At 69.4% G+C, this 115,343-nt stretch carries 97 protein-coding genes (1 of these 97 cut by a window edge); 35 read left to right on the top strand and 62 right to left on the bottom strand.

Translation table 11 applies throughout. From position 1 onward, the window contains the following. Together Pth03_RS08350 and Pth03_RS08345 are read right to left on the bottom strand one after the other, a co-directional pair. Positions 1-996 carry the 5' portion of a phosphomannomutase/phosphoglucomutase gene (locus Pth03_RS08350; RefSeq protein WP_203943547.1) on the bottom strand. The gene continues 360 nt to the left of window position 1, outside the view, so 996 of the gene's 1,356 nt are visible here — the first part of the coding sequence; it begins with the start codon at positions 994-996; its stop codon lies off the left edge, out of view. A gap of 103 nt (positions 997-1,099) precedes the next feature. After that, the gene (locus Pth03_RS08345) at positions 1,100-1,465 is read right to left on the bottom strand and encodes a DUF3499 domain-containing protein (RefSeq protein WP_203943546.1); all 366 of its coding nucleotides are present in this window, start codon (positions 1,463-1,465) and stop codon (positions 1,100-1,102) included. 155 nt (positions 1,466-1,620) lie between these two features. Here Pth03_RS08345 and Pth03_RS08340 point away from each other — a divergent pair, with 155 nt between their 5' ends. After that, entirely contained in the window at positions 1,621-2,064 is a 444-nt protein-coding gene (locus tag Pth03_RS08340) for a metallopeptidase family protein (RefSeq protein ID WP_203943663.1), read from the top strand. A 19-nt stretch (positions 2,065-2,083) separates the two neighbouring features. On the opposite strand, the gene Pth03_RS08335 is transcribed toward Pth03_RS08340, so the two are convergent. The 4 genes from Pth03_RS08335 to Pth03_RS08320 form a co-directional block, all read right to left on the bottom strand. Further along, on the bottom strand, positions 2,084-3,598 hold the full coding sequence (locus tag Pth03_RS08335) for a DUF5719 family protein (RefSeq protein ID WP_203943545.1): 1,515 nt from the start codon (positions 3,596-3,598) through the stop codon (positions 2,084-2,086). Then, positions 3,595-6,456 carry a glycosyltransferase family 2 protein gene (locus Pth03_RS08330; protein ID WP_203943544.1) on the bottom strand — a complete coding sequence of 954 codons (2,862 nt, stop codon included), beginning with the start codon at positions 6,454-6,456 and terminating at the stop codon, positions 3,595-3,597. Before Pth03_RS08330 ends, Pth03_RS08335 begins: the two co-directional genes overlap by 4 nt. A 226-nt stretch (positions 6,457-6,682) precedes the next feature. After that, complete coding sequence (locus Pth03_RS08325; RefSeq protein WP_203943543.1) at positions 6,683-6,940, bottom strand: WhiB family transcriptional regulator; 258 nt, start codon at positions 6,938-6,940, stop codon at positions 6,683-6,685. A gap of 191 nt (positions 6,941-7,131) precedes the next feature. Beyond that, positions 7,132-8,958 carry a hypothetical protein gene (locus Pth03_RS08320; protein WP_203943542.1) on the bottom strand — a complete coding sequence of 609 codons (1,827 nt, stop codon included), beginning with the start codon at positions 8,956-8,958 and terminating at the stop codon, positions 7,132-7,134. A gap of 146 nt (positions 8,959-9,104) precedes the next feature. On the opposite strand from Pth03_RS08320, the gene cofD reads away from it, so the two are divergent. Then, complete coding sequence (cofD, locus tag Pth03_RS08315; RefSeq protein ID WP_203943541.1) at positions 9,105-10,049, top strand: 2-phospho-L-lactate transferase; 945 nt, start codon at positions 9,105-9,107, stop codon at positions 10,047-10,049. Positions 10,050-10,189: 140 nt separating this feature from the next. Continuing rightward, positions 10,190-11,470, top strand: a complete 1,281-nt coding sequence (locus Pth03_RS08310; protein WP_203943540.1) for a coenzyme F420-0:L-glutamate ligase — start codon at positions 10,190-10,192, stop codon at positions 11,468-11,470. Here Pth03_RS08310 and Pth03_RS08305 read toward each other — a convergent pair. Further along, the gene (locus Pth03_RS08305) at positions 11,454-12,080 is read right to left on the bottom strand and encodes a DedA family protein (RefSeq protein ID WP_203943539.1); all 627 of its coding nucleotides are present in this window, start codon (positions 12,078-12,080) and stop codon (positions 11,454-11,456) included. The genes Pth03_RS08310 and Pth03_RS08305 overlap by 17 nt on opposite strands. Next, the gene (locus Pth03_RS08300) at positions 12,073-12,711 is read right to left on the bottom strand and encodes a class I SAM-dependent methyltransferase (protein ID WP_239118852.1); all 639 of its coding nucleotides are present in this window, start codon (positions 12,709-12,711) and stop codon (positions 12,073-12,075) included. The genes Pth03_RS08305 and Pth03_RS08300 overlap by 8 nt, the downstream gene beginning before the upstream one ends. 134 nt (positions 12,712-12,845) lie before the next feature. On the opposite strand from Pth03_RS08300, the gene Pth03_RS08295 reads away from it, so the two are divergent. Both Pth03_RS08295 and Pth03_RS08290 read left to right on the top strand, forming a co-directional pair. After that, on the top strand, positions 12,846-14,114 hold the full coding sequence (locus tag Pth03_RS08295) for a sensor histidine kinase (protein WP_203943538.1): 1,269 nt from the start codon (positions 12,846-12,848) through the stop codon (positions 14,112-14,114). Further along, positions 14,093-14,752: a response regulator gene (locus tag Pth03_RS08290; RefSeq protein ID WP_239118851.1), complete on the top strand. Its 660-nt coding sequence runs from the start codon at positions 14,093-14,095 to the stop codon at positions 14,750-14,752. The genes Pth03_RS08295 and Pth03_RS08290 overlap by 22 nt, the downstream gene beginning before the upstream one ends. Before the next feature lie 374 nt (positions 14,753-15,126). Here the strand turns inward: Pth03_RS08290 and Pth03_RS08285 are convergent, their stop codons facing one another. From Pth03_RS08285 to Pth03_RS08240, 10 genes are all read right to left on the bottom strand, one after another. Further along, positions 15,127-17,730 carry a bifunctional FO biosynthesis protein CofGH gene (locus tag Pth03_RS08285; protein ID WP_203943537.1) on the bottom strand — a complete coding sequence of 868 codons (2,604 nt, stop codon included), beginning with the start codon at positions 17,728-17,730 and terminating at the stop codon, positions 15,127-15,129. A 112-nt stretch (positions 17,731-17,842) separates the two neighbouring features. After that, the gene (locus Pth03_RS08280; RefSeq protein WP_203943536.1) at positions 17,843-18,790 is read right to left on the bottom strand and encodes a DNA-3-methyladenine glycosylase family protein; all 948 of its coding nucleotides are present in this window, start codon (positions 18,788-18,790) and stop codon (positions 17,843-17,845) included. A 10-nt stretch (positions 18,791-18,800) separates the two neighbouring features. Then, positions 18,801-19,898: a mannose-1-phosphate guanylyltransferase gene (gene manB, locus Pth03_RS08275; protein ID WP_239118850.1), complete on the bottom strand. Its 1,098-nt coding sequence runs from the start codon at positions 19,896-19,898 to the stop codon at positions 18,801-18,803. 150 nt (positions 19,899-20,048) lie between these two features. Next, positions 20,049-20,978 carry a lysylphosphatidylglycerol synthase transmembrane domain-containing protein gene (locus tag Pth03_RS08270; protein WP_203943535.1) on the bottom strand — a complete coding sequence of 310 codons (930 nt, stop codon included), beginning with the start codon at positions 20,976-20,978 and terminating at the stop codon, positions 20,049-20,051. Between the two features lie 13 nt (positions 20,979-20,991). Next, positions 20,992-21,843 (bottom strand): class I SAM-dependent methyltransferase, encoded by an 852-nt coding sequence (locus Pth03_RS08265; RefSeq protein ID WP_203943534.1) that lies wholly within the window; start codon positions 21,841-21,843, stop codon positions 20,992-20,994. Positions 21,844-22,082: 239 nt separating this feature from the next. Beyond that, positions 22,083-23,156 carry a glycosyltransferase family 4 protein gene (locus Pth03_RS08260; RefSeq protein ID WP_203943533.1) on the bottom strand — a complete coding sequence of 358 codons (1,074 nt, stop codon included), beginning with the start codon at positions 23,154-23,156 and terminating at the stop codon, positions 22,083-22,085. A 9-nt stretch (positions 23,157-23,165) separates the two neighbouring features. Then, a complete protein-coding gene (locus tag Pth03_RS08255) occupies positions 23,166-24,095 on the bottom strand; it encodes a glycosyltransferase family 2 protein (RefSeq protein ID WP_203943532.1) in 930 nt (309 codons plus the stop codon). Positions 24,096-24,211: 116 nt separating this feature from the next. After that, positions 24,212-24,592, bottom strand: a complete 381-nt coding sequence (locus Pth03_RS08250; RefSeq protein WP_203943531.1) for a hypothetical protein — start codon at positions 24,590-24,592, stop codon at positions 24,212-24,214. A gap of 118 nt (positions 24,593-24,710) precedes the next feature. Further along, positions 24,711-25,763, bottom strand: a complete 1,053-nt coding sequence (locus Pth03_RS08245) for an AlbA family DNA-binding domain-containing protein (RefSeq protein WP_203943530.1) — start codon at positions 25,761-25,763, stop codon at positions 24,711-24,713. 64 nt (positions 25,764-25,827) lie between these two features. Next, positions 25,828-27,975: a hypothetical protein gene (locus Pth03_RS08240; protein WP_203943529.1), complete on the bottom strand. Its 2,148-nt coding sequence runs from the start codon at positions 27,973-27,975 to the stop codon at positions 25,828-25,830. A 179-nt stretch (positions 27,976-28,154) separates the two neighbouring features. Here Pth03_RS08240 and Pth03_RS08235 point away from each other — a divergent pair, with 179 nt between their 5' ends. The 5 genes from Pth03_RS08235 (at position 28,155) to Pth03_RS08215 (ending at position 35,982) form a co-directional block, all read left to right on the top strand. Beyond that, positions 28,155-29,663 (top strand): phospholipid carrier-dependent glycosyltransferase, encoded by a 1,509-nt coding sequence (locus tag Pth03_RS08235; protein WP_239118849.1) that lies wholly within the window; start codon positions 28,155-28,157, stop codon positions 29,661-29,663. 264 nt (positions 29,664-29,927) lie between these two features. Continuing rightward, positions 29,928-31,757, top strand: a complete 1,830-nt coding sequence (locus Pth03_RS08230) for an LCP family protein (protein WP_203943527.1) — start codon at positions 29,928-29,930, stop codon at positions 31,755-31,757. A gap of 280 nt (positions 31,758-32,037) precedes the next feature. Beyond that, positions 32,038-33,777, top strand: coding sequence for an acyltransferase family protein (locus tag Pth03_RS08225; RefSeq protein WP_203943526.1), 1,740 nt, complete (start codon positions 32,038-32,040; stop codon positions 33,775-33,777). A gap of 142 nt (positions 33,778-33,919) precedes the next feature. Next, positions 33,920-35,056 carry a glycosyltransferase gene (locus Pth03_RS08220; RefSeq protein WP_203943525.1) on the top strand — a complete coding sequence of 379 codons (1,137 nt, stop codon included), beginning with the start codon at positions 33,920-33,922 and terminating at the stop codon, positions 35,054-35,056. Between the two features lie 83 nt (positions 35,057-35,139). After that, a complete protein-coding gene (locus Pth03_RS08215; RefSeq protein ID WP_203943524.1) occupies positions 35,140-35,982 on the top strand; it encodes an acetoacetate decarboxylase family protein in 843 nt (280 codons plus the stop codon). Between the two features lie 23 nt (positions 35,983-36,005). Here Pth03_RS08215 and Pth03_RS08210 read toward each other — a convergent pair whose 3' ends face one another. The 6 genes from Pth03_RS08210 to Pth03_RS41995 form a co-directional block, all read right to left on the bottom strand. Further along, positions 36,006-36,923, bottom strand: coding sequence for a glycosyltransferase family 2 protein (locus Pth03_RS08210; RefSeq protein ID WP_203943523.1), 918 nt, complete (start codon positions 36,921-36,923; stop codon positions 36,006-36,008). Positions 36,924-37,078: 155 nt separating this feature from the next. Then, positions 37,079-37,837: a CDP-alcohol phosphatidyltransferase family protein gene (locus Pth03_RS08205; protein ID WP_203943522.1), complete on the bottom strand. Its 759-nt coding sequence runs from the start codon at positions 37,835-37,837 to the stop codon at positions 37,079-37,081. After that, positions 37,815-38,855 carry an iron-containing alcohol dehydrogenase family protein gene (locus Pth03_RS08200; RefSeq protein ID WP_203943659.1) on the bottom strand — a complete coding sequence of 347 codons (1,041 nt, stop codon included), beginning with the start codon at positions 38,853-38,855 and terminating at the stop codon, positions 37,815-37,817. The genes Pth03_RS08205 and Pth03_RS08200 overlap by 23 nt, the downstream gene beginning before the upstream one ends. Before the next feature lie 104 nt (positions 38,856-38,959). Beyond that, complete coding sequence (locus tag Pth03_RS08195) at positions 38,960-39,691, bottom strand: phosphocholine cytidylyltransferase family protein (RefSeq protein ID WP_203943521.1); 732 nt, start codon at positions 39,689-39,691, stop codon at positions 38,960-38,962. 194 nt (positions 39,692-39,885) lie between these two features. Beyond that, positions 39,886-40,497, bottom strand: coding sequence for a DUF5941 domain-containing protein (locus tag Pth03_RS42000; protein WP_203943520.1), 612 nt, complete (start codon positions 40,495-40,497; stop codon positions 39,886-39,888). Positions 40,498-40,510: 13 nt separating this feature from the next. Further along, positions 40,511-42,088: a CDP-alcohol phosphatidyltransferase family protein gene (locus tag Pth03_RS41995; protein ID WP_203943519.1), complete on the bottom strand. Its 1,578-nt coding sequence runs from the start codon at positions 42,086-42,088 to the stop codon at positions 40,511-40,513. A 134-nt stretch (positions 42,089-42,222) separates the two neighbouring features. On the opposite strand from Pth03_RS41995, the gene Pth03_RS08180 reads away from it, so the two are divergent. Further along, positions 42,223-43,548: a bifunctional cytidylyltransferase/SDR family oxidoreductase gene (locus Pth03_RS08180; protein ID WP_203943518.1), complete on the top strand. Its 1,326-nt coding sequence runs from the start codon at positions 42,223-42,225 to the stop codon at positions 43,546-43,548. Positions 43,549-43,597: 49 nt separating this feature from the next. Here the strand turns inward: Pth03_RS08180 and Pth03_RS08175 are convergent, their stop codons facing one another. Then, a complete protein-coding gene (locus tag Pth03_RS08175) occupies positions 43,598-44,656 on the bottom strand; it encodes a glycosyltransferase family 2 protein (RefSeq protein ID WP_373318510.1) in 1,059 nt (352 codons plus the stop codon). Positions 44,657-44,714: 58 nt separating this feature from the next. Between Pth03_RS08175 and Pth03_RS08170 the strand changes: the two genes are divergently transcribed. Further along, complete coding sequence (locus tag Pth03_RS08170; protein WP_203943516.1) at positions 44,715-46,223, top strand: LCP family protein; 1,509 nt, start codon at positions 44,715-44,717, stop codon at positions 46,221-46,223. A gap of 21 nt (positions 46,224-46,244) precedes the next feature. Here the strand turns inward: Pth03_RS08170 and Pth03_RS08165 are convergent, their stop codons facing one another. Together Pth03_RS08165 and Pth03_RS08160 are read right to left on the bottom strand one after the other, a co-directional pair. Next, positions 46,245-46,721: a hypothetical protein gene (locus Pth03_RS08165; RefSeq protein WP_239118848.1), complete on the bottom strand. Its 477-nt coding sequence runs from the start codon at positions 46,719-46,721 to the stop codon at positions 46,245-46,247. Between the two features lie 95 nt (positions 46,722-46,816). Continuing rightward, positions 46,817-47,755 (bottom strand): alpha/beta hydrolase, encoded by a 939-nt coding sequence (locus Pth03_RS08160; protein ID WP_203943515.1) that lies wholly within the window; start codon positions 47,753-47,755, stop codon positions 46,817-46,819. A gap of 162 nt (positions 47,756-47,917) precedes the next feature. Between Pth03_RS08160 and Pth03_RS08155 the strand changes: the two genes are divergently transcribed. From Pth03_RS08155 to Pth03_RS08140, 4 genes are all read left to right on the top strand, one after another. After that, the gene (locus Pth03_RS08155) at positions 47,918-48,805 is read left to right on the top strand and encodes a helix-turn-helix domain-containing protein (RefSeq protein ID WP_203943514.1); all 888 of its coding nucleotides are present in this window, start codon (positions 47,918-47,920) and stop codon (positions 48,803-48,805) included. Between the two features lie 139 nt (positions 48,806-48,944). Continuing rightward, positions 48,945-50,153: a serpin family protein gene (locus Pth03_RS08150; protein ID WP_203943513.1), complete on the top strand. Its 1,209-nt coding sequence runs from the start codon at positions 48,945-48,947 to the stop codon at positions 50,151-50,153. After that, positions 50,150-50,980, top strand: a complete 831-nt coding sequence (locus tag Pth03_RS08145; RefSeq protein ID WP_203943512.1) for a phosphotransferase enzyme family protein — start codon at positions 50,150-50,152, stop codon at positions 50,978-50,980. The genes Pth03_RS08150 and Pth03_RS08145 overlap by 4 nt, the downstream gene beginning before the upstream one ends. Positions 50,981-51,594: 614 nt before the next feature. Beyond that, positions 51,595-54,336: a M36 family metallopeptidase gene (locus Pth03_RS08140; protein WP_239118847.1), complete on the top strand. Its 2,742-nt coding sequence runs from the start codon at positions 51,595-51,597 to the stop codon at positions 54,334-54,336. A 67-nt stretch (positions 54,337-54,403) separates the two neighbouring features. On the opposite strand, the gene Pth03_RS08135 is transcribed toward Pth03_RS08140, so the two are convergent. From Pth03_RS08135 to Pth03_RS08120, 4 genes are all read right to left on the bottom strand, one after another. After that, the gene (locus tag Pth03_RS08135) at positions 54,404-55,420 is read right to left on the bottom strand and encodes a sensor histidine kinase (protein WP_203943511.1); all 1,017 of its coding nucleotides are present in this window, start codon (positions 55,418-55,420) and stop codon (positions 54,404-54,406) included. Between the two features lie 41 nt (positions 55,421-55,461). Further along, the gene (locus Pth03_RS08130) at positions 55,462-55,707 is read right to left on the bottom strand and encodes a helix-turn-helix domain-containing protein (RefSeq protein ID WP_203943510.1); all 246 of its coding nucleotides are present in this window, start codon (positions 55,705-55,707) and stop codon (positions 55,462-55,464) included. Between the two features lie 160 nt (positions 55,708-55,867). Further along, positions 55,868-57,748: an NAD(P)-binding protein gene (locus Pth03_RS08125; protein WP_203943509.1), complete on the bottom strand. Its 1,881-nt coding sequence runs from the start codon at positions 57,746-57,748 to the stop codon at positions 55,868-55,870. A gap of 237 nt (positions 57,749-57,985) precedes the next feature. After that, on the bottom strand, positions 57,986-58,651 hold the full coding sequence (locus tag Pth03_RS08120) for a TetR/AcrR family transcriptional regulator (protein ID WP_203943508.1): 666 nt from the start codon (positions 58,649-58,651) through the stop codon (positions 57,986-57,988). 190 nt (positions 58,652-58,841) lie between these two features. Here Pth03_RS08120 and ggt point away from each other — a divergent pair, with 190 nt between their 5' ends. Then, entirely contained in the window at positions 58,842-60,683 is a 1,842-nt protein-coding gene (ggt, locus tag Pth03_RS08115; RefSeq protein ID WP_203943507.1) for a gamma-glutamyltransferase, read from the top strand. A 206-nt stretch (positions 60,684-60,889) separates the two neighbouring features. Here the strand turns inward: ggt and Pth03_RS08110 are convergent, their stop codons facing one another. Then, positions 60,890-62,092, bottom strand: a complete 1,203-nt coding sequence (locus Pth03_RS08110; protein WP_203943506.1) for an erythromycin esterase family protein — start codon at positions 62,090-62,092, stop codon at positions 60,890-60,892. Between the two features lie 58 nt (positions 62,093-62,150). Between Pth03_RS08110 and Pth03_RS08105 the strand changes: the two genes are divergently transcribed. From Pth03_RS08105 to Pth03_RS08090, 4 genes are all read left to right on the top strand, one after another. Then, entirely contained in the window at positions 62,151-62,918 is a 768-nt protein-coding gene (locus Pth03_RS08105) for a TioE family transcriptional regulator (RefSeq protein ID WP_203943505.1), read from the top strand. A 220-nt stretch (positions 62,919-63,138) separates the two neighbouring features. Continuing rightward, positions 63,139-64,596, top strand: coding sequence for an FAD-binding protein (locus Pth03_RS08100; RefSeq protein ID WP_308442341.1), 1,458 nt, complete (start codon positions 63,139-63,141; stop codon positions 64,594-64,596). A 227-nt stretch (positions 64,597-64,823) separates the two neighbouring features. Continuing rightward, a complete protein-coding gene (locus Pth03_RS08095; protein WP_203943503.1) occupies positions 64,824-65,378 on the top strand; it encodes a TetR/AcrR family transcriptional regulator in 555 nt (184 codons plus the stop codon). A gap of 78 nt (positions 65,379-65,456) precedes the next feature. Beyond that, entirely contained in the window at positions 65,457-66,317 is an 861-nt protein-coding gene (locus Pth03_RS08090; protein WP_203943502.1) for an aminoglycoside phosphotransferase family protein, read from the top strand. A 4-nt stretch (positions 66,318-66,321) separates the two neighbouring features. On the opposite strand, the gene sigJ is transcribed toward Pth03_RS08090, so the two are convergent. Beyond that, entirely contained in the window at positions 66,322-67,203 is an 882-nt protein-coding gene (gene sigJ, locus Pth03_RS08085; protein WP_239118846.1) for an RNA polymerase sigma factor SigJ, read from the bottom strand. Positions 67,204-67,393: 190 nt separating this feature from the next. On the opposite strand from sigJ, the gene wrbA reads away from it, so the two are divergent. From wrbA to Pth03_RS08065, 4 genes are all read left to right on the top strand, one after another. After that, complete coding sequence (gene wrbA, locus Pth03_RS08080) at positions 67,394-68,002, top strand: NAD(P)H:quinone oxidoreductase (RefSeq protein WP_203943500.1); 609 nt, start codon at positions 67,394-67,396, stop codon at positions 68,000-68,002. A gap of 204 nt (positions 68,003-68,206) precedes the next feature. Next, positions 68,207-68,635, top strand: coding sequence for a YybH family protein (locus Pth03_RS08075; RefSeq protein ID WP_203943499.1), 429 nt, complete (start codon positions 68,207-68,209; stop codon positions 68,633-68,635). 347 nt (positions 68,636-68,982) lie between these two features. Beyond that, positions 68,983-69,948, top strand: coding sequence for a DUF4232 domain-containing protein (locus Pth03_RS08070; RefSeq protein WP_203943498.1), 966 nt, complete (start codon positions 68,983-68,985; stop codon positions 69,946-69,948). Positions 69,949-70,286: 338 nt separating this feature from the next. Next, on the top strand, positions 70,287-70,442 hold the full coding sequence (locus Pth03_RS08065) for a DUF6131 family protein (RefSeq protein WP_203943497.1): 156 nt from the start codon (positions 70,287-70,289) through the stop codon (positions 70,440-70,442). Positions 70,443-70,632: 190 nt separating this feature from the next. Here the strand turns inward: Pth03_RS08065 and Pth03_RS08060 are convergent, their stop codons facing one another. Next, positions 70,633-71,796, bottom strand: coding sequence for an acyl-CoA dehydrogenase family protein (locus Pth03_RS08060; protein WP_203943496.1), 1,164 nt, complete (start codon positions 71,794-71,796; stop codon positions 70,633-70,635). A 221-nt stretch (positions 71,797-72,017) separates the two neighbouring features. Between Pth03_RS08060 and Pth03_RS08055 the strand changes: the two genes are divergently transcribed. After that, positions 72,018-73,331, top strand: a complete 1,314-nt coding sequence (locus Pth03_RS08055) for a UDP-glucose dehydrogenase family protein (protein WP_203943495.1) — start codon at positions 72,018-72,020, stop codon at positions 73,329-73,331. 124 nt (positions 73,332-73,455) lie between these two features. Here the strand turns inward: Pth03_RS08055 and purE are convergent, their stop codons facing one another. Genes purE through Pth03_RS08040 form a run of 3 tightly spaced genes read right to left on the bottom strand, consistent with a single transcriptional unit; the run spans position 73,456 to position 76,149 of the window. Next, positions 73,456-73,974: a 5-(carboxyamino)imidazole ribonucleotide mutase gene (purE, locus tag Pth03_RS08050; protein WP_203943494.1), complete on the bottom strand. Its 519-nt coding sequence runs from the start codon at positions 73,972-73,974 to the stop codon at positions 73,456-73,458. Further along, positions 73,967-75,181, bottom strand: a complete 1,215-nt coding sequence (locus Pth03_RS08045; protein WP_275413055.1) for a 5-(carboxyamino)imidazole ribonucleotide synthase — start codon at positions 75,179-75,181, stop codon at positions 73,967-73,969. Before Pth03_RS08045 ends, purE begins: the two co-directional genes overlap by 8 nt. 11 nt (positions 75,182-75,192) lie before the next feature. Beyond that, entirely contained in the window at positions 75,193-76,149 is a 957-nt protein-coding gene (locus Pth03_RS08040; protein WP_203943493.1) for a DUF8094 domain-containing protein, read from the bottom strand. A 239-nt stretch (positions 76,150-76,388) separates the two neighbouring features. On the opposite strand from Pth03_RS08040, the gene Pth03_RS08035 reads away from it, so the two are divergent. Next, positions 76,389-76,886, top strand: coding sequence for a GtrA family protein (locus tag Pth03_RS08035; protein ID WP_203943492.1), 498 nt, complete (start codon positions 76,389-76,391; stop codon positions 76,884-76,886). Here Pth03_RS08035 and Pth03_RS08030 read toward each other — a convergent pair. From Pth03_RS08030 to Pth03_RS07995, 8 genes are all read right to left on the bottom strand, one after another. Then, entirely contained in the window at positions 76,859-78,127 is a 1,269-nt protein-coding gene (locus tag Pth03_RS08030; protein ID WP_203943491.1) for an ATP-binding protein, read from the bottom strand. The two genes, Pth03_RS08035 and Pth03_RS08030, sit on opposite strands and share 28 nt — an antisense overlap. A 36-nt stretch (positions 78,128-78,163) precedes the next feature. Next, complete coding sequence (locus Pth03_RS08025; RefSeq protein WP_030451323.1) at positions 78,164-78,832, bottom strand: response regulator transcription factor; 669 nt, start codon at positions 78,830-78,832, stop codon at positions 78,164-78,166. 292 nt (positions 78,833-79,124) lie between these two features. Continuing rightward, a complete protein-coding gene (gene bfr / locus Pth03_RS08020; protein ID WP_203943490.1) occupies positions 79,125-79,607 on the bottom strand; it encodes a bacterioferritin in 483 nt (160 codons plus the stop codon). A 14-nt stretch (positions 79,608-79,621) separates the two neighbouring features. After that, positions 79,622-79,801, bottom strand: coding sequence for a (2Fe-2S)-binding protein (locus Pth03_RS08015; protein WP_275413054.1), 180 nt, complete (start codon positions 79,799-79,801; stop codon positions 79,622-79,624). Positions 79,802-79,993: 192 nt separating this feature from the next. After that, positions 79,994-81,088 carry an S-(hydroxymethyl)mycothiol dehydrogenase gene (locus Pth03_RS08010; RefSeq protein ID WP_203943488.1) on the bottom strand — a complete coding sequence of 365 codons (1,095 nt, stop codon included), beginning with the start codon at positions 81,086-81,088 and terminating at the stop codon, positions 79,994-79,996. A 51-nt stretch (positions 81,089-81,139) separates the two neighbouring features. Further along, a complete protein-coding gene (locus Pth03_RS08005; RefSeq protein ID WP_239118845.1) occupies positions 81,140-82,129 on the bottom strand; it encodes an adenylate/guanylate cyclase domain-containing protein in 990 nt (329 codons plus the stop codon). Positions 82,130-82,209: 80 nt separating this feature from the next. Beyond that, a complete protein-coding gene (locus Pth03_RS08000) occupies positions 82,210-82,722 on the bottom strand; it encodes a PH domain-containing protein (RefSeq protein WP_203943487.1) in 513 nt (170 codons plus the stop codon). Between the two features lie 57 nt (positions 82,723-82,779). Beyond that, entirely contained in the window at positions 82,780-83,607 is an 828-nt protein-coding gene (locus Pth03_RS07995; protein WP_203943486.1) for a biotin--[acetyl-CoA-carboxylase] ligase, read from the bottom strand. 291 nt (positions 83,608-83,898) lie between these two features. Between Pth03_RS07995 and fdhD the strand changes: the two genes are divergently transcribed. Then, entirely contained in the window at positions 83,899-84,759 is an 861-nt protein-coding gene (fdhD, locus tag Pth03_RS07990) for a formate dehydrogenase accessory sulfurtransferase FdhD (RefSeq protein ID WP_203943654.1), read from the top strand. A 234-nt stretch (positions 84,760-84,993) separates the two neighbouring features. Here the strand turns inward: fdhD and Pth03_RS07985 are convergent, their stop codons facing one another. The 3 genes from Pth03_RS07985 to Pth03_RS07975 all read right to left on the bottom strand — a co-directional run bounded on the left by Pth03_RS07985 (position 84,994) and on the right by Pth03_RS07975 (position 90,095). Further along, positions 84,994-87,630 carry a phosphoenolpyruvate carboxylase gene (locus Pth03_RS07985; RefSeq protein WP_203943485.1) on the bottom strand — a complete coding sequence of 879 codons (2,637 nt, stop codon included), beginning with the start codon at positions 87,628-87,630 and terminating at the stop codon, positions 84,994-84,996. A 75-nt stretch (positions 87,631-87,705) separates the two neighbouring features. Then, the gene (locus tag Pth03_RS07980) at positions 87,706-89,355 is read right to left on the bottom strand and encodes a hypothetical protein (RefSeq protein WP_239118844.1); all 1,650 of its coding nucleotides are present in this window, start codon (positions 89,353-89,355) and stop codon (positions 87,706-87,708) included. After that, the gene (locus Pth03_RS07975; RefSeq protein WP_203943484.1) at positions 89,331-90,095 is read right to left on the bottom strand and encodes an ABC transporter ATP-binding protein; all 765 of its coding nucleotides are present in this window, start codon (positions 90,093-90,095) and stop codon (positions 89,331-89,333) included. The genes Pth03_RS07980 and Pth03_RS07975 overlap by 25 nt, the downstream gene beginning before the upstream one ends. A 406-nt stretch (positions 90,096-90,501) precedes the next feature. Here Pth03_RS07975 and Pth03_RS07970 point away from each other — a divergent pair, with 406 nt between their 5' ends. The 3 genes from Pth03_RS07970 (at position 90,502) to Pth03_RS07960 (ending at position 93,354) form a co-directional block, all read left to right on the top strand. Then, positions 90,502-92,091 (top strand): acyl-CoA carboxylase subunit beta, encoded by a 1,590-nt coding sequence (locus Pth03_RS07970; RefSeq protein ID WP_203943483.1) that lies wholly within the window; start codon positions 90,502-90,504, stop codon positions 92,089-92,091. Beyond that, entirely contained in the window at positions 92,088-92,303 is a 216-nt protein-coding gene (locus Pth03_RS07965) for an acyl-CoA carboxylase subunit epsilon (protein WP_203943482.1), read from the top strand. The genes Pth03_RS07970 and Pth03_RS07965 overlap by 4 nt, the downstream gene beginning before the upstream one ends. A 145-nt stretch (positions 92,304-92,448) precedes the next feature. Continuing rightward, complete coding sequence (locus Pth03_RS07960) at positions 92,449-93,354, top strand: NYN domain-containing protein (RefSeq protein WP_239118843.1); 906 nt, start codon at positions 92,449-92,451, stop codon at positions 93,352-93,354. A 233-nt stretch (positions 93,355-93,587) separates the two neighbouring features. On the opposite strand, the gene Pth03_RS07955 is transcribed toward Pth03_RS07960, so the two are convergent. Then, a complete protein-coding gene (locus Pth03_RS07955) occupies positions 93,588-93,743 on the bottom strand; it encodes a hypothetical protein (protein ID WP_203943480.1) in 156 nt (51 codons plus the stop codon). A gap of 108 nt (positions 93,744-93,851) precedes the next feature. Between Pth03_RS07955 and Pth03_RS07950 the strand changes: the two genes are divergently transcribed. Then, the gene (locus Pth03_RS07950; RefSeq protein ID WP_203943479.1) at positions 93,852-95,303 is read left to right on the top strand and encodes a DNA-3-methyladenine glycosylase 2 family protein; all 1,452 of its coding nucleotides are present in this window, start codon (positions 93,852-93,854) and stop codon (positions 95,301-95,303) included. Positions 95,304-95,314: 11 nt separating this feature from the next. Then, positions 95,315-95,812: a methylated-DNA--[protein]-cysteine S-methyltransferase gene (locus tag Pth03_RS07945; RefSeq protein WP_203943478.1), complete on the top strand. Its 498-nt coding sequence runs from the start codon at positions 95,315-95,317 to the stop codon at positions 95,810-95,812. A 4-nt stretch (positions 95,813-95,816) separates the two neighbouring features. Here the strand turns inward: Pth03_RS07945 and Pth03_RS07940 are convergent, their stop codons facing one another. From Pth03_RS07940 to Pth03_RS07885, 12 genes are all read right to left on the bottom strand, one after another. Further along, positions 95,817-96,761, bottom strand: a complete 945-nt coding sequence (locus tag Pth03_RS07940; protein ID WP_203943477.1) for a hypothetical protein — start codon at positions 96,759-96,761, stop codon at positions 95,817-95,819. After that, complete coding sequence (locus Pth03_RS07935; protein WP_203943476.1) at positions 96,758-97,402, bottom strand: hypothetical protein; 645 nt, start codon at positions 97,400-97,402, stop codon at positions 96,758-96,760. Before Pth03_RS07935 ends, Pth03_RS07940 begins: the two co-directional genes overlap by 4 nt. Positions 97,403-97,529: 127 nt before the next feature. Further along, on the bottom strand, positions 97,530-100,583 hold the full coding sequence (locus Pth03_RS07930; protein WP_239118842.1) for a BTAD domain-containing putative transcriptional regulator: 3,054 nt from the start codon (positions 100,581-100,583) through the stop codon (positions 97,530-97,532). Positions 100,584-100,615: 32 nt separating this feature from the next. Next, positions 100,616-101,011: a pilus assembly protein TadG-related protein gene (locus Pth03_RS07925; protein WP_203943475.1), complete on the bottom strand. Its 396-nt coding sequence runs from the start codon at positions 101,009-101,011 to the stop codon at positions 100,616-100,618. Between the two features lie 170 nt (positions 101,012-101,181). After that, the gene (locus Pth03_RS07920) at positions 101,182-101,616 is read right to left on the bottom strand and encodes a TadE/TadG family type IV pilus assembly protein (protein ID WP_203943474.1); all 435 of its coding nucleotides are present in this window, start codon (positions 101,614-101,616) and stop codon (positions 101,182-101,184) included. Then, positions 101,607-101,993 carry a TadE family protein gene (locus tag Pth03_RS07915; protein WP_239118841.1) on the bottom strand — a complete coding sequence of 129 codons (387 nt, stop codon included), beginning with the start codon at positions 101,991-101,993 and terminating at the stop codon, positions 101,607-101,609. Before Pth03_RS07915 ends, Pth03_RS07920 begins: the two co-directional genes overlap by 10 nt. Positions 101,994-102,226: 233 nt before the next feature. Beyond that, positions 102,227-102,421 carry a hypothetical protein gene (locus tag Pth03_RS07910; RefSeq protein ID WP_203943473.1) on the bottom strand — a complete coding sequence of 65 codons (195 nt, stop codon included), beginning with the start codon at positions 102,419-102,421 and terminating at the stop codon, positions 102,227-102,229. After that, entirely contained in the window at positions 102,422-103,363 is a 942-nt protein-coding gene (locus tag Pth03_RS07905) for a type II secretion system F family protein (RefSeq protein ID WP_203943472.1), read from the bottom strand. It abuts the gene before it with no gap. Between the two features lie 145 nt (positions 103,364-103,508). Further along, positions 103,509-104,411, bottom strand: a complete 903-nt coding sequence (locus Pth03_RS07900; protein WP_203943471.1) for a type II secretion system F family protein — start codon at positions 104,409-104,411, stop codon at positions 103,509-103,511. Next, on the bottom strand, positions 104,408-105,715 hold the full coding sequence (locus Pth03_RS07895; protein ID WP_203943470.1) for a TadA family conjugal transfer-associated ATPase: 1,308 nt from the start codon (positions 105,713-105,715) through the stop codon (positions 104,408-104,410). The genes Pth03_RS07900 and Pth03_RS07895 overlap by 4 nt, the downstream gene beginning before the upstream one ends. Then, the gene (locus Pth03_RS07890) at positions 105,712-106,521 is read right to left on the bottom strand and encodes a MinD/ParA family ATP-binding protein (RefSeq protein ID WP_203943469.1); all 810 of its coding nucleotides are present in this window, start codon (positions 106,519-106,521) and stop codon (positions 105,712-105,714) included. Before Pth03_RS07890 ends, Pth03_RS07895 begins: the two co-directional genes overlap by 4 nt. 1 nt (position 106,522) lies before the next feature. Further along, the gene (locus Pth03_RS07885) at positions 106,523-107,227 is read right to left on the bottom strand and encodes a hypothetical protein (RefSeq protein ID WP_203943468.1); all 705 of its coding nucleotides are present in this window, start codon (positions 107,225-107,227) and stop codon (positions 106,523-106,525) included. An 810-nt stretch (positions 107,228-108,037) separates the two neighbouring features. On the opposite strand from Pth03_RS07885, the gene Pth03_RS07880 reads away from it, so the two are divergent. Next, on the top strand, positions 108,038-112,828 hold the full coding sequence (locus Pth03_RS07880; protein ID WP_203943467.1) for a type VII secretion EssC family protein: 4,791 nt from the start codon (positions 108,038-108,040) through the stop codon (positions 112,826-112,828). A 4-nt stretch (positions 112,829-112,832) separates the two neighbouring features. On the opposite strand, the gene Pth03_RS07875 is transcribed toward Pth03_RS07880, so the two are convergent. Then, positions 112,833-113,105, bottom strand: a complete 273-nt coding sequence (locus tag Pth03_RS07875) for a WXG100 family type VII secretion target (RefSeq protein ID WP_203943466.1) — start codon at positions 113,103-113,105, stop codon at positions 112,833-112,835. 332 nt (positions 113,106-113,437) lie between these two features. Here Pth03_RS07875 and Pth03_RS07870 point away from each other — a divergent pair, with 332 nt between their 5' ends. Further along, positions 113,438-115,186 (top strand): acetyl/propionyl/methylcrotonyl-CoA carboxylase subunit alpha, encoded by a 1,749-nt coding sequence (locus tag Pth03_RS07870; protein WP_203943465.1) that lies wholly within the window; start codon positions 113,438-113,440, stop codon positions 115,184-115,186. Positions 115,187-115,343 lie beyond the last annotated feature (157 nt).

Raw genomic sequence — 115,343 nt, 5'->3', positions numbered from 1 at the left:
GCGGAAGTAGTAGTGAGCCGAATGCTCACCGCCGAAGACGGCACCGGTGCGGGCCATCTCCGCCTTGATGAACGAATGCCCCACCCGCGTGCGCACCGGGACGCCGCCGTGCTCGGCGATGATCTCCGGCACCCCGTGGGAGGTGATCAGGTTGTGGATGACCGTGGACCCCGGATGCTTGGCCAGCTCCCTGACCGCGACCAGCGAGGTGATCGTGGACGGGGAGACCGACTCGCCCGTCTCGTCGATGACCCAGCATCGGTCGGCGTCGCCGTCGAAGGCGAGCCCGATGTCCGCGCCCTGATCGACGACCGCCTTCTGCAGATCGCGCAGGTTCTCCGGCTCGAGCGGGTTGGCCTCGTGGTTGGGGAAGGTGCCGTCCAGCTCGAAGTAGAACTCGGTCAGCTCGATCGGCAGTCCCCGGAAGACCTCGGGCACGGTGTGACCGGCCATGCCGTTGCCGGCGTCGACGACGACCTTGAGCGGCCGGATGCCGGACAGGTCGACCAGGGTGCGAAGGTGCTCGGCGTACGGCCGGAGCAGGTCGCGGGAGGTCACCGTGCCTTTGCCGGGAACCCCTCCGACGCCGGCGGCGAGCAGCTCGGCGGCGCGGTCGCGTACCTCGATCAGACCGGTCTGGGAGCTCACGGGCACCGCGCCCGCGTGGCACATCTTCATCCCGTTGTACTGGGCGGGGTTGTGGCTGGCCGTGAACATCACGCCTGGCAGCCCGAGGATGCCGCTGGCGTAGTAGAGGAGGTCCGTCGAGCCGAGCCCCGCGTTCACGACGTCGGCGCCCCGCGAGGTCACCCCGCGCGCGAAGGCCGCGGCCAGCGGCTGCGAGGAGGGGCGCATGTCATGCGCGATCACGACCGCCTCAGCGCTGGTCACCTCGGCGAACGCGGCCCCGGCGGCCTCGGCGATGTTTTCGTCAAACTCGTCGGGCACGACGCCACGCACGTCGTACGCCTTGAAAATCTTGGTGAGGTCGGCCACGGCGGTCCCTGGGATCCTTCCGTCTTCGGGCACGGTCTGCCCGCATGAGCCTACAGCTCCTGATCGCCGCCGACGGGAACAGGACGCGACCTCACGGGTGATGTCACCGATCGCGGTTCGGCTGGGCCGATTTCAGCACCCGCAGATGGCCGCGGCGCCCCACCTCGACCGCTTGGCCGATGGGCTCTCCTGTGGCGGGGGCGGGCCTGGCCGCCTCGCGGACCGCGTTGGCGAGGGCTTCGAGATCGTCTCCGCTGGGGGAACCGGCCTCGGAGGGGAGACGCACGACCTCCCACCCCCGGGGGGCGGTGAGCCGTTCCGCGTGTTCCGCGCACAGGTCATAACAATGCGGCTCGACGTACGTCGCCAGGGGGCCGAGGACGGCGGTCGAGTCGGCGTAGACATACGTGAGTGTGAAGACGGCAGGCTGCCTGCAGGCGGTACGGGAACAGCTGCGGACGGGGCTCACGGAGGGACCGTATCCGGTCCGCGTTCCGATTGCCACCACCCCGGAGCTCTTATCGATCGTGTCGCCACAATTCGGACAGCGGTGGTACGGCTCGGCGGTGACCTCCGGCGGCGCTTTAAGCTGACTCCGTGACACAGCCGAGCGAACGCGGCGACATGCCGGACCGGAATCGACGCGTCCGCCGACGTGATCGGCACGGCCGCGGGATGCGCGGGCCGCTCGCCCCATCACATGTCCCGATCGCCAAGTCGCGGGGGGAACGGTTCGACGACCTGGTGATCGAGGCGGTGGACCGGCTCAAGCCCAGGTGGGGCGCACAGCTCGCCTCAGTGGAGTTCGCCGTCGAGGAGGTCCCGCCCCCGAGCGAGCTGGTCGACGGCCCCTCCCGCCTGTCGTCCGACCCCATCCCCTTCGGCCGGGCGGAGCCGGCGAGCGGCGGCCATGCCGCGGTCGTCGTCTACCGCCGCCCGCTGGAAGCGCGGGCGCGTGACCGCGACACGCTCGGCACGCTGGTCTTCGACGTGGTCGTGGAGCAGGTCGCCAACCTTCTCGGCCTCACCCCCGAGACGATCGATCCCGGGTACGACGACCGCCACTAGAGCCGCCGCCAGACCGGCCTCAGGGCAGCACCACGCTCGGGGAGTCGGCGGTGGGCGGCACAAGCGCCCAGATGGTGGCGGGCGCGAAGGGCTGCGTCGTGATCATCTGCCCGCTCCGCAGGTCCTCCACGATGGCCCGGCCTCCGTAGACGGGCCCCGACCCCGGCTCCGGCTGCACGAAGACGGCGAAGCGGCCGTCTCCTCCGGGCGGGGCCTTGAGGTTGATCTCCTTCGTCCTGGCCGCCGGCACCTTGACCTCGACCGGATCAGGCGGCGTGCCCTGCTTGGGCAGCAACTGGACCTTCACCGTGGCCCCGGAGAACGGCGCGGACAACACCAGGCGGGAGCTCACCCCTCGCTCGACCCGGTTGTCGGCCACGACGGTGCCGAGGTCGATGGACGGCGCCCCCGCGGTGAAGGCGACGTCCTGGCTCATCCCGGTGCCGGTGATCTTCAGACCGGCCACGATGGGGATGTCCGAGGTCAGCAGAAGGGCGGCCGGCTGGCCGCCGATGCCCGTCGACAGGTCGAACGTCGTGGTCGAGCCCGCCGGCACCTCGACGGTCTCCTTGTTCTTCAGCGCGTACGAACCGTCCTTGAGCACGGCCTTCACCTGGACCACGGTGTCCTGGCCGCCGGGGGCGGTGACGTAGAGCTCGCGCAGGCCTGCCGTACCGGGGATGCCGGGAACCACGACCTGCTTGGCCGGCGGAGCGGCGACGGGCAGCCAGTCGACACCCTTGCCCTTGCCGAGCACCGCCTTGACCGCCGCGGCGACCCTGCCTCCGCTCGTGCTGACCTGGACGGCCATCACCAGCGGCGACGGGGCGAGATCGCGGAGGTTGACCGTACGGTTCTCACCCGGCTTGAGGACCAGGCCGCTCCCCCGGTCGTTGAGCACCAGGCCCTCACCCGAATAGATCATGATCTGGATGTCCGCGGGCGCCTCGTCGGCGTTCGCGACGTAGAGCGTCATCGTGGCGGCCGCCGGGCCCGGGCCGACGAACCAGGCGTCCGCGCCGGGCTCTACGCAGCGGGTGGAGGCCAGACCACGCTGGCTGCCCGACTCCAGTCGCGCCGTCTGCGACCCCTCCAGGCCCGCGGCCATCGGCCCCGAGGCGGCGACCGACACCGCCCCCGTGCCGGCGGTCATGGCCTGCTGCCACAACACGCCGGTTCGCTGGAGCGAGACCGGCTCGCCCGCGGCCTTCTTCGCCTTCGCCTGCTTACCCGTGTTCGGCTTCGTGGCGTCCTGTGCCGCGTCCGCGGGCTGCTGGAGCGGGGCCACGACGGCGCCGCCCCCGCCCTCGCCCTGGTCCCGGGTCTGACCCGCGGGAGGCGTCACCACGCTGAGGGTGCTGCCGCCCGCCGCAGGGCAGACGGCGGTCACCGACTCCATGGGCGCGCGCACGGGCCGCGGCGGGGTGTCGGCCTGCGCCGCGGGCCTGGTGCCGTAGGCCACGCCGTACAGGGCGCCCAGGGCGACCAGCACCAGCGCCAGGAGGCCGAAGCGGTTCTCGATCAGACTCTTCACACCGGCACCCGATCCCCACCAGCCCTGCGGCGTCCTCGCGGCTCCTCCACGGGGACCTCGACGTACTCGTCCTCGCCCTCCGCCGAACGGGCGCCGGGAGAAGCCAGGATCAACACGACGACCAAGATCGTCGCCTGTGCCCACAACCAGAGCCTGTGCGTGGAGTCTCCTGCGGCGGGCGGCCGCACTGCCGCCGGCTGAACCATCCGCCACAACCCGCCGTTCGCCGACAGGCTCACCCGCTCGAGCGTGGGCTCGGAGTCGAGCGTGCGGCTCAGCCCGGGGTCGACCGGTCTGGGCACGGTGACGAACTGCACGCCGTCCGCGAGGAGGACCCGGGCGTAGGAGCCGCCCCTCCCTGAGGCCAGCCCCGCCACGGCGGCCCCCAACCGGCTGCTCGCGTCGGGGGACGCCGGGAGGTCGGACTCGCCGATCAGCGGCGCGCGTCCGCGCAGCAAGGTGTAGCCCACGACGCCGTGGTCGGACCGCAACACCAGGGTGGCCTGCCCCTTGCCGGTCCCGACGGCGGCGAGCACCGGCATGGGGTCGCGCACACCGCGCTGGAGCGGGCCGTCGGCGCCGCCCTTGATCCACAACCCGGCCGCCGCGAGCGGCGTCGCGAACGCGACCACCACGATGAGCAGGCCGCCCAGGCGGCGCAGGCCCCCCTTGGCCGCGAACTCGGCGATGCGGCGTGCGGGATGGGCCGCCGCCACGAGCAGGCCGGTGGCGGCGAAGGCCAGGGGGACGCCCGGCCAGGCGGCCACACCGTCGACGGTCACGCGCCCGACCACAATCGCCACCAGCACGCCGAAGACCATGACGCCCCAGCCGATCGCCACCACCATCTGGTGGCGGCGCAGCAGCAGGGCCGTCAGGGCGACGGCGATCAGGCCGCCGGTCACCCAGACGGGCGGCATGCCCGGCCCGCCGGGGCTCAGCAGCAGGATGGATTCGGCGCCCAGCCGGGGGTCGCTCAGCGCGACGTCGTGCAGGCCCGACTCGAGCAGGATCCGGCCGGGGTCGGTCACGAGCTGGGCGAGCCACGGGAAGAGCAGGAGAACCGGCGTGCCGAGGCCGATGGCGAGGGCCACGCCGACCCCCCTGCGCACACCGGCGAACGACACCGCCGCGAGGCCGCCGAGAACGGCCACCAGCACGTAGAGAAGGGGGACGAAGGCGGTGCCCACCGTGAGGAGCAGCCCGAATCCCCAGGCCGCCCGGCGTGAGCCCGCGACGATCCTCGTGGCCAGCGCCGCGTAGACCGGCAGCAGGGCGAACACGACCGCGGTGCCCAGGCGGCCGGCGGCCACCGCTCCCGTGGCGACGGGCAGCAGCGCGTAGGTCGCGGCCAGCCAGATCCGCGCGGGCACGTACGGGATCATCTTCTTGGTCGCCGTATACGCGGAGAACCCGGCGAGTGGCACGCATCCGAGGAGCAGCACGCTGACCGCGAGCCATGTCTTGCCGAGGAAGAGCGTGGAGACGGCCGCGAGGATCGCGACGTACGGCGGGGTCCAGGTGTCCGAGCCGAGGCCCGTCACGTGGTGGTTCTCGGTGTAGAGCCGCCACAGGTCGGAGGCGCCGCCGGTGACGGGCACCAGCGAGCCGCCGCCGAGCAGGCCGCCGAACAGCAGCGAGCGCTCGGCCGCGAGGGCGACCGCCAGGAGCGCGGCGCACAGGAGCACGCCGGGGCTGGTGAACATCCGCTGGACCAGCCCGGAGTCGCTGAGCAGCTCCTCGCCGTCCTCCTCGTCGGAGGCGCCCGCGGACGCGTGGTGACGGCCCGCGGAGTCGACGGGGCCCGCGCCCGCGATGAAGCCCTGCACCATGTCGGCCAGCCGCCTGAGTGTGGCCCCCGAGGGCGTCAGCAGCCTCGCGACCGCCGCGTAACCGCTCTTGCGGTCTTTCCTGCGCCGCTTGCGAGCCCGCCTGAGCCGTCCCGGCTTGCCGAGCACGGAGCCGAGCGCCGCGATCTCGTCGAGCGCATTGGCGGGCTGCTTGGCGACAAGGAACAGCACGGTCCGGAACGCCGAGCCCACGATGTTGCGGACGATCGACCGCATGAGGGCCAGGAACGGCAGGTTCGCCATGATGACGAGCAGCGCGTTGCGCCGGTCCAGCCGCCGGGGGTGGTCGTTGCTCGCCGAGATCCGCCTGCGGCGACGGGTGGACGCCTCGGCGTGCCAGGCGACGGCCGCGGTCACGTTGAGCACGCGGTGGCCCGCGGCGCGAGCCCGCCAGCACAGGTCGAGGTCGTCGCGGAACAACGGGAGCTCGGGGTCGAGGCCGGACAACTCGTCCCAGACCTCGCGCCTGATCAGCATGCCGGCCGTGGAGACCGACAGCACGTCGAGAAAGCCGTCGCCGTCGTGCTGGCCCTGGTCGTACTCCCTGGGCTCGAGACCGGTGTCGCGTATGCCCGAACGGCTGACGGTGACGCCGATCTCCAGCAGGACGCGCCGATCGAGCCAGTCGCACAGCTTGGGCCCGAGGATCGCCGCGTCCGGATTCAGGTCGGCCGCCCACAGGAGTGCCTCGAGCGCGTGGGCGTCGGGCGCGCAGTCGTCGTGGAGCAGCCAGACCCATTCCGCGCCGCCCGCCTGGCGGGGCTGGGCAGGAGGGAGCCTGCGGAGCACTTCGTGGACGGCGTCGCCGAAGCCGGCCGACCTGGACAGGTTCAGCACGTTTCCGCTGCCGAGCGCCTCGGCGAGCATCTGCCCGCTGCCGTCGCGGCTGCCGTTGTCCACGCCGACGATGAGATCGAGCGGCCGGCTCTGGCGCCTGACCGCCGTCAGCGTCTCCTGGAGCCAGCGGGCGCCGTCGTGGGCGACGACGATCGCGGTGACCGAGTGCACGTCGGGGGTCCTTGGGGTCGTACGGCTGAGCGCCGACCACGATACGGCAACCGGGCTCTGCCGATCGCACGTGCGCCGAACCGTTAGCAGGCAGGACGCCGCGGGCCCGAACCGGCCGACGCTCAGAGATCAAGGCTCACGGACAGGGCCTATAAACCACGGGCGGGGGCCACGCGTCGCCGCGTGGCCCCCGCCCGTGATCCCACCGCATGACTCACATCATGCTTCACACTGCTTGACGCTTGATCCTGCGCCTTTCCCGCTCGGACAGCCCACCCCAGATGCCGAAGCGCTCATCGTGCTCGAGCGCGTATTCCAGGCACTCCGCCCGCACTTCGCACGAACGGCACACCTTCTTGGCTTCTCTGGTGGAGCCACCCTTTTCGGGAAAGAACGCCTCCGGGTCGGTCTGAGCGCACAACGCACGCTCCTGCCACCCAAGATCTTCACCATCGAGCGCCTGTGCCATGACCACATCGGTCATTGCACACCTCCCTGTCGCTCGCCCGCCCACATTGGAGCCCCCCAAAACGCCTCCCCCCTTACCCACCCACGGGGAGGCGTAACAACACGTCTGTAATTACACGCGCGTGCCGCGTGTGGCGTCAAGCGGCATACCGATACCCGGGGAAAGACCTGCTTGCCCCGGTTCGTACGCCCCGATCTTCGGTCCTATCAGCGTTCGGAACCATACCAATGGGCATTGGGGTCGCCCTGGTGTCCTGCCTGATCAGTGCCGGAACCTTCCTCATACTTTGCCTGGCCACGCTCGGGGGCGTAGATGGCGGTGGGGTCGAGCGGCTCCTCACGGCGAGCGGGGCCGCTGAGCGCGTCTCCGGGGTAGGCGGGCGGATCGAAGCGGGCGGTCTGCTCGGCGGACTCGGAGGCGGGGGTGTAGGAGGCCGGGTCCTGGCCGCGCTGGGGGTGGCCGAGCGGGTTGTCGTACGGCGACGCCGGGCCCGTCGGGCCGCTGGAGTAGTCGGTCGCCGGGGTGAGCTGCTGGTAGCTCTGGGCCTGCTGGTAGGCCTGCGCGATCTGCTGCTCCCGCGGGTCGGTGCGGTCGAATGACGACTGGGAGCCGCCCGCCGCACCGCCGTCGGCGTACTGCTGGGAGGAGTAGCCCGCGAAGGCGCCCTGCTGGCCGTACTGCTGGTCGTACTGCCGGGCCTCACCGAGCCCATGGGAGCCGCCGGACGGGGAGGGGTGGGCGCCCGGCTGCGTGCTCGTCTGGGGCTGGGAGGGAGCGGCTCCGTGGTGGCCGGGCTGGGCGGCCTCCTGGTAGGAGCCCTGGGTGTATCCCTGGGCGTCGGCAGGCGCGGCCTGCTGGTAGCCGACGCCTTCGCTGCCGTAAGACTGCTGGCCGTAACCGCCGGTCTCCGGCTGCTGCACGGCGTAGCCGTACTGGTCGTAGGCCGAGCCCTGCGCCGCGGCGGGCTGGCTCGGCTGCGCCGCGGGGGTCTGCGTGCCCTGCGTCGGGGCCGCACCCATCGGGCTTCCCGTCACCGGGGCCGCCGGCTGGGAATAGCCGCCGGACGGTGCGGCCGCCTCGGATTGCTGGCCGTACGCGCTGGAGGACGCCTGCCTGTCCGCGCCGTACGCCTGGCCGCTCTGGCCGTAGCCCTGCCCGCCGGACTGGTCCTGCTGGTAGGCGGCCGCGCCGTACTGGTCGTAGGGGTTGCTCGTCTGGTAGGGCTGCTGGGCCTGCGGCTGCGCGGCCGCGGCCTGCGCGTTGGGAGCGGACGCCCCGTAGGCCTGCTGGGCGTATGCGTCGGCCTGCCGCGCCCCGTACGCGTCGGCCTGCGGCGCGGCCGGGGTCTGGGCGCCGTAGGCGTCGTTCGGCCGCTCCTGCGCGTAGCCGTAGGCGTCCTGGCCGTACTGCTGCTGGTCGACGGGAGCGGAGAGCTGGCCGTAGGCCCCGGAGCCCGCCTGGGCGCCGTGGGCCTGCTGCGCGGGCTGCTGGCCGTATCCCTGGGAGTAGGGATCGGACGAGTAGCCGCCCTCGGAGCCGTAGAAGCCTCCGGTGGACTGCGCGGCGGGGCGGGAGGTGGCGAGCTCCGCCAGCGAGCTGGTCGCGAAGGCCAGGCCGATGGCGGTGAGGGCGAGCATCGGAAGGCCCGTGATGAGGTTCTCGAACTTGTCGCGGAACTCCGGCGCGCCGATCAGCACGCCGAGCAGTGCGAGGACGCCGAACAGGAGGCTCAGGCCGAAGGCCGCGGCGGCGCCGCGCAGGACGAGGACGGCGCGGGGCGTCACCTCGCCGAGCTTGGTCACGAGGAGCACCGCGACCACGAGCAGCAGGGTGTTGGTCGGGGACGCGAACGTCCCCAGCGTGCCGAGGGAGCGCACACCGAAGGTCAAGCCCGCGCCGGAACCGATCAGCAGACGTCCGGCGGCGACGAGCACGCCGATGAGCACCGCCGCGACAATGGCCAGCGCCGCCGGCTCACGCAACCGTCTGATGTCGACCTTGAGCACGTCTACCCCCATCGGTCCGAAACGCACTCGGGCAGTTTCGCACATGCCCGACATTGGTGTCGGCGGACCCAAGAACCTCATGGGACGCCCAAGCGCGTATAAGCCCATCTTTCACAACAATCCAAGGGTAGGTATTCGCAGTCCGCTCACAGTGCGGTGGAAGACTGTCATCCATGCGCATCGTGTCCCTAGCTGGAGGAATCGGCGGCGCCCGCTTCCTTCGCGGCCTCAAGGCGGCGGCCCCCGATTCCGAGATCACCGTCATCGGCAACACCGGTGACGACATCACTCTGTTCGGCTTGCGGGTCTGCCCCGACCTCGACACCGTCATGTACACCCTCGGCGGCGGCATCAACGAGGAGCAGGGCTGGGGCCGGAGAGACGAAAGCCACACGGTCAAGGAGGAGCTCGCGGCCTACGGGATGGAGCCCCAGTGGTTCGGCCTCGGCGACCGCGACTTCGCGACCCACATCGTGCGCAGCCAGATGCTCGCCGCTGGCTACCCGCTCTCCCAGATCACCGAGGCGCTGTGCGACCGGTGGCAGCCGGGGGTGCGGCTCCTGCCGATGTCCGACGACCGCACCGAGACCCACGTCGTCGTCGCCGACGAGAAGGGCAGGCGGGCGATCCACTTCCAGGAGTGGTGGGTGAAACTGCGGGCGTCCGTGCCGGCCGAGCAGATCCTGCTCGTGGGCGCCGAGGACGCCGAGCCCGCCCCGGGGGTACTCGAGGCCATCCGGGACGCCGACGTGGTGATCCTGCCGCCGTCCAACCCGGTCGTCAGCATCGGCACGATCCTCCAGATCCCCGGCATCCGGGCCGCTTTGGAGGACAAGACGGTCGTCGGCGTCTCCCCGATCATCGGTGGCGCGCCCGTGCGCGGCATGGCCGATGCCTGCCTGACCGCCATCGGCGTGGAGACGAGCGCCCAGGCCGTGCTGGAGCTGTACGGCTCCCGCCTGCTCGACGGGTGGCTCGTGGCGGAGGAGGACAAGGGCGTCGCGCTCGACGGCGTGACGGTCGAGGCCAGGCCCCTGCTCATGGACTCCCCCGAGGCGACCAGGGACATCGCCGCCGCCGCCCTCACCCTCGCCACCGCCCTCCGCCATCCCGCGTGATCATGCAGAAGTTCGCGCACCCACCCGCCGACCTGCGCAAACCCTGGCCGTGATCATGCAGAAGTTCGCAGGCGGCCCCGCTCACCAGCGGAAACACATTTCGTGATCATGCAGTGATCCACGACAGACGAGAGGAACCCGTGGCAATCACCATCACCGGCATTCCGGGACTGCCCGAGGTCCACGCCGGGGACGACATCGCCAGGCTCGTGGCGGCAGCCGAACCAGGCCTCGACGACGGCGACATCCTCGTCGTGACCTCAAAGATCGTGAGCAAGGCCGAAGGCCGGGTCCGCGAGGGCGACAGCCGTACGGAGGCGATCGAGGAGGAGACCGTCCGCGTGGTCGCGCGGCGGGGCGACACGGTGATCGCGCAGACCAGGCACGGCTTCGTCATGGCCGCGGCCGGCGTCGACGCCTCCAACACGGCTCCCGGCACGATCCTCCTGCTGCCCGAAGACCCGGACGCCTCGGCCCGGCGCATCAGGACCGGCCTGCGGGAGGCGCTGGGCGTCAACGTCGGCGTGATCGTCTCCGACACGTTCGGGCGCCCCTGGCGGCACGGCCTGACCGACGTGGCGATCGGCGCCGCCGGCGTCCGCCCGCTGGACGACTTCCGCGGCAGGACCGACCCGTACGGCAACGCCCTCAACGCCACGGTGACCGCGCTGATCGACGAGATCGCGGCCGCGGCGGAACTGGCCAAGGGCAAGCTCGCGGGCGTCCCCGTCGCGATCGTCCGCGGCCTCGGGGACCTGGTCACCGCCGACGACGGCCCCGGCGCCCGGGCACTGATCAGGCCCGCGGACGAGGACATGTTCCGGTACGGCTCGGCCGACGTGGTCTTCGCCCGCCGTACGATCCGCGAGTTCGCTCCGCGTGAGGTCGATCCGGCGGCCGTACGGCGGGCCGTGGCGGCGGCCGTCTCGGCGCCCGCCCCCCATCACACGACGCCGTGGCGGTTCGTCCTGCTGGAGACCCCACAGGTCCGTACGGAGCTGCTGGACGCCATGAAGGCCGCCTGGATCGAGGACCTTCGCTCGGACGGCTTCTCCGAGGAGTCGATCACGAAGCGGGTCAGGCGGGGGGACGTGCTCAGGAACGCGCCCTACCTGGTCGTCCCGTGCCTGGTCATGGACGGCTCGCACACCTACAGGGACGCGCGCAGGAACGCCTCGGAGCGGGAGATGTTCGTGGTCGCCACGGGAGCGGGCGTGCAGAACCTGCTCGTCCAGCTCGCGGTGGAGGGCCTTGGCTCCGCCTGGGTGTCGTCCACGATGTTCTGCCGTGACGTCGTGCGCAAGGTGCTCGACCTGCCGCAGAGCTGGGATCCGATGGGGGCCGTCGCCGTCGGGCATCCAGCCGGTCCGCCGAAGAGCCGCCCGCCGCGGGACGCCGCAGATTTCATGCTGACGCGCTGAACGGGGGCGGGCTCTCCTCCTCCGGGCCGCGGGCGCGGTGGCGGGCGTACACGACCGCCACGACGATCAGCACGAGCAGCAGGCCCGCCACCGCCAGGTGGCCGGTCACCTGCTCGATCGCCTCGGGCGCCAGATAGCGGCTGAGCGTGACCAGGGTGGCCGCCCACGCCGAGGCCGTGGGCACGGTGGCGGAGGCGAAGGTCCGGTACGGCATGCCCGCCCAGCCGGACAACCGGGGCACCAGCGTGCGCGCGCTACCGAACCACTGGCCGGTCACCACCGCCCAGACGCCGCGCCTCTCGACCATGCGCCGGCCCCGCCGCCACGCCTCGGGCGCGAACCGGTCGGCGAGGCGATGGAGCGAGACGGCGTCCCTGCGTCTGCGGCCCTGGAAATAGCCGAGGTGGGTGCCGGCCACGGCGGCCGACGCGGCCACCGCGATGCTCGCGCCGAACGGCAACAGCCCCAGGTGGGAGAAGTAGCCGAGGGCCACGAGCACGCTGGTCCCCGGGAGCACTACGCCGATCAGCGTTCCGGCCTCCGCCACGATGAACATCCAGGCGACGGCGAGCAGAAACGGCGGCTGCAGGTGCCCGAGCAGGTCAGCCATGACCCACCGGCCTGCGGCACACGTAGGCCAGCCCGGGCGGCACGTTGCGCCAGACCGGCCAGGTGGTCATGACCTCGTCGAAGGAGGCCCGCAGGCGCCGGCGGAACGCCGCGGCCCTCGCAAGCGGCAGGGCGTGCAGATAGGTCACCGTCGTGAACGCCCCAGCGGGATGGAGCGCCCGGCGGACCTCTCCGAGGATCCTCCCCTGCTGCTCCGGGGAGAAAAGCGACCACGGCAGCGTGCTGACGACCGCGTCGACCCTGTCGACGCCCTGTGCCGCCAGGAGGGAGCCCAGGTCGGCCGCGTCGCCGTGCACGACCTCGAGCCAGGGCTTGGCGCGGCGCAGGTGCGCCACCATCCCCGGGTCGATCTCGACGGCCAACTGGCGTGAACCGGGCGCGAGCCTGCTCCGGATCGCCTCGCTGATGGGCCCGGTGCCCGGACCCAGCTCCACGACCACCGGAGCGCCGGTCGTCGGCACGACGGCCGTGAGCGCCCTCGCGAGTGCCGGCGAGCTGGGAGCGACCGCTCCGACGACCCCCATCCTGCGCGCCGCGACCGCCGCGAACGCGCGCATGTCGCCGGCCCTCGTGGCCTTACGTCCCGGATGCGTCTGGAGTGTCTCGCTCATGAGAGAAATCAGATCGCCGGCGGCGTGCCCGGCACACGGGGCCGAGGACGAGTTTGCAGGTATGCCTGGCCCTACCTCCCGAAGTGGGCCAGGGCATCCTGCGGGCCGCCGCGGCCACCTCGTAGGGTCGTCGGATGCGTCCTCAGAACGCCTGGCAGGCGGTGTGGCGGCGGGACCTGCCGGCGACCTCGCTGCCCTGGCGGGCGTTGGCCTACCTGGTGACGGGCGCTCTGGTCGGCGTGGTCGCGCTGGTGCTGCTGCTGGCCTGGCTCGTCACGGGTGCTCTGCTCACCCTCGTCCTGGTGGGCATCCCGCTGCTGGCCGCGCTGGCCCTCGCCGGCATCCCGATGGGGGCGCTGGAACGCCGGCGCCTACGGATCATCGATCCGGAGCCGGCCACCACTCCGTTCCGCCCTCCCGGCCACGGGCTGAGACGGTGGATCAGGATCCGGTTCTCCGAGCAGGCCACCTGGCGCTCGCTCGGCTACACGGTCCTGATGGCCACCGTGCTCGGGCCGGTCGAGCTGATCGCCGTGACGTACGGCCTCGTCGTGCCCCTCGTCATGATCTGCGCGCCGATCACCGTGGCGCAGGCGGGAAGCGTCGTCCTGCTCAAGTTCTGGCCGCTGGACACCCTTCCCGAGGCCTTCACCGCCGGGATCGCGGGTGTCGTCATCCTGGTCCTGGCCGCGTACCCGCTCACGGCGCTGGCGACGGCCCACGCCATGCTGGCCCGGCTGATGCTCACGCCCAGGAAGGGCGAGAGCGGCGAGCGACTGGCCGAGCTGACCCGCTCGCGCACCCGTCTCGTCGAGGCCTTCGAGGTCGAGCGGCGGCGCATCGAGCGTGACCTGCACGACGGCGCCCAGCAGCGGCTGGTCGCGCTGACCATGACGCTGGGACTGGCCAAGGTCTCCCACGGCGAAGAGGCGGCCGGCCTCGTCGCCAGGGCCCACGAGGAGGCCAAGCTCGCCCTGGCGGAGATCCGCGACCTCATCCGCGGCATCCATCCGCGGATCCTCGTCGACCGGGGCCTGCCCGCCGCTCTGGCGGAGCTGGCCGACCGGTCGCCGGTGCCCGTCGAAACCGCCGTCGAGATCCCCCGCCGGCTGCCTGAGGCGGTGGAGTCCGTCGCCTACTTCGTCGTGAGCGAGGCGCTGGCCAATGTGGCCAAGCACAGCCAGGCCGGGCAGGCCTGGGTGACCGGCAGGCTGGACGACCGGCGCCTGACCGTGGAGATCCGCGACGACGGCGTGGGCGGCGCCGACGCCGACGCCGGGACCGGCCTCGCCGGCCTGGCGGACCGGGTCGCCGCGGTCGACGGCAAACTGATGCTCTCGAGCCCGGCCGGAGGGCCGACCCTGCTACGCGTGGAGATCCCGTGCCCGTCGACCACCCACTGAACATCGTCATCGCGGAGGACAGCGTCCTGCTGCGGGAGGGGCTCTCCACGCTGCTCGCCCGCTTCGGGCACCGTGTGGTCGCCTCGGTGGGCGACGCCGAAACGCTGGTGGCGGCGGCCGGTGCGCACGAACCCGACATCGTCGTGACGGACGTGCGCATGCCGCCCGGATTCTCCGACGAAGGCCTGCGCGCGGCGGTCGCGCTGCGCGCAGCCCGGCCCGGCCTCGCCGTACTCGTCCTCAGCCAGTACGTCGAACAGACCTACGCCACCGAGCTCCTCGACTCGGGAGACGGCACCGGGGTCGGCTATCTCCTCAAAGACCGGGTCGGCGACGTCGAGGAGTTCGTGGACGCCCTGACCACCATCGCCGCAGGAGGCACGGTCGTGGACCCCGAGGTCGTACGGCAACTGCTACGCCGCCGCCGCGACCCGCTGCAACGCCTCAGCCCGCGCGAGCGCGAGGTTCTCGCCCTCATGGCGGAAGGCAGATCGAACACCGCGATCGCGCGGGCCTTGGTGGTGTCGGAGGCGGCCGTCGGCAAGCACATCGGCAACATCCTGACGAAGCTCGACCTGCCTCCCGACGAGGACGACCACCGCAGAGTCCTCGCGGTGGTCGCCTTCCTGCGCGGCTGACTGTGTCTATTTGCCTCGCCTCCGGCGAGGCGGGCTCGGGGCGCCTCCAGGCGACGCCTTCCCTCGTCGTGTTCGATTGCCTCGCCTCCGGCAAGGCGGCTCGGGGCGCCCGCAGGCGACGCCTTCCCTCGTCGTTCGAAAGCTCGTCCCTCGCCTTCTCCCTCCTCAGTCCAGACGCCGCCGCGCCCCGTGCGCAATTGCCTCGCCTCCGGCAAGGCGGGCTCGGGGCGCCTCCAGGCGACGTCTTCCCTCGTCGTTCGAAAGCTCGTCCCTCGCCTTCTCTCTCCTCAGTCCAGACGCCGCCGCGCCCCTCGCGATCCCCCGCGGCAACGTCTTCCGCACGCTCTGGCATACGCCGCCGCGCCCCTCGCGGCTCAGGCCAACGGCAACATCTTTCGTACGCTCTGGCAGACTCCGTCGCTGCGCCGGGCGGCCTCCACGCGCTCCTCGCTCGGCGTGCCGTACGACGTGGTGCGCTGCCGCAACGGCCGGCCGGTCGGCGCGACCATCTCGGCGATCTGGCTGATGGTGCGGTAGGACCCGTTCTCTGATCCGGCCATCCGGCTGATCGTCTCTTCCATCAGCGTGCCGCCGAGGTCGTTGACGCCCCCGTTCAGCACCGACTCGAACAGGCCACCTTCGAGCTTGACCCAGGAGCACTGGATGTTCGCGATCGCGCCGTGCAGCATGATCCGCGCCAGCGCGTGGACGGCCCGATTCTCCCTGGCCGTCGGCCCCGGGCGGGCGATCCCCGCCAGGTAGATGGGGGCGCTGGTGTGCACGAACGGCAGCAGCACGAACTCGCTGAACCCGCCCGTCTCCTCCTGGATCGAGCGGATCAGACGGATGTGCCGCACCCAGTGCTCGTGCGTGTCGACGTGTCCGTACATCATGGTCGACGTCGTCGGGATGCCGACCCTGTGGGCGGTGGTGATGACGTCGATCCACTCCCGGGCGGGGAGCTTGCCCTTGGTGAGTACCCACCGGACGTCGTCGTCGAGGATCTCGGCCGCCGTGCCGGGCAGCGAGTCGACCCCGGCCTCCCTCGCCGCGTGCAGCCACTCCTCGATGGACAGGTTCGTACGGCTCGCGCCGTTGATGACCTCCATCGGCGAGAACGCGTGCACGTGCATCTCCGGGCTGCGTTCCTTGACCGCGCGGGCGATGTCGAAGTAGGCGGTGCCGGGAAGGTCGGGGTGGATGCCGCCCTGCATGCACACCTCGGTGGCGCCGGCCTCCCAGGCCTCCTGCGCCCGGTCGGCGACCTCGCTCAGCGACAGCGTGTAGGCGTCGGCGTCGGTGCGCCGCTGCGCGAACGCGCAGAACCGGCAGCCGGTGTAGCAGACGTTGGTGAAGTTGATGTTGCGGTTGACGACGTAGGTCACGTCGTCGCCCACCGCTTCGCGTCGCAGCCCGTCGGCGATGCGGCACAACTCGTCCAGGCCCGCGTCGTCGGCGCCGGCCCCGGACGGATCGCCCGCCAGGTCGAGAAGCGCCAGCGCCTGGTCGTCGGTCAGCCGGGCGGGATCGCTCTCCGCCTGCCGCAGGGCCGCCATGACGGTCCCGTCCGCATGTCCGGTACGGCTCGCGCCGGGCAGACGGTCGCGCAGCGCCTCCCAGTCGCCGTAGACGTCGTCGAAGTCGTCGCGGCGGTCGTTGGTCCGGCCTTCGGAGTCGATGGCCGTGTGCAGGTCAGATCGGCCCGAGGTGCGCAGGCCGCCCGCGAAACCGCCGTCGGGCTCCTGCCAGGGACGACCCTCCAGGACGGCGCCGGTTCGTGCCAGCCCGGTCTCCGGGTCGGCCAGGGCGGCCACGTGCTGCTTCAGCCGAGGGTCGAGCCACGGCTCCCCAGCCAGCACATATTCCGGATATATCGTCAGACGTTCCCGCAGTTCGAAGCCGGCGGCAGCCGTACGAGCCGCGAGATCGTCGATCTGCGGCCAGGGACGCTCCGGGTTGACGTGGTCGGGTGTCAGCGGGGATACGCCGCCCCAGTCGTCGATGCCTGCCCGGACCATCAGCGTGAACTCGTCGCCGATCAGGTTGGGCGGCGCCTGGATGCGGACCTTCGGCCCGAGCACGAGGCGGGCGACGGCGATCGTCGCGGCCAGCTCCTGCAGGTCGGCGTCCGGCATGCCGCGCATCGCCGTGTCGGGCTTGGCGCGGAAGTTCTGGACGATGACCTCCTGGATGCCCCCGTATTCGCGGGCGACCCGGCGGATGGCGAAGATCGACTCGGCTCGGTCCTCGATGGACTCCCCGATGCCGATCAGGATGCCCGTGGTGAAAGGCACATTGGACCGTCCGGCGTCTTCAAGCACGCGCAGCCGTACGGCCGGGTCCTTGTCGGGCGAGCCGTAGTGCGGCATGCCCTTCTCGTCGAAGAGGCGCCGCGAGGTGGTCTCCAGCATCATGCCCATCGACGGTGCGACCGGCTTGAGCCGCTGGAGGTCGCGCCACGTCATCACCCCGGGGTTGAGGTGCGGCAGCAGGCCGGTCTCCTCCAGCACGCGGATCGCCATGGCACGGACGTACGACAACGTGTCGTCGTAGCCGTGCGCGTCGAGCCATTCACGGGCCTGGTGCCAGCGGTCCTCGGGGCGGTCCCCCAGGGTGAACAGCGCCTCCTTGCAGCCCATCGCGGCACCCTGGCGGGCGACCTCCAGGACCTCGTCCGGCGACATGAAGGGCGCGTCGAGCTTGTGGGGGGCGGTGGCGAACGTGCAGTAACCGCAACGATCCCGGCACAGCCGTGTCAGCGGGATGAACACCTTCCGGCTGTAGGTGACGACTCCCGGCCGCCCGGCGGCGGACAGACCGGCGTCACGCACGCGTGAGGCGTGGTCGAGCAGCGCCTCCAGATCGTCGCCACGCGCTTGCAGCAGGATCGTCGCCTCAGCGACGTCGAGGGTCTTGCCGTCCCGGGCACGCGCGAGCGCGCGCCGAGTCCCGCTGTTCATCGCAGTGTGTCCCGTCATACGCGCACACTACGGCTTCCTGAGTACGCCAGACTTACCCAGCCCCACCCGTGGGCGGCTGAGCGGCCCCATCACGATTCCGGCCCCCAACTCCCGGAGCCTCGAAGGGCCGTCAGAATGAGCGGTAGTCGCGGGCGGGCATGCGGGGGCCGCGGGCCGGGGGGCGGATGCCGCTGAGCTCGATCAACCTGACGACCCGGTGCCGATGCCCGCGGAAAGGCTCAAGCAGCTCCAGCATGCCCGCGTCGTCGGTCTTCCTGCCGCTCAGGGCCCAGCCGACGACGCCCGGCAGATGGAAGTCGCCCACACTCGGCGCGTCGGGGTCCCCGTGGCTGCGCTGCCGTACCTCGGCCGACGTCCACACCCCGATGCCCGGCAGCGCCCGCAGCAGCCGGTCGGCCTCACCGGACTCGACCGCGGACTCCAGCTTGTCCGCGTGACGGGCGGCGTTGATGATCGTCCGGGCGCGTACGGCCTCTGCCCCGGCGCGGTGCCAGTCCCAGGAGGGGATCTTCCGCCAGACGTCGGGCGGCGGCATCACGACCATGCCGTCAGGAGCCGGCCCCGGGGCCGGCGAGCCGTATTTGTGCAGGAGCCATCTCCACGCCCGCCACGCCTCCCTGCCGACGACCTTCTGCTCGAGTACGGCGGGCACGAGCGCCTCCATCACCCGCCGCGTCCGCCCGATCCGCAGACCGGGGTTGCGCGCGGCCAGGTCCCCCACGAAAGCCGCCGACGCCGATCCGGATAAAGACCCCAATAGTTCGATAAATCCGGGAAAGTCGTCGTCTGCTCCGAGCATCGACGGCAACATCTCGAGCAGCCAATGAGCCCCCGGCCCCCAGGCCTGCCCCAGCACCTCACCCGAGCGGGTGCCGACCCTCAGCGTGCCCGGGCCGTCCGGGGTGAGCGACGTCCGCCAGACGGCTCCGTCAGCGGTGCGCTGCCAGGTGGGGTCCCCGCCGCCGTGCCGGTGCGGCGACAACGTCAGTGCCACGTCCACCGGGGCAGCCGGTCTCCACCGGCGTTCGCCGATCAGTGCCGTGGCGCTCGATGTCATCGGAATCGCCTCAGACGTCGCTCGAAAAACGCACCGAACATTCCGGCAGGGTGACACCCGGCCAGATCCGAAGGCCCGACATGAGCTCGTTGCCCGCGCCGATGAGTGCGCCGTCCCCGACGACCACCTCGCGCAGCACGGCTCCTGAGGCGACGCGGGCGCCGCTGCCGACGACCGAGTCGACGACGACCGCACCCGCGGCCACCACGCAGTCGTCGGCGAGCACGCTGCCGCGCACGCTCGCACCGGCCTCGACCGTCGCGCGGGCGCCGACCACCGTGCCGCCGGTCACCTTGGCCTCGGGCGACACCATGGCCCCGTCGAGGAGGAGGCACTCTCCCGCGGTTCCGGGCAGCGCCGAGGAGGTCAGCCGTCCCTGCACCAGGTCGGCGGAGCCCTGAACGAACGCCGCCGGCGTGCCGACGTCGAGCCAGTAGGACCCGTCGGCGTACCCGAGGACGAGCTCGCCGGCCTCGATGAGGCCGGGGAAGGTCTCCCGCTCGACGGAGACCACCTCCCCCGCCGGAATCGAGTCGATGACCGACCGCTGGAACACGTAACAGCCCGCGTTGATCCGGTTGGTCACCGGCGTGGGTGTCTTCTCCAGGAACGCGGTGACCCTGCCGTCGGGCGTCGTCGGGACGCATCCGAAACGCGTCGGGTCGTCCACCTCGGTCAGGTGCAGTGTCACCGCCGCGCCCCGCGAGCGATGAAGGGCGACCTGGGCCGAGATGTCGTGCCCCGACAGGATGTCGCCGTTGAGCACGAGCACGGGCGCGTCCGGCGGGCAGGTGAGCGCCTCGGCGGCGTTGCGGATGGCTCCGCCCGTGCCGAGCGGGCTCTCCTCGGTCATGTAAACGATCTCGAGGCCGAACGCCGAGCCGTCTCCGAACGCCTCGGCGAACATCGCGGCGCGGTAGGACGTGGCGAACACGATCCGACGTACACCGTACGCATGGGCCTTGGCCAGCTGGTGAGCGAGGAAGGGTACCCCCGCCGTCGGAAGCAGCGGCTTGGGCGTATGAAGCGTCAAAGGCCGCAACCGGGTGCCTTGACCCCCGACGAGCAGGATCGCTTCCAAAGCCTCCGAAGGCTCCGTCGACTGCAAAGAACTCTCCCTCACAGCCGCGAGGTTAGCCTAGGTCCCCATTCTTCGTCGGACTGACACAAGGGGCGCCCCGCTGACGAATTCTCCATGTTCCATCACTCCATTGTTCCCGTGGACACCGCATGGACATGGCCTGTACGGTTCGGCCGATCAGTGCTTCTCCACAGGTCGGCCGGACGGCTGGACCGATCTCCGGGAGGCAAGGCCGGCCAGTGCTGCGCACACGAGGTCGCCCACGGAGACGATGAGCCGGGAGCAGAGCGCGGCCGCGATGGCGGACCCCCGATCGAGCACCGGGGCGAGAGCGGCCACCATGGCGACCTCCCGCACGCCCGCTCCGGCCGGGAAGACGATCGCCAGTGTGCCCAGACACCATGCCAGCGCGAAGGCGCCGAAACTGAGGATCAACGCGTCGGCTCCCCTGGCGCCGAGACCATGGACGATCATCGCGAGATGCACGCCGTACGCCGCCCACCCCGCGAGCGCCCATCCGACGGCGGTGAGGATGCCGCGGCGGGTCAGCGGCCGCTCCAGGGGCGGCCTGCGCAACCGCCTGAGCCCGAAGCCGATCACCGGGTTCACGATCCTCGGATGGAGGGCCACGGCGAGCACGGGGACGAGGAGCAGGAGCCAGGCGTAGCGCGCGACCGAATCACCGCCGATCACGGGGAGCGTGACCACCCCCACGAGCAGCCCGGTCGCCAGGTAGATCGGATACGTCAAGAAGAACGCCGCGGCGCTGCGGGATCTCGGGATGCCGTGGTCGCGGCCCATCTCCATTTGGGCGAGCATGACGTGCACCGCCGAGCCGGGGATGTACTTGCCGAGCTGGCCGAGAAAGAAGATCTTCGCTGCGCTGGTGAGGGACAGCGGTGAGCCGAATTCGGCGAGCAGCGAGCGCCACATCATCATGCCCGCGGCCAGCGCCCCGAGAACGGCGACCAGCGAAACGGAGAGCTCCGGCCACGACAGCCGGGCGAAACCTTCGGAGACCGCCCCCCACTGCCCCGCGATGCTCCAGGCGCCGAACCCGAGCGCGACGAGCAGGAACAGCAGCCGAAGTGCCTTGCGCCGGTTCATGCCACGTCCGGGGTCATGGCGCGGAGACCGCCTCGGGCGGCTGCGGGAGCGCGGCGCCGAGCGGCCGGCCGGGCGTCTTGGTGGCGATCCAGAGGTAGGTGGGGACGACAGGACGCAGCGCGGTCAGGGCAGGGCGCGGCGCCCGCTCCAGCACGCCCTTGGCGGCGCGGCCGACGGCTCCGGGGAACAGCTCGCCCCCGGCGAACCGGTCAGGGGAGGCGAGCACGGGGAAGGTGTAGTCCCACACGTGGAAGTCCGCCAGCATCCTGCGCAGCCCGCCCCGCGTACGGAACCGCTCGTAGTAGTGATCGGCCCGCCCGAAGGCCCGCACATAGCGGTCGGCCGCGGCGGGCGGCAGGTAGGACAGGAAGGGCAGCTTGTAGTGCGGCTCCATGACGCCGAGCCGGTTGCCGAGACCCAGGTACAGCACGCCGTCGTCGGAGAGCACGCGGTGCATGTCCTTGATCACCGCGTCCGGGTCCACCACGTGCTCGTAGATGTGGTTGAAGACCAGCACGTCGATCGACCCGTCGGGGAACGGCAGGGCCTCGCCGTTCGCGCAGACGAACTCGACCCGCTCGCCGAACCGCTCGGCCGCCTTCTTCAGGCCGGGAACGTCGATGTCGACCCCGAACGTACGGCCCGCCCCCGCGCCGGCGAGCTCGTCGGCGATGAAACCGGCCGAACAGCCGATGTCGGCGACGGTCAGCCCGGACAACATCTGGCCGGGTTCGGCCGCGTCCCTGCCCAGATAGTGCGCGAGCACGGCGAGGATCTTCGCGGCCTTGCGGCGGCGTTTGGCCTCATCCAGCATCGCGCCCTGGAACTCGGAGTACTCCAGTTGCGCGGCGCGTTCTCTGCTCACCGGTCGATCACCGCTATCTGCGTCCGTGCCACGGTGCCCAACAGTACCGCCGCACGGCCGCACCCCCTGCCCGTCGGCCGAAGTGGGCCCGCCCGTGAGAGCCGGGCTCCCCTGGGCCGCCCCTATTGCATGATCACGAAGTGCGGGTGCGCAGGCCGGCGCACCCGCCGCCGAACTTCTGCATGATCACGAAACGGATCGCCGCAGCTCACGCACCATGATCTCGAACTTCTGCATGATCACGGGGAAAGGAGGGTTTCGAGGTAGACGGCCCAGAAGGGGTCGGGGTCGACGGGTTTGACCCCGCTACGCAGACGGGCGGGCACGCCCGGTTCGTAGAAACGTTTGATCGCCTCGGCCAGCGCCCCCGCCGAGCCGGGCTCGACGAGCAGGCCGTCGACGCCGTCCTCGACGTTGTCGGCGAGCGCCCCCACCCGGGTCGCGATCACCGGCACGCCGTGCTCGTGGCCCAGCCACACGTTCTGGCTGGCCGTCGCCGACCGATAGGGCAGCACGAGGGCGTCGGCCTCGGCGAACAGGCCGGGCACGTCTTCCGCGGCCACATATCCGGGGCGCAGTTCGACGCGGTCGGCCAGCCCCAATTCGGCGATGAGGGCCTTCGTCGCCTCCAGGCCGCCCCAGAACTCCCCCGCCACCGTCAGCCCGACCCCCTGCACCTGGGCCAGGGCGTGCAGCAGCAGGTCGAGCCCTTTGTACGGCCGGACGATGCCGAAGAACAACAGCCTGCCGTACGGCTCGGCCCCGGCGGCGCCCCTGGCGCTACGAGCGGGCAGGTGCGGCGCGAGGGCGGCCGAACGCACGGGGGCGGTGGTGAGCCCGCGCGCCGTGGCCGCCTGCTCCTCCGAGTGGGTGAGCACGCCGTCGACCCTGCCGAGCAGGGCCTTCATCAAGGGCCTGTCATACGGCTTGCGCTCGTGCGGCAGCACGTTGTGGCACAGGGCGACCACCCTGGTTTTGCGGCGCAGGCCGAAGAGGATGCCGAGATAGGCGGGCACCTGCACGGGGCTGAGCACGGCGAGGACCACGAGGTCGAACCCGCGCAGCCGCCTCCCGCAGGCGACCCATCCGTCGGGGCGGCGCCAGTCGAGCATCCGCCGGGTGTCCGGGTACGGCTCGCCCTCGGGCGCGTCGATGGTCTGCTGACCGGGATACAGGAACGAGGGGTACTGGGCGCGCCACGACTCGATCACGACCTCGTGCCCCGCGGCCCGCAACCGGTGCGCCAGCTCGGTCGTGTGATGGGCGCCGCCGCCCTTGTACGGATACGTCGGTCCGACGATCGCTATCCGCATCGGTTCGCCCTACTCGCCGCGGGACCGGACGATGAGGTCGGCGAGCAGTGCAAGTGACCCGATGAGCAGGCCGGACAGGAAGATCACGATGGTGTTGCTGGTCAGGTAGAAGCCGTAGCGCACCACGTCGAACACGCCCTTGACCAGCCCGATGCCGACCAGCCAGAGGGCCGGCGGCATGAGCACCTTGAGCGGGTTGAAGTACATGACCATCCGCAGCACCTGCAGGATGTAGCGGTAGGCGTCGGAGACGAAGCTGAACTTCGACTTCCCGGCCCGCTTGGCGTATTCGATCGGCAGGTAGTAGACGTCGTGCTGGTTCGACAGGAACGCCAGCGTGATGGTCGTGACGCAGGAGAACCCGGGGGGCAGCAGCCGCAGGTACGGCTTGGCGACCGACTTGCGGAAGGCCCGCAGGCCCGAGTTGAGGTCGGGGATCTTCTGTCCCGCCAGGCGCTCGGCGACCTTGCGGATGAACCACTTGGCCGGGACGCGCAGGAACTTGTGCGAGCCCTCCTCGGTGGTGCGCGCGCCGACGACCTGGTCGACGGTGTGGTCCTTCTCGAGGATCTGCACGAGCTCGGGAATGCGCTCGTTGGGGTAGGTCATGTCGGCGTCGGTCCACACGACGATCTCGCCGCGGGCCTCCTGCGTGCCGATCCTGCGGACCGTGCCCGAGCCGCCGTTGCGGTGGAACGCCTTGATCCGCATCTGCGGGAAGCGCGGGGCCGCCTCCTGGAGGCGGGCGAGGGTCTGGTCGGTGGAGCAGTCGTCCACGGCCACCAGCTCGTAGGTGTAACCGCTCGCGTCCATGGCGGCGCAGATGCGCTCGACCTCGTCGACAACGTGATCCTGCTCGTTGTAACAGGGCAGGACGATCGTCACGTAAGGGTTCTCCGCGGCAGTCACAGCGCTTCCAGAGGTCTCGGGCGTGGTCACGTCCGGTTAGGGTACTCTGCCCAGCCAAACCGCGACCCAACATCGCAAAGTCCTCCAGGCTCCCGATCCGCCGTCTTCCTCGGCCGGCGCCGCTCAGAGCCCGCGGCTCCGGACCTTCACTTCGGGAACGCGGATCCGGGACCGTACCGGACGCCCTTACCTCCCCTGGCATCACCGATCTTCTCCAGGATCCGGCTCTCTCGAAGATCATTGAGCAGATCGCGGACCGCGAAGACATGGACGTCAAAGATGCGCTGAATTGTGCGGTTTGTAATGAATCCATATTCGCGCACGTGATCGATGATCTTCTGGTCCATGCCGTCGATTCCACGCCGGTGATAAGCCACCGCACGGGAGAGCGCCGCGACGACCCCCGCGCGAAGACGGTATGTCGGAAAGGGCTTGTTGAGGGTCCTCCTCGTGGGCTCCAGCAGCGTCAGCTCCGTGGCCATGCGCGCAAGAACTTCCTGTGCTTCCACTGGTTGTCGCTGGATCAAGCCGCCGAGTCTGAGCGCGTCGATGCTGGAGCTGTGCCGAAGGTGCGACAGCGCTAGGAGGACATTCACATCCCGTCCCGCCTGCAACGGGAGGTCACTGATGAAGCGTACGAAAACGTCATGTCCGATGCCTCCGGCCAAGGTGACGCGGACCAGAGTGCCCTGGTCCTCGAAAGCCGGGGGTTCCTTGCCGACACGGAGCATTTCGCGATACGCCCGGTCGACGGTCCACTGTCCCGCCGGTCTCGTATGACCGATGGATGAGGGCGTTGACTATCAGTTCCCGGACGGCGTCCCGCGGATAGTCCGTAAGCTGAAGCTGCCGCCCGCCCGCGATGTTCAAGGGGTGGATCTCCCGGCGGGTTTCGATGGCGTCGACCATTGTTTCGATCGCGGCGAGCACCGGGCGCGTGCCCCGAGTTCTTCCTGTCGCCTCCTTTCCAGCGGTCGGGCGGAATTGGTAGGAGTATCCGTAGCCAGGGATGATCCGCTGGAGCGACTCTTCTTCCGCCAGCAGGAGAACCCCCGCATTGGTCACCGTCCCATCCGGTGCCAGCAGTCGCAGGGCCTCGAGCAGCGCTTTGTCGCCGAGTTCGACGAGGTGATCCCGGTCGCCCCTCGATGCGAGGAGCCGCCGCAATCTGCCGAACTCCACAATGCTCAGATCACCGATCTCGGCACTCGACTTCTCCGCCGACCAGTCGACCTGCCCCCGCGCGATCATCACCTCGCGCTGCTGATCAGGAGGGAAGGGCAGACACTCCTTGCCGAGCCGACGAGTTGCCAGGCCCGACCGGTTGCTGTGCGGCATAACGCCTTGCGGAACCGCTACGAGGATGAGTCTGACGCCGTCGACGACCTTTTCATTGACGAACGGAGTGATCGACGGCTGTGTCCGGTCGAATACTCCCTTGCGGATCTGGTCGAGGGTGTAGGTCTCCGGCACTCCGCGCAACGCGTCCGCCCGCGTCGTGGCCTTGTCATCCACCCCCGGGACCACTGTTCCGCCGTGCGCGTTCACGAAGCAGACGAGCGCGTCGGCCAGCAGGTTGAAGGTGGCTTTCAGGGAATCCGCCGGGAACTTGAAATCGAGAGTCTCCGACTCAAGCTGGTCCGCCGTCATGCCGGCCCCCACCAGATCAAGCGCCGACTCGGCCTCGTCCAGCTGCATGCGTTTGAGGCCAACTGAGAAATGGTCCTCAATCAACGTTTCTCAGTTGGCGTCAAAGCCGGGTTCAGGCCGGGATGGTCATCCAGACGTCGACGGTGAGCGACCAGGTGCCGTTCGGGGGGTCGACGAGCGAGCGCTCGTCCTGGCGGCTGCGGAGGGCGAAGACCCGCTCCGGCATGCCGTACGGCCACAGTTGGCCGGGCTCGGCGGCGAGCAGCACCGGCAGCCGGCCCGTGCCCCTGACCTTGTCGATCAGTCGCTCGATGTCGGAATGCAGCGGCACGTCGCTGCCCTGGGGGTAGGCCACCCAGGCGGTGGGCACGCCGCACTGGCCCCGGACGACCTGGGTGAACCGGTCGCCGGTGGCCCGCTCGACGATCAGCACGGACGCGTTGGAGGGGATCGCCCGGCAGAGGCCGGCCACGGCGGCGGCCTCCCCCCGGTCGACCGGGGTGAAGGCGGTGCCGATCGAGGTGATCGCGGCGGGGACCACGAGCAGGATCGCCCCTCCCGCCACGATGAGGCGGGTGCCGTACCCCCGCAGGCGTACCCGCCGCCTGATCCAGCGCAGCCCCCACACGGCGAGCAGGATCATGCCGGGGATGACGATCGGGGCGAGCCGCCGCGAGGCCCAGGGATGGTCGGGGGTGATCCCGGGACGCCAGAGCGTCGTCACCGTCGTCCAGGCGATGATCGCCAGCGGCAGCAGCCAGCCGAATTCCCTGCCCCGGGCCATACGCCGCGTGAGCACCGCGGCGGCCAGCGTGGCCAGCACGACGACGGGCACTCCGACATACCAGATGACCCAATAAAGCGAGTTCTCGTAGTAGAGCCGGTTCGGGTCGATCGGCAGGTGGTTCACCTGCTGCGTCTTGCTGATGAACGCGGCCGTCAGCTGGTCTTCCGGCGTCGTCGGAACGCGCTGCACCGTCTGCACCCAGGGCCGTACGGCCAGGCCCACGACGACGAGCACCACCAGGCCCGCGGCGAGATCGGGGAGGCGGCGGGCGATCCGTCCCCCGGCGAGCGCACGTGTGCGGCGGACGATCCACGGCGCGAGGGCCACCGCGACGAGGGTGAGCACGAGCACGGCGGCGCAGATGGCCAGCAGCGGCTTGAGCGAGCCCGACAGATAGCCGAGATAGGGCCGGGCGAGCAGGTAGCAGGCAGCGAAGCCGAGCCCTCCGCCGGCCAGCAGCCCGGCGAGCAGCGGCAGTCCGAGCTTCCCCTCGGGCACCCGCGTGTGCCCGGGGTCGGCGGTGCGGAAGACGCGGGCCATGGCGACGAGCAGGCCGGCGTAGGCCAGCACGGGCAGCACGTCGCGCAACCCGTCGATGCGCACGAGCAGGGCGAGGCCGAACGCCAGGCCGGCGAGCCCCGCCATGAGCCGGGCGCCGCGCGCGGCCCCAGTGACCCCGACAGCCCCAGCGGCCTCGGCGGGCGTGGCCGGGCCGAGGAAACCCGCCCCGAGCGCCCCGGCGCGCAGCCGGAACCGCGCGTCGAGCAGCAGGCTCATCCCGCCGAAGATCAGGATCATCGAGGGGATCTCGCTGAACGTCGTGCGCGAGGTGTAGAGGATGGGCAGGCTCACGGCGAACACGAGTGCCGCCACCGGAGCCCACCGCGCCCCCACGAGCCGGGCAACCGTCCCGCCGAAGACGAGCACGGCAAGGCCGCCGAGCACCGGCGGCACGAGCACCAGGCCGGGGACGCCGCCGAGCCAGTACCCGATCGAGTGGATGATCGGAGGGCCCGGCATGAACTGCGGGACGATGCCGCCGTCCCATCCGTACATGCCCATGCTCGCGAACCGCAGGGCCCGGTCGGGGCCGCCGAAGTCGCCGGTGGGGATCGGCAGCGAGCCGTGCTTGGCCACCCAGATCGCATACTGCGCGTAGGTGGCGGGATCACGGCGGATGATCAGCTGTTCGCCGTGGAAGATCCCGTTGAAGATCGCCGAGGCGACCGCGACGAGGAACACCCCCGCGGCCGACCAGGCCGACGACTCCACCGTCTCCGGCATGCGGCGCAGGCCGTACCAGCAGAAGGCGACGGCGAGGCCGCCTCCGAGTAGCGTCGCCGGCAGGGGGGAGAACCACCCGAGCAGCAGGAGCGGAAGCCCCGCGACCAGCCATCCGCTGAGGGCGAGCGCGGGCACGGCGGAGGCGACGGCGAGCACCCGGCCCGCCGCCGGCCATGTCGTCCGCCTCACGGCCCGCTGGCGGAGGCGACTGAACGCGTTCGCTGGAATGAGCCGAGCGTAACGGGCCCGGCCACCGATCGATGCCGTCCGGGTGGGCGATCGGCCGGGCTCATCCGCGCTCGCGCAGGTCACGGCTGGTCGCCGGACCCGGTAGCGTACGCGGGAAATCACCGGCATCGGGAGTGAGCGTGGCGCAAACCAGGCGCATCGCGTCGTGGACCCGGCGACACGGGTGGTTTCTCGTCGCCTTCACGTCGGGCGCGGCGCTGCGCGTCATCACCATGATCGGCTATCGGCCCGCCCTCTGGTTCCCCGACTCCTACACCTATGTCGTGACGGCCGTACGGCCGAGCCCCGACCTGGTGCGGCCCGCCGGATACTCCCTTTTCCTGCGGCTGCTCGAGCCGTTCCACAGCTTCGCCGCGGTCACGCTCACCCAGCATCTGCTCGGGCTCCTGACCGGTGCCCTGATCTACGCCACCGTGCTGCGCCGGACCGGTCGCGCCTGGCTCGGCGCCCTCGCCGCCGTGCCGGTGCTGCTTGACGCCTACCAGATCCAGCTCGAGCACCTGCTCGTCTCCGACTCGCTCTTCACGTTGCTCGTCGTCGCGGCCGCCTGCCTCCTCGCCCGGCCCTCCAGCCGTCCTGCCCGTACGGCTGCCGCGACGGGCCTGTTGCTGGCCGCGGCCACGGTGACCAGGACCATCGGCCTGCCCTTGATCGGTGTCTTCGGACTCGTGCTGCTCTGGCAGGCCTTCGCCGGACGGTCCGCCGGCGGGCTCAGGCGTCTCGCGGCCCCGGTGGCCGCTTTCGCCCTGGCCGTGTCGCTGCCCGTCGCCGCCTACGCCGGGTGGTTCTACGCCGCACACCACCGCGTGGGCCTGGTGGCCTCCAACGGGGTGTTCCTCTACTCCCGCACGATGATGTTCGCCGACTGCGCCGTGATGAAGCCGCCCGCCGATCTCGCGGTGTTGTGCGATCCGCGCCCGCCCGCCGCGCGGCCGCCCGCGCCGAGCTACGCCTGGGACGCCGGCTCCCCCGTGGTCAAGCTGCCCGGGATCACCTTCACCAGGGCCAACGACGCGCTGGCCCAGCGCTTCGGCATGCTCGCGATCACCAGCCAGCCGCTGGACTACGCGCGCTCGCTGCTCGTCGAGTTCGGCAGGTCCTTCACCTTCGGGCGGCCCGTCTACCCGGACGCCGCGACCGTCCAGTCCTACGAGTTCCCGAGCGCGCCGCCGCCCCCGCCGGACCGCGATCCCGCGGTCGCGGGCGCCGCCGTCGCCGAGCAGTACGAGCGGGGGCCGCTGACGGTGACGGTCGCCGAGCCGTACGCGGGGTGGATGCGCGCCTACCAGAAGGCGGCCCATCTTCCCGGGACGTTCCTGCTCGTGCTGCTCCTCGTCCCTCCGGCCGTCTCGCTGACCAGGCGGCGTGCCGGGAGGCGGAAGAACGAGCGGGGGACACCGGGCGTGTGGCCGGTGTGGATCACGGCGCTGGCCCTGCTCGTGGTCCCCGCCGCGACGGCGGCGTTCGACTACCGGTACGTGCTGCCCGCCGTTCCGCTCGCCTGCCTGGCCGCCGCGCTCATGGTGCGTCCCGCCGCAGGCCGTGAGGCCGTCGTCCCGACGCCCCGTGCCGCTCCAGAAGCCGCACCCGAGGCCGCGGGGACCCCGCATGACCAGCCAGTTGTGTGAATTACAAGTAAAGGCACACCAATCGGCATACCCTGAAATGTCCTGGTTTTAGTATGCTCGGCCGTCACCACCATTCTGGGGCGGAGCACCGTGATCAGGGCTTCACGGGCTCATCCGATCGGGGCGCCTTGTGTGCTTCTGTGACCTAATCTCGGAGCGCGACAAAGTGATCGCTGTCCAAGGAGGACATGTGTGCGAGCGATGCGATAATCCCTCCTCTGATTCGCCCGCACATCCCACGTCCTTCGCTGTGAAGGGGGCACGATGAGCGACCTCGGTCGCGGCTCCCGCAGTCAGGGCTCGCCCCCCGCCGACCAGAGGGTCTGGGGCGACGCCGGCACCGTCCGTGATTCCTACGACGGCGGCTCGTACGGCAGGAGCGCCTTCGGCTCCGACTCCGATTTCTACGGCCAGGCCGTGCAGGACCCTCCGCGCCGACGGCGCGACGCAGAAGCGTACGGCGAGGACGACTTCTACGGCGACGACCGTCCGAAGACGCGCCGCGACAGGCGGGGGGACGACGACTTCGGCGACAAGTTCTCCGAGCAGGCTCCGCCGCGGAAGTCGCGAGGCGGAGGCGGCCAGGAGCCACCGGACGTCCATCAGGGACCCGGCCGCGGCAAGGGCGGCAAGGGTGGCGGCGCCAAGCGCGGCCTCGGCGTGATCGGCTGGATCAGCGTGGTGCTCACCGGCATCCTGGTCCTCGGCACCTTGACCGCGTACAAGTTCTACCGGGACACCTTCGGCCTCATCACGCGTGGGGCGTCGACGGACGACCTCGACAAGAGCAGGCCCGTCAACCAGACGGGCGCGATCAACGTGCTCCTGGTCGGATCCGACACGCGGGCCGGCGCGAACAAGAAGTACGGCAAGAGCCTCGTCAACGACGGGGAGCGCACGGACACGATCATGCTGTTACACGTGGCCCCCAACCGGGACGGCGCCACCCTGATCAGCTTCCCCCGCGACTCCATGGTGCAGATCCCCGCATGCCGCGGCGTGCAGAGCAAGGCCATCAACCCGGCACACGGCCCCGCCATGATCAACTCCGCCTTCAGCGACGGCGGCATGATCTGCACGCGGCGGACCATCGAGACGCTCACCGGCATCCCCATCGATCACTACGTCAAGGTCGACTTCACCGGCTTCAAGAACATCGTGAACGCCCTGGGCGGCATCACGATCTGTCTGCCGACGAAGGTCGACGACGACGACTCAAAGTTGCACTTGAGCGCGGGCAAACATCTGGTGAAGGGCGAACAGGCCCTCGCCTACGTGCGGATCCGGCACGGCCTCGGCGACGGCAGCGACCTCGGCCGGATCAAACGGCAGCAGGTCTTCATCTCCCAGATCGTGAAGAAGGCGACGAGCAGCGCGATGCTCACCGACGTCGGCCAGCTGACCGGCTTCATCAAGGCGGTCGCCGGGTCCGTGACCATGGACGACAAGCTCAACGCCGGCGAGCTCCTGAAGATCGCCCAGAGCGCGCAGGGCCTGAAGGCGACCGGCTTCAAGGCCACCACAGTGCCCTGGATGTACGACCCCACCAACCCCAACCGGGTGGTGTGGAGGCAGCCGGCGGCCAACAACCTGTTCAACGCGATCAAGAACGACACCAAGGTCATTCCTACGGCGGCTCCGGCCGCGTCCACGGGCACGAAGGCGTCGACGGTCACCAAGCCGCAGCAGGTGAAGGTCGCCGTCTACAACGGCACCAACACCGCGGGCAAGGCGAGCGAGGCCGCGAACGCCCTGTCGGCGCTGGGCTTCGACGTCGTGGGCACCGGCAACGCCAGGAAGACCGACGGCACCGACCAGCCCAAGACGCTGATCCGCTACTCCGGCCAGGGCGCCGACCAGGCCAAGCTGTTGTCAGGCAAGCTCCAGAGCGCCGTGGCTCCCGCGGCCGGCACGGTGGCGGGCGCGGGGACGGTCGCCAAGTTCACGCCCACCACGCCGCCCCCGGCGTCGACGGTCAAGTCGAGCGGTCCCGTGATCAAGCTGGTCATCGGCGCCGACTGGAAGGGCGTCAGCGCCCCGATCCAGGTCGGGGACGACGCGGTGACCTCGAAGACCAACATCTGCGCCCAGTGACATCCTGAGCGGGCCGGGAGAACACGTGTTCACCCGGCCCGCCGCATGCGTCCACGATTCGACCACCAAGCTTGGTGCCGGATAGACCACTCTTCGCCCTCCGCGCGACATCCGATCAAGAGAACGTTAGGGTGAAGACTCCGGTGAACGCGCCCCGTTCACCCTTCCGGCTGATCCGCGTGGGCGCCTTCCCCAGTGTCCGATACTGGTCGCGCCCGGATCCGGAAGATCCGTCTGGCGTGACCGTCCTTCCCTCGACAGATAGCTGAGCGTTTCTCTTGTGAGTGACTCCCGCCACCACTCCTCTGTCCCGCCATCGCGGTCCGGCGCCGCCCCTGACGCCGAGGACGAGCCCACCGGCGTGATCAGCCGCATCACGGGGGAATGGCCGCCGCCGGGAGGCGACAAGCCCGATTCGGCGCCGGAAGGCCGCCGGAAAGCCGGCGCGGCTTCCGCGAAGACGCCCGCCAAGACCCCCGTCGACAGGCCACCGCTGCCCGTACGGCAGCCGCGCAGGCGTGGAGCGGCTGCGGCGAACGGCGCGGCCCCCGACGCGGCGACTCCTTCGCAGGGCTTCGACTACTTCGCCTCTCGCACGAGCCCTCCGCCCGGCGCGCAGCAGGTCGGCGGTTCCCCGGGGACCTCGGAGGCGTGGGACACGCCCTCAGGTGTAGGAGCCCGTCCGTTCGCCCGCGCCTCGTCCACCGGGGCCCCTTCCCGCGAGGCGGAGGGCCCGCAGTGGCCGGAGATCGTCGACGACGCCCCGGCGGCCCCCTCGTGGGACCCGTGGCGCCGCGGTGGTCAGGAGGCCCCCGCCGCGAGCACCGCCTCCGACCTGGCCGAACCCGCCATTCTGCCTGCGTGGTCCCAGGCGCCGGCCGCGGCACTCACGGGAACGGGCCCCGTCTCGCCGGAGACGGTCCAGCGGGCCCGCCAGGCCCTCCCCGCCGGATGGGACGCGCTGGAGCGCGACCCGGACACCGAGCCGGAACCCGAACCGGAGCCTCAGGCCACGAAGAAGCGTGATCCGTTCCTGGACAACGTGAAGTTCGTCCTGATCACGCTCGTGGTCATCGGGCACTCGCTCATCCCGACCCTGGCCGCCCACTCCTCCAAGACGGCCTACCTGTTCATCTACGTCTTCCACATGCCGCTGTTCATCATCGTCAGCGGCTACCTGTCCAGGAACTTCTGGAACTCCAATGCGAAGACGAACAAGCTCGTCGACACCTTCCTGGTGCCGTACGTCATCGTCGAGATCGGTTACGCCGCGCTCCGCACCGCCTTGGGGGCCAAGTGGAGCCTCACGATCACCGATCCCGCATGGATCAACTGGTACCTGCCCGCGCTGCTGCTGTGGCGGCTGTCCACGCCCGTCTGGAATCGCATGCGCTTCCCCCTGGTCGTCGCAGTGCTCATCTACTTGGCAGCCGGAATGTCCGACCTACCGAGTGACTTCAGCATTAACCGCTTCTTCGGGTTCCTTCCGTTCTTCGTCCTGGGGTTGGTCATCAAACCGGGGCTGTTCACGTTCCTGGGCCGCCCATGGGTCCGGGTGCTGTCGGTGCTCGTGCTGGCCGGCGCAGCCGCGGCGGCGATCTATCTGGTCAAGACCGATTCGGTGACGATGGGCCCGTTCTACTACAAGGAGAGCTACAAGGCGCTCCACCTGATCTGGTGGGAGGGCATGGCCCAGCGGATGGCGGTCCTCGTCGCCGCGCTCGCGATGTGCGCGGCCGTGTTGTCCCTGGTCCCGCGGTCGGAGACGTGGTTCACCGACCTCGGCACCCGCACGCTCTACTGCTACCTCCTGCACGGCGTGCCCGTCCTGATCGCCACGGAGATGGGCTGGCTGAGCGTCCCCTGGCTGTTCGGCCCCCTCGGTGTGGCGGCCCTGGCCAGCGCCAGCTTCGCTCTGGCGATCGTGGTCTCCATGCCGTTCACCCGCACGTTGTTCAAGTGGCTTCTCGAACCCCGGCTCACCTGGCTCTACCGGAGGCCCCGGCAGGAGTCCGCCTGAGATCGGATCCGTACGGCTCCCGCCCCGGCGCATCCCGCCGGGGCGGTGCCATGTCCAGACTCAACCGAAACTTAAGCATCAGTTAGTCCGCCATTCACCCAGCGCATCCGGACACTTCGGACCTTAGGGCAAGCCTCCCCATATGAGGGTATGCGTCGGCACGATAGTCCATCATCCGGAGGACGCACGGATCACGCACCGGCAGATCCGGTCGCTGCTCGACGCCGGGCACGAGGTCACCTTCATCGCGCCCTTCACCCACTGCAACGTGACTCCGTCGCCGGAGATCCGGGCCATCGACGTCCCCCGCGCCGTAGGCCTGCACCGCAGGAAGGCCGTCAGGGCGGCTCGCTCGGCCCTGAGGCGGGGCGCGAAAGACGCCGACCTGATCCTCATCCACGACATCGAACTGCTGCTGGCGCTGCCGCGCAGGCGCCCTCCGGCCGTTTGGGACGTGCACGAGGACACCGCCGCCGCGCTGCCCACCAAGACCTACCTGCCCGAGCCGCTCAAGAACGCGCTGCCTCCCGTGATCCGCGGCATGGAGGCGCGGGCGGAGCGCCGCATGCACCTCATCCTCGCCGAGGACTCCTACCGGGAGCGGTTCGCGCACGACCATCCCGTGGTGCCCAACCTCACCTACGTGCCGGACAGCCCGCCCCAGCCTCCCGGCGACAACCGGCTCGTCTACATCGGCCAGCTCGCGCAGGCCCGCGGCGCGATCGAGATGATCGAACTGGCCAGGCGGTTGCGCCCGCACGGCATCCGGCTCGACCTGATCGGCCCGGCCGACGCCGACGTGCGCCCGCTGCTGCGCGACGCGCAACGCGAAGGCGTGCTCGACTGGTTCGGATACGTGCCCAACAAGCACGCCCTGAGGATGGCGGAGGGCGCTCTGGCGGGATTGTCCCTGCTGCGCGACCTGCCCAACTTCCGGAACTCGACGCCCACCAAGGTCATCGAGTACATGTCCCGCGGCGTCCCGGTGATCACGACGCCGCTGACGCGGGCGGCCTCACTGGTCGGACGGGTCGACGCCGGCACCATCGTGCCCTTCGGCGACGTGGAGAGCGTGGTGGCCAACGTGGCCCAGGCCGTGCTCCGGCTCCGCGACAACGCCGAGCGGCGGGGCGCGATGGGTGCGCGAGGCTACTTCGAGGCTCTGCACCACCACCACTGGCCCACGATCGCCGGGGAATTCGTCGCGCAGCTGGAGCGCTGGGCCGACACGCCGGGTTCGCCGCGAGCCCGCCGCAACGACACCGTCGTCCCCGTCTGAGCGTCCCCGCGCCCGGCGGTTCCGTCGCCTCCGCTTCGCCGTACGGCTTTCGCCAGGCCACCGGGCCTTGTTGTACTGGGGGCATGGCAAGCCATCTCATTCAGGGGCGCCGGGTCGACATTCCGGTGGAGATCCGCGACGCGACAGCATGCGGCGCGACCTATCTCGTACGCGCCGACGCCGCCAGGGCGGTCCTCGCGTATTCCGGAATGGACGTCACGGAGGTGGTGCCGGGCAAGGCGGCCTGCACGCTGGTCTTCGCCCGCTACCGCGAGTCCGGGCTGGAGGCCTTCCACGAGTTCGGGGTCACCTTCCTCGTCCGGCCGCCGGATGCGGGGTCTCCCCCGCCTCGCTCGCCGCTGGCCGGCGTGCGCGACATCCGCGGCGCCGGATTCGGCGCCTTCGTCCACTGGCTGCCGGTCGACCGGGAGTTCGCTCTGGAGGCCGGGCGGGCCCTGTGGGGGTTCCCCCGCGAGCTCGCCGACATCGACGTACGGCTCGACACGCCGTACAAGCGGTGCATCCTGCGCAAGGACGGCCGTCTGGTCATCGATCTGCTCATCCGGCCGGGGATGCCGGTGCCCGCGCTGGGAATTCCCGGCGGCTTCGGAAACAGACACAACAACAGGCACAGCGACACGCACAGCGCCGCAGACCGCGGCAGGCGCGATGACAAGCTGGGCGGAAGGCGTGGCGACGGGATCGAGATGGACGTCTACTCCCACCGCGACGGGGTCACCCGGCGGGTTCCGTGGACCCTGCGGCCCCGGGGCGTGCGCACCCGGCTGGGGGGCGCGCTGATCCGGCTCGGCAACCACCCCGTGGCCAAGGAGCTGAGCGAACTGGGGCTGCCCAAGCGTGCCCTGGTGACGAGCTCGATCAGCCGCCTGACGATGTCGGTCGGGGAGGCGTCCCCGGAGCTTTGACGCCCGGCCGTACCAGTCGCGTACTAGACGATGGGCGGGCGCCCCAGGCGGAGCATGCGCCACGCGGTGCGCCACGCCATCGGGCGGCGCTCGCCGGCCGGCTGGCGCAGCCCTTCGGCGAATCCGCGGAACCAGGCCTTGAGCCCGGAGAAGGCCCGCTCCCTGGCGACGGTCAGCGCCATCCAGTTGAACAGGTAGAGGACGGCGAGAGGCCAGGGCAGGTTGCGGCGGGCCAGCCACACACGGTTGCGGGCGTTCATCCGGTAGAACTCGGTGTGCCGGCTGGGCAGCACCAGCGGGTGGTACATCACGGGCTCGGCGTCGTATTCGATCCGATAGCCCTCACCGAGCAGCCGCCAGGCCAGATCGGTCTCTTCGTGGGCGTAGAAGAACTTCTCCGGCAGGCCGCCGACCTGGAGATACGCCGACTTCCTGATCGCACACGCGCCGCCGAGGAACGTGGTGACGGGAGAGGAGCGCTCGGGGTCTCCGGCCCGCAGCCGGGGCACGTGCCGGCGCTGCACCGAACCCCCGTCGGGCTCCATGACCCGGAAGGAGATGACGGCGAGGTCGTGCTCGTGCATGAACCGCTCACGCACGTGGGCGGCGACCTTGGGGCCGGCGTACCAGCCGTCGTCGTCGAGGAAGAGCACCACGTCGCCGGAGCACTCCTGGACGCCTCTGTTGCGGCCCTCGGGGATGCCGACGTTGTACGGAAGCCGTACCGTCTTGACGGCCGCAGCCGAGCCGGGCAGCGGCCGGGCGGTGATCTCGGGCACGTCGGCGCCGTTGCCGACGATCACGACTTCGACGTCGCCGTCGATCTGGTGAAGGGCGGACTCGACCGCGCGGTCGAGCTCGGCGATCCTGTTGCCCATGGTGAGGATGACGCAGGAGAGCTTCACCACGTCCTCGCCCCGGACGGCTGCACTCGATTTCATGATCACCAAGTCTTTAGGGCCGGGCAATCCGGAATCCGCCCCATTTCCGGCGAAATAAGGGTATCGGAACTCCTGGGAAACCCCTAGCGAACCTTGCGTATACAGATGATCGCTGCTCGGTCCGGGAAAGGCCGCTTCCGTCGGCAAAAGGCGGGTCACGAAAGCCTCCGCGAAGCGAGAATGCTCACCAGGTGCAGGATGAGCTGCACGAGCGCGATGATCGCGCAGGCGACCACGAGGATCCGCGTGGCCGAGAACCATGTGTCGAGCACGGCGGCGATCACGGCGATGATCGACAGCTCGATGCCCTGAATGACCCGGTGGAAGCGAAGCGCGCCGACGACCTTGCGGGCCAGGCCGAGCCGTCCGGAGGTGAAATGCCCCGCCGACCCCTCGGTGGCCGCCGTGAGACCGGACCGGGCGCGGGCCACGTCGACCAGGTCGGTCTCCGACTTGATCAGGATCGCGCCCAGTGCCGCGGCGAATCCGAGCACGGTGTACCAGTCGGGCACCGTCTGCGACGCGCGGAAGCCCAGGCCGATCAGCAACGCGGCCTCGGCGAAGTAGTGGCCGACCCGGTCGAGGTAGATGCCGGTGATCGACGTCCGGCGCGTCCACCGGGCGAGCTCGCCGTCGGAGCAGTCGAGCAGGAGATAGAGCTGGATCAGCAGGGCCGCCGCGAGCGCCGCCCAGAGTCCCGGCAGGGCCAGGACGGCTCCCGCCGCCACACCGGAGACGATCATCAGGCCGGTGACCTGGTTGGGCGTGATCGGCGTCTTGGCCAGCAGCCAGGTGGCGTAGATGGAAAGGTGCCGCATGTACAGCAGGCCCGCCCAGTGCTCGCCGCTGCGGCGGTTCATCGTGGTCTGCGGTTGAGCGACCGCGCGGAGCTCAGCGACCGACGGCGTCGACATATTCCTCAACTTTCGCGCGGACCTCGGTCTCCGAAAGCCGAAGGTGCTCAAGGATCGTGTAGCGGCCGGGCCGCGTGCTGGGGGCCAGCATCACCGCTTCGGTGAACTGGTCGATGCTCAGGCCGACGTCCCCCGGTGCGACGGGGAGGCCGTGCATGCTGAGGCACGAGGTGACCTCGCCGAGCCGGTGGGAGTCCTCACGGAGGAAGAAGCAGAACGCCGCGCCGATCCCGGCCAGCTCACCGTGGTTGGACTTACCGGGGAAGAGCTGATCCACGGCATGCAGAATCTCATGATCACCACCGCTGCTCGGGCGGCTTGACCCGGCGATGACCATAGACATGCCAGACAGAATCAAAGCCTCGGCCAGGACGGTCAGGAAAGCGTCGGATTCGATGGAATCCGACCGTCCGAGCACCGCTTCGGCCGCCGTGCGGGCCATGGAGATCGCCAGGCCGTCGATCGGCTCGCCGCGCTCCGCCGCGCTCAGGTGCCAGTCGTCGATGGCCGACAGGTTGCTCACCACGTCGCCGATGCCCGCCCTGACCAGGGACGGCGGGGCGTCGTGCACGAAGTCGAGGTCCACCATGATCGCCAGCGGCATGGGCACGCCGAACGAGCCCTTGCCGCCCTCGTGGATCAGCGAGGCGACCGGCGAGCAGATGCCGTCGTGCGAGAGGTTGGTCGCCACCGCGACCATCGGGATGCCGGCCAGCGACGCCGCGTATTTGGTCACGTCGATGGTCCTGCCGCCGCCGACGCCGACGACGGCCTCGTAGGCCCCCTTGCGCAGGTCGGCGCCCAGCGAGACGGCCGCGTCGACGCTGCCGTCCGGCAGGCGGAAGACCTTCGCCTCACCCAGCGACGGAGAGATGATCTCGGCTATCTTGTCGCCCTGGCTCGTGCCCACCGCCACGGCGATGCGCCCCGACGTGGCGACCCGGCTGTCGGCCAGCAACGCGCCGAGCTGCGCTACCGCGCCCCGCCGGACCTCCATCGTGAGAGGGGCGGGGAGCATCCTTGCCAAAATCGGCATGAGATCTCCTCAGGAGGCCGGGCCGCCGGTCGAGGGCCGGCGTCCGGTGAATGTGCCGTACGCGTGGGCGCGTGAGGCGGGGCGTGCTAATACCGGCATGCGATCTCACGGGCCTTGGCGAGGTCCTCGTGGTTGTCCACCTCGACCCACTCGACCGTGCCGATCGGCGCGACCGCGATCTCCTCGCCCCGGGCGACCAGCTCCTGGTAGCCGTCCTCGTAGTAGAGCTGCGGGTCCCGCTCGAAGGTGGCCTGCAGCGCGTCGGCCAGCCGCGTGGCCGCACCCGGCCGGATGAGTGTCGCGCCGATGTACTCGCCGTACGCGTCCTCGGGGTCCATCAGCTTGGTGATGCGCTTGAGGCGTCCGTCCTCGAGCGTCACCTTCATCTCCTCGTCGGCGAGCCGCTTCACATCGTCGACCGCGAGCAGGATGTCGGTGCCGGCATCGGCGGCCAGGAGGGTCTCCTCCACCGAGACCGGGTGGACGGTGTCGCCGTTGACCAGCAACGCGCCCTGACCGAAGTATTCACGCGCACACCACAGGGAGTAGGCGTTGTTCCACTCCTCCGCCTTGTCGTTGTGCACGAGCGTCAGCGTGACCCCATGGCGGCGCTCCAGGTCGGCCTGCCGTTCGCGGACCGCCTGGGCCTGGTAACCGACGATGACGACGACCTCGCGCAGATCGACCTTCGCAAGGTTGCGCAGGGCGATGTCGAGGATCGTGGTCTCACCGTCGACCGGCACCAATGCCTTCGGCAGCGTGTCGGTGTACGGCCGCAGGCGGCGTCCGGCTCCGGCTGCCAGCACCATTCCGAGCAATGTCTCGCACTCCTTGAGGTCGAGCGTCAGTGGGTAACCTCAAAGGTTAGTTGTCTTTTGGTTGTAGTTGCGTAAGTCAGAGTTGGGTTGTAGTTAACCATGCGTCTCGCCTTGTATGTCCTATCGGTCCGGTTCGGGTGCGGATAACCGGAGCTCGGCACGGATCGGCGCGGCCGAAACGCGATCTTGGCGGCTCAGTCGGGAGTGACGGCGGGGACGAACCGCCGGGGTACGGCGAACCAGGATGTGACGCTCTCCCAGACGAAAAGCGTCCAGAGGTAGATCGCGAGCAGCCAGTAGTCCGCAGTCACCGCGCCGATCAGGCCGCCGGCGGCGATCACGAGCATCCTGCCGTCCCAGCCGAGGCCGGCCAGCGACACCCACTGCGGTGGATAGACCTGCTGGCGCACGCGGTAGACCGTGTCGTAGTGATGGAACGCGACCGCGCCGAGCACCGCCAGGACGAGAAGCGGTGGCACCCCCCGGGCGAACCCGACCGAGGCGATGAAGACGTATTCGGTGAGCCGCAGAATCGGGGGGACCAGCCAGTCGAACCGTCCGTCGTGCCGATGGGAGCTGCCCGACCCGGCGAGCAGCAACGCCACCGCGGGGGCGAACACGGCGAGGTCGTCGGAGCCCGCCACCCCCACGAGCAGCAGCACCCCGGTGACGAAGGCCCCCGCCAGCGCGGGCGGCAGCGGGGGCAGCTGCCCCAGGACCATCTGGCCCATGCCGCGTGCGAGCAGGCCGTCGTCGCGGTAGGCGACCACCGTGCTGTACGGCACCGGCGCCATCTCAGTGCTCATGGTTGCTCTCGCCTCATGCGAAGGACCTCACGATCCGCCCGGCCAGCGTGTAGAGCGCCGCTCCCCCGCCCCAGACCAGCAGGGCGAGGAAGGTGACCCTGGCGTCGAAGAGGGCCGCCGTCACGGCGATCAGCGCCATGCGCTCCCCGACGGGGAGCACGACGATCTTCTTCAGCCAGTACGCCACCCCCGTGTCCAGCTGCCGCGACAGCGCGAGCACGGACGACCCGGCCCCCTTCGCCGCGGGGCGCGTCTCTCCCTCGTGGTCCCACGGGACCGCAAGGAGATGGAACGACGGCGTGCCGTCGGCATCCGCCCGGGCGGCGTCGGCCACGGACCCCGCGTAGGAGAAGTCGATGGTGTGCCGCAGCGTCTGAAGGATCATGACGGCCGCCGCCGGCACCCAGATGTCTCCGGACCCGCCCGCCGCGGCCGCGTACCCCAGCGCGAGGGCGGCGTACACCACGTATTCCTTCACCCGGTCGGAGATGCCGTCGAGCCAGCTCCCCAGAGCGGAGAACGTGCGGGTGTACCGGGCGAGCTGGCCGTCCACGCAGTCGAGCACGAACGACAGATACAACGCCACGGCTCCGGCGATCAGCCCGAGCCGCTGCCCCTCCGAGAACCAGACGGCCGCGATGACGGCGAAGCCGACGGACATGCCCGTCACGGCGTTCGGCGTGACGGACAACCGGGCGGCCGGCCGTACGAGGTGGCGCGACCACGAGCTGACGCAGAAGGTGGCGAAGAACCCGTCATCGGTTTTGATCGACGCGGCCAGCCTGGCCTCGGCCTCGTCGACGTCGGCCAGCCGTGCGATCGCGGTGTCCGCAGCGATCTTTCCGGCGACTCTCCGGCAGTGGAGGGGACCGACGGCGGCCGCCCGCACCGGCACCCCTGCGCGTACGAGACCTGCCAGGAGCAGGTCGGCGACCTCGGTGTCCGCGGCCCTCCCGAGGTGACGGCCCTCGGCGAGCCGGGCCAGCTCGTCGGCCACCTCGGCGAGGGCGCCGAGGTGCTGCTCCCCCACCCGGAGGACGCCGCGGAAGGTTCCGTTCGCCGACGCGACCTGGTGGAAGGAGTTTCCGGCCGCGGCCACCCGGCCGCGTTCGGTCCTGACGGGCGGAGCCAGCGGCCCCGCCTCGCCGTCGCCGACGATGGCGGCGGTGTCCGCCGACGGGTGTTCCAGCAGTGCGGCGAGCGCCTCGGCGTGGGCGACGACGTCGCCCGCCATGATGGCGACGGCGCCGGCCGAGGCCCTCGCCACCTTGGCCACGATCCGCAGGTCCGCGGCGAGCCCGTCGCCGGCCGTGACCGTGTGCCGCACCCCGGTCAGGTCGCCGACGCCGTTTAGGTCGTCGATGCCGTCCGCCCCGTCGAGGCCGCGGAAGCCGTCGTCGCGGACGACGATGTGCACGTCACGGACGGGAAGAAGGATCAGCTGGCGGGTGAGCCGCGTCAGGAGGCTGCCGCCCGCCACGGGCAGTCCGGAGGCCGGCGTGGTCGCGAGGACCACCGCCACGGTTCCGGTGGTCCTCGTGCGCGGCAGGAGCCCACCCGAGACGCCGCGTCTGCCCAGATCTGCCCCCATCGCCCTTTCCCGCTTCCCGCCGGAGAGCCCGGCTAACCGCCCGCTGGTCACCTCGCAACGTAACCGAGTGATCACGAGGTGGCAATCACCTTGCCCTTCTCCTGGCACGGGTATGGTCAGGTCAGGAGGAGATCATGATCACGCAAGAGCGCCATCGCACGGTTGCCGTGGTGCTGGCCGGGGGCATCGGGCAACGAATGGGCCTGAACACCCCGAAACAGCTTCTGGAGATCGCCGGACGGACGATCCTCGAGCACACGCTCGACACCTTCGACGCCCACCCGGACGTCGACGAGATCGTCATGGTGATGGCCCCGGGCTTCGTCGACGACGCCGCCGAGCTGGTGCGCCGCAACGGCTACGCCAAGGTGAGCCGGGTCCTCGAAGGGGGCGCGAGCCGTACCGAGTCGAGTTGGCGCGCGCTGCGCGCACTCGGGGAGCAGGAGTGCGACGTCCTGCTGCACGACGCCGTCCGGCCCCTCGTCGAGCCGCGCGTCGTCGCCGACTGCGTCGCCGCGCTGCAACGCCATGAGGCCGTCGAGGTGGCGATCCCGTCGTCCGACACGATCCTCGTCGCCGCCGAGGTGCCGGACGGCGAGGTCCTCCAGGACGTCCCCGACCGCGCGCGGCTCCGGCGGGCGCAGACCCCGCAGGGTTTCCGGCTGTCGGTGATCCGCACGGCCTACGAGCGGGCGTTCGCCGATCCGGAGTTCGCCGCACGCCCGGCGACCGACGACTGCGGCGTGGTGCTGCGCTACCTGCCGGACGTGCCGATCCATCTGGTCGCCGGCAGCGAGCAGAACATGAAGGTGACGCACCCCGTCGACGCGCACATCGCCGAGAGCCTGCTGCGGTTGCGCGAAGGAGCTGCGCCGGCCCGGTCGGACGACGAGTGCCGCTCCGCACTGGACGGCAGGACCCTCGTGGTGTTCGGGTCCGGGTACGGCATCGCCGACCTCGCCAAGAGGTACGGCGCGAGCGTCCATGTGTTCCCGCGCACCCCCGGCGGTGTCCTGGCGGAGGACGCGGCCTCCGTCGAAGGCGCGCTGGCCGAGGTGCAGGCGCTGACCGGCCGCGTCGACTACGTCGTGAACGCCTCAGCGGAGCCGGTCGCGGGGAGGCTGGACGAGATCGGGCCGCGGGACGCCGAAGAGGCCGTGAGAGCAGGTTGCCTGGGCCCGGTCGTCGTCGCGCGCGCGTCGGCCGCGCATCTGACCCGGACCGGCGGGCATCTCCTCTTCCTCACGGCCCCGGCGCCCGGCGGGGCCGTGGCCTCCTCCGTGCGGGCCGCGGTCGTGGGACTGGCGCGGGAGCTCGCCGCCGAGTGGGCGCCCCAGGGAGTGCGGGTCAACGTCGTGGAGTGCGCTGCGCTCGGGGCCGACGCCGAGGCGGTCGCCCGCGCCGGCGTCGACGTGCTCGCCTCTCCGGTCACCGGGCGGGTGGTTGACGCCCGCCGATGACGGCCGACGGCGTGCCCGGTTCACGGGCACGCCTTCAGAGGTGGCCTGCTCAGCCGCCGAAGAGGTCCTGCAGGGTCGCCGTCTCTTCCGGGCGGCGGGGCTTGCTGAGCCGCCGCGGGCTGGTCAGGAAGCCCGTCCCCCACGACAGGTGCATCGTGGCGTAGACGAGCGGCAGCCGTACGAGCGCGGCGGGCTTGAGCTGGCGGCCGGTGAGCGCCGAGCCCGCCAGGATGGCGGCGACGTAGGCGACCGGAATGAGGATCGCCGGCCAGAAGAACGGTGTGGCCACCAGCCCGAGCACGATGCCGAGCACCGCCGTGGGCGGGGCCAGGTAGCGCAGGTTGATGGTGCCCTGGTGCGTGCGTGAGACGACCCGCCGCCACCGCCCATAGTGGAAGTACTGCTTGGCGAGGGCGCGCACGTTGGGCCGGGGCCGGTAGGAGACCCGCATCCGCGGCTGGAACCACACCAGGCCGCCGGTCTCCCGGATGCGGTGGTTCATCTCCCAGTCCTGGGCACGCTGGAAGTGCTCGTCGTAGCCACCGACCCGGTCGAGCGCAGACCTGCGGAAGACACCGAGATAGACGGTGTCGGCGGGGCCCGCCTCGCCGCCGGTGTGGAATCGCGCGTTGCCCACACCGATCTTCGACGTCATGGCGCACGCGACGGCCTGCTCGAACGGGGAGACGCCCTCGGCGGCCATGATGCCTCCGACGTTGTCGGCCCCGGTCTCCTCAAGGGTCTCCACCGCCGTCTGGAGATAGTCGGACGGGAGCATCGCATGCCCGTCGACCCTGGCGATGATCGGATTGCTGGACGCGGCGACGGCCGCGTTCAGCGCGTTGGGCGTGCGGCCGGTGGGGTTGGCCACGACGACGACACGGGGGTCCTCGGCGGCGATCGCCTCGGCGACCTCCTGCGTCCGGTCCTTGGACGGGCCGACGCTGATGACGACCTCGATCGGGCCGCCGTACTTCTGGTCGAGAACCTGCATGACGGCTTCGCGCAGGTGCCGTTCCTCGTTCAGCACCGGCATGATCACCGATATGGGAGGCCAGTCGCGCATGGGGGTCTGGCCAGTTTGGCGCGAGTCGGGAAAGGGCTTCATGGCTGCGCTCACGCTACTGTACGGAGGGGTCGAGACGGCAACCGAAGGGTGACCGCGAATGCCTGACGATGACGAGGACTCCGGCGTCCGCGTAGGGGGCGACGGCAACGGAGGCATCAGGGTCGCAGCCAGGCGCGCCCGGCGAAGCCGTACAAACCTCCGCTCTCTTGTCATTTCCGGCTCGCTCTCCGGCGTCGTGCTCATCGGATCCGGCCTGATGTGGCTCGTGCCCAACTACGCCGCCAGCAAGATCCAGTCTGTCGACGCGGGCACCTCCGACGCCGCGCCGCACGGGGCGATGAACATCCTTCTCGTCGGCGTCGACAAGCGCGACGACCTGACCCGGCGCCAGCAGATCCAGCTCCACCTGGGGAAGGAATCCGGCGAGCGCACCGACACGATGATGGTCGTGCACCTGTCGGAGGACCACAAGAAGGTCACCGTGGTCAGCCTTCCCCGCGACACCTGGACCGACGTGCCCGGGCAGGGCATGCACAAGATCAACGCGGCGTATCAGTTCGGCGGAGCCAAGCTGGCGGTCAAGACGGTCGAGCAGGCCACGGGGCTGCCCATCCACCACTACGTCGAGGTCAACGTGCTTGGCTTCATCGACGTGGTCGAGTCGCTCGGCGGCGTCACCGTCTGCACCCCCATCCCGATCAACGACTCGAAGACCAAGCTGTCGCTGCAGGCGGGCACCTACAACCTCAACGGCGTCGACGCTCTCGCCTACGCCCGCACCCGCGCGACCGCCCGGGCCGACCTCGACCGCATCGACCGGCAGCAGCAGGTGATCTCGGCTCTGCTGGGCAAGGCCCTGAGCGGAGACACGCTCACCAGCCCCGCCAAGCTTGCCGGCCTGGTGAACTCCACCCTGAAGACGCTGACCGTGGACAAGCCCCTCGCCGGCGACCTGCTCGGCCTGGCCGACCAGCTGAAGGACGTCTCCACCGACGACGTGTCGTTCGCGACCGTCCCGCTCGCCGACGTGAACTACAAGGCCCCCACCGGCGAATCCGCCGTGTTGTGGGACAAGCCCGCCGCCCGGCAACTGTTCCAGGAGATCGCGGACGACCAGATGCTGACCAAACCCGCGCACCGCTCGCCGGCGCCTTCTCCCGGTGCTTCAGGGGCAGGTGCTTCCGGGGCGCCCACAGCGTCTCCCTCCCCCACCGCGCCGACCATCGCGCCGGGGCGCATCGCCGTACGGGTGCTGAACGGCACCCTGATCACCGGTCTCGGAGCCAGGACGAAGGCGGCTCTGCTCGACGCCGGCTTCATGGTGCCCTCGGCCCCCGGCGACGTGCCGGAGCGCGACTTCACCAACACCGTGATCCGCTACCCGGCGGGCCGCGAGGACTCGGCCCGCACGGTGGCCGCCGCGATCCCCGGAGCCGAGTTGCGGGAGCGCGACGACGTGAAGGGCGTCGAGGTCGTGGTCGGCCAGAAGAACCACACGGTCAAGAAGGTGAAGATGCCGGCCGAGGAGGAGAGCACCCCCAAGCCGACCCAGACCCCGACAGCCCGTACGGCCACGCAGAACATCTGCAAGAGCCAGCCGGGCTGACCCACCGGGTGACACGGCCTCCTATGGCCGTTCGACTCCCTCGGGCCAGATGACCACGATTTCCTTGCTTCGTTTGTACGCGTACGCCACAGCGTCGGCCGTACCACCCAATCCGCGTGCGGGCTTGCCGTCCCACACCGCGACCAGCAGATTGCAGTTGTCGACCACGAAGCGTCCCGCCGCGTCGTAGGCGGCGTCGTCGGGTTCGGCGAAGTCGAGCGTCGTCACGGTCTGCGCGTCGGCGAGCAGCCGGTCGAACGCCTCCCGGGCGGCGCCCTCGAACGTGTTCTCGTACCCCCGGAAGGGCAGAACCGCGTGGAGCGTGCCCCCGGCCTGCAAAAGAATCTCGACGAAGAGCCGGTCGGATCCCTCCGCCAGGCTGCTCAGGCCGATCACGGGTTTGGGCTGGCAGGCGAGGAGAGCACGGATCTCCTGCATGGCGCAGATGCGCGCCTGCTCGGGAAGCAGCCGATGGCCGGTTATGCCGATGGCCGTCATGCCTCACCCGCCTTCACCGTGGCCTATGACCGTTCCCGCGCCGTGTCCGACGACATTTTAGGGACCGCCGCCTTCCCCAATCTGGTCGCCGCAGGTCACGCCCCGGTTGCGACGTCGATCGCGCCCGCGAGATTTGCGGCGAAAAAGGCGGTGAGTTTGGCGACGGCCGCGGTGACGTGCTCGTCCTCGTCGTAGAGGGCGACGTGGGTGGCGCCGTCGACCCGGAACAGTTCTTTAGGTTCCTGCGCGTTCGCGACGGCCTCCGCCGACATATGGGCCGTGACGGCCTCAGTCCCCACGATCATGAGCAGGGGGCGGGGAGCGATCAGGCCGATGAAGCGGAAGGCGTCGAACTGCACGATGCGGTCCACGCTGTTCCAGGTGAAGAACTTGGCCGAGCGGGGATGCCCTGCGCGGTCGGTGCAGTAGTACTCCCATCCCTCGAAGACATGACGGCCGCCGGCGCGCGCCTGCTCCTCCGTGTCCGGGAAGATCGGGAACACTCCCATGCCTTCGCCGCGGGCTTCCGCGGTGCGGGCCGCGGCGGCCGCGTCGAGCATGCCCTGGGCGATCGCGGGGTCCTGCGTGCCGTCGGCGCCCTCGCGGAACTGGCGTCCGATGTCGGCGGCGCTGACGGTCGCGACGGCCTTGACCTGGTGGTCGGTGGCCGAGGCGGGGATCACGTAGCCGCCGGAGGCGCAGATGCCGAGTGCGCCGATGCGGCCCGCATCCACGTCGTCGCGCACGCTGAGGAACGACACCGCGGCCTTGATGTCCTCGACTCGATGCGCGGGATCCTCGAGACCGCGCGGGGTGCCCTCGCTCTCGCCCTGGTAGGCGGCGTCGAAGGCGAGGGTGACGAATCCCGCGCGGCACAGCCGCTCCGCGTAGAGGCCGGCGGCCTGTTCTTTCACGCCGCTTCCCGGGTGACCGACGACGATCGCCGGGCGGGGACCGGCGGACTCGCCGTCGGGGATGTAGAGGTGACCGGCGATCTTCAGGCCGGCGCTGTCGAACGTGACGTCCGTTCTCATGGGATCTTCTCCGTTTCGGCCTCGGGATTTCCGAGGCACAGGTGCAAGGCTCACGCCCCGCCCCATGCCTGGAAAAGAGACCGGTTTTCACCGGGGAACGATGCTTCGGGGGAAGAAACCCTCCCCCTCACATCCGGCGGCTTCCCCTGGACAATGGAATCCATGAGCGCAGCACCTGGCCGCCCGTCCGAGCTCGGCGGCTTTCTCAGAGCCCGGCGCGCTCAGCTGACGCCGCGGGAGGTCGGCCTGCCCGACACCGGATCGCCCCGCCGTGTCTCGGGGTTGCGCCGGGAAGAGGTCGCGCAGCTGGCCGCGATCAGCGTGGATTACTACACGCGACTGGAGCAGGGCCGGCTCCAGGCGTCCGCCTCGGTTCTCATCACCTTGGCTCGCGCGCTGCGCCTCGACGACGACCAGCAGGCCTACCTGTACGAGCTCGCGGGCAAGTCATCGGCGCGACCGCGCCGGCGCCAGGCGCAACGTGTGCGTCCCGCGATGCGACGGCTGCTGGACCAGCTCACCGAGACCCCGGCGTTGGTACTCGGCCGGCGCATGGACATCCTGGCGTGGAACGCCCAGGCGGCCGCCCTGTTCACCGACTTCGCCCGCATCCCCCCGCGCCGCCGCAACTACGTCCGCCTGCTCTTCACCGACCCGGCCGTCCGAAACCTGCACGCCGACTGGGAGGAGGCCGCCCGCACCGGCGTGGCGTCGCTGCGCATGGAGGCCGCGCGCCACCCCGACGACCCCGACCTGGCCGTGCTGGTCGGCGAACTGTCGGTGCAGGACTCCGGCTTCCGCACCTGGTGGGCCTCCCATCAGGTCGCCGCCACCAGCTACGGCACCAAGCACTACCGCCACCCCGTCGTCGGCGAGCTCACCCTCGACTGCGACGTCTGGGCCAGCCCCGACGGCAGCGAGCAACGTCTCATGGTCTTGACCGCAGAGCCGGGCACGCCCTCCCATCACGCCCTGCAGATCCTCGCCTCCTGGTCCGCCGGCAGCCCACCGGCGCAAGGCGCCACCGCCGACGCGAACAAGTCCTCGTAGGCATTGCGGATCTTGAGATCCGCCTGGTCCGGCCGCCCGAGGTACGGCATGGCCGTTTGTAGCCGAATTGTCGTTGTCTCTTCACGCGGGCACGTGGGACGATCTCGCGTTCAGATCGGCGACCTCACCCTGGGACGGCATGGTGATCAACGGAGGATCGCACGATCCGGTGACCGCGGCGAACGCGATGACCGCCCGCTGGGCGGCGAACTGCTCCGGGGAATCGGTCGTCCTCGCCGGAGTCGGCGCATGGATCCTGCTGGCGTATCTGGCCTCGGCCGCCGAAGGGCGGGGACGGACCGAACTTCAGGAAGCCGTCGGAATGAACGCAGAGGTGGCCTCTCGCGGGGCCCAGGACGTCCTGACGGTCCTGAACGGCTCGCCTGCGATCAATTCCGCCCTCGGACTGTGGACCAGCCGGAAACTGCCTCTGCAGCCCGCCTGGACCGCCGCGTTGCCCGGCGGCGCGCGCGGCGAACTGACCGGAAACCCGACTGAAGATCAGCTCAGGCTCGACGCGTGGGCGTCCGGCCAGACCGGCGGCCTCATCCCCACGATGCCCGTGTCCCTGACCGAGGAGACGCTCCTGGTCCTCGCCGGGGCGCTCACCGTACGGACCACCTGGTTGCGCCCGTTCATCGACGACGTAGAGCTGCCCAGGACCGGACCGTGGGCCGGACGCGAGATCCACGCACTGCGGCGCGTCACTCGGATACTCGACCGGGCCACAGTGATCGACGGCCCGAGCGGCCGGCTGACCATGCTGCGCGTCATGGGCACCGGAGGAATCGACGTCCGTCTCGTCCTCGGCGAGGAGTCCCGGAAGGCCGGTGAGGTTCTCCGCGCGGGCATCGAGGCGCTGTCCGGACGCCATCCCGCCGTGAAGGCCGATGCCCTCCCGATCGGAGAGTCCGCACCCGGGATGACCGTCCGCTCCGTCCGCTCCTACGACCCCGGCGACTTTCTGAGCGTCACAGTGCCGCGGTTCACCGTCGCCTCCTCACATGACCTGCTGGGCCTTCCCGCGGTGTTCGGTCTGGACGCCGTGACCGACCGCACCCGCGGCCACTTCCCCGGCATCAGCACCGAACCGCTCGCCGTCTCCCAGGCGAGGCAGGACGCCGTCGCGACGTTCAACGCCTCCGGGTTCGAAGCCGCCGCGGTGACCGCCGTCGGCGCCATCGCGGCCGGCATCGCGCCCCCGCCTCCTCACCGCGTCAAGAACGTCGACGTCGAGTTCAGCCGACCCTTCGGATTCCTCGCCGTCGACCGCAGGAGCGGCCTCGTCCTGACCGCCGGCTGGGTCGCCGAGCCCGAGGATCTGGCATACCTGGAGGACGTCCTGTGACAGATCCGAATCTCGATTCAGGCCGTGACGAAGAGCCGCTGGTGGGCGACGGCGTCACCGCGGGCGTCGTCCGCGTGGGAGACACCGTGCGCCGCCCGGTCAGGCCGTTCACCGCGACGATCCACGCCTACCTGAGACACCTCCACGGCGCCGGCTTCTCGGACGCGCCGATCCCGCTGGGGTTCGACGATCAGGGACGTGAGGTGCTCTCGTTCGTGCCCGGCGACGTCCCCCGGGAACCCCTTCCAGCCGGCGCCTCCGGAGAAGACGTCCTCGTCGAACTCGCGCGACTGGTTCGCCGCCTTCACGACGCCGCCCAGAGTTGGACGCCACCTGCCGACGCGACCTGGGGAGGCATCCCCGGAGCCCGGATAGTCAACTCGACCGCCGACGGCGAGCCCCTGGTGGTCAGCCACCGCGACTACTGTCCGGGCAACGTGGTCTTCCGCGACGGACTGCCCGCCGCACTCATCGACTTCGACCTCGCCAAGCCCACCACGAGGGTCGACGATCTCGCCAACGCGCTCTACTACTGGGCGCCGCTGCTGCACCCGGCCGACAGATCGCCGGCCTTCGCCGACCTCGACATCCCCGGTCGTGTGGCCGTCTTCGCCGACTCCTACGGCATGAGCCTGGCCCAGCGCCGGGCCCTCGTCCCGGCGGCGACGCGCATGATCCACCGCTTCCACGTCAACATGCGAGCGGCAGCCGAGGTCGATCCGGTGTTCAAGCGCATGTGGGACGAGGGCGTGAAGGATCGCCTGCCGCGGGCGGAAACCTGGATCGAGAGAGAAGGCCCTGCCATCACCGCACGCCTCGTGGCGTGATCCCCGACCTCGCGCTGGCGTACCGCAGACGGTTCATGAGCTGACGCTTTACGCCATCGGTGCGCGCGATTAGCCGCCGCTAATTCGGCGATTCCATTTTCCACCCGCCCGAAACGGGCCCAAAAGCAACGCTCCTATTTACCGCGCCCGAAAACTCGGTGAAACGCCTTCTCGCGGCACGAACGCGGCGCCATCGCAGGCCAAAAGAGCGAAGGGCAGATTAGGGGATCCGTCAAGAGAACACCTTCCGGAAAGCCGTCGTCGAACAGCCAAGAACTCTCCCTTGACGTGGGGCGATGCCCCTCTTCCGGCTATCCGGCCCGGCCAATTTTCTCCCTAATTTTCATGCAATACGCGATCTTGTCAAGGTTTCTTTGGAGTGTTACCACTAACGGGTTGGACGTTGCCAATGGCCAGTCACGTCCGTTTAGGAGGCATGTGTGTCGTCGTCTCATCGACCATTACGCATCGTCGTCGCCGCATTAGCCGCAGCCACAGTCGCTGTTTCCGTCGCCGGGACGGCACAAGGCGAATCGAAGCGTGAGCAGCAGAAAGCCCCAGCCGTCCAGGGAGATGGGCACGGCAAACCGGATAAGGACAACAGGAAGGGCCGAGTGGCGCCCCCGCCGTCGGCGAAGAGGTCCGCCACGGCGACAGTCCGATGGAACGACCTCGGCACGCCCGCTCTCGTCACCTCGGAAGCGCCGCTCGCCGAAGGGCTCGCCGCCGATCCCGCGAAGGCCGCACGCGACTACCTGAAGGCCAATACCAGCCTCTTCGGCCTGCAGGCAGAAGCCGTCGACGCCCTGGAGACGGTCGCGGTCAATCCGATCGGCAAGGGGCATGTCGTGCTCCTGCGGCAGAAGTTCGGCGATCTGCCCGCCGGCTATGACGGCCTCGTGTCCGTCGGCGTGAGCGAAGGCACGGTCGTGCATGTCTCGTCGACGCTTTCGCGGTCCACGGAGGCGCCGCCCGCCGCGGCCATCACGGAGCAACAGGCGCTGGAGGCCGCGGCTCGGGACGGCGAGATCGACCTGGGCGCCGCCTCGACCAGGCGGGTGGAGGAGGTGGCCGTCCCCGCGGCCGACGGCGTGCACCGCGCCTTCCAGGTCACGCTGATCCAGGAGGGGCACGACGCCGACGACGAACCCTCCGCCTACACCACGTACGTCGACGCCGTCACCGGCGAGATTTTGATCAGGGAGAACCTGGTCGATCACTTCGATCCCGACGGCCCGTCGTGGTCGGTGTTCCCGGCCAACCCGCCGGCGGACTACTCGTCCAAGGACACGCGCCAGAGCTGGTGTGCCACCCCCGGGCGCGGCTGTGACTACGTCGTCGGTGGCGATCCGGCCACGGGCAAGGCGTGGGACGTCGACCACAGCACGGACGCGCCGACGAACACCAGCCTGGGCAACGCGGCACGCACCTTCGAGAACCGGGCCAACGGCTCCTCCTCATCGGTCGGCACCCGCACAAACCTCCTCACCCCGAGCCGGAACTACGACTTCCCCTGGCAGAACCAGTGGTTCAAGGCGAAGTGCGACCCGGCCGCGTTCGACCAGCCCGGCGAGGCCGACCTCGAGGCCGCGATCAGCAACCTGAACGCGATGCACAACCGCATGCACGACTGGTCGTACCGTCTGGGCTTCACCGAGACGGCCTGGAACATGCAGGTGAGCAATGGTGAGCGCGGCGGGCTCGGCAACGACCCGGAGCGCGGGAACGCCCAGGCGGGCGCCAGGGTCCTGTCGATCAGGAACAACGCCAACCAGATCACCCCGGTGGACGGCGTCGCTCCGATCACCAACATGTACCTGTGGCAGCCCCAGGCAGGCGCGTTCTACGCGCCGTGCGTCGACGGCGACTACGACATGTCGGTCATCGGCCACGAGTTCACCCACGCCATCTCCAACCGCATGGTGGCCGGGCCGAACGCCGGTCTCAGCGGCGCCCAGGCCGGCGCGATGGGCGAGAGCATCTCCGACCTGTTCGCCATGGAATACCTCTTCGAGAACGGTTTCCGGCCGCGCGGCGACACGCCGTACGTCACGGGCGGCTACGTCACCGGCGACCCGGAGCGGGGCATCCGCAACTACGACATGTCGAAGTCGCCGCTGAACTACAGCGACATCGCCTACGACCTGGTCGGCCAGCAGGTGCACGCCGACGGCGAGATCTGGTCGGCGACCCAGTTCGACGTGCGCAATGCCTTCATCGAGAGGTACGGCAAGGGCTCGTCCAAGGACCAGCAGGCCTGCGCCGAGGGCAAGAAGTCACTCGAGAAGTGCCCGGGCAACCGGCGATGGGTCCAGCTGCACTTCGACGCGTTCCTTCTCACGGCCGCCGGCAACCTCAGCATGGTGGACATGCGGGACGCGATGCTCGCGGCGGACCGGATCCGCTTCGGCGGCGCCAACCAGGACATCATGTGGAACGCGTTCGCCGAACACGGTCTCGGTGAGGGCGCGGCCAGCAACGGGACGGCCGACCCCGACCCCAAGCCCAGTTTCGCCTCGCCGTACGGCGGCGACGCGACGGTGACCCTGCACCCCGCGGGCGAAGCCGCCGACGCGCCCGTCCGGCTGTACGTGGGCGACTACGAGGGCCGCGCGGTCCCGGTCGCGGACACGGATCCCGCCACCGAGCTCGGCGCGACCTTCCAGATCGTGCCCGGCACCTACTCCTTCGTCGCGGTGGCCCCCGGCTTCGGCCACAAGAGGTTCGAGTCCACCGTGAAGAAGAACCAGGTCAAGGACCTTCCCGTACAGCTGTTCCGCAACTACGCCGCGGCCGCGGCCGGTGCGGTGGCGACAGGCGACGGCGTCAACCAGAGCAAGCTGATCGACGAGACGGAGGCGACGAACTGGGCCTCGCTCACCGGTCCGGTCGCCGGCCGGTCCGTCATCGTCGACCTGGCCGGCACGCAGGCCGTCCAGATCCGCAAGGTCGGGGTCAGCGCCATGCTCCGGCCGGACATCGCCGACCCCGCCGACCCCGGCGGCCAGAACCGGTTCACCGCGCTACGGGCCTTCGAGGTGCTGGCGTGTGACTCAACCCGCGGCGCCGACTGCGCCGACCCTGCGAACTACACCAAGATCTACACCAGCCCCAAGAACGCCTTCGCCGCCAGCATTCCGCGCCCCCGGGGCGGCGACCTGATCATCGAGTCGTTCGACGTCCCGCGGACCAAGGCGACCCACCTGATGCTGCGCACGGTGTCCAGCCAGTGCACCGGCAACCCGCTGTACGCGGGCGAGCAGGACAACGACCCCAATTCCAACACCGACTGCGCCACCGCCAGCGCGTTCGCCGGGCAAGTCCGGGCCGCTGAGTTCCAGGCGTTCTCCCACTGATCCGTCGACCCCGTCGTACGGCGAGGGCGGCCCAGCCGACTGGGCCGCCCTTGCCCGGCTTCACCCGCTATCGGCCTCTCGCCGCCAGCGCCGCCGGCCGGGGGAAGCGTGCGACGAAGCGTGCTCCGGTGGGGCTGTCTTCGATGGTGAGGGTGCCGCCATGGGCTTCGGCGATCTGCCGGGCGATAGGCAGGCCCAGGCCGCTGCCGCCGGCGTCCTTGGCACGCGCGTCTTGCAGGCGGGTGAAGCGCTGGAAGATGGTTTCCCGATGCTCAGCCGGCACCCCGCTCCCGTCGTCGTAGACCTCCAGCACCGCCGCGGCGCCCCGGTGCTCGACAGTGACCGTGACGATAGAGCGGGCGTGGCGTTCGGCGTTGTCCAGGAGGTTGTGCAGCAGCCGTTCCAGGCTGATCCGCTCGCCGTTGACCATCACGCCGCTGCTGAACCTCCTGACCACCCTGATCGCGCTTCTCTGGTGGTCGCGCTGCCGGTGGTCGAGTTCGCCGTCCACCAGGACGGCGAGGTTGAGCAGGTCGTACTGACCGATGATGCCCGCGTCGAGTCGTGAGATCTCCAGCAGGTTGGTCACTAAGCCCTGTAGCCGCTCGACGGACTCCAGCAGCCTGTCGCCGGTTTCCACCCAGTCGATCTCCTCCGGCTGCATGAGTGCGTCCTCGATCTCGGTACGCATGGCTGCGAGAGGGTTGCGCAGATCATGGGAGGCGTCCGAGGCGAACCTCAACTGCTGCTGGATCGCCGTTTGGGCCCATTCCAACGTCTGATTGGTGATCTGTGCGAGTTCCTTGAACTCGTCATCATGGCGTGGCAGCGGAACCCGCTCGCTGAGATTGGAAGGCCGGATCGTGGCGAGCTTTCCGCTGATGGCACACACCGGCCGGAGGGTCTTGCTCATCATCCAGTACGTCCCGAGCGCGGTGGCCGTGATCAGCAGGAGTGAACCGCCGATGAGTCCGGCCAGGACGGCCACGCTTCCGTAGAGCGGAGGCTGGGGGGCGGCCGTCAGCAGCAGCAGGACGGCGGAAACGCAGACCAACGCCACGGCTGCGCTCGCCACGGTGGCCACACGGGTTTTGATGGAGCAGTGATGCCATGCGCTCAAGGTGATCACCCATAGGCCCGGATGTGGCTGTGGACGGGCAGCGCAGCGATCCTGCGATCGGAAGGACGACGCTCGCGTCCCTGTTCCAGGCGGATGTAGTACTCGGTGCCGACCCCGGCCGGCGCCGCGACCTCTTCCCTTCGTAGCCCAGGCGTCCGCCGGGGACCCGAGTCGACCAGCCCCACCTGCCCGGGAGTGGTGACCTTACGCCGGGCGCGCAAGAACTCCCCGAGGAGGTTACTGCTGTCCATTTACCGACTGTATGTCGGAATCTGCCGAACAGGGTGTGAGTGCTACTGCCAGTCAACGTGTCAGGCAGATCCGGGTAATGCGCGACCCTGATCACGTCCCCCACCGTGACGCCGTGTACGGCCGGCACGTCGGTGCGTGCCGGCCGTACGCTCCCTGAGGTCAGGTCAGTTCCGACACGGCTCGGTTGGCCTCGTCGATGGCGGCGTGGGTGTAGCCGAAGGCTCCGGCGTCGGAGTTCGCGATGGCGATGTTGCCGAAGGGCCGGCGCGCGCGGACGAACGGCTGCTGGTCGAGCGGCTTGAAGATCACCGGGTCGGCGATCGAGTTGTACTCGTAGGCGTATCCGTGTGACCAGCGGTTCACGGTGATCGCCATGATGTCCCGGGAGGCGCGGAAGCCGCTCGGCCCGAGCGCGCGCTGCATCAGGTCGCGGATCTCCCGCTCGAAGTCGCCGAACGACGTTTCCAGCAGGTGGCGCCGCCCGGCCCTGTGCTGGTCGCGGGTGATCGGGAGACCGGGCTCGTTCGGCGTCTTGGAGAGGGTGACGACGATCGGCTGGTCGGAGCTGCGGGCCGACTCGTAACCGCCCTGGTTCGTGGCCGTCGTGAGCGAGCAGCTGTCCCAGAACGTGTTGTACGGCGTGATGCGCGAGATGCCGGCCCGCTCCCAGGACCGCCAGTCCTTGAGAGCGACCCTGGCGTAGACCAGCGGCACCTTCACGCCGTAGCGCATCGCCTCGACCTGGGCGGCGGGCAGCCCGGGGACGATGTAGGAAGACACGCTGTTCCAGCACGCCATGATCACGTGTGTGCCGCTCACGCGGTATGCCTTGCCGCCGCTGACGTAGCTGACGTCGACCGGCCCGCGCGTGCCACGCCGGTGGCGTACGTCGGTGGCCATGGCGTTGAGCCGGATCCGCACGTCGGCGCCTGCTCTGTCGAGCCGTCCGTAGTCGGCCCCGGCGAGGATGACGCTGTCCATCGTCTGGCGCCCCTGGAACACTCCCGGCACGAGCCGCGACACCAGCAGCCTCGACACCGTGGCGCCGCCGTCGGGGAAGTAGTACAGCTCCTCGTCCTTCGTGGTGAGGGACATCGCCGGGGTGCGCCCGATGCCGTTGTAGGGAACCGGGTCGAGCTCGAGCCCCGCGAAGCCGGGAAGGCCGATGCCCCAGCAGTCGCCCGCGGGGACGGCCTCGATGCCGACCCCCCACAACCCGTGCGTCCTGCGCTGGTAGAAGACCAGGGCCTCCTCGCCGACGCCGACGTATCTGCGCAGATAGTCCGCATAGCTGATCCGTGCGAGGCGCTGCTTCTTCTCCGAGTCGCTGAGCCCGGGGAAGTAGTCCTGCGTCGTGCTCTCCACCTTGAGGATGTCCGCGCGTGCGGCGTCGGACAGCGGGAGCCGCTTGACCAGCGCGTCGAGTGGCTCGGTGGTCGCACGCGTGACCAGCCTGTCGGCGCCGAAGCTCTCCTCGGGGAAGAAGTAGCCGGTGCCGAGCCCTCTGCCGGTGTAGTAGCCGGTGTCCACGCCCTCGGCGAGTTTCGCGAAGTCGATGCCGAGATCGTCCATGAGGTTCAGCGAAGGGGAGTTCCAGGTGTCGGGGCTGTCGAGGTTGACCATGCCGCCGTTGCTCAGCAACGTGCGGCCTCGCACGTGGAATTCGTTGCGGTGCTGGTGGCCTCCGAAGTCGGCGAGGGCCTCAAGGATCAGGATGCGGGCGCGGGGCCCTGTCGCCTTCCGGTAGAAGTGCGCGGCTGCCAGTCCGCTCACTCCGCCGCCGACGACCACCAGGTCGTAGTGCTCGCCGAGGTCGCGGGCGCGTCCCGGGTCGGCACCCCCGAAGGTGACGGCGTGGCCGACCGTTCTCGCGGCGTCGGTCTGCCCCACGATGCCGTTGCTGCCCGGCGGGTATCCGGCTCCGCCACCGTGCCTCGCGTCTGCGTGGGCCACGCCCCCCGGCAACGCCGTCAGCGCGGCGGCGCCCGCGCCCACCAGCATTCCGTTGAGGAGGTCGCGCCGGGTGATACCGCGTTTCATGCCTAATTCGTCGTCGGTGAACTTGCCCACAGAGCACCTCGAATCTTGCTCTTGATCGACGGATGCTGCGGACGCTAGAAGCACATGCCTGATCCGTCAATGAATCATTCGAGATATCTGTAAATCACGACGAAATCCGTAGTTCAGGCCTCTTCTGTCAATGGATAACGACGGTAGTGCCCGCCTTGACCATTCATGGGGGGCGGTGTATTCGCGCGAGAGCCACCCGCCGGCACGTCAGCTCGACGGGCTGGCGCCGTCCTGGGTCCGGTGGACGCCGAGGGTCGCGCCGATGCCCGCGATCAGCGCGTCGAGCCCCGTGGCGTAACCGCGGTCGAGCGACGGCCTGGCCCTGAGCTCGTCGGTGAGGGCGCGCAGCAGAGGCAGCTCCGCGGTCTGCTCGGGCAGCGGCGCGAACGTGGGCTGACCGGCTTCGAGCGCGGCACTCAGCATCAGGTTCTCGGCGGCGAGGAAGATCTGCCAGGCGATCTCAAGCGGCCAGCCGCATGCCGTCAGACGCCCGAGCATCATCTCGTATCCGTGCAGCGTCCGCTGTCGCGTCGCGACGCCCAGTGCCATGAGACCGACGGCCTTCGGGTGCCTGGCCATGGCGCTCAGAGCGCCCTCGACATAGGCCCGCAGCACGCTCTCCCAGTCGCCCGTCTCGACGCCGGCCAGCCGCGACTCCGCGCCCGTCCAGATCTCCTCGGAGATCCGATCCCTCACCGCGCCGAGCAGGGCGTTCTTGTCGGCGAAGTAGTGATACAGGGTCGGGCCGCGGACCCCCAGCTCGGCGGCGAGCCTGCGGGTGGACAGCGCCTCGATCCCCGCCGCGTCGATCAACGCGACCGCGGCCTCGACGATCTGGGTGCGGGTCTGATCGGAATGGTTGGGCCGCGGCATGGGTCTATTATCGCGGCGATCATTTATCTATCATCGCTAGGTAAACGACCTGGATCTCGAACGCAAACACGGTGAACCGCTGGTCACACGCCTATAGCCGCATCCGGCGAGCACGGAGGTACTGGTGAGAAAACCGCTTGTTCCGCACAGCACATCTCGAGGCCCGGACGACGCATTACGCCGGCGACTGGTGATCACGGCGTCCGCCGTGGCCGTCGCGGTGAGTTCGGTGATCCTGCCGGGCTCCCTCGCCCTGGGCGCGTCCGGCAATCCCGGCACCGTGTCCGACACCCCCTTCGGGACACCGAACAAGAAGAATCCGGATCCCGGCGCCTCCATCACCGCCGAGCGTGGTGACCGCGCCAGCAACTGGGCCGGCCAGACCGGTTCGGAGGTCCTGGCCCGGCACGGCGTGGTCGCCACGAGCCAGCCCCTCGCCGCGCAGGCGGGGCTCGACATCCTCAAGCGGGGAGGGAACGCGGCCGACGCCGCGGTCGCCACGGCGGCCATGCTCGGCGTGGTCGAGCCGTACAGCGCCGGAATCGGCGGCGACATGTTCATGCTCTACTACTCCGCCAAGGACCGCCGCCTGTACGGGCTGAACGCCAGCGGCTGGGCACCGCGGTCGTGGACCCCCGACTACTTCACGAAGCTCGGCTACGACGCGGAAACAGGTGTTCCCCTGCACGGGGTCCACAGCATCACCGTGCCCGGCGCGGTCGACGGCTGGGACCAGCTGCTGCGGCGCTTCGGCACCATGGACTTCGACCAGGTGCTCAAGCCGGCGATCACGACGGCCGAACAGGGCTACGGCCTCACCGAGCGGATCCACAGCGACTGGGAGTACATGGAGGAGGACCTCGCCCAGGACCCTGACTCGGTGAAGACCTTCCTCGTCGACGGCAAGGCACCCCCGCTGTACAGCGTCGTGCGGAACCCCGACCTGGCCACGGCCTACCGCACGCTCGCGAGCCGCGGGCGGGACGCGTTCTACAAGGGGCCCATCGCGGACGCCATCCTCGCCAAGGTCAACCGGCTGGGCGCGAAGTGGGTGCCCTCCGACCTGTCCGACTTCCACTCCGAGTGGGTCACGCCGATCTCCACGACGTACAAGGGCTACGACGTCTACGAGACGCCGCCGAACTCCCAGGGCTTCGCCACGCTCGAGATGCTCAACATCATCGAGCAGTGCGCCCCGCGCCTGGGCTACGACCTCAAGGCGCTCGGCCCGCGTTCGGCCACGTACTGGCAGGTGCTCGTCGAGGCCAAGAAGCTCGCCTTCTCCGACCTCGAGACCTACAACGCCGACCCGCGTTTCGCGCCGGTGCCGTACGAGCGGCTGATCTCCAAGGAGTACGCCCGCTCGCTCTGCGGCAAGATCTCGCTCACTCACGCGCAGGCGCCCGAGGTGAAGACCGTCCACCACGGCGACACCGTGTACCTCACCGTCGGCGACCGATGGGGGAACATGGTGTCCTTCATCTACAGCATCTACGACTACTTCGGGTCGCAGATCACCGTGCCCGGGTACGGCTTCCCGCTTCAGGACAGGGGCAACCTGTTCTCGCTCGACCCGGCGAACCCCAACCTGGTCGGGCCGCGTAAGCGCCCGTTCCACACGATCATCCCGGCCTTCGTCATGAAGGACGGCAAGCCGCTGCTGGCGTTCGGGACGATGAGCGGGGACGAACAACCGCAGGCCCAGGTCCAGGAGATCGTCAACATGGTGGATCTGGGGATGAACGTGCAGGCCGCGGGAGACGCGGCACGCTTCCACCACGACCAGGCCACCGACCAGCTGGATCTCGAGTCGGGCCTCTACGACGCCGTCGGGAAACAGTTGGCTGCGTTCGGCCAGAATCCGGTCCGCGCCAACGGCGACCTCATGGGCGGCTACCAGGCGCTGCTCTTCACAGAGGACCCGACCGCCAAGCCGCCGCACGGCAAGGGCATTGAAGGCGACCCGCCGGTGAACGGCGTCTACCGTGCGGGATCGGACTTCCGCAAGGACGGTCAGGCCGTCGGCTGGTAGAGCGACGTGTGCCGGACAGGACGGCCGCCCGTGCCGGGCGGCCGTCTTTCCGCAAAACGTCTGACGGGACGACGGAACCCCTATGAGGGGATTACGGCTGGGCCGGCGGCGTGTTCGTTCTCACGCAAGCCTGGGGACGGACGTAACCGGCGGTGCACGACGTCCACGTAGCGCTGCCGCTGATCGTCGCGCCGCGGCTGAGGAGCCTAACTCCGCGGAACGTCCTTGACGAACACGATCCCGTCGTTGTCGGCCAGGTGGGCCGGGTCCAGCGGGAAGTAGCCGTAGTAGGGGGACACGCGAGGGGCGGGCAGCCCGTCGCCGAGGGCGTCGGCCAGGCGACGGGCGTCGACGACGTAGTGGTCCTCCGGGAGCGTGTAGAGGAGCCCTTCGACGGTGTCCGGGGGCGGGGTGTCCACCCCCTGGTGCCGGATGGTGCCGAGTGCCGTGGCCAGGAAGGCGTACTCCTCCCCCAGGTGGGCGCTCACGATCGCGCCGGCGCTCCACCATTCCAGCGGCAGGCCGCCCATCCGCATCGTGCTCTTGTCCCGCTGAAGATGCCGGTTGTGAGCGTGGACCAGCACCGGGCTCCGCTCCGCGACGGCGAGGAGGTTGTCGGCCATCATCTGGTCCCGCAGGCCCACCAGCCGCGTCATGCGGCTTGGTGAGGTGTCCGCCATCCAGAAGTGGTAGCGCAGCAGGCCGGTGGCGGTGCGCCCGTACAGGCGTGCCCGGTCCCAGTCGTCCCGCGAGGTCGCCGCGATCAGGTGCGGCGTCTGCGCGTCGAGCAGCGCCACCAGATCGTCGGCGAGCAGCCGCAACTCCCTGGCCTCGGCCGACTGCCCCACGGACTGGGCCGGGTCCATCATCGTGGCGGGATTGTTCCACCGGTCGTCGGCCCCGAGCAGGCGGTCGATCGTTTCCGCGGCACAGGAAAGCAGGTCCGCGCCCACCCAGGCTGCGAGGTAGCCGTGGAGTGCGGTGAGGGCCTGCCGCGGGCTCGCGGCGCCGGTGATCTCCAGCGGGCCGTCGAAACCGGCGAAGCGCAGGCGTTCGGACGCGGGCCGGCCGTCGTTGTAAGCGCGCATCCAGCGCACGAGCTCGCGGTTGGCCGCCGACGCGCCGAACCCGTGGCTGAAGCCGCGCTCCATGACGTCGTCGAGGGTGCCGGTGCCCGAGGTGACGTAGTCGTCGACGACCAGGCCCATCATGCAGTCGCTCTCGATCGCGATCGACCGGTAGCCCTCCTGCTCGACGAGCTGCTGGAAGAGCTCGTTCCGCACGTCGAGCAGCGTGTCCTCGCCGTGGGTGGGCTCGCCCAGCGCGAGCAGCCGCGGCCGAGCCGGGAGCAGCCTCATGACGGCGGCGGCTTCGACGGCATGGGCGATGTCCTTGATGCCAGTAGCCATACCTTCAACGGTATCGTTGAACCCTCGATTGAAACTTTTCCGCGATATCGGCTGGCTCATGAGGCGAAACCTTCAAAACGGCGAGCGGCTCAGGCCGGTTGACCTGGCGCGCGGGCACGGCCTGTCCACGCAGGCGATCAGGAACTACGAGGAGGCCGGCATCCTTCCGGCCGCCGGTCGCACAGCCCATGGCTACCGCACCTATACCTCGCTGCACGCGCGAGCCCTGCGCGCGTTCCTCGCCCTGGTGCCCGGCCACGGCCACCAGACGGCGACGTCGATCATGCAGGCGGTGAACGGCGGCGCGGTCGAGGAGGCGTTCCGCCTCATCGACGAGAGCCACGCCCAACTCCTCGACGACCGCCGGACCCTCCAGGCCGTGGAGAACGCCCTCCGCGACCTGGACCCCATCGCGGCGTCCGAACCTGGCGCGGTGTCCGGGCCCGGCAGCACGTTCATCGGGCCGTTGGCAAAAAAGCTCGGGATCCGGCCCGCGACGCTGCGCAAATGGGAGCGCGCCGGGCTGGTGCGGCCGCGCCGCGACCCGCGGACCGGGTACCGCGTGTACGACGAGGCCGACGTGCGGGACGCCCGGCTGGCCCACCAGCTCAGGCGGGGCGGCTACCTGCTGGAGCAGATCGCCCCGCTGCTCGCCCAGGTGCGGGCCGCCGGCGGGCTGGAGCCGCTGGAGGCCGCCCTGCGCGACTGGCGCGGCCGGCTGTCCGCCCGCGGGCGCGCGATGCTGGCCGGGGCCGCCGAACTGGAGGCCTACCTGTCGATCAACGGCGGAGACCCCGACGACCAATCGGGGGGTGTGCACGCCTGACTCGGCGAACCGGCCGGCCGGTTCGGTTTGTCCGTCCCGCGTGGCCGAGCCAGGGGGGAGCGCCGGAACAGCTCTCACCAGCGTCGATACGGGTTTCACAAATCGGTATGGTGGTACCGTAATTCCATGCCGATCGCCTGATGGTCGGCTCGACAAAACGCAGGGCGGTCGACAAGGACCGCAGATCGTCTGCCGGGCGAATCCCCCACGTGCCCGGCAAATGGACGACTGCCTCCGACGCGCCTGCGGTCATCGGCACCCGGCTCGTACCGGCTCTGCAAGACAAGATCAGAAAGGCATCGCCATGCCCCGTTCCCTGCTGCTCTCATCCGTCAGCGGGCCCGTCCTCTTCCCCGAGGACGACGGTTTCACCGACGAGGCGTCGGTGTTCAACATGACCGTCGCCCACCGTCCGTACGCGATCATTGGCGCCACCGACGTGGCGGACGTCCAGGCGGCGGTGCTCTTCGCAGGAGACCGGGGCCTTCCCGTCGCGGTCCTCAACACCGGCCACGGTCCTTCCGTGTCCGTTTCCGGAGAAGCCGTCATGATCACCACGCGTCGCATGACGGAGGTGCGGATTGACAGTGCGAAAAAGACCGCTCGGGTCGAAGCTGGCGTCCGCTGGGGTCAGGTGGTGGAAGAGGCCGCCAAAGTCGGACTCGCGCCACTTGCCGGTTCCTCACCGCAGGTCGGTGTCGTCGGTTACACGCTCGGCGGCGGGGTGAGCATCGCGATGGGCCGGGCCTTCGGCTACGCGGCCGACCATGTCCTGGAGATCGACGTCGTGACCGCGGACGGCGAACTCCGCCATGTCACACCGGATTCCGACGAGGACCTGTTCTTCGCCCTGCTCGGCGGGAAAGGCAACTTCGGCGTCGTCACCGCGATGGAATTCCGCCTGTTCCCCGTGCGGGAACTGTACGCAGGAGCCCTGCACTTCTCGGGTGACGACGCACGGGATGTGCTGCACGCCTACCAGCGGTTCACTTCCACGGCGCCTGACGAATTGACGTCGTCGATCGTCTTCCTGCGCGCGCCCGACCTGCCTTTCATTCCCGATTTCATGCGGGGAAAGCTCACCGTTTCCATTCGCGTCGCCTACCTGGGCTCGGCACATGACGGTGAACTACTGGTCGCCCCGTTGCGGGCGGCCGCGCCGGTACTCGCCGACACCGTGACCATGATGCCCTTCGCGCAAATAGCGTCCATTACCAACGATCCGACCGAGCCGGGCGCCGCCGTGGAGCATTTCGTCGTGCTCGACGAATTGTCCCCGTCGGCAATGGAAGCGATCCTCGACATCGCAGGGCCGGATTCCGGCACGCCCATCACCATGGTCAACCTGTCCCATCTCGGCGGCGCATTCGGAATTCCGCCGGAGAAGGCGAACGCGGTCGGACGGCGTGACGCCGCATTCGCCGCCTTCGCGTTGACAGCGGTTCCGCCCGGCGATGTGAACGCCTCCAAGGACGTGGGCCTGGAACTGATCGACAGGCTCAGTTCGTCCGGAGGCGGCCGGAAGCACCCCAGTTACCTCTCGCCGGCCGACGCCTCCGTCGAGAACGTACAGCTGGCGTATGACGAGGTGACCTATAAGCGTCTGCAGGCGGCGAAGACCGTGTACGACCCGCACAACGTGTTCCGCTACAACCACAACATCCCGCCCCTCGCTTAGCCGTTGGCTGAACGGGCGGGCCGCAATGCGTAATCGCCACCCCGGGCGCGGAACTCCGGGGTGGCAGTGCCGTACGTATGGGGGCGGATCGCACCTGCCTGGACACGCGTCCCACCTGGTTTGACGGCCACCAGGCACGAAAGTATGGTACGGCCATGCCTATAGCGAATCGTAAAAGGCGCGCAGGCGGGGAGAAACGAACTCTCGTCCTGGAGTCGGTAACAGTTGTGCTCGCCGAACGCGGCTATGAGAATACGCGTTTCGCCGACGTATCGGCTGCCAGCGGTGTCGCGATCAGCACGCTGCAGAATTACTTCGGTTCGCGTGAGGACATGGTCATTGAGGCAATGGGGCTTTCCGTCGAACGGGAGGTGGCGGCTCTGGAAGCAGTAGCCGCCGCTGAACGTGATCCATGGGAGCGGCTGGTCGCCATGATCGATCGGAGTCTGGATAATCCCGATCATGTTCGGCGGATGCTCGTCGAATTCTGGCGGGCCGCCATGCGGGACGACGAACTTCACAAGTACAGCGCGGAAGTGCAGAAGCGCTACCGGGCGCCCTTTCTGACCGCAATAAGGGAAGGCGGCGAGCAGGGAGAATTCACGCTCACCCATGGACCCGACGACGTGACGGACTTCCTGTTCTCCATCCTGACCGGAGCCGTCATCTCCCGTGTCCTGCACCATCCAACGCCGTCTCCCGCCGACTTCCGTGGCGTTCTGCTGGCCCAGCTCCGCCTGATGCTGGGACTCCATCGTGCGAGTCCTGCGGCTCCCCGGTGAGAAACCGGCGGCGAGACAGATCGATGCGGCGAACAGGCATAGAGCGTTCGCAAGGCCATCCCGCCATATCGTTGCGCCATGAACACCCCGGCGACAGAAGTCGACATCGACGACGACCTTGTTGACCGCTTGATTCGCGCCCAGCACCCGGATCTGGCGGGACCGCTCATCCTCGTTGCCAACGGCTGGGACAACGTCATCTATCGCCTTGGTACGGAGCTGTCCGTACGGCTGCCGCGTCGACAGGTGGCCGTCGACCTCATCGTCAACGAGCAACGCTGGCTGCCGGTCCTGGCCGCGCACGTCGACGTCGCGCTGCCCGTACCCATCAGGGCCGGCGAGCCCGGCGAGGGCTACCCATGGCCGTGGACGATCGCGCCCTGGTTCGAAGGCCGTACGGTCGCCGATGTGCCGCCGTCCGAACGCTCCGGCATCGCCGTCCCGCTGGCTGAGTTCATGACAGACTTCCACCGGCCTGCACCGCCTGATGCACCGCATAACCCCGTCCGCGGCGTCCCGCTCGCCGCCCGCGACGAAGCGGTACGGCAACGCCTGCAGTTGATTTCCCGATCAACTGAGCTCCTGCCCCTCTGGGAGGAGTTGGCGGCCCTCCGTCCCTGGCAAGGTCCCGCGCTGTGGCTCCACGGCGACCCGCACCCGGGGAACCTCTTGCTCGACGGGGACGGTCTGCTGGCTGTTCTGGACTTCGGTGATCTCACCAGCGGCGACCCCGCCACCGATCTGGCCGCCGCCTGGCTGGTGTTCGATGAGAACGCCCGTGAGGTATTTCGATCACACGTGGACGCCGATGAAGTGACCTGGGAGCGTGCACGGGGCTGGGCACTTGCCCTGGGCACTGCCCTGGCCGCCTACTCGGCCGATAATCCCAGCATGGCGGCTGTTGGCAATCACGTCCTTGACCAGGTGCTTCTTACCTAGTCTTTTAGATCCAAGGCCGGAGCTTGTCGGGGTTCCGAACTGCCCAGATGCGCCTGATCCGGTCGCCCGTGACGTCGAACGCGTACACCGTCACGGTGACGCCGTCTTGTTGAGCCACCAGACCGGGCTGACCATTGACCGTACGCTCCAGGATCGAAATGTTGGGTGCCGCACTCGCCCGAACCGCGAAGAAGCGTGCGACCTCCTCGGCGCCTTCGATCGGGTGGGGTTCGGCGCTGGCCAGGCCACCGCCGTCACCGGTCGCCGTGGCATCGGGGTTGAGTAGGTCGATGAGCGCGTCGATGTCCTTGGCTTCCCAGGCCTGTTTGAAGTCCCTGACGATGCCGGCCTGCTGTCTTGCAGGGGTCGCGGAGGGCTGCGATTCGCGGATGCGGCGCCGGGCTGAGAAGGCCAGTTGGCGGCATGCCGCCGGCGTACGGCCGACGATCTCGGCCACTTCGGCGAAGGGGTAGCGGAAGACGTCGTGCAGGATGAACGCGACGCGCTCGGCCGGGGTCATCGAATCGAGCACGACAAGGAAGGCCATGTTGACCGACTCGTCGAGGGTGACCCGGTCGGCCGGATCGGCGGCGGCGCCTGGCGACCCGCTGACCCATTCCGTGCGGTCGGGCAGCGGCTCGGGGAGCCATTCGCCAACGTAGCGCTCTCGCCTGGCCCGTGCGGAGTCGAGCAGGTTCAGACAGATACGGCCGGCGACCGTGGTCAGCCAGGCACCGGGAGATTCGATGGCCTCCTGTTGCTGTCGGGGCATGGCGTACCAGCGGGCGTAGGTCTCTTGGACGGCATCCTCAGCATCGGCCAGGGAACCGAGCAGCCGGTAAGCGAGATTGATCAGCTGACGCCGCCCGCTCGTAATCGCATTCACGCTTGGATCGGGCCGGCCGTGTCCTGGCTCGGATGGCGTGGTCATGGTGTGTCGTCGATTCCCTTGGTCGCATCTGCCCTCACCAGTACGACAAGACAGCGCACCGAACTGTCAGGTGGGGCGCGTCACCTGACATTTCGCGGGGTTGCGTTGTCGTAACTGGCAGAACCGTGAAGGAAGGAAATCGATCTTGGAAGCCGTGAACGTCGCGATCGTTTACTACAGTGCCACAGGCACCGTGCACGCCTTGGCACAAGCCGCCACCGACGGCGCGGAAAAGGCGGGCGCACAGGTGCGACTGCGCAAGGTCGCCGAACTGGCCTCACCGGAGGCGATCAACGCCAACCCGGCCTGGGCGCAGCATCTCCAGGACACCGCCGACATCGCCGAGGCCGCCCTCGACGACCTGGCCTGGGCCGACGTGGTCCTGTTCGGCACCCCCAGCCGCTTCGGCACTCCATGCAGCCAGCTCAAGCAGTTCATCGACACCCTGGGTCCCCTGTGGGCACAGGGCCGGCTCGCCGACAAGGTGTACTCGGCCTTCACGGCCTCCAACACCGCCCACGGCGGACAAGAGTCCACCCTTCTGTCGCTGGGGAACGCCTTCTACCACTGGGGCGGCATCATCGTGCCCCCGGGCTACACCGACCCCATCCAGTTCCGGTCAGGCAATCCCTACGGCACCTCTCACGTAACCGGTGATGGCCCACCCACTGCGGTAGCCCTGGAAGCGGCCCGCCACCAGGCCCGCCGCGCCGTCAACACGGCGGCCGCACTCAAGGCCTGCCGCGCCGCCTGATCCACTACGGCGCACCCATGCGCCTGCCAAAGCCGACCGAGAATGGCCAACCGGCGGACGGCACTGCTCGAATGCTCCCGAACTCCGAGAATCTCGGCACAAGTGGGCCCGATCACAAACCCTGCAGATCCCCAATGAGATCGTCATCGGGACCGTCGCCAGGCGAGCTGGGCACGGTCAGATATTCCTTGAGTGGAGGATGTAATGACTTCGAACGATTCCGAGATCAGGGCGCTCCTGGACAGTCGGGTCGATGCCTGCCAGACAAAGGACATTGATCGACTCATGTCGCTGTACTCTCCCGACATCGTTTATTACGATGTCGTACCCCCTCTCCAGTTCATCGGGGCCACCGAGGTCCGTCGCAACTTCACGCGGTGGTTCGATGAATACGACGGCCCTATCGGCTTGGAAACGCACGACTTGAACATCGCGACGGGTGAGGATGTCGCGTTCGCGCACATGCTTCACCTGGACAGCGGTACGCGCAAGAACGGGCTCGATGGCGCGGTTTGGCTACGATCAACCGTTTGTTGCCACCGGTCAAGTGGCAAGTGGTTGATTACGCACGAACATATCTCTATGCCGGGTACCTGGCCTCTCTCCGCCCCGGAGGGGAATTCGACCGACTGAGGTAACGAAGGAATGGCGTCCGATCTGTGTAGACGTGATTTCCTGGATCAAGTCCACAGCAGAAACGGGTGCACCTTTCCAGGGAGCCCGCGCGACGGATGCCAGACGCTGCTGGGCTCTGCCTGGGTCGATGGCCGCAGCCACCAGGCCAGCTCAGGTGCCCGGGCGCCGAGGAGCCGTCGGAACGGGCGGGCGTACAACGGGCAGACCCGAGGTGCGCCAGGACCAACCCGCCCACCTTGCGTTCCCCTGGGATACCGACTATCCGGTGTAGCGCGGTGTCAGCCAGAGGGGCCTCGACAGCCCATCGTTACGGTCTAAGGTTTGCTATGCGTCAAGGTCGTCGGATGCGTATCACTGCCCTCAGCCTTCCCGCCGTACTCGTCGGCGTCCTGCTCCTCTCAGCGTGCGGATCGGAGAGGGCCGCTACACGGAGCGACGGCTCGCAGCAGACCCAGGGGTCCGACTCCGCAGACCGGCGCGGTGACCCCTCCTGTGGCGCCCCGTCCACCGGTACGCCACCCACGTCCGGCACTTCGGAACTTCCTGGCGGCTCCGCGGATCTGGAGAAGGACGGCGTCAAGATAACCGGCCTGAACGGACGGTCCCGCAACTGCGACCGCTACCCCCTCTCCGCCGAGTTTCGGGTCACCAACCACGAGTCCGAACCCTTCACGTACACCATCACCTTCGAGTTCCTGTCCGATTCCGGAGAGGCGCTGGCATACACCGAACAGACGGTCCCATCGGTCAGGCCCGGTCAGACCGTGAAGCGCACAGTCGACATGAGCGAGCTCCATTCACCGGCGCCCGTCGCGGTGCGGGTGGGAATCGCCGAGGTAAGAAGCGTCCCGGCGGACGAGGCACCCGCCCCGACAGGTCCCTGCCCGGCCTCCGGCACCCGTGTCACAACCGACGACGGTGACGCCGCCATGGGGCTCCGCGTCGTGGGAGTCCATCTGGAGAACTGTTCGACCCGCGCGTATCGCATCAACGGCTACCCGAAGCTCCAGCTCCTCGACGAGGACAGAAAGCCCGTCACCGGCGTCGAGGTCCTGCACGGCAGCGGCGGCATCTCGACCGTGACCGGCTTCGACGACCCGCCCAAGCCGGTGACCCTGCAGCCCGGCCAGAGCGCGTCCGCCGGCCTGATGTGGCGCAACACCGTCACTGACGGCGCGCCCGTAAACGTGCCGTACGTCAGAGTGAACGCGAAGGCCGGCGCTCGTCCTGTGATGGTGACGCCGGAACTCGATCTCGGCACCACCGGGAAACTCGGCGTCAGCCCATGGAAGAAGGACGAGGTTCCATAGCCCCTTGTCGAAGTACCGGCTTCAACCTGTGGGGGCACCGCCCAGTAGTGCCGCCCCCGCATGATCGTATGTCCGCCGTCGTGCGCTGGACAGACAAGCGCCGAGACGGGATCTCAGAGCTGTTCGACGGTTTCGTCACGATGAATTCAAGAGATGGGAATAATTTGGCGGGTTAAGGCATGCGTTTCCGATATCGGGACTGCGCTCTGCATCGAGGGTAGATGTGAACCACGGCGGCCTTTGAGGGACGCCTTCGAACGTTGACAGTTCACCGCAGCGTCGGCGCGACCCACAAGCCAATGCCTCACGTTCACCACCCTCGAAAGTAGGCAGCCACCATGATCATTCTTGGAATCATCCTGCTGATCATCGGATTCCTGACCGGCATCTCCATCATGTGGACCATCGGGATCATCATCCTGGTCATTGGATTGGTGCTCATGCTGATGGGCCGCGTAGGCCGGCCCGTCGGCGGCCGCAAGCACTACTTCTGACCGGCCAGGCATTCATTCCCGGTACTCCTATGCGCCCATAGCTCCGGGTCGTACGCGTGCTCGTCGACCGGTTCATCCCCGCCCATCAGGCCTAATTCGTAGATCACGCCTTCGATCAGGCCAACCGCCGTGGAAGACGACGAACCCCGCCCGCCCAAAGAAGCGAGGCGGGGTTTCCGCATGTCAGGGGCTACTTCAGCAACTGGCGGGCCATGACCATGCGCTGGATCTGGTTGGTACCCTCGTAGATCTGGGTGATCTTGGCGTCTCGCATCATGCGCTCGACGGGGTAATCGCGGGTGTAACCATACCCGCCGAGAAGCTGCACGGCGTCGGTGGTGATCTCCATGGCGGCGTCGGACGCGGCGGTCTTGGCGGCGCTGGAGAAGAAGGTCAGATCCTTCACGCGCGTGCCGTGCATGGCGAGCTCCGACTTGGCGGCCGCGGCGTAGGTGAGCTGGCGGGCGGCCTCCAGCTTCATCGCCATGTCCGCGACCATGAACTGGAGTCCCTGGAAGTCGGCGATCGGCTTGCCGAACTGCCTGCGCTCCTTGACGTACCCGATGGCGTAGTCGAGCGCGCCCTGGGCGATGCCGAGCGCCTGTGCGGCGATCGTGATGCGGGTGTGGTCGAGGGTGGCCAGCGCGGTCTTGAACCCCGTGCCGAGCTCGCCGATCATCCGCGATTCGGGGATGCGGACGTTCTCCAGGATCACCTGCCGGGTGGGTGACGCCTTGATGCCGAGCTTCTTCTCCTTGGGCCCGAAGGAGACGCCCTCGTCCTCTTTCTCCACCACGAAGGCGGAGATGCCGCGGGCGCCCGCCGACGGGTCGGTCACGGCCATGACCGTGTAATACTCCGACACCCCCGCGTTCGTGATCCACATCTTGGTGCCGTTGAGCACGTAGTGATCACCGTCCTTGACGGCGCGGGTCTTCATGGAGGCGGCGTCGGAGCCGGCCTCGGCCTCGCTGAGCGCGTAGGAGAACATCGCGTCACCGCGCGCGACGGGAGCGAGGTAGCGCTGCTTGAGCTCCTCGGACGCCGACAGCAGCAGCGGCACCGTGCCCAGCTTGTTGACGGCCGGGATGAGCGAGGACGACGCGCACGCGCGGGCGACCTCCTCGATCACGATGACGGTGGCGAGCGCGTCGGCGCCCGCTCCGCCGTACTGCTCCGGGACGTGTACGGCGTGCAGATCGGCCGCGACGAGGTCCTTGTAGACCTCCCACGGGAACTCCTCGTTCTCGTCGGCCGCCGCGGCCCGGGGGGCGATCTTTTCGTCAGCGAGCGCACGGACCGTTTCGCGGAGCATCTCGTGCTCCTCGGCGGGCGCATAGAGAGGGAAGCTCATAGCGCGATAGTAAGCCGCGCGAGGGGAAGGTTACCAACCAGTACGGTACCGATCCTTGCGGCTGTCATGACTGGACAGCCCCTGGTTCGGGGCGGCGTCGACCCGTTCTGGGCGACGCCGTACCGTTGGGCCAGGCAGAGTTTGCCAGCCGGGCACTTGGGGCAGTTGGAGGCCCCGGTACTATGCCAGACCACAAAGAGTAGGTAAGAGGGGAGCATGCCGTGCCTTACCGCCTCACGGTGCTTGGGACCGGATATTTGGGTGCCACTCACGCGGCATGCATGGCCGAGCTGGGGTTCGAAGTCCTCGGCCTTGACGTCGATCAACAGAAGATCGACATGCTGGAGCGCGGCGAGCTGCCCATCCACGAGCCGGGGCTCGAAGAGATGCTGCAGCGCAACCTGAAGTCGGGCCGCCTGCGCTTCACGACCTCCTACGAAGAGGCGGCGAAGTTCGGCGACGTGCACTTCATCTGCGTGGGGACGCCGCAGAAGAAGGGCGAATACGCGGCGGACGTCTCCTACCTCGACGCGGTCGTCGAGTCCCTCGCGCCACACCTGGACCGCGAGTGCCTCGTGGTGGGCAAGTCGACCGTTCCGGTCGGCACCGCGGAGCGCCTGGCCGACAAGCTCGTACGGCTCGCGCCCGCCGGCATGCAGGTCGAGCTGGCCTGGAACCCTGAGTTCCTCCGTGAGGGCTTCGCCGTCAAGGACACCCTCCAGCCCGACCGCATCGTGCTGGGGGTCGCCTCCGAGCGGGCGGAGAAGGTGCTCAGGGACGTGTACACCCCGCTGGGCGACATCCCGATCGTGGTGACGGACTTCCCCACCGCCGAGCTGGTCAAGACTGCGGCCAACGCCTTCCTCGCCACCAAGATCTCCTTCATCAACGCGATGGCCGAGGTCTGCGAGGCCGCCCACGCCGACGTCAAGCTGCTGTCGCTCGCGCTGTCGTACGACGACCGCATCGGCGGCCGGTACCTCAACCCGGGCCTCGGCTTCGGCGGCGGCTGCCTGCCCAAGGACATCAGGGCGTTCATGGCCCGTGCGGGCGAGCTGGGCGCCGACCAGGCGCTCACCTTCCTCCGTGAGGTCGATGCCATCAACATGCGGCGCCGCGCCCGGATGGTCGACCTCGCCCGCGGACTGGTCGGCGAGTCGTTCGCCAACCGCACCGTGGCCGTGCTCGGTGCGGCTTTCAAACCCAACTCCGACGACATCCGCGACTCGCCCGCCCTCGACGTGGCCGTCACCATCGGGCAGGAGGGTGGCATGGTCACCATCTACGACCCGGTGGCCCTCGACAACGCCCGGCGGGCCCACCCGGGGCTGGGGTACGCCACCTCGGCTCTCGACGCCGCCCAGGACGCCGACGTGGTGCTACTGCTGACCGAGTGGGACGAGTTCGTCCAGCTCGACCCCGAGGCGCTGGGCTCCGTCGTCTCCACCCGCAACATCGTCGACGGCCGCAACGCCCTCGACGCGGAGACCTGGCGCTCCGCCGGCTGGCACTACCGCGCTCTCGGCCGCCCCTGATCCCTTTTCCCCGTGAGGCCAGGCACCCGCGGGTGCCTGGCCTTCGTGCCGTATCGGGGCCTGATTACGGCGACGGGCACGCTCGCCTCCTCGGCGAGCGTGCCCGTCCGCTGACATGTGAGGGTCAGCGCATCTCCGCGACCTCGCTGCGGAGTTTGGCGCCCTTCGCGTGGGCCTGGTCCCGCAGCGTGACCTGGAAGGCCTCCATCCGTTCACGGAGCCCCTCGTCGGCGGCCGCGAGGATCCGTACGGCCAGCAGCCCGGCGTTGCGGGCTCCGCCGACGGCCACGGTCGCCACGGGAACACCGGCCGGCATCTGGACGATCGACAGAAGCGAGTCCATGCCGTCGAGATATTTGAGCGGCACCGGCACGCCGATGACGGGCAGCGGGGTGACCGACGCGAGCATCCCGGGCAGGTGAGCCGCCCCACCGGCACCGGCGATGATCACCTTGAGCCCGCGGGACGCGGCGCGCGTGCCGTACTCGATCATCTCGGCGGGCATCCGGTGGGCCGACACGACGTCGGCCTCGAACGGCACGCCGAATTCAGCGAGGGCCTCGGCGGCCTGCCGCATGACCGGCCAGTCCGAATCGCTGCCCATGACGATCCCCACCTGGGGGGATCCGGGAGATTCAGGCATCGACGGGTCCTTTCAGGCAGTCGGCGGCGTGCCACGCGCGGGCACGGACCTCGGCGAGCTCGACGCCGAGGGCGGTCACGTGCCCGATCTTGCGGCCGGGCCGTACCTCCTTGCCGTAGAAGTGGATCTTTACTCCGGGGTCGTTCGCCATCACGTGCTCGTACCGGGAGAAGACGTCGGGGTCGGCGCCGCCCAGCAGGTTGACCATGACCACGACGGGGGCGGCCAGAGCCGGCGAGCCCAGCGGCAGGTTGAGCACGGCACGCAGGTGCTGCTCGAACTGGGAGGTGCGGGCCCCTTCGATCGTCCAGTGGCCGCTGTTGTGGGGGCGCATCGCCAGCTCGTTGACGACCAGGCCCGTCTTCGTGGCGAACATCTCCACGGCGAGCAGCCCGGTCACGCCGAGCTCCTGGGCGATCTTCAGGGCGATGTGCTGGGCCGCGGCGGCGTCCTCCCCGACGAGGCCGGGCGCGGGAGCGATGACCTCCACGCAGATGCCGTCCTTCTGGACGGTCTCCACGACGGGATAGCTGACCCCCTGGCCATGGGGAGAGCGGGCGACCAGCACCGCCAGCTCCCGCTCGAACGGCACGAAGGCCTCAGCGATCAGCGGAATGCCGGCTTCCAGCGGCTCGCGGGCGTCCTCGGCCGACGAGCAGACCCACACGCCCCGGCCGTCGTAACCACCACGGACCGACTTCACCACGACGGGCCAGCCGTGCTCCTCCGCGAACGCCTCGACGTCGGCCGCCTCCGAGACCCTCGCCCACGCCGGGCACGGCACCCCGATCTCGGTCAGCCGTTCCCGCATGACCGCCTTGTCCTGGGCGTGCACGAGCGCCTCGGGCCCGGGATGTACGGCATAGCCGTCGTCAATCAGGTCCTGGATGTGCTCGGTGGGCACGTGCTCGTGGTCGAAGGTCACGGCGGCGCAGCCCTTGGCGAATTCCCGCAGGTCGGCCAGATCGCGGTAGTCCCCCAGGCGGGTGTCGACGATCACCTTGGCGGCGCTCTCGTCCCGCGAGTTGGCGAGGACGCGCAGGTCGATCCCCAGCGCGATCGCGGCCTGCTGGGTCATCCGGGCGAGCTGACCGGCGCCCACCATGCCCACGACAGGAGCCGTGGACCCTGCGACGGGTACGGCGCTCGTGCTCGCAGGTCTCGCGTACGGCTCGGCGGCATCAGGGGGAACGTTTGGGCTGTTCACGACATGTCAGCCTACCGATTGCCGAGTGCGATCTCCTCCAAGGCCTTTCGCATGCCGACGGTGGTCATCGTGTTGTTCTTGGACACCTGTGTCGCCAGCGTCAGCAGCTCGCTGCCGGTGATCGCCTCCGGCTTCCCTATGCCGATGAAGGCGCTCAAGTCGGCCTTGCCGTACCGAGGGTGGGCGAGCGACGACCGCCCCGAGCCCGGCTTCTGGGTGTAGACGACCTTGAGGGAGTGGAAGACCAGGGCGCCGCCGTCGGCCAGGACCAGCGCATACGCCGGGCCCTCGATCTCCACGTCGACCGACAGCCGGTCGGGCCGGACCTTTTCGGGGGCGCGGACGAGATCACGGAGGAGGTCGCGCATCCGGTCTCCGGAGGCGAACTTCACCGCGCTCACCCCTGCCGGATCACTCAGGAACGCGACATGCCGGGTCGGCACCAGACTCGCCGGAACGGCGATCTTCGAATCGTCTTCTACCTGGCGGACGGGCGCGGCGGGCTGCGGCGTCTTCCGCAGGGCCGGGATCGGGCCGGCCCCGAGTTTCCATCGCCCGTCCGCCTGGACGAACACGAAGTAGGCCGGCTCCGGATCACGGGCGAGGGCGACGAACCACGCGCCGCGGTCGTCGTCCGGCGTCGTGGCCGGAAGAAAGTAGTCGACCTGGCCGTATTCGCCCAGGGTCGAAGGCTGATAGCCGTCTTTGGCCGCCTTGCAGGCGTTTTCGGCGACCGCGTTCTCCGCCCAGGTCGTCAACGAGGCGACCGTCGCGCAGTCGCGCCGTTTCCAGGCGTCCTTAAGCCGGCCGAGCATGGCGAAGGCCGCTTCGGCCTGGGCCTTCGTGGCCGTGACGGAGGAAGCCCCGCCGGTCGAACCGGGTGAGCGGGACGCCTGGTCGAAGCTCTCGTTGCCGCAGCCCACGAGCAAGACGAGGCCGAGGCTGAGGGTGGTGATTCTGCGTAGCACGGCGGGGCCACCTCTCCAGAACACGCAGATTCCAGAACAAAGTGATCCTGTTTGGGCCAGAGCGTAGTGTGCCCAGCCGCCGGCCATGGTCTATAGATGGATATTTTCTGAAATGTTCTACACGACAGCGGGGAAACAGTGGGTGACGTACACGCGCAGGTGGGGAGGATCCCCCTTCGGCTGCCTGTACGGGTAGCCTGGGGAGACCTCGCCGTCGACCAGGAAGGACCGTGCGGGCCGTGCAGTTTCTCCGACGCGCCTACGAGCGGTTCGCCACGCTCCTGCACGAACTTCTGAAGTTCGGCATCGTCGGCGCCCTCGCCTTCGTCGTCGACTTCGGCGGCACCAACTTCTTCCGCTTCGGCATCGGCCTCGGACCACTGACCTCGAAGGTCCTCGGCACCGTGATCGCGGCGACCTTCGCCTATCTGGGCAACCGCTTCTGGACCTACCGGCACCGCCAGCAGAACGGCCTCGCCCGCGAATACGTGTTGTTCTTCGTGCTCAACGGCGTCGGGCTGCTGCCCCCTCTGATCGTGATCGGCTTCGTGAGCTACACGCTCGCCCTGCACGACCCGGTGGCGTACAACATCGCCCAGATCATCGGCCTCGTCCTCGGCACGCTGTTCCGGTTCTGGTCGTACAAGAAGTGGGTCTTTCTGGCGGCTCCGGAAGAGCCGCCGGTCGAAGGGGCGGCAGGGGTCACACCTCAGGCGGGGCCACTCACCACCCGGTGACGCCGATGCTCGTGAGAGTGCCGTAGGAAGATCGCGAAGGTTGCCGGCCGGGGTTTGACCAGCTCCAGCCGCCCGCCGTCGGCGGCTACGAGCGCCCGGGCCAGGGTGAGCCCGAGGCCGGTTCCGCCTCCTCCGCTGACGCTCCGCTCGAAGACCTTGGGGCCGAGGCCGTCCGGGATGCCGCGGCCCTCGTCGGCCACCTCGATCACGACGGACATCCCCGTGCTCGACGTGTTGATCGTCAACGAGCCGTCTCCGTGCTTGAGGGAGTTCTCCATCAGGGTGGACAGCACCTGACTCAACCCTCCCGTGGTGCCGAGGGCGCTCAGCCCGCGGTCGCCTGCGAGGACGAGGGAACGCTGCGCCCGCCGGAAGGCGGGCTCCCACTCCGTGATCTGCTGCCCGACGACGTCGTCGACGTCGATCGGGCCGGCCTGGGCGTGACGCTGCCTGCGGGCCGCGGCCAGGAGCTCGTCGATGACCGCGGTGAGCCGCTCGACCTGCACGATAGCGGCCTCACCCTCCTCACGGACGATCGCGGGCTCGCTCGCGGCGCCGACGATCTCCTCCAGGCGCATGGTCAGCCCCGTGAGGGGCGTGCGCAGCTGGTGGGAGGCATCCGTGGCGAAATCCCTTTCTCTGGCGAGCAGATCGGAAATGCGCAGGGCGCTGCGGTCCAGGACCTCCGCGACCAGGTCGAGCTCGGGCACGCCGTACCTGTGCCGGCTCGGCCGCGCGTCACCCGACCCCAGCCGCTCCGCGATCTTTGTCAGCTCTTGGAGCGGCAGGGTCAGGCGGCGTGACGTCACGGTCGCGAGCCCGACGGCCGCGCCCAGGGCGACGACCGCGAGTGCGATCGTCAGCACCAGCCTGGCATGAATGTCCTGCTCGATTTGGGCCGAGTCTCGGCCGATCCGGACATATCCAATCTCAGATCGTGCCTCCTCGGTCATCTCACGACCGGCCGGTGGCGGTGTCCCGACCATAAGCAGCGGGTTACCCCGGACGTATACCTGGATATACCGATCCGGATAGTTTTGCCCTATTTGCCTGGAATCGACTGGTTGGTCCTGGCTGACGGAGTACTCCACCCCGATGAGTAACCGAGTGGCCTCGGCCCTCAACTCTTGGGCGGCCTCATCGTTGATCAACCGGACGACGACCACGGCCAGCGGCACGCCTAACAGCAGGACGGCGATGACCGCGACGAGCAGCATCGAGGAGAGCAGGCGCCGGCGCACGTGCTAGCCCCTCCCCAACGAACCCGCCACGCGGGTCTACTCGCGCTCGAAACGGAAGCCGACGCCTCGGACGGTCGTGATGTACCGAGGCTTGGCGGCGTCGTCCCCCAACTTCCGACGCAACCATGAGATGTGCATGTCCAGGGTCTTCGTGGACCCCCACCAGTTCGTGTCCCACACCTCGCGCATGATCTGCTCGCGCGTGACGACCTTGCCGGCGTCCCGTACGAGCACGCGGAGCAGGTCGAACTCCTTGGTGGTCAGGTGCAGTTCCTTGTCTCCCATCCACGCCCGGCGTGAATCGGCGTCGATACGGACGCCTTGCACGACCGGGGTCTCTGAGGTTCCGCGCCGCAACAGCGCTCGCACGCGGGCGAGCAGCTCGGCGAGACGGAACGGCTTGGTCACATAGTCGTCGGCTCCGGCATCGAGGCCGACAACGGTGTCGACTTCGTCGACTCTGGCGGTGAGGATCAGCACCGGAGTGCCGTGTCCTTCCGCTCTGATGCGGCGAGCGACCTCCAGCCCATCCATCTCTGGCAGGCCGAGGTCGAGAACTATCAGGTCGACGCCCCCCGACAGGGCCCTTTCGAGGGCCTGCGGGCCATCCGGGCTCACCTCTACCTGATAGCCCTCCCGGCGCAAGGCTCGCGCCAGTGGCTCGGATATCGAGGTGTCATCCTCGGCGAGAAGAACGCAGGTCATGGAGCGATCGTAGGACCTTAGGCGATCGTTTCCCGGCTACAGCGTGCAGTTTGACTTGTCGTTGACCCATCAATTGACCTGGGCAAACACTGATAAATCCGGGATAGTCATCACGCAAGGGCCGCGCCGATCCGGGCATGGCTCCGCCATCCGGTCATCAGTGTGGGAGCAGCGCGAGAGCCGTACAAGGACCGCGCGTGGGACACGCGTAAGACGCGCGAGGGCTCCGCACGAGACCCCCGAAACGAAAGAACGCCCGCCGGGAAGATCCCGCGGGCGTTCACCGGTCGTCTCACGAGGCTGACGGAGGCTCCGCATAGCGCTGAAGGTAGAGCTGCTCCCCCAGGCTCTCGATCAGGCCCAGCTCCGTCTCCAGGTAGTCGATGTGGTGCTCCTCGTCGGCCAGGATGCGCTCGAAGAGCGTCGCCGAGGTGATGTCGCCCCGCTCGCGCATCAGCGCGATGCCGGGACGCAGCCGCTTCACCACGCCCAGCTCGAGCTCCATGTCGGCCTGAAGCTGCTCCCGCACCGTCTGCCCGATGTGCAGCGTGTTCAGCTTCTGGTAGTTCGGCAGCCCCTCCAGGAAGAGGATGCGATCGGTGAGCTCCTCGGCATGCCGCATCTCGTCGAAAGACTCTGCCCTGGTGTAGGCCGCCAGCTTGGTGTATCCCCAGTTCTCCTGCAGCTTGGCGTGCAGGAAGTACTGGTTGATGGCGGTGAGTTCAGAGGTGAGCTGCTCGTTGAGGAGCGCGATGATCTCTTTGTCCCCCTGCATGACACCCCTCGGATCTATGCGACGGTGGCCAGGTCCTCAGACCGTTTCAGGATCGCACAGATTTTTCGAACGCAGAGGGCGCAGTCGCCGCCGGCGCCGGTCGCATCCTTGATCTGCTTCGCGCTGGTCGCACCGTCGGCGATGCACTCGTGGACCTCGCTTTCGGTCACGGCGCGGCAGATGCAGACATACACGGGGATGCGAGGCCTTCCGGGAAATGGGGCTTAAGGTTAGGCATGCCTAACGTAGCCGACTGTGGTAAGGCTTGCCTATGTGATACCAATCACAGCCATGCCCCGGAGGGCCTTCGCATCCGCTGACACACCAGAAACACGCAGGTCACGCCGGCATCAGGCAGGTCAGGCGAGTCATACGGGTCTTGCGGGTCACGTCGTGGGGAACTCCACCACCGACCGCAGCACCTCGCCGCGCTCCATCTTGGCGAAAGCCTCCTCGACCTGGTCGATCGCGATCGTCTCGGAGACGAAGCCGCCGAGGCCCAGCCTTCCCTGGAGGTACAGGTCGATCAGCATGGGGAAGTCCCTGCTCGGCAGGCAGTCGCCGTACCAGGAGGACTTGAGCGCGCCGCCACGCCCGAAGACGTCGAGCAGGGGCAGTTCGATGCGCATCTCGGGGGTCGGCACGCCGACGAGCACGACCGTGCCGGCGAGGTCGCGGGCGTAGAAGGCCTGCTTGTAGGTCTCGGGACGGCCGACCGCCTCGATCACGACGTCGGCGCCGTTGCCGCCGGTCAGTTCGCGGATCGCCTCGACCGGGTCCGTCTCACGGGAGTTGATCGTGTGGGTCGCGCCGAAACCGCGGGCCCATTCGAGCTTCTTGTCGTCCACGTCGACCGCGATGATCGTGCGCGCCCCGGCGAGGCTCGAACCGAGGATCGCCGCGTCGCCCACGCCTCCGCATCCGATCACCGCGACGGAGTCGCCCCTGGTAACGCCGCCGGTGTTGATCGCCGCGCCGATCCCCGCCATCACGCCGCAGCCGAGCAGGCCGGCGACGGCGGGCTTGGCCGCCGGGTCGACCTTCGTGCACTGACCCGCGGCGACCAGCGTCTTCTCGACGAACGCGCCGATCCCGAGTGCCGGGCTGAGCACGGTGCCGTCGGAGAGCGTCATCTTCTGCGTGGCGTTGTGGGTGTTGAAGCAGTACCAGGGACGGCCGCGCAGGCACGCCCGGCAGGCTCCGCACACGGCGCGCCAGTTGAGGATCACGTAGTCGCCCGGAGCGAGGTCAGTGACCCCCTCGCCGACGGCGTGCACGACGCCGGCCGCCTCGTGCCCGAGGAGGAAGGGGAAGTCGTCGTTGATGCCGCCCTCGCGGTAGTGCAGGTCGGTGTGGCAGACGCCGCAGGCCTGCACGTCCACGACGGCCTCTCCGGGCCCGGGGTCCGGCACGTGAACGGTCTCCAGTGACACCGGCTCGCCCTTGCCGCGGGCGACCACGCCCTGCACCTCGTACGGCATGCCAACCCTCACCTTTCGCTCTCCGGCCGAGTGATCTCGCCCGTCACCCTGTCAGTCTGCTGGCACGGCCCTCCGGAGTACATAGGGCTGGACCACGCCGAGGCCCCGAACAGGCCTGCGGCGGATCTTCATCAGCTCGACGCCGGAAACGCCGCCGAGGGCGTCCGCCATGCCGTCGTCGATGATGATCGTTCCCGGCCTGGCGATCGAGGTGAGACGGGCCGCCAGGTTGACGGTCGTGCCGAAGACGTCGCCCATCATCGGGAGCACCGGCCCGCAGGCCAGGCCGATCCGCACGTCCGGGCCGTCCTCCTCGAGCTTCAGCTCGTCGACCAGGTCGAGGGCGATGCGCGCGGCGGCCCCCGGATCGTCCGCGGTGAACAGCACCTCGTCGCCGAGCGTCTTCACCAGCCGGCCGCCGTGCGAGGCGACGAGGTCGGAGGTCCTGGCCTCGAAACCCTCGACGAGGTCGGCCAGTGCCATCTCGTCGAGCTGCCGGGACACCCGGGTGAAGGCGACCAGATCGGCGAAGCCGACGGCCAGCGTCAACCGGGTCGGCAGGGCGTCGGCGGCAGGCGAGACCAGCCGGTTGACGACGGCCGCGAGCTGGTACCGCCACACGTGCACGAGTGTCTGCTCGAAATCCGGCAGCAGGGCCCTCGCGGTGTCCATCACCCGGTTGAGGTCCTCATCGCTGGGCGGCACATGCGGGTCGAGCGTCCCGATCATGATTTCGGCCTGCCATTGCGCCAGCCTCGCCGTCGTACGGCCGAGCGCCCGAGCCAGACGGATGACGGTCTGCTCGTCGAGCACCCCGGTGTCGAGCAGGGTGTGGATGCGCCGCAGCGCGGCAAGATCGGCGCCCGTGAAGGCCACCGCGTCGTCGGCCAGCGTCGCGAAGCCGAGCGCCCGCCAGATGCGTTCCGCGAGGTCCTGCGGCACGTCGGCGCCTTCGGCGATCTGACGGCGCGTATACGTGGGCGCCGGCCCGAGAAACAGTCGCTGGACGTCGTCCGCGCTGGGCCTTCCCCTGGACTCCACGTCTCCCCCCAGACGTCCGCCGTCACCCCTGGGCCGCGCCTGGCGATTTCAGGCCGGTCTCCAGGGGTGCCGCGGTTTCGTCACTTCCCGTCGATGTTCCCGTCGGAGGCGTCCTCCACCAGCTTGAACAGCTCCTGCCGTACGAGCTGGATCTTCGGGATGTCCTTGTAGTCGATCTCTCCCTTGTCTGAGGCCGACTCCACCCTCAGGGTGCCGCATCCGAGGATGCGCTCGAGGAAGCGCTGGTCGGAGCTGACGCTGTTGACCTTGGCCAGCGGGATGTCGTCGTCGGACTTGTTGAAAATGCCGGTGCTGATCGCGAAGCGGTGCGAGGTCAGCGTGTAGGAGGTCGTCTTCCACTGCAGGTACGGAATGAACGACCACCACACCAGGAGACCGACGGCCACCACGGCCACGGCGATACGCGCATATCCCGAGTAGCTGTAGTCGCTCGGAATGAAGTAGATCGCGGCGCTGGAAACCGCCACGACGATTATGAGAGCGAGGAACGGCACGATGAGCCGCTTCCAGTGAGGGTGGAACGAGTGGACGACCCGCTCCCCCTCGGTCAGATAGTGATCCGCGAGACCCATGGCGCAAATCGTGACACGTTCGCCCTGGGTTTGCATGTTCACTCGCCCGAGGTCGTCTCAGTGGCCTTCCACGCGGCGCACGTGGACGACGTCGCCCGCGCTCAGCGAGTGTTCCTTGCCCTTCGCCTGCACGATCAGGTGGCCCGCCTGGTCGACCCCCGTGGCGAGCCCGGTCAGCAGCCGTTCCCCCGGCAACTCCACCCTCACCTCCTGCCCCACCGTCCCCGACGAGGCCAGATAGGCCGCGCGGAGCCCGCAGGCGTCGGCGTCGCCGTCGGCCTCGATCCACTCCCGGTAGTGCGACTCGATCTCTTTGAGGATCGCGGGAAGCAGCGTCGCCCGATCGGTGGAGGCGGCGCCCTCGACGGCGAGCGACGTGGCGCGCTCGACCGGCAGTTCCTGCTGCCTGATGGAGACGTTCAAGCCGACCCCCACGACGACGGCGGTGTCGACGCGCTCGGCGAGGATGCCCGCGAGCTTGCGCTCACCGACGAGCAGGTCGTTGGGCCATTTCAACCGCACATCGAGTTCCGCGATGCGGCGCACGGCCGAGGCGGCCGCGACGGCGACCAGGAGGGAGAGCCATCCCTGGCGGGCGGGAGGCACCTCGGGACGCAGGAGAACGGAGAAGGTGAGCCCTGACCTCGGCGGGGCCGTCCACACGCGGCCGAGCCGCCCGCGACCGGCGAATTGCGACTCCGCGATGAGCACCGCGCCCTCTCGAGCGCCTTCGCGCACGAGTTTGGCGAGGTCGGCGTTCGTGGACCCCGTGCGCTCGACGACGGTGAGGGCCGACCATAACGACCCCGGGCGAACCAGGTCTTCCTTCAGCGCCGCTTCGGACAGCGGCGGGCGGTCGAGATCGGCATAAGGAGAGTCGGGCACGTTTCCAGGTTATCCGCCGGGCCTCCCGGGATCCGCCGGGTGCCCGAGCCCGGCGTAATCTCGGTTTACTTTGAGCATTACTTGTCGTGAGACCAATCACTTGTGGTGACAGCATCACTTGGGGTGAGCGCAATTGCTGGTGGTGGGACCAACCAGTTGTGGTGAGACCCATTGTTGTGGTGATCATGCAAAAGTTCGGGATCATGCCCCCCGAGCTGCGAGAAGACCTTTCGTGATCATGCAGAAGTTCGGGCGATGCCCTTCTGAGCAGGGAAGAAGCGATTCGTGATCATGCAATCTGGCGAAAGCCGTACAACCCGGCCCGGACCCGTCACCCGCATCCGCGTACGCGAGGTCTCCGGCACCGCCGTACGCGATCACCGTGACGACCTCGCCACCGAGGAGCCCCTGGAAATCCGGCTGCTCGCCGGGCGCGAGAGCCGTACGGTGGCGATCACGATGCGGACGCCGGGCGTGGACTTCGAGCTCGCGGCCGGGTTCCTCCACGGCGAGGGGATCATCGCGCCGGGCGGGATCGAGGCGATCGGTTACTGCACCGACGAAGACCTGGAGCCCGAGGCGCGCTACAACACCGTGACCGTACGGCTCGGCACCACCGAACTCCCCGACATTTCAGCTCTTGAGCGACATTTCGTTACGTCGAGTGCGTGCGGAGTTTGTGGAACCGCCAGTCTCGACGCCCTTCGCGACCGCTGCGCGCCGCTCGGCGGTGGCCCGGCGATCGAGGTCTCCCCCGAGGTCGTGTACGGCATGCCGGACACGCTCAGGAAGGCCCAGGGGGTGTTCGGCAAGACGGGCGGATTGCACGCGGCCGGGCTGTTCACGCCCGACGGCGCGCTGGTCGCCGCACGCGAGGACGTCGGACGGCACAACGCGGTCGACAAGCTCGTGGGCTGGGCCCTGCTGACCGAACGCCTGCCGCTCGACCGGCACGTCTTGCTCGTGAGCGGGCGCGCCAGCTACGAGATCATGCAGAAGGCCCTGGCAGCGGGCATCCAGGTGGTGTGCGCGGTCTCCGCGCCATCGTCGCTGGCGGTGACACTCGCCCGCGACTTCGGCATGACGCTGGTCGGCTTCCTGCGGGGAGAGCGGTTCAACATCTATTCGGGCACGGAACGCATCGCTGCATGATCACGATGGATGTCCGCCCAGTTCAGGGCGGACATCCACGAAGTACTGCATGATCACGAGTTGTGTTCTCGCAGGCCGGCGGGGCATCGCCCGAACTTCTGCATGATCACGACATGAGTTCGGGCAGCTCGGCGGGCATGATCCCGAACTTCTGCATGATCACCACCAGGGTGGCCGCTGCATGATCACCACCAGGGTGAGCGCTGCGTGATCACCACCAAGGGGGGTTCGGGGTCAGCCGGTGTTCTGGAGGCCGGCGGCCACTCCGTTGACGCTCAGGAGCAACAGGGTGGACAGGCGGTCCCGCTCCTTCTCTGACAGGTCGCCGTCGGCCCGCAAGGCGGACAACGCCCGCAACTGCAGGTGGCTGAGGGCGTCCACATACGGATCGCGCAACTGCACGGCCCGCGACAGGACCCTGCGGTTCTCCAGCAGCCGCGTGTGGCCGGTGATCTCCAGCACGAGCTTCCTGGTCAGGTCGTATTCGCCCAGCACCTGCTCGACGAAGTCGTTTCGCCCGCCGAGGGCGAGATAGCGGGAGGCGATGGCCCGGTCGGTCTTGGCCAGCGACATCTCCGCGTTGTCCATCAACGAGGCGAAAAGCGGCCACTCCCTGTACGCCGCGCGAAGCTCCTCCACGCCGCCTTCGGAAGCCACAGCGCCCAGCCCGCTGCCCAGGCCGTACCACCCAGGCAGGTTGACCCGGGTCTGGGCCCAGGCGAACACCCACGGGATGGCGCGCAGGTCGTCGAGCGAACGCGGCGCACCGAGGCCGCGCCGCGCCGGCCGGGACCCGAGCCGCAGGGAGCCGATCTCCTCAAGGGGGCTGACCAGAGCGAACCACTCGGGGAACCCCGGCGCCTCGGTCAGCGACCGATAAGCCCTCTCCGAGGCGCGCGCCACCTTGTCGGCCAGCGCGCGGAACTTGGCGGCGGCGCCGGCATTGCTCGACTCGACCGCCGAGGTCGAGGCGAGCAGCACGGCGTTGGTCACCTGCTCGATGTGGCGGCGAGCGATCGCCGAGTGGCCGTAGCGGGCGAAGATGACCTCACCCTGCTCGGTGACCTTGAAACGGCCGGCGACCGACCCGGGGGCCTGCGCGAGCACGGCCCGGTTGGCGGGACCGCCTCCACGCCCGAGCGCGCCGCCCCGGCCGTGGAAGAGCGTCAGTGTGACGTCGTTGCGCGCGGCCCACGCGGCCAGCGCGGCCTGGGCGTCGTAGAGGCGCAGGGTGGCGGCGGCGGGCCCGAGCTCCTTGGCCGAGTCCGAATAGCCGAGCATGACCTCCAGGCGCCGCCCGTTGTCGGCGAGCCGCCGGCGGACGGGCTCCAGCGCGAGCATGCCGTCCAGTACGGCGGAGGAGTTGTCCAGGTCGGCACCCGACTCGAACAGCGGCACGACGTCCAGCACCGGCGCGCGGTCGCCGAGGGCGTGCCTGGCCAGCTCGTGGACGGCGGCGACGTCGTCGGCCGAGCGGGTGAACGACACCACATAACGCGGGCAGGCCGACACCCCGAAACGCTCCTGGATCCAGGCGATGACCCTGATCGTGGCCAGCACCTCTTCCGTGCGCTCCGACAGGGTGCCCTCGGCGATCTCCTTCAGCGCCGCCGCGTGCACCTCGGAATGCTGGCGCACCTCCAGCTCGGCGAGGTGGAAGCCGAACGTCTCCACCTGCCAGATCAGGTGCTGCAGCTCGCCGAAGGCCTGCCGTACGGCTCCCGCGCCGCGCAGGGAGTCCTGCGCGAGCCGGAGGTCGGCGAGCAGCTCGGACGGCGAGCGGTAGGCGAGGTCCATGTCGCGGCGGCGGGTGGCGGCGATGCGCCCAGCCACGAAGATCAGCCACTCCCGGTGCGGCTCCTGCGGCGACCGGGTGGCCATCTCGGACACCACGTCGGGGTAGTCGTCCTCGGCCTGCGACAGCGCGGCGCGCAACTCGGCCGACGGCGGGGTGTACTGGACGGCGGCGGTCAGCGTGCGGCCGATCCGGGTGGCCGCGTTCTCCAGGGCGGTGAGCACATGCTCGGCCTGGATCAGCACGGCCTCGCGGGTCACCTTGGCGGTCACGTTGGGGTTGCCGTCCCGGTCGCCGCCGATCCAGCTTCCGTAGCGGATGTACGGCCTGGCCAGCGGCGGGCGCGTCCCCGTGCCGGGGGCGAGAGCCCGGTCGAGGGACCGGTAGATCTGCGGCACGGTGCGGAAGAGGGTCTCGTCGAAGGCGGCCATCGCCGTACGGACCTCGTCGAGCGGGTCGAGCTTGGTCGAGCGCAGCTGGGCGGTGCGCCACAGGAGGTCGATCTCCTCCAGGAGGCGCCGGTGGGCCTCCTCCCGCTCCGCGGCGCCCATCCCCGGCGCGTTGTAAACGTCGAGCTGGGCGCTGACTCGCTGGATCGCGGTGACGACCGCGCGTCTGCGGGCCTCGGTCGGGTGGGCCGTGAGCACCGGGCGGAACTCCAGGCCGTCGAGCAGTTCGGTCAGCTTGTCGTCGCCGCGCAGTTCCTGTACGGCTTCGGCCAGCGATTCGCGCAGGGGGATGTCGTCCTTGTCGCGCTGGCGGAGGATGCGGATGCGGTAGTGCTCCTCGGCCAGGTTGGCCAGGTGGAAATAACAGGTGAAGGCCCGGGCGATGTGAACCGCCCGTTCGATCGGCCATTCGGCCACCATTGCGGCCACATCGTCGGCGGTCGTTTCGTGTCGGCGGGCGGCGATAACGGCTTTGCGCAGGCGTTCCACGTCGGCGAGCAGGCCGGGACCGCCGTGTTCGGCGATCACCTGGCCCAGCAGCCCTCCGAGCAGGCGCACGTCAGCGCGAAGCTCGTCCGGCATCTCCGCGACGGCATTGTGTCGTTCGGCAGGAGCTATGGCGGCCATGCTTGGAAGGCTAGCGAATTCGGGCTAATCACCCGAGACCGGTCTCACCCGTTGGACTAGACCAATCGTGCCGGCTCAGGACCCCCGGGAGACCGCGGCGAAGATCTCCGGCATGCGCCCGAATCCGAGCGACGCGGCCAGTCTCCGCCCTCCCCAGGCGGCCAGTAGCCCGTACGGCACGGCGAGCGGAGCCACCCAGGTCAGCCCCATCGCGACGGGAAGGAAGATCGGCAACGCGACCGCGGCGGAGGCGAGCATCATGCCGAGTGAGGAGACGAACGCGAGCCCGCCCTGGCCCGGCGCCGCTCCGCTGAACGCGTTGAGCCGTTCCGGCACGGTGTAGGGCAGGAGCACGCTGGCGACCGCCCCCGCTCCGAGCGTCACGCCGAGCACGCCCCATGCGGTGAGCGCGGCGGGCAACGCCCAGGACGCATCTCCCATGAGGAGGCCCGCGACGAGGGCGACCACGGCGAGCAGCGGCACCGCGATGATCGCCGTCCCGAGGTGGCGGCCGGCGAGGTCGGTCCGCATCTCGCGTTCGGTGGGGAAGGCGACCGCGTTCATCCAGAACGACCGCCCGTCGAGGCCGAACACGTTGCCCGCCTGCAGGCCGATCATCAGGGCGGCCAGGCACGCGGGCCCGGCGACCGACCCCGGCCCGGAAGGACCGGCGTCGCCGCGGATGGAGAACATGATGACGCCGCTGACGACGATCGCGCTGAACCAGGCGATCCGCCCCCGCGGCTCCCGCCTGGCGTACTTGAGCTCCTTGGAGACGACGGCGCCGAGCATGCCGCGCGGGAGGAACCGCTCGATCCACGACCGGCGCACGGAGCCGCCGCCCTGGTTGGAGGCGTCCGGCAGGACCAGGGCCCGCCGGAGCGCGGCGATCCACGCCCAGGCCAGCACCACGACCACCACGGCGACCGCGGCCAGGTCCGCGACGCCGGCGATCCCGCCGTCCGCGATGGCGTGCGCGGCGAGCCCCGGCGGCGTCCACCGGAGCACATCCGCGGCGGCGGAGAACAGGCCGGCGACGTCGCCCGGGTTGCTCCGGTTGACGATCAGATTGGGCAGCTGGAACGCCAGCACCACGAACACGGCGGCCACCGCGAGCACGTCTCTCCCCCGGCGGCTGCGCAGGGCGCCGGACAGGGCGGTGGTGATCAGCCGGGAGACGACCAGGCAGAGGACGAACTGGAGCGCCACGGCGAGGAGGCCGATCACGACGCCGCCCGGGCCGCGCGACAACCCGGCGATGCCGCCCGCCAGGATCGCGAGCGTCGCCAGGGGCCACGGACCGGTCGCCGACGCCGCCGTCATTCCGATCGCGAGCTGCCGGGTGCTCAGAGGGAACAACGCCAGCCGCGACGGGTCCAGGGTCTCGTCGAGGCCGAAGAACACCAGCGGGATCAGGGCCCACCCGATCGTGAACACCGCGAAGACCACGACACCGGCGTCCAGGGCCGTGCCCGGCGACGCCATCCGCAGGAGGGCGAACAGCAGGAAGCCGCCGGCCCCGCAGACGACCGCTGCCAGCACGGAGAAGACGAAGCCGATCTGCTTGGCCGTGTCTCCCCGGAGGCTCCCGAGGATCAGCCGGCCCTTCAGCCGTACGAAGAGGGCGAAGAGCGTGAGATCGGCAGTCCCGGCGGGACCGGAGGGCGTCACGCCACCGGGGCCGGCGGGGCCGGGGGACGTCACGCCGTCGGAGAGCCGAGCCACGACAGGCCCTCCTCACCGTTTCCGCGCGCCCCGACCAACTGGAGGAACGCCTCGTTGAGGGTGCGCTCCCCGCGCACCTCGGTGAGCGGGCCCTGGGCGACGATCTGCCCGCGGTTCATCACCGAGACCCAGTCGCACAGGCGCTCCACCAGGTCCATCACGTGACTGGAGAAGATCACGGTCGAGCCCGACGAGGTGTATCTGCGCAATACGTCGACGAGGGTGTTGGCCGACACCGGATCGACCCCCTCGAAGGGCTCGTCGAGGAACAGCACCCGGGGGTTGTGCAGCAGCGCCGCAGCCAGGGCGATCTTCTTGCGCATGCCGGTCGAGTAGTCGACGACCAGCTTGTCCTGCGACTCGACCAGGTCCATGACCTGGATGAGCTCGTCCGCCCGCCGCCGGGTCTCCTCGGGCGAGATGCCCCTGATCCGGCCGTTGTAGGTCAGCAGTTCCCGTCCGGACAGGCGCTCGAACAGCCGCAGCCCCTCGGGCAGCACACCGATGTTCGACTTGACGCCGACCGGGTCGGTCCAGACGTCGTGACCTTCGATCTCTGCCCGCCCGCCGTCAGGCCGCAGCAGGCCAGTGACCATGCCGAGGGTGGTGGTCTTGCCCGCGCCGTTGGGCCCGACGAGCCCGGCGAAACTCCCCCGAGGCACGATCAGGTCCACCCCGCCGACGGCCACCTGCTGGCCGAACCGTTTGAACAACCCCTGTGTCCGCACCGCGTCGCCCATGAGCCCCACTCTGCCAGCGCCTCCGTTGCCGCTCCCCGTTATATGACCTTCCGTACGGCTTTCGCTTCGGTTGAACGAACAATGATCACGCGGTGGTTCCCGTGTGCCGATTCCCGAGTTTCCTGATGGGCGTTTATGGCAAACGGCGTTCGTGTGCCGGAAAAAACCGCGAGCCGACCCGATCCCGTCGTGTTTCGACGTGCGGATGGGACGGAATGGCTCCGGAAGACCTCGTCCGCCCCCCGCGTGGGGCGGTGTCCGGCTCTGACTACCCTGACGGGCATGGTTGCGGGCGAACCCCGGTGCGGCACGGCGAGACGGCCGCCGGCGCCGAGCGCCACGCGGCGGACGAGGACTGGTGAACGAGCATGAGCACGGGGCGACCCGAACGAGGAGTGAACGACCGATGACTGCCGAGCGGGCTCCCGAGGTCGACATTCACACGACCGCCGGCAAGATCGCCGACTTTGACCGGCGACTGCGGGAGGCGGCGCACGCCGGCTCCGCGCGGGCGGTGGAGAAGCAGCACGCCAAAGGCAAGATGACCGCCAGGGAACGGCTGGTGTCCTTTCTCGACGAGGGCTCCTTCGTGGAGTTCGACGAGTTCGCCCGGCACCGGTCGACGAGCTTCGGCCTGGAGCGCGAACGCCCGTATGGCGACGGCGTGGTCACCGGGCACGGCACGGTGGACGGACGCCCCGTCGCGGTCTTCGCACAGGACTTCACGGTGTTCGGCGGGTCGCTCGGCGAGGTGTTCGGCGAGAAGATCGTCAAGGTCATGGACCACGCCCTGAAGACGGGATGCCCGGTGGTCGGCATCAACGACTCCGGCGGCGCGCGTATCCAGGAGGGCGTGGTCTCGCTCGGCCTCTACGCCGAGATCTTCAAGCGCAACGTGCACGCCTCCGGCGTGATCCCGCAGATCTCTTTGATCATGGGCCCGTGTGCGGGCGGAGCCGTCTATTCCCCGGCACTGACCGACTTCGTCCTGATGGTTCAGGAAAAGTCGCACATGTTCATCACGGGGCCCGACGTGATCAAGACGGTCACCGGAGAAGAGGTGACTTTTGAGGAATTGGGCGGCGCCCACACGCACAACTCCAAGTCGGGCGTGGCACATTACGAGGCCACCGACGAGGAGGACTGCCTCGACTTCGCCAAAGCCCTGCTGTCGTATCTCCCGTCGAACAACATGGACGGCGCTCCCGAGTTCGGCACCGAGGCGTCCCTGGAGACGACCGAAGAAGATCGCGAACTCGACACGCTCATTCCGGATTCGGCCAACCAGCCGTACGACATGCAGACCGTCATCCGGCACGTCCTGGACGACGGCGAGTTCCTGGAGATCCACGCCGGCTTCGCGCCCAACATCGTGGTCGGATTCGGCCGCGTCGAGGGGCATTCGGTGGGCGTGGTGGCCAACCAGCCCATGAGTTTCGCCGGAACGCTCGACATCGCCGCTTCCGAGAAAGCCGCCCGCTTCGTACGGACGTGCGATGCCTTCAACATCCCGGTGCTGACATTTGTGGATGTGCCGGGATTTCTCCCTGGGACCGACCAGGAATGGAATGGCATCATTCGGCGGGGCGCCAAACTGCTCTACGCGTACGCGGAAGCCACGGTGCCCCTGGTCACGGTGATCACCCGCAAGGCGTACGGCGGAGCCTACGACGTCATGGGCTCCAAGCACCTCGGCGCCGACATCAACCTCGCCTGGCCGACCGCGCAGATCGCGGTCATGGGCGCGCAGGGCGCGGTCAACATCCTCTACCGGCGTGAACTCGCCTCAGCCGACGACCCGGACGCCGCACGGGCCCGCCTGATCACCGAATACGAGGACACGCTGGCCAACCCCTACCTTGCGGCCGAGCGCGGCTACGTCGACGCGGTGATCCGGCCCTCCGACACCCGGGTGAAGATCATCAGGGCGTTGCGTGCATTGCGCAACAAACGCGCCTCCCTGCCGCCCAAGAAGCATGGGAACATCCCGCTGTGAGCGAGCAAGAGCCGTACCTGAAGATCGTTCGAGGGGACGCGACTCCCGAGGAGATCGCCGCCCTTGTCGCCGCCCTGGCCGTACGCGCGACTGGGGCGGCGAAAGCCGTACGCAACGCGAATAACTGGAGGAATCCGGCGCATCGCATGCGTAGTGATCTTCCACATGGACCGGGCGCGTGGCGGGCGGCCTTCATGCCCGGCCACAGGTGAGTCAGACGATTAGATCGGCCGAACAGGGTGTCAACTGGCCCAAGAGTTGGGACTATCTAGAAAGTGGGGGAATATAGTCAGCCGATCAACTAGTGACGAGTCCTGGAGGACACCAATGGCCGTCCCGGACTTCAACGCACATGGCATGACCGCAAAGTATGCCGTTCTTGTAGACGTGGGTTACTTGTACGCCGCGGCGGGTGAAGTTCTCCTGGGCGCCAAGGAGCGCAAGGAGTACCGCGTCGCGGCCGACGAACTCATCCAGGCGCTCCAGAAGCACGCACTCGAGCGCATCCCCGGTGAACTGCTGCGGGTTTATTGGTACGACGCCGCCAGGGACCGTGTCCCCACCGTGGACCAGCGCGTGATCGCCCAGCTTCCCTGGGTCAAGGTGCGGCTGGGCAACCTGAACGCGCGTGGCCAGCAGAAAGGCGTCGACGCGCAGATCCGCAGCGACCTGGAAGCCCTGGCACGCCACCACGCCGTGAGCGACACCGTGCTGATCGCCGGCGACGAGGACATGGTGCCCGCCGTGGAGGCCGCCCAGGCCTACGGCGTGCGGATCCACCTATGGGGCGTCGAGCCGCCGTTCGGCACCAACCAGGCCGAACGGCTGGTTTGGGAATCCGACACGGTGGAGATCCTCAGCGCCGATTTCCTGCGTCCCTATTTCAACCGGGCTCCGGTGCCCGTCGCCGTCACTCCTGCGCCGTCGCCGGCCCAGGTGTTCGCCGGCCGTACGGTCAAACCGGTGCCGAAGGCGCCTATCGGACAGGTGACCAAGCTCGGCCCCAGCCGCCCGAACGTCGAGGAGGTCGGCGAGCACGTCGCCCAGAAGTGGATCCTCACGCGAGGACGCGACAACATACGCGATCTGCTTCCCGGGCCGCTCCTGCCGACCGTCATCGACACCGAGTTGCTGATCGAGGCAGAGAAGGAGCTCGGCCACTCGCTGCGGCCGTATCCCGAGGCGAGAGTCTGGTTGAGGGACGGCTTCTGGGCCCGTGTCTACCGAGAATTCGACCTAGGCGTAGGCATATCCAGCAAGTGACCTCGCACGGGGCCTTCCCGGAAACCTCCCCGGGGAGCCCCCCCCCCCCGTTGCCGTGATCATGCAGAAGCCGCCCCCCTTGGGGTGTGATCATGCAGAAGCCGCCCCCCCCCCCCTTGGGCCGTGATCATGCAGAAGTTCGGCAACACGGCCCCTGAGCTCGCCGTTTGCCGATCGTGATCATGCAGAAGTTCGGAAACATACGCGCTGACCTGGGATTCCGCGCATCGTGATCATGCACTGCTCGCAGTCACCGTGCCGGCCGTACGACGTGAGAAGTGCATGATCACGAAACGCAAAGTGCCTTGTGAAACGCCAACCCAACGAACTTCTGCATGATCACGATCAGCGTTCAGGCTGGTCACGGCGAGATCCTCGAACTTCTGCATGATCACGAGAAAGAGGTGTGGGGCCCCTTCGGTGGGCTTGGACCTTCAGCACGGCGGGGTCTGATTTCCGCCAGTGAGTTGGGTTGGCCTGGGCATAACGTCAGATTCGTGAGCACACGAGAGCTCGACTTCGACGCCTGCTATGTGGCGGTCTCCGCGCGGGACGCCAGGTTCGACGGGCGTTTCTACACGGCGGTCACCTCCACAGGCATCTACTGCCGTCCCATCTGTCCCGCACGTACTCCGGCCAGGAAGAACGTGCGGTTCTACCGGCATGCGGCGGCGGCCGAGGCTGCCGGATTCCGCCCGTGCCGTCGTTGCCGTCCCGAGCTCAGCCCCGGCGACCCTGGATGGGACGTCCGGGCCGACCTGGTCGGCCGGGCGCTGCGCCTGATCGACGACGGCGTCGCCGACGAGCGCGGCGTGGCGGGACTGGCCCAGCGACTGCACGTGACCGAGCGCCACCTGCATCGCCTGTTCGTCGCCGAGCTCGGAACGGGCCCTCTCGCCGTCGCCCGGACCAGGCGGCTGCTCCTCGCCAAGCAACTTCTGACCGAAACTCCACTGCCGATCACCGACGTGGCGTTCGCCTCGGGTTTCGGCAGTGTGCGGCAGTTCAACGCGGCCATGAAGGAGTCGTACGGCTTCGCCCCCGGAGAGCTGAGGAAGGCCGTGGGCCCGCTGGCGTCCACACCGGCGATCATGACGGAGCTCACGCTGAAGCTGGCCTACCGGCAGCCTTATGACGCCCAGAGCGTGCTGCGTTTCCTTGCCGCCCGCGCCATCCCCGGCGTGGAGAGCGTCGCCTGGATGAACGGCGCCCCTTCAGAAGTGGCCTCCTTCAGCCGAGCCGTACCCGGTGGGTCGCTCACGCTCGCGCCCTCCGGTGAGCACATCACGCTGACGGTCAGGACGGATGACACGCGCGGGCTGGCGCGAATCGTGTCGCGCTGCCGGAGGCTGCTCGACCTGGACGCCGATCCCGAAGCGATCGCGGACGTCCTCGGCTCGACAAGCCTGGCGCCCCTGGTCGAGGAACGCCCAGGCCTGCGCGTCCCCGGGGCGTACGACGGGTTCGAACTGGCCGTGCGCGCCGTGGTCGGCCAGCAGATCTCGGTCGCGGGAGCCCGAACGATCCTCGGCCGCATCGCCGCCCGAGCGGGCACCCCCGCCACACCCGGCACGACGCCCGGCGTGCTCTTTCCCACGGCCGACCGGCTCGCCGGCTCCGACCTGACCGGGATCGGCCTCACCAACCGCCGCATCGCCACGCTGACCTCCCTGGCCGAGGCCGTAGCCGGGGAGCGGATCGATCTCGACGGTGGTGCCGACCCCGCCGACACGACCGCCGAACTGCTGGAGATCCCCGGCATCGGCCCCTGGACGGCCGGTTACATCGCCCTGCGGTCGCTCAGAGACCCGGACGCCTGGCCGGAAGGCGACCTGGAGCTCCGCAAGGCGATGGCCCGGCTGGACATCCACCCAGGCGAACCCGACAAGTGGCGCCCGTGGCGCGCCTATGCCGCAATCCATCTCTGGAACACGGCCAACCACCGATGAAGGAGACGACGATGATCCTCGCCCAGACCCTGCCGACACCCGTGGGCCCGCTGGCCGTGCTCGCCCACGACGGCGTGCTCGTCGCCGCAGGCTTCACCGCCGACCCCCGGGAGATGTTCGTACGGCTCTCGCCGCGACTTCAGGGGCTCCCGCTCCGTGAAACGCACGACCTCGGAGATGCCGCCCAGGCCGTACGGGACTACCTGGACGGCAAGGTGGACGCGCTCGACGACATGGCGGCCGAGCAGCCAGGCACGCCCACCCGGCAACGGTTGTACGAGGCGTTGCGTGCCGTGCCGGCCGGGACGACCGTGTCGTACGCCGAGCTGGCCGTGAAGGCAGGCCTGCCGAGGACTGCAGCACGGGCCGCCGGCTCGGCGTGCGCCCAGAACCTGGTCGCGCCGTTCGTGCCCTGCCACCGGGTGCTGCCCGCGTCGGGCGGGTACGGCGGCTACTACTACGGCACCTGCGTCAAGGAATGGCTGCTGAAGCACGAGCTCCGCGGCTGAGACCTCAACGCCGGACCGTGCTCTGCACCTCGCCCACGGCGATGTCCCGCTCGGTGGACACCGGAATCGGCTGGAATACACCGCTCGGGGCTCCGCCGATGGAGCCTTCGATGTCCCACTCGGTCGTGACCGTGAGCGTGTAGACATCGTCGACCGATGCTCGCAGGTAGGTGACGCCGCAGCTCGCCTTGTCGCCCCCGTCATAGGGGGTTCCGGTTTGGCCGCACGCGTTGTGCTCTTTTGCCCAATCGGTACCGGAGTCGATCGACATATCGTCTCCCAGTGTCGCCGTCACGGTGGCCGACATGATTCCCGGGATCGAGGCGGTCACCGATCTTTCGGTCGCGCCGATTCCCGTCAGCCATACCCACGTGTCGAGGTTGACGTAGCTCTTGCCGTCGGGGTTCACGTTGATCGTCGGCTCGGGCACGGTGAGCGCGGCCCGCGCGATCGCCAGGAGCACCTCAGGACTGATCCCCGCCGGGGGCGTGTCGCCCGCCGCCACCCAGAGCGCGCCTTCCAGGCCTGCCCAGCAGGCCATACCGCCCGGGTCGGCGGAGTTGTAGGCGGGGCTCCACCATCTGCCGTCCTGGCCGACCTTGTCCTTGTACTGATTGAGCCACGCCTCGTACTGCTCCGGGGTTCCGCCGGGGTTGGTGTGGTACCAGTACTCGCCGAGGTCCTCCTGGGTCGCGAGCATCTCCTCGGCGGACTTGCCGGGCTCGTACCAGCAGGGACGCGGCATGCTGTAGCCGCTGCCGCGGTCGCCGCCGAGGCCGTTGCCGGACAGGACGATGCTGGAGTCCTTCAACACCACGCCCGCCGTATTGCCGTCCTGGTAGCCGTCCCCTTCGGGACCGCGAGGAAGGGCGGCCGCAACGGTCGTCAACGCACCGGCCAGCAGGACGGCCAGGGCGGTTCTCGAGCGTCTGCTCGCGGAAAAGCTCATCGGACGCACTCCTTCGCGCGCTCGTGGGGATAGACGGCGTGCTGGAACAGCTTGATGCGCCATTTGCCGTCGGCGCCCTGACGTATGGCCGCGGCCTGGAAGAAGGTGGATTTCGGGGGTTTGGTCCATGCGGGTTGTTTGGCCACCGGAGTTCCCGAGCGGTCGACCACTTTCACGCCCGACTCGTCCACACACGCGTGGATCTCCGCACCCCGGCCCATCGCCGAGGCGACCCGCAACGAGTACATCTTCGCCACGCCGGTCGCCGACAGCTTGTGGTCCACGAAACTGTGCACCAGTTTGTAGGCGTCCTTGGTGGCGGGGTCCTCCACGCCTCGGAGGTAGGCGGTGTCCTTGCCGCGGCTGGTGACCGCGCGCCATTGGGCGGTGTAGGTGTCGGTCAACGCCTTGACCATGGCGACCTGCGCGGCGTCGAGCCCGCCAGGCCAGTCGACGGAGACCTGGAGCCCGGTCCCGGCCGCGGCCGTCTCCACGCCGGCCGGTTTCATCGCCGGGGCCGTGCCCGAGGGCTGCCCGGCGACCGCCCCGGCGGGCCTGAACTCACGCTGCGGGCTGCCGCAGGCGGAGGCCGTGAGCACGGCGAACGCCGACAGCGCGACGGCGGCTCTCCAGCGCGTCAACGATGACCTCCGGTCGATGGGAGCCCCCGCCGCGACGACCGTAGCCGCCGCCCCGGCGGATGATCCACCGTTATGCGCGGATCGGCATGATCCGGAGGTGGTTCGGGCACGCAATGTGACGCTCCGATCAGGCGAGTCGGGGGGTTCTGAGGTCCGTGCGCTTGCCCCGGTTCCAGGACGGGAGCAACTCCTCGATGAGGGCTTCGGTCTCGGGGGCCATGCCGCCTCCGTACGGGTGCGACGCGGCCCGGCGGTAGAGCCCGTCGACGACCACCCGGAGCCTGGCCTGGTCGCCCGTGGCGTGCGCGGCCCGCAGCAGGTCGCGCCACAGGCCCTCGTCGTCGGCCGCCAGCAGGAGACCCGCGCGTGCCGCCGCGACCGCGGCCTGCGCGTCTCCCTCGGCCAGCCGGATGGAGCAGAGTTCGTGTGCCGCGTCCGCCACCCAGGCAGTCACGTCGTATTCGAGCGGATCGGCGGCGAGCCACGCGTACCGGTTGCCCGGCCTGCCGTTCAGCAACGGGCCGCGCACGAGCCCCAGCGCCTTCTCCAGCAGCTCGGCCTGCGCCGACTCCGGCCTGCCCGCGTCGACGAGCTCCTTCGCCCGGCGGGCCAGCTCGTTGAAGAGCTGCCAGTCCGTACGGACCTCAGGCCCGAGCCTGAGCCTGCCCGAGTCGTCGAGGAACAGGTGCGGACGGCCGGCCGAGTCGTGCCCGAGCCACTCGGCCACCCGGGCGATCGTCGCGTCCCGCACCCCCGGCTGCACGCCGCGCGGCCAGAGAACACCGCCGAGGACGACGGGATGCACACCCTCGCGATGGGTGGCCAGATAGACGACCAGCTCGGTGGCCAGCACGGCCCGGCCCTCTTCGAGCGGGTCGACCGGGCTGATCTCGACCGGTCCGAGCAGGCGTACCTCGATGGACGGCGGCTCGCCTGGGGCCTGCTCGGAGGGCTCCGGCATGGCGAGCGGCTCGCCGTCGGACTCCTGTGCCGTACGGAACAGACCGATGACGGCGTCGTAGTGCCTGCGCGGCAGCAGGTGGGCTTCGACGTCGAAGCCGAGCGCGTCGATTCGGGCCCGGCCGTCCTCGGTGATCTCCCAGTGCCAGGTCGCGTTGGGAACGTCGCCCGCGAGCACGAACCCGGCCGCCGTGCGCATGTCCTTGCCCAGGACGGCCAGGCGGCGGGCCTCGTCCTCGTCGGGCTGGAGCGCCGACAGCAGATAGTGCGGGGTCCATGCCGGATCGGCCACACGCCCGTGGATGCGGCCGGTCAGCACGTCGCGTCCGGGCTGCAGGCGGCCCTCGAACTCGGGAAGCACCTCGGCGATGCTGCCTGCCGTACGGACCCGGTCGGGCGCGAGCTCCGTGAGCTCGTCGCCGAAGCCGACCAGCGTGATCCGCATGTCGTCGGACCACCGGTTGGTCGCCAGCTCGACGGCGAGCGCGGCCAGGCCCGCAACCGTGTGCGCGCCCGTCATCCCGATCAGGCCGCGTGCCGCTTCCAGATCGATCAGCACCCTGCCGTCGTCGCCGCTGCCGAGCGACACCAGGCCTGGGTAGGGAGCGGGCATGTCGGCCAGGGAGTTCTCGTCGATCCTGCGGCCCTCGTGCGCCGGCAGCCGCCACACCTGTCCACCGTCGCAGGCCTCCCAGGGCTCGGGCGCTTCCTCGTCGGCGGGCTGGATCCACAGGTCGAGACCGCGGGCCGACAGGTGCACCGCGTAGATGGCCGGGGGCCGCCGGTCGGCCTCGGCGAGGAGCTTGCCGAGCAGGCGCAGGCCGAGGTCGAGCATGCGGCTGCCCGGGGTATCGGCGCCCAGGCGGATGGCCACCTCGGCGCTGGCAGCGTCGCCGCGAGGCCGGGCGAGCCGCCGGCCGAACGCCCTCCGCCAGAGCTGTTCGCGCCTGCGCCGTCCGAGCGCGGCGAGCAGACCGGCGCTGAGCAGCGTCGCCGCGCCGAGGTAGTCGACGAGGTCGAGCCCCGCGGCCGCTTCCTCGGGTTCCGCCACCGGAGGACGTTCCTCCCGGCGAGGTTCGTCCGGCTTTTCCTGGTTTGCTGCTGCAGACGGCTCAGCGGTGGGCTGCGCGGAGTTCTGCACGGGCGGCGGGGTCTGCACGGGAGTCTGCACCTGGGCCGGGGACGGCATGGCGGGCTCCGGAAGCACCACGGGAGGCGGAGCCTGCTCGGCCTTCGGAGGCGTCTCGGCCGTTTTGGGGGTCTCAGCCTTGGGCGGCGTCTCGTTCGTTGCTGACGGGTTCTGATGCTCCTCGAGGATGGTGCTGCGATCGTCGCCCGTGGAGACCACCTCGACGTTGCGGGCGTCGTCCGGCATATCGAGCACCCAGCCGGGCCGGATCAGGTCGGCCATGCGCAACCGGCTGCCATCCGGCTGCACCTTGTGCTGGTTGAGCCGGAAGATCTCGTCGTAGCGCCGCCCGTCGCCGAGGCACTTGTCGGCGATCTCCCAGAGGCTCTCGTGATGGCGGCCGTGGGGAGGCTGGACGATGTAGACCTTCTTGGTCTCCCTGGCTGGGAGGGGCGCGTGCTCGACGTCCGCCGCGACGGGGGCCGACAGTGCGGGCAACTGGGCGGAGAGGGCCACCGTCTGCGGGGCGATCGACGGCGGGGCGCTCGCATGGGCGACCGGTGCGACGACCGCGGTCGCCGTAAACAGCAGCAGCACCGCAGACACCAGGCGATTGACGAGGGCCTGGGTGCCCCCCGACAGCGGAACCCTTGCGGGGAGCCCGACCCGGCGGATCCCGGCGTAGATCTCGACGATCACGCACAACAGCAGCTGAAGCCAGGCCAGCCACACCAGCAAGATGAGGATCGCGACGATCGTCTCAGGCCCGAGCTGCCGTACGAACAGGTCGGCGTGGAGCAGTTCCGCGGGCAGCGGCGGCCCCGCCAGGCGGATCAACGCGTACGGCACGCCGCCGACGAGCGCGGCGAGCACGACCAGCGCCCCGAGCCCGGCGAAGACGTCCCGCACGGTCCGCTTCGGGGTGATGCGCACCGGCCGGCGGGTGCGCCACTGCTCCGGGGGACGCTGGGCGCCGGGGCCTCGCGGAGCCGGGGACCGCGACGCGGCCGAACCACGGGGGCGCGGCGGGGGCTCACCCCGCCGCGACCAGCCGCCTTCCCGAGAGCCCGGTGGTGTGGGCTTCTGGGACACGCCTCATCCCTCCCCAGTGCTGAAGGTGTAGGTCATGGGCCACCCGCGTCCGGAGCGGCCGTGGCGGAGCCCTCCATGGTGGTGCCGTTGATGCCGATCGCGGAGAGGAAGATGGTGTCCCAGTGGGCGGTGACCTCGATCGTCACCTGCGTCCTGCTGGGCGTGCAGCTCTCCCACCTCACGCCATCTGCCGCCTGGGCGTTCACGATCTCCCGCGCGGCGGCGCAGACGGCAGCGCTGTCGCGCACGAGCAGGGCTTGCCCCGTCGCCCGCAGGGTGTCTGTGTCGATCTGGTCGGCGCCGGCCCTGGCGGCCTGTTCGGCGACGTCGGCCGCCTTGAGCCTCGCGTTGATGGCCGCTCCACCGTCGACGAGCAGCCCGGCGAGAAGGAAGGCGACGAAGGCGAAGACCACCGTGAAGACGGCCATCGACCCCCGCTCTTTGAGGTGATGGTGAGGGTGGGGGGAACCCTTGTGGTGATCATGCAGAAGTTCGCGCGCAGGCCCGCTGACCTGCGCATCCTGTGTTCGTGATCTGGCAGAAGTTCGCCCGTCGACCCGCTGCCAGGGGAAATGCCGACCGCGATCATGCAGTGACGTCAATTCGCCCTCCGGAACCGCTCGAGGGGGACGACGGAGCTGCCGGATACGTTCTGGGAGGCGCCGAATCCGAGGAATGCGAGATCCAGCTCGCAGGAGACGGTGACCTTCACTCGCCCTCCGGCATGCCACTCGCTGCTGTCCACGGCGACCGTGGGGATGCAACTGCCCCTCAGCGTGTCCGTGGCGGCATCGACAGCGGCGGTTCTCGCCGTTCCCTCGGCCCGCTGGATGGACGCCGCCCGTGCCGCGTCGCGGGCCGCCCCGTTGACCTCGCCCTGCGCCTCGACGATCCGGCCCGCAGCCACGAGGAACATGAGGAAGATCAGGAAGAGCGGCGCCAGGAGCACCGTCTCGACGGCCATCGAGCCATGCTCACGGTCATGGTCGCCGGGCCGCCTGCGCGACAGCCGTACGGACCGGGTCATTCGCATCCCCCCCGCCCGTCGTCCGGACGGAAGCATTCGGTGGGCCCGCCGAAATGCGAGGTAATGGTGAGGGTGAGTTTGGGCAGCAGCGGGATGACCTGGACGACCGTTCCCCGCACGTCCACACCGCGCTGATCGTTCTTCTCCCAGGCGGTTACCGTCACACCCTTGAGCAGCTCAGGACCGACATCGTTGACGATCTTTTTCGCTCGCTCCTCCGCGTCGCCCCGCCAGCCTGAGGACATGCCCCCGGCACGGGCGATTCGCGCGCCCTCCCTCGCTGCGGCGTCCGCCACCTGGCGCCCGTGGAACCAGAGGGTCATCTGGACGATCACCAGTACGGCGACGAGCACGATGGGCATGAGAAAGGCGAACTCGACCACGGACGCGCCACGCTCACTGTGCCGTCGGCCCTGTCTCCATTTACTGCTCTGCCGTACGGCACTGCCACGACTGTGCCGCTGAGAGGAGGCTGACTCATGCTCCCGGCGTTCGCGCGCCGGCGGCATCGGGGAACTGCTCCGTGTGCGGTCGTGCATCACACCGAACCTCCCGTCGCCAACCGACACGCGTACGCCTTCGAGATGTGCCATGAAACTGCCGAGACCTCTCCTCACTACTTGAAGGCGTCTCCGATCTCCTGCTGCTTGTTCGTGACTGCGGGGATGACGATGGCGGCGATGCCGAAGGCGAGCACGGCGACGGTAGCGGTGATGATGACCCATTCGACGGCCGAGGCGCCCTTGCTCGGAGCGTTCCGCGCACGATGGATGCGGTCGTGAAGCATCGCGACGAGGTAGGTGATGGACATTCAGACTCCCAGGATCTTCATTGCGGCGGGAAAACTGAGAAAGAGCACGAAACCCGCGCACAGCAGGAGCTGAGCGACAAGCATCGACTGGGACCGCTCGCCCGCCTTTCCCTCCAGCTGCGCGAGTTCGCGGCGGCGGAGGGTGGCGGCTCTGGCGGTCAAGGAGGCCCGGACCTTGGCACCGTCGTCTGCCACGAGTCCGAGAGCGGCTGCCAGGTCGCGGAGCTCGTCGACGTTGATCTCGTCGCCGAGCTGGCCGAGCGCCTGCCAGGGGGTGATACCGACGATTCGTGCGTTGGCGAGGGCGTCGCGGATGCGTTCCATCGCCCAGTTGGAACCCAGGCCGGCCGACGCGCCCTGGGGGACGCCGACGGACACCGCCGTCATCAGCGCTTCGGGCACGCCGCGACCGCCCGCGAGGTTCATGGAGACCAGGTCGAGGAAGGCGCCCACCGCGTGTCGGAAGTCGTCGCGCCGGGCCGCCGCATCCCGACGGAGCTCCAGGTCGGGGAGCAGGAAGAACACCACGGCGACGAGAAGGGCTGCCCAGAGGGGGATCTGCAGTGACACTCCCGACCCCAGGAGCACCATCCAGGCGACGACGAACGGGAACACCAGCAGGCCGGAGACCGCGAGCAGGATCTTCGTAGCGAGGAAACCCTCGAACGACTTCCCAAGAAGAGCGAGGTCGGCTTTCTGCGAACGGACCTGCCACCCACGTGAGGCATAGAAGGCCGCCATTCGCGCGCCCAGCGCACTCCGGAAGGCGCTCGTCTTCTCTCCTGGTGTGATCACGGTTGTCCTCGGCGCGTTGCCGCCGCTGCGGGCGGCGTCGAGCGCCGTCAGCCGGTTGATCAGGCTGGGCCGTGCCGGGAACAACGCCCGGACCAGGAGGAACAGGCCCAGGCCGGCCAGGCCGCCCAGGATGACGGGGCCGATCATGAGACCCCCTCTGCATGATCACGTACGGGATCGCCGCAGGCGGGAGGCTCTTCGGCAAACTTCTGCATGATCACGAATCGCATAACGCCTGATAGGAGGGGCCGCACCCGAACTTCTGCATGATCACGGCCAAGGAAGGAGCTGGTCACATGCCCTCCACACGAACTTCTGCATGATCACGCCCAGGGTGGGGGGCGAGGATGCGGGCGGGTTTGTCGAATTTGGAGAGCTTCCTCATCCAGGCGAATCCGGCACCGAAGAGGCCGGCCACCACGACGAGGACGGCTTGGCCGAGCAGGGAGTTGTAGTCCTCGACATAAGAGCGGTTGAAGACCACGAGACCGCCGGCGAACACCAGGGACGCGATGACGACGATCTGCACGCTCTTGCGGGTCGACTTGCGGTCGGCCTCGACCTTCCGCCGCATGTCGAGCTCCTCACGGGCCGAGTCGGCCAGGGCGCTCAGCACGTCGCGCAGGCCCGGCCCGCGGAGCTTGGCGTTGAGGATCAGGGCCGCGATGACGAGGTCGGCCGACGGGTCGCCCAGGTCGTCGGCGAACATCCGCAGGGCGTCCGCCAGCGGCATGCGCATGTGCAGCCGGTCGACGAGATCACGCAGATGCGGCTGGAGTGAGGGCGCGGCCGCCCTGATGGAGGCCGGGATGGCCTGCTCGAGGCCGGCGGCCCCGGCGATCGTGTCGCGCAGCGACTCCGTCCAGGCCGCGAGCGCCTCCAGGTTCTGCATGGCCCTGCGCTCCTCGGCCGCGCCGCCCGCGAGTCCCGGCCAGGCCAGTACGAGCACCGCCGCACCCACCGCGATGACCGGCCACCCGCTCGCCACGAGGACGACGACGCCGATGACGACGGCCACCGCGATCCTCGTGGACAACTTCCTGAGCGCCTCCGCACGCTCCGCGCCGCGATCAGGCGTCGCGGGTTTGGGGCGGACGCCGTAGATGGCGAGGATCAGCAGGAACAGGCCGCCGCCGACCACGGCTCCGGAGAGCAGCACGAGCGGGTCGAGCAGACCGGGAGGCAGGAGGTTCATCGCCACACCTCCTGGGCGGCGTCGTAGCCGAAGTGGGCCAGCTCGTCGGCGCAGGAGATCGGCGCGTGCGGCACGACACCGCCGTGGGGCGCCGCGGTGAACACCTCCGACGACAACACCCGGCCGTCGACTCCGGTCACCTCGCGAACGCTGGAGACGAATCGGCGAAGCCGTCCGCCGTGGTGGTAGTCGTTGCGCTTCTCGATGAACACGACGAAGTCGATCGCGCCCGCGATCAACATGTGGGTAGCGTCGATCGGCAACCGCTCCTCCGCCTGCAACGCGTAGGTCGAGATGCGGTTGAACACCTCCATCGACGAGTTCGCGTGGATCGTCGACAACGACCCGTCGTTGCCCTGCGTCATCGCGTTGAGCATGGTGACGATCTCGTCGCCCAGCACCTCGCCCACGATCACCCGCGAGGGATTCATTCGGAGCGACCGGCGCACCAGCTCCGCCATGGTGATCTCACCCTGGCCCTCGGAGTTGGGCAGCCGATGCTCGAACGCCACCACGTTCGGATGCAGCTCGGGAAACTGGTCCAATCCCAGCTCCAGCGCCCGCTCCACCGTGATCAACCGCTCGTGCTGCGGGATCTCGTTGGCCAGCGCCCGGAGCAACGTCGTCTTCCCCGCGTTAGTCGAGCCCGCGATCATCACGTTCTTCCGCGCCGCCACCACCGCCGCCAGAAAGCGGCCGAGGTCGGGAGAGACCGTGCCGTTCCCCACGAGATCGCTGAGGAACACCTTGCCGAGCCGGGCCCGCCTGACCGACAGAGCCGGGCGAGAGGTCACGTCCATCACCGCGGACAACCGCGAACCGTCAGGCAACCGCAGATCCAACTGCGGATTGGCCGTGTCGAACGGACGCGACGACAACCCGGAATACGCCGCCAGAATCTGAATGAGCTCGACCAACTCCTCGTCCGAGTCGGCCACCGGATCGCCCATCACCTCACGGCCGTCCGCATAGCTCACAAAGACGCGATCACAGCCGTTGACGTCGATGTTCTCGACCTCCGGATCGTCCAGCAACGGCTGCAGCCGGCCCACGCCGAACAAGGCGGCGTGCACCCCCGCCGCCAGCGCCTCCTCCTCCTCAGCCGTCGGAGGCGTGCGCCCGACCCCGATCTCCCCCCGCGCGAACTCCTCCAGCACCTGAGCGATCAGAGCCCGCGCGAACTGCCGTTCGTCCTCCGCCGACATCGGCGCCACGCCGCCGGCCTGGTCCAGCCGGCGCTGACGCGCAAGCCGGTCACCCACCTCCTGCCGGAAGCGCTTCACCAACGTGTGGTCGATTGTCATGGTCTTGGTCTCGCTCCGCTCGACGGCTCGGCACGGGCGGGGGCCGGAACGGAGACGGGCGGCATGCCCCTGGACGGCACGGCGGCGACGTGAGAGGCCAGCCGCTCGGCCAGCTCGCGGGCCGTACGGATGAGAAGGCTGCGGTCGAGCCGCCCGCCCCATTGGCCGCTGAGCAGTTCCGCGCCCTTCGGGTCGTAGGCGAGGCCCGCCACGAACGAGACGTCCCAGTTGGAGACGATGCGGCGGATCTCGTCGATCGACGCCCGATACGAACGCGGATCGGCGATGACCACCACTCCCACCGGCCGGTCGAGCAGCGTGAGCCGCTCGCGCAGATGCGCGACGTGGTCGAGGCTGGCGCGCGTGAAAAGCACCACCTCGTCCGCCGCGGCCAGCAGATCGTTGGTCTGCGGGTGGAGACCGAGGCGACCGCAGTCGGCGAGCACGTCCGCCTCCGGCATCGCGGCGAGCGCCCGTCCGAGCGGGCCCCACAACCAGGTCAGACCGGCGGCCTGCTCGCCGTTGGCGAGGCCGGCCAGCACGTCGAGGCCGCCGACGAGCTTCTGGGTGTGCTCGTGGATCTGGTCGGGATGCAGGCCACGTCTGGCGACGGCGCCGAGGCTGAGCAGACCGCGCGCCGGGTTGAGCACGCCGCCGTCCATCGCCGGGAGCCGGTAGGCGAGGTCGCCGCCGGACGGGTCGCATTCGGCCACCAGCACGGGATGAGGCCAGACGGCGCCGAGCGCCACCGCCGCGGTGGTGACGCCGGGCGCTCCCTTGTCTGCGGCCAGAGCGATGAGGGCCACGTCACTTGGCTCCGGGTATCGCGATGACGGCGACCTCCCCGGAGGAGGCGAGCATGGCCACCGTGGGGGCGACGGTCGAGTCGACGACCACGGAGATCAGGCCGTTCGACGTGTTGTCGTCGGAGGCTCCCACCCTGGTCACCAGCGCGTTGGTGGACAGGACGCGTTGCGGGCTCCCGGTCGTCTGCCGGCTCGTGGCGTCCTTGCCGCCCGACGGCACGTAGATCACCTGCACCACGTCGCCTTTGACCAGTCCGAGCGGCATCTGCCCGTCTTTGAGCGCGAGACCCACGATGGCCTTGCCCGGCCCGACCTCCGCACTGCTCTCGCTGACCATCTGCTCGGTGAGCAGGGTGCCCGGCAGCAGCGTGACCGCCGCGTACGTCTCCGTGACCCGCTCGCTGTACTGCCAGGACACAAAATCCACGCCGGTGTCGGCGATCTGCACTTCCTGGATGGCGCTCGCGGGGATCTTCTCCCCGGCCCCCACCTGTTCGACGATCCGTACGGCGGACACGCGGTCGCCGGTCCTCATGACGAGCAGGGTGGCGCCCAGCGAACCGATGAGGATGAGGAAGACGGCCAGTGCGGCGAGCGCGGGTTTGCGTTCGCGCGGCGGCACAGGGAGCTTGCGGACCGATGGCCCGGACAGCCCGTTGAGTGCCGCGGCGTGGCCGTCGGGGGCGGGCTTTTCGCTGATCCTCATGGGTGGGGGGCTCCCAGGATGATCGGCCCCAGGTTCCGGGCCGTTCGAATTTACTTACGGTCGTGCTCGTCGCTCCGAATTCACCACATTATGGGCGGCTTCCGGCCGCCCTGTCGCCGCAATGCGGCGACCCATGCTTATCGGTTAGTAATGCCGCTGTCAACGTCCCCTCATCCATAACTATGCACACAAGACGCTTTCAAATAGTGCAATTGCGTGATATGGGGCATTCACTAAAGTCCCATTCGTCACATCGTTAACACCAGTCACGGATCAGCGCTCGGGCCAGACGATCACGACGCACGCGTCCCCCGCGACCGATTCACCTGATTCGCCGAGCTGAACAGGGACGGGCCGCTTCACGCAGGCGAAAGCGAGGTGAGGTCATGTTCTTCCGCCGCGACAGCCACCACAGGGCGCGGGAAGCCTCCGGGCGCAACACCGCACCGCCGGTTAAATCCACCGAAACCATTTGATCTTCATCCGGCATCGGACAGCCCTGTGGCGAGGCCACCCGGGGCCCGCGAGCCGCTTGATCCTTACCGATTCCCGTCAAGCTCCGCACGAGCCCGGCATGCCCGATAGCGTGTGCCATCGATATCCACCGGAACCTATCCCACTTCTTGCGAAGCCATCAGAAATCGCCATAAAAAGCCATTTGCACTGACGAATTCCTCGTTCTCCGGCAGAAGATCTTCACGGGGACGTCACGCTGATGGCACCCTCTCAACGAGTACGTCCCCGCGCGACCGACCCGCGCGCCGAGGTCCACGATCGCTGTTGCCGAACCACCCGCCTGGGAGTCTGTGCATGCGGATAACGCTCACCGTGGTCAACGAGCACGGCCACCGCGAGGTGCTGGTCGAGGGCGACGAGTCGGCCACGGTCGCCAAGCTCGCCGCCGCGCTCGAAGGCTCGCCCGGCCGCGCGTCCAACGTCGTACGGCTCCCGCGCACGCGTGCGCCGTACGACCTCGACAGAGATCAGCGCAGGGTGGTCCCCGAGGCCAAGCTCTGGCTGGACGGGCGGCCTCTGGACCCGGACGGCCCCGTCTTCGGCCTGCTGCGTGACGGCGACCTGGTCGCGGCCGACGGGCACGCCGCGCCGGCGACCATGATGGACGAGCCCGACGGCGTCGCCGAGGTCCGCGTGGTCGGCGGCCCGGGGGCGGGCGCGGTGCACCGGCTCGGCCTCGGCATGCACACCATCGGCGCCGACCCCGCATGCGCGATAGCCGTACCCGATCCGAGGATGGCGCCGCAGGCCCTCGTGCTCAGGATCACGCCGGGCTCGATCGCCGTCGAACCCTCCGCGGAAGCGCACGTCTACGACACGGGCCGCCTGGGCGGCAGGCCGCTCACCAAGCCGACTCCGTGGCGCGAGGGCGTCATGCTGGCCTGCGGCGGTACGGTCCTGGCGTTGGGACCGGTCGAACCCCCGGACGCGCACCTCGACGCGCTGCCCGACGGCGGCCTGGCCTACAACCGGCCGCCCCGCCTGCGGCAGCCGGAGGCGTCCCGGCGCATCGTCGTGCCGGTCGAGCCGAAGCGGGCCGAGGGCATCCGGCTGCAACTGCTCGCCGCGTTGCTGCCCGCCGTGTTCGGGCTGGTCATGTTCGTGGTCTTCCGCCAGTGGTACTTCCTGCTGATCACCCTGATGACCCCCATGATCATGGTGGGTCAGTGGGCCGGCGACCGCAGGCACGGCAAGAAGAAGCATCGTCAGGCGCTCAAGGCGTACAAGGAACGGCTCGCCGCCGTCGAAGAGGAGATCGACACGGCGGTGGTCGCGGACGAGAAGGCGCGGCGGGCAGGCGCGCCCGATCCGGCGGAGGTGCTGCTCACGGCGACCGGCCCCCGGAGGCGGTTGTGGGAGCGGCGCATCCACGACGACGACGCCCTGCGTCTTCGGGTGGGCCTGGCCGACCTGCCCGCCGACCTCGACTTCGAGCCTGAGGGTGGCATGCACGCCGATGCTCCGCCGCGTGAGCAGCCCACGTGCTACGACGTGCCCGTCGCCCTGGTGATGCGGCGGCTGGGCGTCGCGGGCGTCACCGGGCCGCGGGAGGTCGCCCTCGGCTGCGCCCGATGGCTCGTCGGGCAGGCCGCCGCCCTGCACAGCCCGCGCGACCTGGCCATCGTCGTGTTGTCCGCGCACGACGACAGCGACGCGGAGTGGGGCTGGGTGCGCTGGCTGCCGCACTGCGCGGGACCCTCACGGCAGGGATTGCTCGCATCCGACAGCGTCGCGCTGGTCGGGCCCGACCCCGAATCCGCCGCCCGCCGGGTCGCCGAGCTCAACGCGCTCATCGCCGAACGCCTCGACGCGGACGGCAAGGGCGGAGCCGGGCCGTACGAGCAGGGTCCGCGGCTCACCGGCGGCCCCACGGGATGGGCCGACCTCGGCCTCAAGACACAGGGCCTCAAGACACAGGGCCGCAAGACGCAGCCGGACGCCGACCCGGCCTTCACCGCCTATGACGAGCGGCCCTTCGACGTGCTCGTCGTCCTCGACGGCGCGCAGGTGCTGCGCGGGCTCCCCGCGATGCCGCAGGTGCTCAGGCAGGGGCCGCGCGCCGGGGTCTACACGATCGCCGTCGACGACGACCAGCGGCTACTCCCCGAAGAGTGCGCCACCGTCGTGACCTGCGACGCCGACGGCACCGTACGGCTGCGCGGCGGCGGGCTCGACCCCATCGGGGGCATCCGCGCCGACCAGGTCTCCGCCTCGTGGGCCGACCGCCTCGGCAGGGCGCTCGCCCCGCTGCGCGACGTCAGCAGGGACGACCCGTCCTCGGCCCTGCCGGAGTCGGCGCGCCTGCTGGATCTGCTCGGCCCGCTTGACGTGCCCAAGGGGTGGGGCCGCTCGACCAGGGCCGTCATCGGCGTCGGGCCTGAAGGGCCGTTCGAGGTCGACATCAGCAGGGACGGCCCGCATGCCCTGGTCGCCGGCACCACGGGCGCGGGCAAGTCGGAGCTGCTCCAGACGCTGATCTGCTCATTGGCGGTGGCCAACAGGCCGGACGAGATGACGTTCGTCCTCATCGACTACAAGGGCGGCGCCGCCTTCAAGGAGTGCGTACGGCTCCCGCACACGGTGGGCATGGTCAGCGACCTCGACGGCCACCTGACCCAGCGGGCGCTGTCGTCGCTGGCCGCCGAGATCCGCAGGAGGGAACGGGTGCTCCTGGACGCCGGCGCCAAGGACGTCGACGACTACCACCGCATGCGCTCACGCGGCTCGACGTGGGTGCTCGGAGCGGGCGGCGTGCGCAAATCCCGGAAAGGCGGAGGCAACGGCATCTTCGGTGACCCGGGCACCGGCCGGGACGGCTCGGAGCGGTCCGCGGGCCACCCGCCGCTGCCCAGGCTCGTGCTGGTCATCGACGAGTTCGCCGCGATGGTGTCGGAGTTGCCCGACTTCGTCGAAGGCCTGGTCGACATCGCGAGGCGCGGCCGCTCGCTCGGCATCCATCTGATCCTCGCCACCCAGCGTCCCGGCGGCGTCGTGACGGCCGACATCCAGGCCAACACGTCGCTGCGCATCGCGCTGCGCGTCACCGACTCCCGGGAGTCCGCCGACGTGATCGACGCGCCCGACGCGGCGCACATCTCCCGGACCACGCCCGGGCGGTGTTACGTGCGAACGGGCTCTGCCGCTCCCGTGGCCGTGCAGACCGCGCGCATCGGGGGCCGCATCCCCGGCGGCGAGGGCAGAGATGCCGACGAGGTGCGGGTGGTCGACCTGCCGTGGTCGTCGCTCGGGCACCCGCTGGAGATCGCCGTCAAGGCGTCGTCGTCGGCCGGCACCGATCTGGCCATGCTCGTCGACGTGCTCACCGAGGCGGGCCGCGGCATCCCCGAGCAGCCCAGTCCGTGGCTGCCGCCGCTGAGCGACCACATCACCCTGGAGGAACTGCCGGAACCGCCGAAAGACACCCGCCCGCGTCGTCCGTACCAGTCGGCGGCGCAGGAGGTGCCGCCGCTGGCGTTCGGCCTCACCGACATGCCCTGGGAGCAGGAGACGCGGCCTCTGGTGCTCGACCTGCGGCAGGGCGGGCACCTGCTCGTCGCCGGCACAGCACGCAGCGGGCGGTCGACCGTGTTGCGGACCGTCGCGGGGTCGATCGCGTCCAGCGTCTCCCCCGAGGACGTGCACATCCACGCGATCGACTGCGGCTCCGGCGCCCTGCTGCCGCTGGTCGGGCTGCCGCACTGCGGCGCCGTGGTGACCCGCGACCAGCTCGACCGGGTCGACCGCCTGCTCACCCGGCTGCGCGCCGAGGTCGGCCGGCGCCAGCAACTGCTCGCCGAAGCCGGATACGCCTCGCTCGCCGAGGCCCGGGAGGCGGCCAGGTCGCATACGCGCGCGGGCGACGCCCTGCACGACTTCGGGGACGCCGCCGGGCGGCTGCCGTGGCTGGTGCTGATGGTGGACCGCTGGGAGGGCTACGTCGCCGCGTTCGAGAACTACGACTACGGGCGGCTCGTCGACGCTCTGCTGCAACTGCTCAGAGAGGGACCGGCCGTGGGGTTGCGCGCGGTCGTCACCTCCGACAGGTCGGGGCTGCTCGGGCAGATCTCCACGCTGTTCGAGGACCGCCTGGTGCTGCGGCTCGCCGACCCCGCCGACTACGGCCTGGCGGGGCTGCCCGTGAAGAACCTGCCGAGGTCGATGCCCCCGGGGCGCGCCCTGTCGGTGGGCGAGCACGGCCTCGTGGAGAGCCAGATCGCGCTGCTGGCGGACGACCCCGCGGGCCCTGCCCAGGTGGCGGCGCTGCAGGAGCTCGCCCGTACGGCGAGGGACCGGTTCGGCGGGTCGTCGCACCGGCGCGGGACGTGGGCGTGGCGCTCGGAGCCGCCGCTGCGGGTCGACGCGCTGCCGGTGCGCATCACCGCCGACCAGGTGCTGGAGCTGGACGAGTCGTTCGAGCCGCCGTCGCCGCTGTGGGCGCTGCTCGGCGCGGGAGGCGACACCTTGACGCCGCTCGGAGTGGACCTGCTCGGGCAGGGGCCCGCGGCCGTCGTCGCGGGCCCACCCCGCTCGGGCCGGTCGTCGTGCCTGCTCACAGCGGCGCGCTCGTTGCTCCAGCGCGGCATTCCGGTCATCGCGGTCACGCCGCGCCGCAGTCCGCTGCGCGACCTGGCCGGTTCGCCGGGGGTGCTGGCCGTGCTCGACGGGAACTCCCGGAGCGTGGGCGCCTCCGAGGCGGACGACTTCGGCGGGCTGCCCGGGGCGAACGACCCGCTCGCGCTCGTCTCGGCGCACAAGCGGTATGTGATGCTCGTCGACGACGCCGAGCTGATCTCGCCGGAGTCGATGCTCGGGCTGGCCGTGGAGGAGATCCTGCGCATGGCGCGTGACGGCGAGCACGGGTTGCTGGTCGCGGGTGCCACGGGGGACCTGGCGACGGCCTACCGGGGCTTCGCCGCGGAGGCCAGAAAGTCGAGGACGGGGCTGCTGCTGTCGGTGCAGAGCCCCGCCGACGGCGACCTGTTCAGTGTGCGCCTGCCGCGCGGGGCCGTGGGCGGCCCGCCTGGTCGCGGCCTGCTGGTGATCTCGGGCACCGCGACTCCGATCCAGGCCGCGTTGCCCGCATAGCCGGTTACCGCGTGGCGGACTCGATGTTGCCGCGATAGGTCGTGATGACCCGGGAGGCCTCGTTGAGCTCCTCCGACATGCGCTGGAAGGCGGCCCGGTAGCTCTGCCACGCCTCGTGGAACCGCTGCGAGCCGGGGCCCGTCCACGCGGTGCCGACCTTGGCCGCCTCGCGGTCGAGGGCCGCCATCGTCGCGCGGACCTGGTCGGCCTGCTGATTGAACTGCGCGGCCATGCTCTGCATCTGCGCGGGGTCGCCGCCGAGCAAGTTGTTACTCATTCGGTCACTCCTTCGTCGACACGGGGCCGCCCTCACCGTAGATCGCCGGTCAAGTCTGTGAAGGATTTATGCCAAGTGGCTATACCGCCAGGTCCGCCGATACAGCCACATGGTGAGTGCGAGGGCGCCACGGGTCCGCGTGGCTCCCGCCCGCACCCGCCCGGATCGGTCCGGCCGCGTGGGTGCCGAGGGGCCATCGGCCGATTCGCCGTCGAACTGCTTTTCTAGAAACGCGCTGGATTGGGGCCGAGGATCTCCGATCGCGGGCAGCCGCTTACACTCCATGGAGGCTCACCAGGCCGTAGCGGCCGGGGAAGGAAGGTAAGACGCCGGTGGAGAAGGTCCTGATCGCCAACCGGGGTGAGATCGCCGTACGGATCGCCCGCGCCTGCAAGGACGCCGGGATGACCAGCGTCGCGGTGTACGCCGACCAGGATCTGGACGCCTTGCACGTGCGGGTCGCCGACGAGGCGCACGCCCTGAGCGGGCAGACACCGGCCGACACCTATCTCAACATCGGCAAACTGCTGACGGTCGCCAGGGAGACCGGCGCCGACGCCGTCCATCCCGGTTACGGATTCCTGGCCGAGAACGCCGACTTCGCGCAGGCCGTACTGGACGCGGGCCTGATCTGGATCGGACCGTCGCCCGCCGCGATCACCGCGCTCGGCGACAAGGTGCAGGCCAGGCACATCGCCCAGCGCGTGGGCGCCCCCCTGGTCGCGGGCACCGCCGACCCCGTCTCCGGAGTCGAGGAGGTCGTCGCCTTCGCCGAGGAACACGGCCTGCCGATCGCGATCAAGGCGGCGTTCGGCGGAGGAGGCCGGGGCCTGAAGGTCGCCCGGACCATAGAGGAGATCCCCGACCTGTACGAGTCGGCGGTCCGCGAGGCCGTGACGGCCTTCGGCCGGGGAGAGTGCTTCGTCGAGCGCTACCTCGACCGGCCGCGGCACGTGGAGACCCAGTGCCTCGCCGACCGGCACGGCAACGTCGTCGTGGTGAGCACGCGCGACTGCTCGTTGCAGCGCCGCCACCAGAAGCTCGTCGAGGAGGCGCCCGCGCCGTTCCTGACCGACGAGCAGCGCGCGCTGCTGTATTCGTCCTCCAAGGCGATCCTGCGCGAGGCCGGCTACACGGGGGCGGGCACCTGCGAGTTCCTCGTCGGGCAGGACGGCACGATCTCCTTCCTCGAGGTCAACACCCGCCTCCAGGTGGAGCACCCGGTCACCGAGGAGGTCGCCGGCGTCGACCTGGTGAGGGAGATGTTCCGCATCGCCGACGGGGAGGCCCTCGGCTACGGCGACCCCGTGCTGCGCGGCCACTCGATCGAGTTCCGGATCAACGCCGAGGACGCGGGCCGTGGGTTCCTTCCCGCGCCCGGCACGCTGACGGCCATGCGCGCGCCGTCCGGTCCCGGCGTACGGCTCGACTCCGGTTATGAGACCGGCATGACGGTGCCGCAGTCGTTCGACTCCCTCGTGGCCAAGCTGATCGTGACCGGCTCCAGCCGCCGGGAGGCGCTGGAGCGCTCACGCCGGGCACTGGCCGAGTTCGAGATCGAGGGCATGCCGACCGTGCTGCCGTTCCATCGCGCCGTGGTCGACGACCCCGCTTTCACGGGTGAGCCCTTCTCCGTACACACCCGGTGGATCGAGACCGAGTTCGTGAACGACATCCCGCCCTTCGAGGGGGCCGTCGAGGCCGGCGAGCCCGCCGAGCGCGAACGCATCACGGTGGAGGTCGGCGGCAAGCGACTGGAGGTCGTGCTTCCCTCCGGTCTCGGTACGGCCGGCCGTACGGAGCCGAAGTCCTCGCCGCGGCGGAGCGCACGCGGCGGCGGAGCGAAGAAGGCGGCGGCCGGAGGCGACGCCCTCGTCAGCCCGATGCAGGGCACCATCGTCAAGGTCGTCGTGGCCGACGGGGACACGGTGGCGGCCGGCGACACGATCGTCGTCCTCGAGGCGATGAAGATGGAGCAGCCGCTCCAGGCGCACAAGGCGGGCACGGTGACCGGGCTCGCCGCAGCCGTCGGCCAGACCGTGACGGCGGGCGCCGTCATCTGCGAGATCAAGGACGCCTGACCTTCTCCGCCGTGCGCGCGGCCGAGGCGCGCACGACGTTGCCCTTTAGGCGGATATTTCACCATTCAAGACTTTTTTCACTGCCAATCCCCCATATGGGTATTTAGGCGGAATGTGAAAGCTGGATAAGCGGGATAATTTGCTTATCAGGGTCAAA

It is taken from the genome of Planotetraspora thailandica (genome assembly GCF_016863335.1).
GTDB lineage: Bacteria > Actinomycetota > Actinomycetes > Streptosporangiales > Streptosporangiaceae > Planotetraspora > Planotetraspora thailandica.
This window is presented reverse-complemented; position numbering and strand designations above follow the sequence as displayed.

Coding starts and splice junctions, on each gene's coding strand:
- Pth03_RS08340 (WP_203943663.1), top strand. CDS start 1,621: ATGCCGGACCGGAATCGACGCGTCCGCCGACGTGATCGGCACGGCCGC.
- Pth03_RS08325 (WP_203943543.1), bottom strand. CDS start 6,940: ATGACCGATGTGGTCATGGCACAGGCGCTCGATGGTGAAGATCTTGGG.
- cofD (WP_203943541.1), top strand. CDS start 9,105: ATGCGCATCGTGTCCCTAGCTGGAGGAATCGGCGGCGCCCGCTTCCTT.
- Pth03_RS08305 (WP_203943539.1), bottom strand. CDS start 12,080: ATGGCTGACCTGCTCGGGCACCTGCAGCCGCCGTTTCTGCTCGCCGTC.
- Pth03_RS08300 (WP_239118852.1), bottom strand. CDS start 12,711: ATGAGCGAGACACTCCAGACGCATCCGGGACGTAAGGCCACGAGGGCC.
- Pth03_RS08295 (WP_203943538.1), top strand. CDS start 12,846: ATGCGTCCTCAGAACGCCTGGCAGGCGGTGTGGCGGCGGGACCTGCCG.
- Pth03_RS08285 (WP_203943537.1), bottom strand. CDS start 17,730: ATGACGGGACACACTGCGATGAACAGCGGGACTCGGCGCGCGCTCGCG.
- Pth03_RS08280 (WP_203943536.1), bottom strand. CDS start 18,790: ATGACATCGAGCGCCACGGCACTGATCGGCGAACGCCGGTGGAGACCG.
- Pth03_RS08270 (WP_203943535.1), bottom strand. CDS start 20,978: ATGAACCGGCGCAAGGCACTTCGGCTGCTGTTCCTGCTCGTCGCGCTC.
- Pth03_RS08260 (WP_203943533.1), bottom strand. CDS start 23,156: ATGCGGATAGCGATCGTCGGACCGACGTATCCGTACAAGGGCGGCGGC.
- Pth03_RS08245 (WP_203943530.1), bottom strand. CDS start 25,763: ATGCAGCTGGACGAGGCCGAGTCGGCGCTTGATCTGGTGGGGGCCGGC.
- Pth03_RS08230 (WP_203943527.1), top strand. CDS start 29,928: ATGAGCGACCTCGGTCGCGGCTCCCGCAGTCAGGGCTCGCCCCCCGCC.
- Pth03_RS08220 (WP_203943525.1), top strand. CDS start 33,920: ATGAGGGTATGCGTCGGCACGATAGTCCATCATCCGGAGGACGCACGG.
- Pth03_RS08215 (WP_203943524.1), top strand. CDS start 35,140: ATGGCAAGCCATCTCATTCAGGGGCGCCGGGTCGACATTCCGGTGGAG.
- Pth03_RS08210 (WP_203943523.1), bottom strand. CDS start 36,923: ATGAAATCGAGTGCAGCCGTCCGGGGCGAGGACGTGGTGAAGCTCTCC.
- Pth03_RS08205 (WP_203943522.1), bottom strand. CDS start 37,837: ATGTCGACGCCGTCGGTCGCTGAGCTCCGCGCGGTCGCTCAACCGCAG.
- Pth03_RS08200 (WP_203943659.1), bottom strand. CDS start 38,855: ATGCTCCCCGCCCCTCTCACGATGGAGGTCCGGCGGGGCGCGGTAGCG.
- Pth03_RS42000 (WP_203943520.1), bottom strand. CDS start 40,497: ATGAGCACTGAGATGGCGCCGGTGCCGTACAGCACGGTGGTCGCCTAC.
- Pth03_RS41995 (WP_203943519.1), bottom strand. CDS start 42,088: ATGGGGGCAGATCTGGGCAGACGCGGCGTCTCGGGTGGGCTCCTGCCG.
- Pth03_RS08180 (WP_203943518.1), top strand. CDS start 42,223: ATGATCACGCAAGAGCGCCATCGCACGGTTGCCGTGGTGCTGGCCGGG.
- Pth03_RS08175 (WP_373318510.1), bottom strand. CDS start 44,656: ATGAAGCCCTTTCCCGACTCGCGCCAAACTGGCCAGACCCCCATGCGC.
- Pth03_RS08170 (WP_203943516.1), top strand. CDS start 44,715: ATGCCTGACGATGACGAGGACTCCGGCGTCCGCGTAGGGGGCGACGGC.
- Pth03_RS08165 (WP_239118848.1), bottom strand. CDS start 46,721: ATGACGGCCATCGGCATAACCGGCCATCGGCTGCTTCCCGAGCAGGCG.
- Pth03_RS08160 (WP_203943515.1), bottom strand. CDS start 47,755: ATGAGAACGGACGTCACGTTCGACAGCGCCGGCCTGAAGATCGCCGGT.
- Pth03_RS08155 (WP_203943514.1), top strand. CDS start 47,918: ATGAGCGCAGCACCTGGCCGCCCGTCCGAGCTCGGCGGCTTTCTCAGA.
- Pth03_RS08150 (WP_203943513.1), top strand. CDS start 48,945: ATGGTGATCAACGGAGGATCGCACGATCCGGTGACCGCGGCGAACGCG.
- Pth03_RS08130 (WP_203943510.1), bottom strand. CDS start 55,707: ATGGACAGCAGTAACCTCCTCGGGGAGTTCTTGCGCGCCCGGCGTAAG.
- Pth03_RS08125 (WP_203943509.1), bottom strand. CDS start 57,748: ATGAAACGCGGTATCACCCGGCGCGACCTCCTCAACGGAATGCTGGTG.
- Pth03_RS08120 (WP_203943508.1), bottom strand. CDS start 58,651: ATGCCGCGGCCCAACCATTCCGATCAGACCCGCACCCAGATCGTCGAG.
- Pth03_RS08110 (WP_203943506.1), bottom strand. CDS start 62,092: ATGGCTACTGGCATCAAGGACATCGCCCATGCCGTCGAAGCCGCCGCC.
- Pth03_RS08105 (WP_203943505.1), top strand. CDS start 62,151: ATGAGGCGAAACCTTCAAAACGGCGAGCGGCTCAGGCCGGTTGACCTG.
- Pth03_RS08100 (WP_308442341.1), top strand. CDS start 63,139: ATGGACGACTGCCTCCGACGCGCCTGCGGTCATCGGCACCCGGCTCGT.
- Pth03_RS08090 (WP_203943502.1), top strand. CDS start 65,457: ATGAACACCCCGGCGACAGAAGTCGACATCGACGACGACCTTGTTGAC.
- Pth03_RS08075 (WP_203943499.1), top strand. CDS start 68,207: ATGACTTCGAACGATTCCGAGATCAGGGCGCTCCTGGACAGTCGGGTC.
- Pth03_RS08070 (WP_203943498.1), top strand. CDS start 68,983: ATGCGTATCACTGCCCTCAGCCTTCCCGCCGTACTCGTCGGCGTCCTG.
- Pth03_RS08065 (WP_203943497.1), top strand. CDS start 70,287: ATGATCATTCTTGGAATCATCCTGCTGATCATCGGATTCCTGACCGGC.
- Pth03_RS08060 (WP_203943496.1), bottom strand. CDS start 71,796: ATGAGCTTCCCTCTCTATGCGCCCGCCGAGGAGCACGAGATGCTCCGC.
- purE (WP_203943494.1), bottom strand. CDS start 73,974: ATGCCTGAATCTCCCGGATCCCCCCAGGTGGGGATCGTCATGGGCAGC.
- Pth03_RS08025 (WP_030451323.1), bottom strand. CDS start 78,832: ATGACCTGCGTTCTTCTCGCCGAGGATGACACCTCGATATCCGAGCCA.
- bfr (WP_203943490.1), bottom strand. CDS start 79,607: ATGCAGGGGGACAAAGAGATCATCGCGCTCCTCAACGAGCAGCTCACC.
- Pth03_RS08010 (WP_203943488.1), bottom strand. CDS start 81,088: ATGCCGTACGAGGTGCAGGGCGTGGTCGCCCGCGGCAAGGGCGAGCCG.
- Pth03_RS08000 (WP_203943487.1), bottom strand. CDS start 82,722: ATGGGTCTCGCGGATCACTATCTGACCGAGGGGGAGCGGGTCGTCCAC.
- fdhD (WP_203943654.1), top strand. CDS start 83,899: ATGCAATCTGGCGAAAGCCGTACAACCCGGCCCGGACCCGTCACCCGC.
- Pth03_RS07985 (WP_203943485.1), bottom strand. CDS start 87,630: ATGGCCGCCATAGCTCCTGCCGAACGACACAATGCCGTCGCGGAGATG.
- Pth03_RS07975 (WP_203943484.1), bottom strand. CDS start 90,095: ATGGGCGACGCGGTGCGGACACAGGGGTTGTTCAAACGGTTCGGCCAG.
- Pth03_RS07970 (WP_203943483.1), top strand. CDS start 90,502: ATGACTGCCGAGCGGGCTCCCGAGGTCGACATTCACACGACCGCCGGC.
- Pth03_RS07960 (WP_239118843.1), top strand. CDS start 92,449: ATGACCGCAAAGTATGCCGTTCTTGTAGACGTGGGTTACTTGTACGCC.
- Pth03_RS07955 (WP_203943480.1), bottom strand. CDS start 93,743: ATGCAGAAGTTCGAGGATCTCGCCGTGACCAGCCTGAACGCTGATCGT.
- Pth03_RS07945 (WP_203943478.1), top strand. CDS start 95,315: ATGATCCTCGCCCAGACCCTGCCGACACCCGTGGGCCCGCTGGCCGTG.
- Pth03_RS07940 (WP_203943477.1), bottom strand. CDS start 96,761: ATGAGCTTTTCCGCGAGCAGACGCTCGAGAACCGCCCTGGCCGTCCTG.
- Pth03_RS07925 (WP_203943475.1), bottom strand. CDS start 101,011: ATGGCCGTCTTCACGGTGGTCTTCGCCTTCGTCGCCTTCCTTCTCGCC.
- Pth03_RS07920 (WP_203943474.1), bottom strand. CDS start 101,616: ATGCGAATGACCCGGTCCGTACGGCTGTCGCGCAGGCGGCCCGGCGAC.
- Pth03_RS07910 (WP_203943473.1), bottom strand. CDS start 102,421: ATGTCCATCACCTACCTCGTCGCGATGCTTCACGACCGCATCCATCGT.
- Pth03_RS07905 (WP_203943472.1), bottom strand. CDS start 103,363: ATGATCGGCCCCGTCATCCTGGGCGGCCTGGCCGGCCTGGGCCTGTTC.
- Pth03_RS07900 (WP_203943471.1), bottom strand. CDS start 104,411: ATGAACCTCCTGCCTCCCGGTCTGCTCGACCCGCTCGTGCTGCTCTCC.
- Pth03_RS07895 (WP_203943470.1), bottom strand. CDS start 105,715: ATGACAATCGACCACACGTTGGTGAAGCGCTTCCGGCAGGAGGTGGGT.
- Pth03_RS07885 (WP_203943468.1), bottom strand. CDS start 107,227: ATGAGGATCAGCGAAAAGCCCGCCCCCGACGGCCACGCCGCGGCACTC.
- Pth03_RS07880 (WP_203943467.1), top strand. CDS start 108,038: ATGCGGATAACGCTCACCGTGGTCAACGAGCACGGCCACCGCGAGGTG.
- Pth03_RS07875 (WP_203943466.1), bottom strand. CDS start 113,105: ATGAGTAACAACTTGCTCGGCGGCGACCCCGCGCAGATGCAGAGCATG.